Raw genomic sequence first — 115,343 nt, 5'->3', positions numbered from 1 at the left:
ATACGCCAGAAGTTTTAAGACAATATGCCGAGGATTACGGAGCTGACCTCAACTCATTTACGTTTTTAACAGGCTATGACTTCGAAACGGTTCGGAATCTATCCATTAATACATTTAAAGCCGTGTTAGAGAAAGGTGCGTTGGATCAACGCACACATAGCTATTACTTTTATTTGATCAACCCTGATGGAGAAATCATTAAGAGGTATAATGGTATGAGTGCGGAGGAAAACGGGTTGCTGGTAGACGATGTGAAAACTGTTTTGGGGAGCTAAGTGTGTGCCATTATAAAACTTCCTCTCATTGTGAGTCTCTCAACTTCAATGATACACGATATTTTATAATGGACATTTTTTTATCTAAATATAGGAGGCCAACTTGATTGTACAACTAGCATCCTGTAGATTGTTTAGAAAACGCGATTAAAAACGCTTTAATCCTTCTATAATAACCGTTAAAAAAGATGTTTCTACACAACAGAAGTTGTTCAAAGATAATACTTAAGTGCGTGTGTCGTAATCCATGGACAAGTAATGAGCGGTTTAATATTCAAGCGTTTTAGAATAGTGTAATTGTTAATCCAAAAGTGAGCCACTTCGCAAAAGTAAACTGATCCACTAAAAGTTTGTGAAATTTCTTCATACGTTTCTACAAGTCGTCTTTACATGTAGAGGTGGGCATGATAACCTCACTCGGGTGCGAAATACTGTCCGACAGAACGCTTCTGCAAAGAAATCATGCCCGAAGAGGCTCTATGTAAAGCCTCCGAAATGATAAACTGCTTAATTGATATTTGCGAAAAGTACTATTTTTCAATGGCTCAGTTTTCAGTTGCGAAAAACGCGGATTATTAACGAAATGTCGGACAGCCCTTGTTAACTTATTTATCGCTTAGTGCCTTTTCAAGCGTTTGAATATTGTAGTTCATTAATGAGAAGTAGTCTTCTTTATTTTTCACGTCATCAACCGTCAATACCCCGAGATTATGAAGCATAAGTGATTCGGCTCCGATTTCTTTTCGTATTACTTCCGTTAACTTTGAGGATACGTTTTGTTCGAACAAAACATACTTTACGTCTTGTTCTTTCGCATATTCGACAAGGGATGCCAATTCTTTTTGGGAAGGCTCACTTTGTAAATTCAGACCAGCAATTGCAACTTGCTCAAGGCCGTACGTTTCGGCAATATAACCGAATGCAGCGTGTGAAACAAAAAAATGTTTTTTTGTTGTATTTGATGCCATATCTATAAATTTCCGATCTAGTATAAGTAGATCATCTCGTAATTCTTCAAAGTTTTTATCAAAATCGGCTTTTTTATCGGGAGCTAGTTTAATTAAGGCGTCTTTAATTGAATAAGCAAGTGCATCACTCAAAATGGGCGACATCCATACATGTGGATCGAAGTTGCTGTCATCATGTTCATGTTCTGCATCAAGATGCTCCCCACCAAGCATTTCTTCCGTTATAGTTTCCGATGTGGCAACCATTTTCACATGTTCATTTTTCAGCGTTTTCTCTGCATTCTCTACAAAACCTTCAAGACCAAGTCCAATATAAAAGAATAAATCCGAGTCGGCAAGAGTCATCATTTCTTTTTGTGTAGGCTCGAAAGTATGCTCCTCTGCACCAGTGGGATAGATTGATTTAACATTGACATGATTGCCACCAATTCGCTCTGTAAAATATTGGAGCGGGTATACAGTTGTGTAAACAGTTAGTTGGTCTTCGCTCTCTTTCTCATTTCCAATATTGCTACAAGCAGCAAGCAGTACCATTGTGAATAATGAAATAATGATAAACAGTTTTTTATCCATTAAATAAATTCCTCCCTTTTATAAGTAGTAATGATTACGGTTAAATCGTTTATATTTTTCATCATATAAGCAAAGAAACCATATTGCATCTAAAGTTTAATCTAATAAAACCGTTCTTTTGCAAAACTTTTGCACATTTAAAAGATATACTAATAAATATCTTCAAAATAGTTTGAAGTCGTATTGAACGTTTTGGTTTCCGGTATTAAACTAACCAACTTTTAAATATTTTTTATATTAGAGGACGGTTATCATAATCTATGGAACTCGGTGGTGTTTATGGTAGAAGAGATTCTGCAATGTTTTGAAAATAATAGTTTACTCGCTGCTGGGATAAGTATCATTTTAAATATTAGTATTAGTGTCTTGGGTTTTATACCAAGTGTATTTATAACGGCGGCAAATATAAGTTTCTTTGGATTTGGAAAAGGTTTAATTCTATCTATTCTAGGAGAGGCTTTAGGAGCAATGATAAGCTTTTACCTATATCGAAAAGCTGTAAATAAAGTGAAAACTAAGGTCTCTATTAACAATAAGTATTTAAATAGATTACAACAAACTAGAGGAATGGAAGCTTTTTTACTAATTTTTGCATCCAGGGTATTCCCGTTTATACCATCAGGTTTAGTTACTTTGGCGAGTGCGGGTAGCAACGTTGGCATGTTGAATTTTTCAATAGCCAGTACACTTGGAAAAATACCTGCACTTGTAATAGAAGCATACTCTACTCAGCAAATCCTCAATTGGAATGGTCAGGGCAAAGTAATTTTAGGAATTTTGTCTATTATCATTATTAGTATATTAATAAGAAAGAGTTCTTCTAGATAAAGAGGATTCTTGTTTATTGTCCTGTCGCTTCGTTATTTTTGCCGAGTAATATATCGTGGAATTCCACTCACAATCTACCTTTGTAACATTATAACTCTATGATTTAGCTCAGATCTACATTTTCATTTTAATGATTACTTAAATGGTTTTATCAATGAAAACTATATAGTATAAATCAATTAAAAATTAATTCATACTGAAAAGTTAATGGGTATGATATGAAATCTTCACCGGAAGATGAATGATGTGAAGCGTAATGAATTTTAGAAGAGGCAGCCCCAAGAGAAAAACTTTGGACTGCCTCTTCATTATTATTGGGAGACTATATTGTGTTTGCCGATGAATGTATTCATCTCTTGGGTATCTCGTTGTTCGTTTGGGATCATTAAACCTTGTTTCAGGGCTTAATTTGTTCCATATAACCTTTAATATCGTTTTCAGACATTTCTCCTGTTATAATCTTTACAATCTTGCCATCAGGATTAATAAGAAGAGTGGTAGGAAGTGGTTTTACATTATAAGTTTGCATGACACTTTTTGTTGTATCAATTAAGGTAGGGAAAACCATTCCGTATTGATCAGCGAATGTTCGAACTTTCAAGTCTGATTCAGCGATGTTAACCGCTAATATTTGAACTCCTTGATCTTTATAAACTTGGTATTGCCGACCCATCGCGGGCATTTCCTTTTTACATGGTGCACACCAAGTTCCCCAAAAGTTTAAAAAAACGCCTTGACCCTCATAGTTCGATAACTGATGGCTTTCCCCATTCAAATCAATGAGTGCAAAGTCTGGAGCGTCATCCCCAACTTGTAAAACATCATATTTCTCTTTTGCCAAACTTGTGTATATTGTAAAGATAATGGCTGCTGCTAAAACTAATAGTACGGCTGATCTCATAATTAATCGATTCTTTTTATTTTTCAATTACTGAATCCCCCTGTCAATATTCTTCGGGTCTTTAAAGCATCCCTGAAATGTTATTTTCGTTATGATTATACTAATGAGATATCAAAAAAGTGTGCAGACACAAAGACGTCATTAATACATAAGGATTCTTAAAACAGAGACGTGTCTGCATACCTTTTCCACAATATTTTTCTATAATAATTACATGGGGTGGTTTATATGCATAAAATCTCAACAAAGTTAGCTGCTTACTTTATCGTTGCTTTCCTAGTGCTAGAAACGGTTCTTATGATTTATTTGCATCAAAATATCATTCACGCGAGAGTGGATGAAGAGTATTCGCGCCTATTAGCGAGTGGATCTAATCATCGAAATGTTTTAGAAGACCATTATTCAGAAGAGACAATTGCCCATGTTGTTTTGATGGAAGCTGGAAAGGACAGGGAAGTTATTATAACTGGGTTGAACGACGAGATTATCCGTAGTTCAGATGAAAATGTTGAAGACTACTTACCTTATCTTTCATTAATCCGAAGTTCTGACATTCAAAATGACCAAATCCTCATACCTGAATGGAAAGATTCGCCTTATATTGTAAGTGCGCATCCATACGAAGTGGGAGCGGATCAGTCTGGATATGTTGTGATGTTTCAAAGTAGTCAGCCGATTGAGCGATTAGTTAATAAACTAAACGAGCACTTCGGTTTGGCAGGTGGAGCAAGCATCATTATCCTTTTTATCATCTATTCCATCCTATCCAAGTTTCTAACTCGGCCTTTAATTCGAATGAAAGAAGCAACGGAGAAATTAAGTGAAGGGAATTTCAATGTAAGTCTTCCAGCTATGGGAAATGACGAACTTGGAGAATTATCTATTGCAATCATGAAATTGGCTACTGATTTAGACAGGATGAAGAAAGAGCGTAATGAGTTTCTTGCATCTATCTCCCATGAACTTGGTACGCCTTTAACTTATTTAATAGGCTATTTGAAAGTGGCGATGAGAGATGAACTGACCGAACAGGAAAGAAATCATTATCTACAGATTATTGCAGAAGAATCAAATCGTATGAAAGATCTTGTGAAGAATTTAATGGATTTAGCAAAAATGGATGAAATGACGTTTACTGTAACTAAAACTGACTTTTCAGCCGAACAGTTTATAGATGATATTCATCAACTTGTTTATCCATCATTTAAATTGAAAAAAATTGAGCTCAAACTAATATGTAGAGAAGATTTTAATATTCATGCAGATCCATTAAGGTTAGAACAGATTGCATTAAACCTTTTGGACAACGCTTTAAAGTACTCTGATAAGCTTACAAAAGTGACGCTAGAAGTATGTAAAGAAAAGCAATATACAGTGGTATCGGTCACTGATCAAGGAATAGGAATTCCATTAAATGAAATTGATTTGATTTTTGAGAAGCTATACAGAATTGAAAAGTCTCGTTCAAGAACCTTCGGCGGTTCAGGTCTTGGACTTGCGATTGTGAAAGAACTAGTAGAAGCGCATGCAGGAACGATTGATGTGAAGAGTGTAGTAGGTAAAGGAAGCACATTCACAATTAAAATTTAAATAAAAAAGGAGTCATGTAGATGCGGACGATTTTACTTATAGATGACGAGCAGAGGATGCTTGATTTACTTGAGTTGTTTTTAGTACCTCATGGTTTCAGATGTATAAAAGTAGATAATGGAAAAGAAGGATTAGATATACTTCGGCAAGAACAGATTCAACTCATTTTGTTGGATGTTATGATGCCAAATATGGATGGATGGGAAGTATGTCGGGAAATACGCAGATTTTCTGACGTTCCAGTGATTATGCTTACAGCGAGGTCAGATAAGAGAGATTTAGTAAAAGGTCTTGATAATGGTGCAGATGATTATATTACCAAACCATTCGATGAAGGAGAGCTAACAGCTAGAGTGAAAGCAATACTACGTCGTTACCATCAAGAAGAAGAAAAGTCTGGAAATACGGTATCTGGTGATTTTATTTTAAACAGAGAGTCATATTCATTACATTATAAAAATAAACATGCACAGCTGACTTTAAAAGAATTTTACATTATTGATGCTTTAATTACTCAGCCGAAAAGAACGTTTACGAGGGACCAGTTAATGCATGCGGCTTGGGAATATAACACCTATACAGACATTCGAACTGTAGATTCCCATATACGGAATTTAAGAGATAAACTAAAAAATGCTGGATTCCCTAATGAAGAGTTTTTGAAGACGGTTTGGGGAATTGGGTACAAATGGATTTAAAGGAGAAAGATTATGACAAAAAAGATAAAGTTATTAGTTGGATTACTTTCAATTGTTGCTGTTTTATCGGCATGTAATAAGGAAAGTGAACCCTATTCATTTGAAGAGGTTAAAAATAGTGAATTTGAACATTTGCATGGTCTAGGATACATAAATGGCGGACCAGATATTGTGATTTCAACGCATGATGGACTTTACGAATACGCTAAAGGTGGATGGAAAGAAGCAAATAGTGAAAAGCACGATTATATGGGCTTTCAAGCTATACGTGAAGGTTTTTTCTCAAGTGGTCATCCTGAACCGGGTTCCGATTATAAGAATCCGTTAGGTCTTGTTAAAAGTACAGATCGCGGTGCAAGTTTTGATAAGTTAGCGTTCTACGGTAAAACTGATTTTCATTATCTTGCAGCAGGTTATGATTCAAATGCCGTCTACGTAATCAATGAAATGCCAACAACAGAAATGACGGAAGGTCTACATTATTCCTTAGATGAAGGGACCATATGGAATCAGTCTGCAATGAATGAATTCAACACGGAATTCATCTCGAATTTAGCGGTTCATCCATCAAAGGAAAACCTAATTGTTATTGGGAGTAAAGATGGCCTATTCATCTCTAAGGACTACGGCGAAAACTTTGACCTTTTAAATGATAACAAAATGGTTTTGTATGTGACCTTGACTGAAAATGGTGGATATTACTCCAGTTATGAAAATGAAACGACAGAACTAAAATCATTCACATTCGGAAATGATCAGGCGAAGTCTATACAACTGCCGAACGAAGGAACGAACCCGATTTCTTTCATTGCAGTTAATCCAAAAGATGAGAAAGAGATAGTTATCGCAACGCATAATAACGATATTTACTTGACGACAGATGAAGGTCTTAATTGGAATGAACTTGCTGTGAACGGTGAATTGGCGAAATAAGAAAAAGAAGGTGCTTACTATATGTATGGATTGATGTCGAAAATGAGTCAGATAATTACTGATCCAGTTAACATTCTTATCAGTTCATTTGAACAATATCCTTTTGTAGTTGCGCTACTTTTAGGTTTGATGGGGGCTGTCGCTCCTTGCCAACTCACAGGAAATATGAGTGCAATTACTTTATACGGAAACCGAACGATTCAAAAGAAGCATAATGCAGGAGAAATTATTGCCTTTATAGCTGGGAAAGTAGTTGTATTTAGTGGTCTTGGATTATTCGTTTGGTTCATAGGTGAATCATTTGAATTTGTATTGATTGATTTCTTTCCTTTATTCCGCAAAATTGTAGGTCCACTCATCATAATAACAGGCCTTGTTTTGATAGGCTTTCTTAAGCTTGGGTTTCTTCAAAAATTAACTAAGTATATTCCTAAGCGATTACAAAATGGAAAGCTAGGATCTTTCTTGTTGGGTGTTAGTTTTTCTTTAGCCTTTTGTCCAACAATGTTCGTGCTTTTTTTTCTATGGTTGATGCCACTTGTTGCAACTACTTCGTATGGTTTTATATTGCCTGCTGTTTTCGGTGTAGCAACATCAATCCCCCTACTCGTTCTTTTTTTTCTCGTATGGTTCTTTGATGCGAAGCGGCTCATTATGAAGAGAAGCATGAAGGTAGGGAGAATTGTGCAACGGTTGGCCGGAGTTATTCTAATTATTATTGGTGTAGCAGATACAATAACCTATTGGGGAATGTGATTAATAAATATTGCCAAATTTCTAATAAGTCAAGGTGACTGTGTAATGATTTAGTGTTGTTTGGAAAGGAGCACACATTAGATGTTTGCGGATTTAAATTTATTTTTAGCATTTGGCGCAGGGTTCTTAAACTTTATATCCCCATGCACACTACCGTTATATCCTGCTTTTATATCATATATAACGGGAATGTCGCTTGATGAGATGAACACTGATAAAGGGAAGTCTCGGAGAAGTGGAATAATCCATACGATTGTTTTCCTAATTGGTTTTTCAGTCATCTTCATTTTTCTAGGTTACAGTTCATCGCTTGTCGGTACGTTCTTTTATCAGTACCAAGATTTACTACGTCAGATAGGTGCGATTTTTATTGTCGTCTTCGGGTTGATGATTCTAGGTTTCTTTACGCCTAAGTTTTTAATGAAGGAGAAGAAATTACAATTTAGGAATCGACCGGCCGGTTATTTTGGTACATTCCTTATAGGACTTGCATTTGCGGCGGGATGGACGCCATGTACTGGACCTATCACGGGTGCTGTTTTCATGATGGCTGCACAAAATCCGGGGTCTGGTATGTGGTATATGTTTGTTTATGTTTTAGGATTTGCAATTCCATTTTTCCTACTCTCAATTTTTATCACCCGTGTTAAATGGATCCAAAAATACAACCGAACAATCACGAAAGTAGGAGGCTATCTAATGATTGCACTCGGGTTTCTCCTTTTCTTTGATGGTTTAACTTATATTATTATATGGCTAAGTCCATTTTATGGTGGATTCATGGGTTTTTAACATTAGTAAAAATGTAAGAATAATATGGGAAATGTTTATGAATGACACTAAGTCATTTATAGAGCAATACGTGAAATTAAACAATTGATTATGAAACATAAGAAAACTCCATGAAGATTTTTTCATGGAGTTTTTGTTTCGGAAATATCCAACTAAAGGTATATTTTTTGTATACCCATTATATATGCAAAATCTACGCTGTTTCTATCTAATGAAATCTAGATTATTACCACATATCAGTCATTTAGTTTGCTTATATTACATACCCTTACAAGGTATATAATAATTCTTTGCAATATAGAAATGTTAATGTATTTTAATTTAAAAAAGGTGGGGTATTGATGGGGAACTATGAATTATTTATATTAGGTTCGCTTGGTTTGTTAACATTTATAGTTATTACGTTAGTATTAATCTGGAAGAAATCCTTTCGTGGTATGCAAGGAATGATAATATCAATGTTCTTTGGGATGAATGTAGGATTAACTGCTGGCGTTATCCTAGGTGTAACCTATCAAGGTGATTTATATATTTCAACAATACTCTCAATGGCTATAGGCATCCTTGCGGGTTCCTTATGCGGTTTTTGTTTCGGAATCCTTTCGGTGTTAGAGGGAGTAATGGCTGGTTTGATGGGTGGCATGATGGGGGCAATGTTAGGAGATATGATTAATGTAAACCAGTCAATTAATTTGATACAGATATTCTTATTTCTTTCTATTAGTACAATTTTTGTTATTGTCATTTTAAAAACTTCCGAAAAAACTAAAATAGAAAATAAAAGATGGTTATTAAAACCGGTCTTACTTTCAATTTTTATCGCAGTGTATATAATAGCGGGAAATTCATTGGCGGAAGAGAACGAGAAACAGATGAATTCCGAAATACGACATAACGGTCACTCATCGACAATGAGTAATACAGAAGACTTTAACAAGAATAATCAAGATATTGTTATAGAAACTACTGAAATGAAGTACTCAAAAAATGAAGTTATTGTTGAGAAAGATAAACCAGTCACATTAACTCTCACTAATCTAGATAAGATTGAGCATGACATTGAAATCCGGACTTCCTTCTTTAATATGATAAAGGGGTCCAAACATAATCATGGAGCAGATAAAAATTTATTACATCTTCATGCTGCACCGAGAAATTCAGAGACACTTACATTTACTGTAACTGAATCTGGCGTTTATGAATTTTATTGTACGATACCAGGGCATAAGGAATTAGGGATGATTGGACGATTTATTGTAAGTTAAATACTTTAATATACCCAAGCTGCATATATTGGTTGACGGAGGGTTGTCCATGAAGAAATCGTTGAAAATCTGGAGCGCACTCATCTGCTTTCTTTTCTTTGTTCCAATTGTATTGGAACAGATTCCGAGTGAAATATCGAAAGAAGTAACAGTCATTTCATCCGATAATCGAAAATTAGTTTACGCAGCAAATATCATCGAAACGGAACCTGAAGTCCAAACAGGAATGCGTGCGCTTTTATACGCTACACATTCACAGGAGGCATTTGAACCCATCACTCTAAAGCATGACGGAAAAATTGCAGTTTACCATTCGGAAGCGAATATTATGAAACTTAGTGAAACAATTAGATCTCAACTGGAGTTTAATGGAGTAGGCGCAGATATTATTGACGTCGATATTACTGCAGAAATGAATAAAGCGGGGATTCCGTTTCATAAATCTTATGATGTTGCTAGGCCATATGTGCAGAAAGCATTAAATGATGCGGATTATGACATCATAATCGACATACATCGAGATTCACTTAAAGCGGATAGGACAACAATCACTTATGAAGGCAAAAAGTTTGCGCAAGTTGTATTTGTTATCGGTGGTGATCATGAAAATTTTAAATTGAATCAAGAATTATCCGAGAAACTGATGGCCAGCATGGAGAAGATAGTACCCAATATAACAAAGAATATCGTATTTAAATCAGGTCATGGTGTAGATGGAAAATATAATCAGGATCTTCATAAACGTCTTGTTCTTGTTGAAATGGGTGGAATTGGAAATGATGAAGCGGAACTAAACAGTACGTCGGCTGTACTCGCAAAGGCTGTTTCACAGACATTACTGAGCGAAAATCTACCTGAAAATTAATTAGCTCTGTACTCTACACTAATACAAATTCCATAGGAAGGTATGGTCACGGTTGGAGAATCATCGCTTTTATGTCAGTTGTACAATTAATAATTCTCCATCATCATTAGAGTAGAAAACAACAGACATTAATTTCACTTGTAAAGCCTTGAGTATCTCCCAGAGGAGTTACTCAGGGCTTTTAAATTTTATCTCTACTATTTATTGGTAGTAAAATACTTAAATATACGGATGACAAGGCTTTAAAAGGAAGTTGAAACTTCCTGATAAATATGTTTCTAAATCTGTAGTTTCCTCATACCTGGTGAAAAGCCATTGTAAATTAAATTGATGTGCGTATTTATTTTGATATTGGCGATAACCCTGCCAGTTTGCTGTTCCAAATTAGTCCAATAAAATGATTCCTAACCACTTTTTTACCTTCTCCATTAAAAATGCATAAATACCGAGTAAACTCAGATAGGAAGGAGGAGAATATATTGTAAAAGTAGTAATTAGCTTTTTGCAAATGCAACAGCAGGGTGATGAATCTGAATATTGATTTCTTGCAGATGTCCTGCAATAATTCAATCCGTGCATATGATTATTGTCTGGGAGATGCTTTAAATCAAGTACAATTATTTAAAGGCGGTTTAGTATGATTATAATGAAAAATGTTTATAAAAAATATAAAAACGGTGTAGTTGCAGCAAACGGTATTGATATAGAAATTGACCGTGGTGAATTCGTCTATGTTGTTGGTCCGAGTGGAGCCGGAAAATCAACATTTATTAAAATGATGTACCGAGAGGCGATTGCAACAAGCGGAGATATTATTATAAATGGTATTAATCTTTCAAGCCTTCGCAAAAAGCAAGTCCCATATCTGCGAAGAAAAATCGGGGTTGTTTTCCAGGATTTTAAACTATTGCCGAAATTAAATGTGTATGAAAATGTGGCGTATGCACTTGAGGTTATTGAAGATTCACCGGCTCAAATTAGAAAAAAAGTAAATGATGTCCTTGCACTTGTAGGGCTTACACAAAAAGCCCGAATGTTTCCAAACGAACTATCAGGCGGTGAACAGCAACGAGTCTCTATCGCAAGGTCAATCGTCAACGTTCCACAGGTCGTCATTGCAGACGAGCCGACAGGTAATCTTGACCCAGAAACTGCGTGGGAAATTATGAAGATTTTCGAACAAATAAATGCCCGTGGCACGACTATTGTTATGGCTACTCATAACAAAGAAATCGTCAATAAGATTAGACATCGGGTTGTTGCAATTAACGACGGCATAATCACCCGTGATGAGTACGGAGGTGGTTACGGCTATGAAAGTTAGAACACTAAGACGGCATTTCCGCGAAAGTTTTAAAAGTATCGGTCGAAATGGTTGGATGTCAATCGCTTCGATTAGTGCTGTGACCGTAACACTTCTCCTGGTTGGTGTTTTTATTGTCATCATGATGAATTTAAACGAAATGGCAGACGATATTGAAAACGATGTTGAAATAAAAATGATTGTAGATCTTACCGCAGATGATGCAGCGATTAACGAACTCGAAGAAAAAATGCGTTCTACAGACGGCATTCTTGATGTTAGATATTCTTCAAATAAAGAAGAGTTAGAAAAAATGATTGAAGGATTTGGAGACGAATTAGGATTATATAAACAGGATAACCCGCTTCGTCATGCATTTTATGTGAAGGCGACAAAACCTCAACAAACAGCGATTGTTGCAGAAAAAATTGAAACATATGAGTATGTTTTCAAAGTCGTTTACGGTGAGAGGAAAGTCGATAAACTTTTTAAAGTAGTGAACGCAGGTCGTAACGTTGGTATTGCACTTATTCTTGGGCTTATATTCACAGCAATGTTCCTTATTTCTAATACAATTCGCATAACTATAGTTGCTAGAAAGGAAGAAATTGGGATTATGAAGCTTGTCGGGGCAACGAATAATTTCGTACGTGTTCCGTTTCTTCTTGAAGGCTTTTGGCTCGGTATGATGGGGGCAGTTCTACCTGTGATTATCATTTCAGTTTTATATGTGAATCTTCGAAACTATTTGGTGCCACGACTAGAAGGAGAGTCTTTTCAATTATTGGATATGAATCCATTCCTTTATCAATTAAATGGGCTGATTTTATTAATGGGCATCTTCATTGGGGTTTGGGGTAGTTTTATGTCCGTTCGGAAGTTTTTAAAAGTATAAACATAAAATTGTATAAGTTAAATGGGGCATTGAAACTGCTCTATACTCCTTTCTATAATTGTACAATTATTCTTACCCTTTTTCATTCGAAGGGATATATAGGGATAGCTGTTATCAAGATGTTTGTCATTGCTTTAGTTTTCTCGAAATCATTATTTCGGGGTAGTGACAGAAAAATTGAATCGGAGGGCAATTGTGAATAAACGAACTGTAAGTATGGCAATAACAGCTTTAATTATCGGTGCGTTGATTGTCATGATGGTTAAATCAAATCTAGAAACAGCTGAGCCAATCGATACCATTGTTACTGGTGCGGATAGTACAACGATTGAGTATGAGTCTGGGCTTGAAGAAGGAAATACACCTCCTGATTTTGAGCTTTCTACGCTTTCAGGCGACATAATAAAGCTGGCGGATTATAAAGGGAAAAAAGTTATTCTTAATTTTTGGGCATCATGGTGCGGTCCGTGCAAGGCGGAAATGCCGCATATGCAAAATTACTATGAGAAATATAAAGATTCTGCAAACGTAGAAATCATTGCCGTAAATATGACGACGGAAGAGCGTGGACTCTTGAGCATTGAGAAATTTGTTGAGGCCTATGGGCTAACATTTCCGATTCCGCTTGATAATGAAGGTGAAGTAATAGATATTTATAGGATTATGACAATTCCTACGACATATATGATTAGTACGGATGGGACAATTAAGCAAAAGATTATGGGTCCGATGGATGAAAAAACGATAAAAGTACTTGTTGATAATCTTGATTAAATGAAGCCAGACTTTACGACGTTGTAATATTCTTTTTCCGTTTGTTTAGTAGACGATGAAGAAACATTTTTTTGCAAGTGACAACAATGAAAATAATAGGTGTAAAAAATCGTCTAGATGCAAATCTAGGCGATTTTTTATGCTTTGTATATCGAATAGGAAAGATGAATTGTCAGAATGCCGCATTAATTCCCCTTAGTTAATCCTCAGTTTTGATATGCAAATCTAAGTGCAGATCCATATTGGGCACCTGTGTACGCGGGGGCTAAACGTATAGTAAGTTTAACTGTAGCTAAAGATTCTGAAATTGCTCAAACAATGAGTGATCTGTTCATAGATTAATCCCCAGAACACCTAACTTATGGTTCTATTATTACGCTTAATGAAATGTGTGTTATCAAAGGTTATAATGATGCCACGTTTAAACCGGAAAAATCGATTACGCGTGGAAATGCAGCTGTAATGATAAATAGGGTGCTAAAACTTGAAGCAACCACAAAAGCAACATACAAAGATGTATCGCCCAAAGATGAATTCTCAGCTGATATTGCAGCCTTGAATGAAGCAGGAATTCTTCAAGGGTATTCAACGGGTGAATTTGGCGTCAATGATCAACTTACACTTGCTCAATTAGCGGCTATTGTCAATTGCGCATTCGGGCTTCAAGAAAACATAAAAGAGAGCGGATTAGTAGCATCTAATTATAGTGATGTCCCCCAAAGTCATTGGGCTTCTGAATCATTTTATGCTTTGAAGATACTCGACCAAACAGAAGTATTTAAAACATTAAACTTTAATCTTTAATCTTTAATCTTTGGAAAGAAGCATCACGCGCAGAATTTTCCGTAGCTATACTTACTGCGATTTCGAAAACCAAATTCATTACTATAAAATGTCTAACTATCTTTTTTAAAAAAGATGAATCATCAGATAAGTGAAATGAAATTGCCTTCAAGTTATTATTTGACCCTGTTAAAGAATAGTGTTATTATAGGGGTATGGGGTATTTTAATTGGTGAGGAGGGATTATCATGGTAGAAACATCGAAAACAACTATCCAACCAAATAAACAACAACTTTTAAACCGTTTAAAGCGTGTCGAAGGGCAAGTTAGGGGTATTCATCAGATGGTCGAGAATGACCGTTACTGTGTGGATATCTTACACCAAATTAGTGCGATTCAATCAGCGATGAACAAAGTATCCTTAGCTTTACTGGAAGATCATACTCATCACTGTGTAGTAAAGGCAATTCAAGGGCAAGATGGTGAAGCGGCGATTAAGGAACTGATGGATGTAATGAAGACGATGATGAAATAACAGCTAGAGAAATCCCGATTAATATATCTTGAAATACTATCCATGGGTATAGTATATTGTATTCACTCATAATAATAGGAGGTCATTAAATTGACAGAAACATTAAAAGTACAAGGAATGTCATGCAATCATTGTGTGAATTCAATTGAGGGAAGCGTTGGTAATTTAACAGGTGTTTCTTCTGTAAAAGTTGAACTTAAAAGCGGTGACGTGACTGTAGAGTTTGATAACGAAGCGATAACATTAAATCAAATTAAAGAAACAATTGAAGAACAAGGATACGACATCGTTTAAATTATTCGTACCAACCTAATTTCCGCTGGCATCATATGGGGGAAAGCGAAATAGGATTGTACCAATATTGGTACAATCATTCTTTTTAGTAATAATATACCCCTATATAGTATTGGAGGGATGACAAATGTCAACGGCTGATAAAACAATTCAAATTAAAGGAATGACCTGTGCAGCTTGTGCAAATAGAATTGAAAAGGATCTTTCTAAAATAGAGGGTGTTGAGAAGGCGAATGTTAACTTTGCTTTAGAAAGATCGACCATCGTTTACGACCCAGAGAAAACAAATGTGAGTGAATTTATTGAAAGAGTAGAAAAGCTTGGTTATGAAGTTGTTCAAGAAAAAGAAACATTTGATATTACAGGTATGACTTGTTCTGCATGTGCAGTGAAAATTGAAAAAAGAATTAGTAAAATGGGCGGTGTTTCTAGTGCCGCAGTTAATTTTGCGCTTGAAACAATCACTGTAGAATATGATGATAATAAAATCAACGCTTCTGACATGATGACAGCTGTTAAGAAAATGGGTTATGAATTGACACCTAAGCAAGATAGTAAAGAGAAAATTGATCACAAAGAGGGAGAAATTCATAAGCAACAACGAAAGTTCATCTTTTCACTCATATTAACGATTCCGTTGCTATGGACAATGGTTGCCCATTTTAGTTTTCTATCATTTATTTATTTGCCAGATATTCTAATGAACCCATGGTTACAACTTGTGCTCGCAACACCGGTTCAATTTATTGTTGGTGGTCAATTTTATAAAGGTACTTTTAACGCTTTACGAAATAAAAGCGCAAATATGGATGTATTAGTTGCGCTTGGTACGAGCGCAGCTTACTTCTATAGTCTATATCTTGCATTGGAATGGGTAGAGGCTGGAAGTGTCGGAATGCCAGAGCTGTATTTTGAAGCATCTGCTGTCATTATTACATTAATCGTACTTGGGAAATTATTTGAAGTTCGTGCAAAAGGAAAAACGAGTCAGGCGATTCAAAAGCTACTAGGTATGCAGGCGAAAACAGCTCGTGTACTGAAAGACGGTATTGAAAAAGAAGTTCCTATTGAAGAAGTCGTTGCAGGGGATTTAATAGTAGTAAAGCCTGGTGAAAAAATTCCGGTGGACGGACAAATCGTTGAAGGACGCTCCGCAATTGATGAATCTATGATTACAGGTGAAAGCATACCGGTCGACAAAATAGCGGGTGATACAGTAATTGGAGCAACGATTAATAAGAATGGGTCATTACAAATTAAGGCGATTAAAGTAGGGAAAGATACGGCGTTAGCACAAATTGTAAAAGTGGTTGAGGAGGCACAAGGATCCAAGGCGGATATTCAGCGCTTAGCAGACCGAATATCAGGTGTGTTTGTACCAATCGTTGTCTTGATTGCTATTGCGACATTCTTCATCTGGTATTTTGCGGTGACACCGGGAGATTTCCGTTCAGCACTCATTCCAACAATCTCGATATTGGTCATTGCGTGTCCGTGTGCGCTCGGTTTGGCAACACCTACTTCGATTATGGCAGGTTCAGGTAGAGCTGCCGAGATGGGGATTTTATTTAAAGGCGGTGAACATTTAGAAAACACACAGTCTGTTGACACTGTTGTTTTGGATAAAACAGGAACCGTTACAAAAGGTGAACCTGCATTAACGGACGTTATGGTTAAGAAAGGTTTCAACGAAGATGAAGTGCTGCAACTCATAGCATCAGCTGAAAATCCATCCGAACATCCATTGGCTCAGGCCATTGTGCAGGGTGTAAAAGAAAAAGGTCTATTACTTCTTGACACAACTGATTTTGAAGCATTACCGGGATATGGAATTCGGGCTGAAGTTGACGGCAAGGAAGTATTTGGCGGTACAAGAAAGCTGATGCGCTCACATCAAATTGACCTCTTAGATGTCGAACCGGCGATGGAAGCATTTGAGAGTGAAGGAAAAACAGCGATGCTTATTGCTGTGGAGGGTAAAATTGCCGGTGTCGTAGCTGTAGCAGATACATTGAAAGATACATCTAAAGAAGCAATTGCGAGAATGCGGGAATTGGGTCTAGATGTCATCATGCTAACAGGTGATAACCAACGTACAGCAGAGGCAATTGCGCGCCAAGTCGGCCTATCTCACGTTATTGCGGAAGTGTTACCAGAGCAGAAGAGTGAAGAAATTAAAAAGCTTCAAGAACAAGGTAAGAATGTAGCGATGGTCGGAGACGGGATTAATGATGCGCCGGCACTTGCGATGGCGAACATTGGAATGGCCGTTGGAACAGGCACAGATATTGCAATTGAAGCAGCAGACATCACTCTTATGCGTGGTGATTTAAATAGCGTAGTAGACGCGGTCATTATGAGTAGGAAAACAATGCGGAATATTAAACAGAACTTGTTTTTCGCTTTCTTTTATAACACGATCGGAATACCAATTGCGGCAATTGGTTTATTAGCCCCATGGGTTGCTGGGGCAGCAATGGCGTTTAGTTCTGTATCCGTAGTGTTGAATGCGTTGCGTCTTCAGAAGGTTAACTTGAAAAAGTAATAGAATGAGAACTGCAAAAGAACCTATGCTACTTTATAGTTAGCATAGGTTCTTTCTACTTTAAGTTTAATAATGAATATGCATTTAATTGTACAAATTCTTTTTAGCTAAATGATAGTAAATTATTGAAATAATAAAGTTATAAGGAAACCTTTACTATCAGGTATCGTTAATAATAATGGAAGAAGTTTGAAAATAATTTGAATTGATTGTAGAAATCATGTTTGTTTTGGATGATGATAATAGGTGAAGGAGTAGATGTCTATGTCGATTATATTGTTACTAGGGACTCTTTCTATAATTGTTTTCTTGCTTAATAAACAAACTTTCATAAAATTATTAAATCGAAACAACTTTATAGTCCGGATATTATTAAATGCAAGATGGTTTAAGAATGAATGGGTCAGCGGTATATTTTTATTTTCTTTAAATGCTTTTTTGATGATTTTAGCGGTATCATTGATTTACTTATCAGGGTTGCTAAATATCCCGTATATCCATTTGATAATGATGCTATTAGCGACATGTGTAAGCTTATACTTATGGATAGCTATTCATAATGCTGATGAAAAAGGAAAAATGGAAAGGTTAATAATGAGCACAATCGGTAGTAGTTTTTTTCTTTTCCTAATCCTTGCTTGTGTGTTTATGATCGTTAATTTAGAATCTGGAACGCCAGAAAATGATACATTTATGGCTTTTATCGGACTCATATTTGCAATTTTTGTTTCATTGGTTGCTTTAGTTACATGCTTTTGTTTAACGGGCTTATCAAAAAAGTAAAAGAGAATCTACTAATATTTTGAAGTAATTCAGAAGGAGTTTAATGTGCATAGTTTTTTCATATTTTCTTGTTATACTACTCAAGTAAAGGTTAGAGTAAAGGGGAAATATAAATGAGTATAAAGATGAAAATTGCCATTTTAGCAATGAGTTTACTGGTTATTAGCGGTTGCAGCAATAACAATTCAAATCCTGCCGATGAGACAGATCATTCAACTATGAATAACGGCAAAGAAGAAATGGATCATTCCATGATGGATATGGATGACGACATGATGGAAAATGAGCATATGAGCCATGATGAGGTTATAAGTTTAAATGACTCAACAGGGAATAATGAATTAAAAATCCCATCAATACTTGAACGTGATAACAAAGAAGAAGTCGCATACACTGTAAGAGCACAAATAGGGAAAACTGAAATATTTGATAGCATTGAAACAAATACGTATGGTTACAATGGGACATTTTTAGGACCAATGCTTCGTTTGGATAAAGGTGATACTGTGAAAATCAGAGCGATAAATGAGCTCGATGAGAATACAACATTTCATTGGCATGGACTGGAAGTGGCGGCAGATGCAGATGGCGGCCCCCATGATGTTATTAAACCGGGAGAAGAAAAGATTATTGAATTTAAAGTGGAACAAGAAGCGGCAACACTTTGGTTCCATCCTCATCCAGAAGGGAAAACTTCTGAACAGGTATATAATGGTCTTGCAGGATTGATATATATTGAAGATGACAATTCAAAAAGTCTTGGATTACCAAATGATTATGGGAAGAATGATATACCGTTAATTTTTCAAGATAAAACATTTGATGATAAGAAACAATTGAATTACAGAGCCGTAATGAATGATGACGGAACAATCGGGGATACGTTATTAATCAATGGGACACTTAATCCCAAGTTGACTGTAAACAAAGAGAAAGTACGTCTCCGTTTATTAAATGGATCGAATGCGAGGAATTTTACATTTAAATTGAATACAGGAGACTCCTTTATTCAAATAGCAACGGATGGTGGCTTTTTAAATGCACCAGTGACACTAAACGAAATTACACTGACACCTTCAGAACGAGCTGAAATTGTTGTTGATTTTTCAGAGCTTAATACTACAAATGACTTGGCATTAATAAATGAGGATGGGTCTATCCTTTTGCCGTTTGATGTCTTGGGTCAAGGTGGAAAGACTGGAGAAATAGAAGAGACACTGAATAATTTCTCATTAACTTCAGAAGAGAAAAATTTGCCGATCACTAAGAAGATAGAACTTTTCGGAATGATGGATATGGTAACGATAAATGGGAAGAAATTTGATCCTGAAAGAATTGATTTCACACAACAGCAAGGGGTCACAGAGGTTTGGGAAATTTACAACAAAAAAGATATGATGGGCGGCATGATTCATCCATTTCATATTCATGGAACACAGTTTAAAATAATCTCAAGAGATGGGGAAGAACCCCCGGAAAATGAACAAGGTTGGAAAGATAGCATATCCGTTCATCCAGGAGAAAAAGTGAAAATAGCGATACAATTTAAGCATAAAGGTGTGTATATGTTCCATTGTCATATTCTTGAACATGAGGACAATGGGATGATGGGACAAATTGAAGTGAAATAGACTTGATTCAATGATATGTAAAAAAACTGATAAGTAGAGTTGTCATTATTAAAACAGTGAGTGTGTGTTCGATTACACTCACTGTTTTAAAATTTCCATGAATAGTGGTGAATTTTATAGTACTTCCAACTGTTGAAAAATATAATAAGAAAAAGAAAAAACTACTCGTTATTTTACTTTACATAGCAACTACTCTTTTTGGCATTTGGTTGTTAATTTTTTTATTTCTTATGTTCTTTTTTTCAGGTGATGAGATTGAAGAACATTCATTGCTGGATAAATTGGATGTCGTATCAGATTTGAAAATTAATTTCAAAAAAGAATTGGCAAATTCATTAAACGGATTAGTAGATGAAAATATTGAACCTGAATTTCGTTTGGAACAACTAGATAGAGATGAATTTAATCCAGCTATGAAAGACTTGTTAAAAGATAGAAGCTTTGACCAGGAGAAATTTGATGCGGTTTTTGAAAATATGAAGACACCCCAAATCACTCCAAGAGAATCCGTGCACTCTACTTTTGGAAGAAATGTCATATATATTTATCATTCACATAGTAGAGAATCTTTTTTACCCTACATTAAAGATACTAATAAACCAGAAGATGCTTACCACTCGAAAGCGAATATTACGTTAGTAGGTGAAATGCTCGGAAAAGCTTTGGAAAGAAGAGGTATGGGGACGGAAGTGGATTCAACTGATATTGTTCAAGAACTTAGTTTGAGAGGACTAAACTTTAGTAGTTCTTATATGCTGTCAGGTGAAAGAGTAAAATCTGCGCGTGCAGAAAACAAAGACTTGGAAATTTTCTTGGATATTCACCGAGATTCTTTGCGTAAAAATTCTACTACTAAAGAATTAAATGGAGTAAATTTTGCGCGCCTGTTATTCGTAGTAGGTACTGGTCATGAAAATTATGCCGAAAATCTTCAATTCACAGAAGGGTTAGATGGATTTCTATCTAAGCATTACCCAGGTTTGTCAAAAGGAATAATAAAAAAAGATAGCACTCAAGGGAATGGTGTTTATAACCAAGATATATCTCCGAATGCAGTTATTGTAGAAATCGGTGGTGTCGATAATACACTGGAAGAACTGAATCGGACTACAGAAGTATTAGCAGATGTACTAAGTGACTATTATTGGCATCAAGAAAAGTAATCGGTTTATATGAAGTCCAACACGTAAAGAGAAATAAGGATTTTTTAAGGATTTTTAGTTTTTCAGTTTTAAAACGCTTTTTTAGGGGAAAATATTCCTAAGTGCAAATAACGTCAGGAGGTGAGTCCATGGATACTAAATACGAAGAAGCCCTAAAAGCATGTTTAGAATGTCTGGAAGCATGTAATCGCTGTTTTGATGCATGTTTAAAAGAAGAAGACGTGAAAATGATGGCTGAATGTATTCGTTTGGACCGTGAATGTGCAGATATATGTACGTATGCGGCACAAGCAATTACACGTAATAGTCCATTTACTAAAGACATTTTAGACCTATGTGCTGAAATTTGCGAACGTTGTGCAGCAGAGTGTGAAAAGCATAATCACGATCATTGTCAACGTTGTACTGAATCTTGCCGTAAATGCGCTGATGCATGTCGACAAATGGTAGCTTAAACTATTAAAAATGGAATGAAATATTAACGGGGCTATTTCGTGTCATGGAATATCCCTGTTTATCTTTCTTGACTAACAGGTTTATTATCAAATACAAAGAAATAAAAGGAGTGCGAGTTAGATGAAAAAGCAATTATTTGTGTTATGCGCTGCAATAATATTTGGTTTAAGTGGATGTGGAAATAGGGTAAGCAACGAGAAAAGTCCAGCTGACAATGAAATCAAACAAGAAGATATCGATATGGACATGGAGAAGAACCATTCAGGCTCGAGTGAAGTCCCAAAAAACTTGAAAGTGGCTGAAAATCCGAATTTTAAAGTGGGAAGTACAGCAATTATTATGACCGACCATATGAAAGGTATGAAAGACGCTGTAGCAACGATCGTAGGTGCATATGATACTACAGCTTACGTAATATCGTATACCCCAGTAACTGGTGGAGAAAGAGTGGAGAATCATAAATGGGTTATTCAAGAAGAAATGAAAGATGCCGGTGACAAGACGTTTGGAAAAGGAACAGAGGTTGTGGTAGAGGCAGATCATATGAAAGATATGAAAGGAGCAAAAGCGGTTATAGAGTCAGCTGAAGAAACCACAGTCTATATGATTGACTACAAGCCAACTACTGGCGGAGAAGAAGTTAAAAATCATAAATGGGTAATAGATAGTGAACTATCTCCTGAATAAAGATTGTACAAAGGTATTCTATTGAATTCCAACAGTGAAAGATTTTGATTAAGCCATGATATCTAATGAATTTGTGATTTCCCACAAGTTTTATTAAAGTTAAAATATATTCTATATGTTATTAAGTCAGTGTTCTACTGGTGAAAGTAGTTATATTTTTTGCTTCTCAGAAAAAGATTCAGCACAAATTTTAATAGCTCTTTTATATGGAACTATAGGACGAGCGACAGAGATTTTTACTTTAGAAAAAGAAAAAGATTTCTTAAAAAAGTATTTTAATATTGAAATCGAAAAAGAAACGTCTGATAACTGACGTTTCTTTTTTGATTTGTCAGAAATATATTTTATCTAGTTTAGATAATAAATTTACTTTGCTTCTATCTAATTCCTTTCAACATTGTTTAGCCACATCCTATGCACGAGATGCTGGTGATGACTTTTATCCTTGTTTATATTTCAAACACCGTAAAAATTTAGATAAGATAAACGTAAATCAGAGGTTGGGAGAACGATTTGTTTTCCGCTACCTCTGTAATTTTAGAAAAATATTAGAGTGTTACTTAAATTAATCACAAAATATTTAAATTAAAAATATAAAGCAGATAAGCCAATCGAAAGGTTTTGGGGCTCTTTGAAATGTGAACTATATTATGTAAGAAAATATTTCCAGTACGGAGAATTGGAAAAGTCGTTTAATTATATATTCATCTCTACAACACTAGACGCTACCAAAAAAAGATTAAACAGCTAAAAAGAATTTAAATTTCAACTTTCCTCTTATAATATTACATTTTTATACTATTACCTAAAGCCTTTTCAATAAATAAAATTACCAACTCTGGATCAAACTGAATACCTGCATTTTTTTGTAGTTCTGCTACTGCATCTTCAACTGACTTAGCATTGTGATAAGCCCTTTCACTGGTCATAGCGTCATAGGCGTCTGTAATTGCTATAATTCTTGACTCAAAGGGTATTTCTTCTCCTTTTAAGCCTCTAGGATAGCCATTCCCATCCCATCTTTCATGATGAGATAATACATACTCCGCCATTTTTGACATATTATTGGCTGTATTTAGAATTCTATAGCCGATTTCTGAATGGCGTTTAATTTCTTTCCATTCATTTTCGGTAAGCTTACTCGGCTTGTTGAGTATATTCTCATTTATTGCTATTTTACCTATATCGTGAAGTAATCCAACTGTACTGAGTTCCTTAATTTTATATATAGATAGTCCCAGAACTTCTCCCATACGTTCGCATAGTTTTGAAACTCTTTGGGAGTGTTGTTCCAAACTTTTATTTTTTTCGTGAAGAGTTTTAATGATAATATCAACGGTCTTTTCCTTCATACTTGGGCTTTCAAAAAGTTTATTGTTATACATATGTTTGTCTGCTTTTTTTAATACTTCTTGAATAGTATCTTCCTTATTTTTCTTAGTTTCGAAACCAAACGAAATAGAAATATCAATTGAACCAACTTTATCAAGTAATAATTGTTCGCTGATGCGTTTGATAATTATCTCTGCTTCAAAAGCCTCCGTGTTAGGTAATAGAATAACAAACTCATCCCCGCCAGTCCTAGAAACGATATGATCAGCCCTACAGCCTTTTTTAATTACTTCTGCAGCCTTTTTCAGCAACTCATCTCCCATGGCGTGTCCAAAGGAATCATTGATCAGCTTTAAACCATTTATATCTCCTACAACTACTGTCAAAGGAAGGTTTTCTATTGTATCAAGTCTCTTTAACTTTTCTTCGTAAAATCTTCTGTTATATAATCCTGTTAATTGGTCATGGTAGCTAAGAAATAAGATCTCATCGTTTTGAAAGACAAGTTCCTTGTTCACAATAATTAACTCAGCAGCCCGTTTTTCTTTTTCATCGTTTTGAAAAACAAGTTCTTTGTTTGCAATGATTAATTCAGCAGAACGGTTTGCTTTCTCATCATTTTGAAAGACAAGTTCTTTGTTCGCAATGATTAACTCAGCAGCCCGTTTAGCTTTCTCATCATTTTGAAAGACAAGTTCTTTGTTCGCAATGATTAACTCAGCAGCCCGGTTTGCTTTCTCATTATTTTGAAAGACAAGTTCTTTGTTCGCAATGATTAACTCAGCAGCCCGTTTAGCTTTCTCATCATTTTGAAAGACAAGTTCTTTGTTCGCGATGATTAACTCAGCGGCACGGTCTGCTTTCTCTTCATTTTGAAAGACAAGTTCTTTGTTCGCAATGATTAACTCAGCAGCCCGTTTTTCCTTTTCACCATATTGAAAGACAAGTTCTTTGTTCGCAATGATTAACTCAGCAGCCCGTTTTTCTTTTTCGCCATATTGAAAGACAAGTTCTTTATTCGCAATGATTAACTCAGCAGCCCGTTTCTCTTTTTCATTATTTTGAAAGACAAGCTCTTTGTTTGCAATGATTAACTCAGCGGCACGGTCTGCTTTCTCTTCATTTTGAAAGACAAGTTCTTTGTTCGCAATGGTTAACTCAGCAGCCCGTTTTACTTTCTCATCATTTTGAAAGACAAGTTCTTTGTTCGCAATGACTAACTCAGCAGCCCGGTCTGCTTTCTCTTCTGTTTGAAAGACAAGTTCTTTGTTCGCAATAACTAACTCAGCAGCCCGGTCTGCTTTCTCACCTGTTTGAAAGACAAGCTCTTTATTCGCAATGATTAATTCAGCAGCCCGATCTGCTTTTTCACCCGTTTGAAAGACAAGCTCTTTATTCGCAATGACTAACTCAGCGGCCAGATCTGCTTTCTCTCCGGTCTGAAAGACAAGCTCTTTGTTCGCAATGACTAATTCAGCAGCCCGATCTGCTTTCTCTTCTGTTTGAAAGACAAGTTCTTTGTTCGCAATGACTAACTCAGCGGCCCGTTCTGCTTTCTCTTCAGTTTGAAAAACAAGCTCTTTGTTCGCAATGATTAACTCAGCAGCCCGATCTGCTTTCTCTTCTGTTTGAAAGACAAGTTCTTTGTTCGCGATGATTAACTCAGCAGCCCGTTTTTCTTTTTCGTCATTTTGAATAACAAGCTCTTGAACCTTCGATTTAAGTTCGCACGTAATATCTTCTTTCCGTTCCATCCCTTTGTGCTCTGTAATGTTATGGATATTGTTAAAAATATATTTACCGGCACTTAAATTAACTATTTCAAATGACATTAATCCTGTGATGCTAGTTCCGTCTTTCCGTTTGAAAATTACTTCTTTAGGATCACATGAACCCTTTTCACTCAGTTCCTTTATTATCCTATTGTGTTCTTCAGGATTTCCATATAAGTTTATCCCAAGACAGGTTTTTTCAATAAATTCATCGTGATTATAACCTAAAAGATTTGTAAACTCTTTATTTGTATTTACAATTAACCCATCATTCAAACGAACAGTTAACAAAATAACACCACACTAGAGTTAGTATGAATTGTAAATTCAGAAGATAATCCATTCACCTTACACCGTTTATTCGAGAGTTCTAAAAACTCTTTGTGGTTACCATTTAACTTTGCGGCCAAAACAAAAGTCCACAACGCTGAAAATATCTTTTCTTTCAAGCCCTCTTCCAATATGGACACAACATCCTCTATATAATTGTTTGTTTCAACGGTATAATCCAACATTTTTAATCCACTTCTCCTTCAATATATACTACGATTTTAAAATTTCCATTTAAAATAAAAAAACACATGACCCAATAAGTTAAAGGTCCCGCGCTTAAAGCAACTTTACAGTATTCCATCTGCCACGCCGTCAGTGGATTATTGATAGAATGTGTGCAAATTCCCTATGTACCTCTGCTTTATAATAAGTCAATGCATAAACTCTATTATACAGGAGTTTTAACCTACTATAAAACTTTATTTTCTCATTAACTTTAGTGAAAGATACCTAAGATGTTTGGAGTGATGCTGAAATACTCAAATAGTTGAGTAAATTAGTAGAGAAGGGTGGTGAAAAATGAAATCTAATAACTTAATAAATGGTGGTTGTATTCTCTGTGGCAGAACTCACAGTAATAGTTCTGGTTGCTCGCGGGTTGTTACAGTGGATAATAATTGTGATATTAGAAGGATATAATTTCGGGGTGCCTCATTGTGCAACGCTTATAAATAAAACTTATAAATTAATAATGATTTTAAGCATCTGGTTTTAATTTAGTGCTACAAAAAGAAGTAATTTTCCTTTTGTAACACTATCAAGATGCCAAACTATGGAGAAGGTGTCTTCTTTGTGTAGGGAGATGATGATATCATTACTAAAAACTGCAGCAGTCGAGTTATCAACGCCGTCATTAAAATCACTATTTGTTTTTCAAATTCTTCCCCTTTATCTAAAATCCTGAAAAACCCTTGTCCAAATGAAGTTTCCCGTGTAATTTCTTCCATAAATCCTCTTACTATCACGCAAAATTATTGATGCATCAACACATCTTCTATTAAAAAGGCCATATACAAATTGGTTTTTGTAAAAGGGTTGGAGGCGTCCATGTCTAAAAGCATTTCTACTTTTTTGATTTTATATAAGACAGTGTTGCGATGAATGAAAAGACGTTCACTAATTTTACTCGTACTGCCGTTTTCTTCAAGGAAAATACGTAAAAATGTTACGTAATCAGTGTTGTGCAAATAATCATATCGATAAAGCTGTCCAAGAATATCCTGGCTAAAGGACTCAATTAATGTTCGGTTTTGCACACCCATAATAATTTTATAGGCGCCAATTTCTTTATATTTATATAAGAAGCGGTTCTTGTGCAGCTGTGCTAATTGGATGACAGTTAGTGATTCTTTGTAGCTTTTATGGATATTTTCGTAGTCTTCATAAAAACTTCCTTTGCCGATGATGACATTTAAGCTGCCATTTACCTTGGTGATTTTGTTGTAAATGTCCTCAACTGTTTTTGAGAATGTGCTATTGGATGTAGTGATTTGTGTTCGGCTGATAAGAAATATGAGCTGGTTTTTATGCTTGAGCCTTAAAAAGCGTTTATATCTATTTTGGAATGCAAACTGAATGAGGACCTCGTAACGTTCAATGCTGCGTTTGTCTGTTGTTGTACAAGTGATGATGGCCAATTCTGTACCTTGTGGAAATCCAAGTTGTATTAAATTTTGCCTTGTGGAATCGACGTGCTGTTTGTAGTGAAACAGAGAGTTGTAAAGGACTTGGTCTTCGTTGGATTGTTCTTGTTCGTGAGTTGCGATAAATTGAAATGTCGTTTTTAAAAGATCGGCTATACGGCGATCCCATGGCATTTGAAAAATGGGTAATTCATGCTCATTGGCAAACGAAATGACTGATTCAGGAATGTCAGGAATATTTGGTCCAGTATTCACGATAAAACCAGCCACTTTTTTAGTGTGCGCCAGTTTAACGAGTTGTTCTAAGGATGTATTTTTGTGTGGAAAGTTAATGCCTGTTGTCACAACTAATTCATTTGGCCGGCAAAACGTGATTAAATCACTGCATTCAACTACGTTAATACCTGTAACTCTACGATACAAACCACCTTGCCCAGCTACTAATGTCAGCATTGGAAAAAGAGTTCCCTCTACGATTTTGCCAATTGTCCCCATAACAGTCGCCCCCCCTTGTTATACAAGTACCGTACCATAGATATGTGCACTTGCACATATCTTTTTAGTTTTTTATCTATATCTTCTGAATACTTTCTATTTTACAATTTTAGTAATAAGCAACTTTTGAATAACTAAGAAAGAGGGGACTTGCATATGTTTAAATGTAATAGTAGTAGATTGCAAGGGTTAATTGAACAGTTCAGTCAATTTGGTGCAACTTCCAATGGGGGCGTAACCCGTTTGTCCCTTTCAAAAGAGGATGTATTAGCGAGAGACTATTTTTGTGAAATATGCAAAGAGTTAGGCATGAATATTCAAGTAGATGATATGGCAAATATCTACGCGATTCTACCGGGAAAAAAAGATTGCCCACCTATTGTAATAGGATCACATTTAGATTCGGTTGAAAAAGGTGGGAGGTTTGATGGTGTCTTAGGTATTTTAACAGCAATAGAGGCGATACGAACGTTAAAAGAAAACAACATCGAGCTCGAGATCCCGTTAATGATTGTGAATTTTACGAATGAAGAAGGTGCACGCTTCGATCCAGCGATGATGAGTTCCGGTGTCATTGCTTCTAAATTCAGTAAAGAAAAAATGTTACAGTCTTTCGATAAAAATGGCATTACTTTTCAAGAAGCATTACAGGGGAGTGGCTATGAGGGGGAGCAAGGAAATCGTTTAACAGAAGCTCTTGCTTATATCGAGCTGCATATTGAACAAGGACCGGTATTAGCAGCAAAGCAACGTGAAATTGGTGTGGTCGAAGGTGTTTTAGGAATGGTGTGCTATGAAATTACCGTGACAGGTGAATCAAATCACGCTGGGACAACGCCGATGTCGATGCGTAAAGATCCGATGATTTTAGCAACTCAAATAATTTCGTCTTTGCATGAGCAGCTGGGCAAAATCGATGAAGAGCTTGTATTCACATTTGGGCGTATGCACGTGTCACCAAATATTCATACAGTCATTCCGAACGAAGTAGTGTTTACTATGGATTCGCGTCATCAAAATCCAGAAGTGATGCGCAAAGTGGAGAATCTATTGACAGACTTAGCTTCAGAGGAAAATGGTTGTCAGATTCGCCCGGTCAAGTTATGGGGGCGGGAGACGGTATTTTTTGATGAAGCAATTTGCAATGAAGTGGAAAAATCATGTTATGAACATGGTTACACCTCCCAGCGAATGTTCAGCGGGGCGGGGCACGATGCGCAGTATATCGCTAGCTTCATCCCCTCGGCAATGATTTTTGTTCCAAGTATTAACGGGAAAAGTCATTGTGAAGAGGAAGAAACATCAGTTGAAGACTGTACAAAAGGGGCAGATGTGTTATTAGAAACCGTGTTGACACTACAAACGAAGTTCAGCATGGGCGAAAAATACACACTAAACTCATGATGAGTACAGGCTAGAATACTATCATTCGCAAGCACATTGGTTTATGACTAAAATTTTTGCAAAATGTTTAATTAATGTGCATATCATTTTTAAATTGCTAGTTGATTGGCGTGAAGGTTGGACGACTCATAGTGTTGAGCCAACATATTTACAGATATTGATAAACTTTACATTCATTAATCGAAAGGTGAGGGTAATGTGAAAAAAGTGATTACAGGTGGACTCATTGCAACAGCTTCTGATATTTATGAGGCTGATATTTTAATAGAGAACGGTAAAATCGTTCAAATTGGCAAAAACTTATCAGTTGACGGAGCGGAAATTGTAGATGCAACGGGTAAATACGTAATGCCTGGAGGAATTGATCCGCATACGCATTTGGATATGCCTTTCAATAATACAGTAACAGACGATGATTGGAAGTCTGGTACAATTGCGGCTGCATTTGGTGGGACGACGACCATTTTAGATTTTTGCTTATCCGCGGGTGAAGAAACACTTACGAAAGCTTTGGAAAAATGGCATGTAAAAGCAAAGGGCAAATCAGCCATTGACTACGGTTTCCATTTAATGATTGGTGATTTAACACCTGAAACAGAGGCCGAGTTGCCGTTAGTACTAGAGCAGGAAGGGATTACATCAATTAAGGTATTTATGGCTTATGCGAAAGAATTCCAAGCGACAGACCGTACGCTATTCAAAGCCTTTAAAATAGCAAAAGACATGGGCGCTGTTGTTATGGTGCACTGTGAAAATGGCTCAGTCATCGACGAATTAGTGGAGGAGGCTAAGCGTGCTGGGCAGACGGCACCAATTTATCACGCACTGACACGTCCCGCAGAATTAGAAGGGGAGGCGACGAAACGGGCCATTGAACTAGCGCATATCGCAGGAGCAAAGCTTTATGTTGTACATGTGACGTGCAAAGAGGCTTTAGATGAAATTATAGCAGCGCGTGAAAAAGGTTATGACGTTTATGGGGAAACATGTCCACCTTATTTAACGCTTGATCAGTCAGCATTAGCACAGCCAGGCTTCGAGGGAGCAAAATATGTTTGGTCACCACCACTTCGTCCAAAATACCATCAAGAACATTTATGGAATGCGTTAAAAACCAAGCAACTACAAACAATTGGCTCGGACCAATGTTCATTTAGCTTTAATGGGAAAAAGCAATTAGGCTTAAATGACTTTTCTAAAATTCCAAATGGTGGACCGTTTATCGAAGATCGCTTCAGCATTTTATTTTCTGAAGGTGTGGCCAAAGGACGAATTTCTATCCATGACTTCGTCGATATGATTTCGACAAGTGCTGCAAAGATTTTCGGTTTATATCCACAAAAAGGAACAATTGCTATTGGTTCTGACGCGGATATCGTAATATTTGACCCTACTGTAAAACGTGAAATTTCAGCAAACACTCACCATATGAATGTCGACTACAACCCGTATGAGGGCTGGGAAGTGACAGGAGAGCCTATCAGTGTACTTGTCCGTGGTGAATACGTCATTAAAGATAAACAATTTGTAGGAGAATTAGGGAGTGGTCGATATATCAAGCGTGCACTAGAGCCGACAACTGCACCAACAATCAATGTGTAAACATCAATCCATGAGGGGGAATGTTTAAATGACTTCGCAACTCGAAAGAAATTTTGTGGAAATGACTGGCAAGATGACAAAAAACGAAGCACTAGAAGAGGCTAATCGCTGTCTGTACTGCTATGACGCACCTTGTATAACAGCTTGTCCGACAAGTATTCAAATTCCGAATTTCATCAAAAAAATAGCTTCCAGTAATCTGAAAGGATCGGCCATGACGATTATGGAGGCCAATCCAGTAGGTGCAAGCTGTGCGCGAGTATGCCCGACCGAGGAATTATGTGAAGGGGCATGTGTGTTACATTCTTCGACAAAGCCTATTAAAATTGGGCAATTGCAACGTTACGCAACAGATTGGGCGATAGAATCAGACGTCGAGCTATTTAAAAAAGGTGAAACAAATGGACAAAGTGTAGCCATTGTAGGCGCTGGTCCAGCTGGTTTATCGGCTGCACGTGAGTTAAGTCGCTTCGGCTATAGTGTCACGATTTTTGAAGCAGAAGCAAAGGCTGGTGGCTTGAACAACTACGGCATCGTGTCATTCCGATTACCGAACGATGTAGTGGATTGGGAAGTGGCGCAAGTTGTTAAGCTAGGTGTGGACATTAAAACAAACACAACAGTTGGTGTAGATATTTCTGCAGAGGAAATTTTAGAGCAATATGATAGCGTTATTTTAGCGGTTGGTATGGGGGCCGTGCCTAATCTTGGCATTGAAGGTGAGGAATTAGTTGGCGTTCATGATGCGATTGAGTTTATAAAGCAAACGAAAGTCGGTGTACTGACAGAAGACTTAGTCGGTAAACGTGTTGCTGTCATCGGTGCTGGTAACACTGCTATCGATGGTGCAACTTGTGCTGTACGACTTGGGGCGGCCGAAGTAGACATTCTTTATAGAAGAACAGAAAAAGAGATGACTGCCTACCTATTTGAATATGAATTTGCCAAGCAGGATGGCGTTGGGTTTAAATGGCTGACAGCGCCGAAACAAATTATTGGTGATGCGGAAGGTAAAGTAGTGGGACTCGAATGCGTCAAGATGAAGCTTGGAGAGGCGAGTGCAGACGGTAGGCAAAGACCTGAGGAAATCGAAGGATCTGAGTTTGTTATAGAGTTAGACGCTGTCATTAAAGCAATTGGACAAACGCGCTTTGTCCCTCTCATTGAAGCGTTTGGATTAGAGCATACAAACGGGGTAGTAGATATTGACGAAACGAATATGCAAACATCGAATGAAAAAGTGTTTGCCTGTGGAGATGTCGTGTTCGGCAATGGCCAAGGGGAAGCAATGGTAGTAACAGCTGCACAGCAAGGTAAAGATGCTGCTAACATTATTCATGAGCGTTTAAGAAAACCGAGCGAGATTTTATAAAGGGGGATTTAGCATGGCAGACTTACGAATTGACTTAGCGGGGATTAAATCACCGAATCCATTTTGGTTAGCATCGGCACCACCTACTAATTCGGGCTATCAAGTTCAACGTGCATTTGAAGCGGGTTGGGGCGGCGCAGTTTGGAAAACATTGGGCGAACCAATATTGAACGTTTCATCGCGCTTTGCGGCTGTCAGTTTTAATGGAAAGAGAGTAGCGGGCTTTAATAATATTGAGCTCATTACGGATCGTCCGTTAGAAGTTAATTTACAGGAGATTCTTGAAACGAAAAAAAGGTTTCCTAATCATGCCATTATTGCTTCATTAATGGTAGAGCCAAATCAGGAAAAGTGGCATGAGATTGTCAAAAAAGTAGAAGCTGTGGGTGTTGACGGTCTTGAGCTTAATTTTGGTTGTCCACACGGGATGGCAGAACGAGGAATGGGGGCTGCCTCTGGTCAAGTCCCTGAATTGGTTGAAAGGCAAACGCACTGGGTGAAGGAAGTTGCACGGACACCTGTTATCGTCAAGCTAACGCCTAACATTACTGATATTACGATGACGGCAGAAGCGGCAGTGCGCGGTGGGGCGGATGCAATTAGTATGATTAATACGATTAACAGCTTAGCGGGTGTCGATTTGGATTCATGGAATACGGTGCCGCATGTTCGCGGGAAAGGGGCACATGGCGGATATAGTGGGCCTGCTGTAAAGCCAATTGCACTAAATATGGTTGCAGAATGTGCGCGAAATCCTTTGGTCAATGTACCAATTTCAGGAATTGGTGGGATTTCAAATTGGCAGGATACCGCGGAATTTATGCTGATGGGTTCAACAGGCGTACAAATTTGTACAGCAGCTATGCACCATGGTTTTAGTATCGTAGAAGATATGATTGATGGACTTAATAATTACCTTGATGAGAAGGGTATTGCCTCAGTGATGGATATTGTCGGTAAGTCGGTTGAACGCTATTCTAACTGGGGTGACTTGGATTTAAATTACAATATTGTTGCTGAAATTAATAATGATGTTTGTATTAATTGCAATAAATGCTATATTGCGTGTGAAGATACGTCACATCAATCTATTGACCTGTATACAGAGAGTGGTCGTCCGATGCTAAAGGTGCGTGAACAAGATTGTGTAGGTTGTAATTTATGCGCAATTGTGTGCCCAGTAGAAGGTGCAATTTCTATGGTCGAAAGGAAGTCTACTATTGCGCCAATGACTTGGAACGAACGTCAGTCACTTATCGGCAATTTTACTCGATAAAAAAGTAGGGTATATTTGAAGATAGGCGAGGAAAGTATGCGCATTTAGACTTGGAGCAGTGTCTAGGCTCCAGGCGCCAGCCGCTCTGGTCATAAGCAATCCAGCTATGTGGCAAAGACCGCCACGTCGCTGAATCGACTTATGCCTATCGCGTCTTAACGGGCGCCTTCCGCTTTTCATAGTTAACTGGAAATCTAATATAAGGGAGAGACAAGTATGGCGAATGGTGGAGATTATTTAAAATCACCAGATTTACTTCCAGTGACACATCAAAAAAGAAGTATTGGGACATTTGGTTTTGCAGTGATTTGGGTAGGAATGGCCATCGTTTTAGCCGCCTTTGCAATTGGTGGAACAGCTATTATGAGTTTGTCATTGCCAATGGTAATTTTAGCAACTTTAATAGGTTCCGTTTTAATCGGTGTATTTATGACGCTAATCGGTGATATTGGTATTGAGCACGGCTTGTCCTTCCCTGTTTATATGCGTGCTCCATTCGGCACAATTGGCACACATATACCATCGCTCGTTCGTGGGGTGACAGCAGCTTGTTGGTTCGGTCTTAACACCTATTTTGGTGCAATGGCCATCAATGGGATTTTGAATTTATTATTCGACTTTAATAATTGGTTTTTATGTTTCCTTGTATTTGCGGCATTACAGTTATATAACACATCGCGCGGCATTAAATCCATTGAGCGCTTTGCAGATTTTGCGGCGCCGGTTATTATATTAATATCGTGCTGGATGTACATTACGCTTGCCGATAAAGCAACGACCGAAGGGAAAGATGTTTGGACTTGGGTGGAATCACCGACGACAGGGATGGCAGCTTTTACGGCATTCATGGTCGTGATGATGGCGAACATGGGATTCTGGGCAACGTTAGCAGCTGATATGCCAACATTATCACGATTCTTTAAAGCGCCAAAAAATGAACGCAATTGGTTCAAGCGCAATAAAACGCAGTTAGTTGGCTCTTTAATTATAATGCCGATTACCAATACATTTATCGTAACTATAGGTGCAGTGGCTTATATGGCAGTCGCATCTGCTGATCCGGTAAATGCCTTAATGCAAAGCGCAAGCGGAATTGTGTTAGGAATTTTATTACTAATGATTGTTTTAGCGCAATGGTCAACAAATACATCGGCAAACGTTATTCCTGCGGCAACGATTTTCTCAAATATTGGCGGGCCAAAAGTGCCATTCTGGGCTGGTGTTATCATCGCGGGGCTTGTGGGAATTTTAGCGCAGCCGTGGAGCTTATTTGGCGTCTTAGTCAATGCGCTATTAATCATTGGCGGTATTTTAACAGCAATTGTGGGGATATTATTCGCCGATTATTATTTAATTCGTAAACGTCGTGTGAACGTAAAAGATCTGTACGAGTTAGATGGCCAATATAAGTATATGAATGGCTTTAACTTAGCGGGGTTAATCGCTTGGGTAATCGGTGGAGCCTTAGCGAATATGTTCCCAACGTATTCATCATTGGTGGGCTTCTTCGTAGGAGCAATTGTGTACTATGTCTTGGCGAAATATTGGTGGTTCAAAAAGTACCCACAAGCCGAACTAGATAATCCTAGTGACGCAAAGTATTTAGGTATTACAGTTGGTCGCGATTGGGACGATATCGTCGTGCAAGAAATTGTCTTGCCAGAAATTGAAGAAATAGGTGCTTAATTAGAAAAGTGAGGTGTGTTTATGTCGGATCATTTGCTAAGCGTGGATGAAATGAATCAAATAGATGGCTATTTAGACAAGGGCTTTAAAGTTCATTATGTGTATGAAAATTTAAGTGGAATGTTTGTCGAGTTTGAACGGCAGAAAGAAGAAGTTTGTTTACAGATTCTGACGGCCGAAGCGCGTAAATTTTTTGCGGAAAAGCTCCAAGAACAAACGCAGTTGTAAGAAGGTATGTCAATTTAATAAGAAGTGGTGAAAACTCTATTCTATTACATACTAGAATAGAGTTTTCATGTTGTTTTTTTATTTTTATTACAAATGGGTTGGTCTTTATAAGAGGGCTAGTTGAATCAATATAACCGCTTAAACCTATTTGTTAAGTGTTTAGTTGGATTTCTTTACATCTCATATAAATCTGTACTCAAATATTTCAAACCCGAATCATTTATCGTTAAAACGATTTTTGCACCTTTTTCTGTTGTTTGTAGCAATTTTAATGCTGCTGCTATATTGGCACCTGAAGAAAAACCAGCGAAAATGCCTTCTTTTTTTGCAAGTTCACGAGTGGCGTAAGTTGCTTCCTCATCTGTAATATGAATCGTATCGGTGACCATGTTCTTATCTAATAATGGTAAATTCATTAGATAGCCGCCGCCTTGAATTTTGTGATTTGGATTTGTAATTTCTTTACCTGAATAAAAAGGTGCAGAATCAGGCTCGACTAAATAGCACCTGATATTTTCATTATGTCTTTTTAATGCTTTCGCACAACCTGCAAATGTACCGCCAGAGCCTGCAAAATCAAGAAAAACATCAATATCCCCAGCTGTTTGCTTCCACATTTCCTCACCAGTATGGTATTCGTGTGCATGTAAATTACCAATATGCCTAAACTGATCGGCACGGAATGCATTTCGCTCTCTTGTAATTTGCTGTGCTACTTCTTCTACTAATTCTAAGTCTATTCCTGAAACTTGACCTACTGGTGAACCTGGAGCTTGGTCAACTATGACTACTTCAGCACCGAGCGCCTTCATCATTCGGGCTCGCTCCAATGTATTTCCTCTGGACATGATTGCAACGAATTTATATCCTTTGACACCACAAACAATCGCCAATCCAGTACCAGTATTACCGCTAGTCAATTCAACAACGGTTTGACCTGGTATTAGCAATCCCGCTTCTTCTGCTTCTTTTATAGTTTCTAAACCAATACGGTCCTTTTTACTGAATCCAGGATTTAGATATTCTAATTTCGCATAGATTGTACCTTCTACATTTTTCGTAATGCGAGATAACTCAACCATTGGTGTATTGCCAATTACTTGATCAACACTTTCAAAAATATTTTTTTTAACATGGACAAACAACTCCTTTTCGTATAAATTTGACCTATATAGTGTATACATAGACGCTATAAAACAAATTTACACTATAACGTTTTAAAAGTCAATATAACGTCTAACGGGAGTGGGGATTCATTATGGAACATTTAACTCAAACAATTGGAAGCAACATAAAACGTATACGGCAGGAACGAGGTTTAAGTTTAGAAAAACTAGGCGAATTAACAGGAGTTAGTAAGACGATGCTTGGACAAATAGAGCGGGGTGAATCAAATCCTACAATCACGACGATTTGGAAAATCGCAAATGGCGCTCAGTTATCCTTTTCATCATTAATTACAGAAAAAGAACCAAATGTATCCATTATTAAAAAAGATAAAATCGAACCTATTTTCCGTGAGAATGGTGCTTACCGTGTATATCCGCTTGTTCCTTTTCAGCCAGATAAACAATTTGAATTATTTTCAATAGAATTAGATGCAGGGGCTACTCATCACGCGGAAGCACATAATGCCGGAGTCGAGGAATATGTAATTGTAAACGATGGAAAACTTGATATGAAACTGAACAATCAAACGTATACGATTGAAAAGGACGATTCAATTCGTTTTAAAGCAGATCAAACACATGCTTATACCAATAAAGGGAAGAACATATTAAAATGCACAGTCTTAATTCATTATTCAAGGTGAATGAGAATTACTGAAAAAAAGCATGTATTTAATTTTTGGCTATCCAAACTTTAATAGTTTGGATTTTTTTATTTTGATAAGTTTGTTGCGGGCGGAATAATAACAACTATTCCTAACTATTCATCAACTAACTCCTAAAAGAAATTATATTTATCAGAATTACTAACTAGTAGGGAGAATAATTCACATCATTTTTTGACTGCTAATATTATTAGTGTTGTGGAGAAATGTATTTCTCGGGAAATTTAAAATCCTTCACTTACACTTTTTCAATAGTGTTAGTGAAGGATTAATTGATTTGTTAAATTTATTTTCATGGATTTACTAAAATTACGAATAGGATTTATGTTTTTTTAGTATTCTACTAAGCCATTTTCATTAAGAATTCTAACCATAACTTCTGGCATTTTACCGCCTTGGTTGTTTTCACCATTCTCAAGATTATTCCCATAAACATTCCATTTGTACAACTTCCAATAAAGGTTTGTTGTATAAAGACTTCACCTATCTCAGAAATTCCTTTTATATTGTCGGGAGAATGTGGAGCAGCAACCTGTGTTTCTAATTCACTAACATCTAATTCCAAAGTTTGGGCATAATTTCATCTGGATCTTATTAAATTAATTCATATTCATAAGGTAGATCTAATCCTTTTAAGTCAACAAGACCAACTTTAGCACCCATTTCAATGACCATGTTTGCTAATGCCATAGTAAATCCAAGTCCCCCTGTAACTTTCACTTTATTGGAAGTTGCAGGGGGTACTTGTGTTCGGATATATGCACTTTCATATTTTACTTTGGACTAATATTTGATTTTACTGTCTTATTCACAGAACTATGGATCTATAAGTAACTTAAAGTACAAAAAAAGTAGTAGTGTTTTAACATTATGTAAAATGAATACTGGTTCGAAATCTAGTAGACTGTATATTATGAAGACTTTGAAAGGTTAAAAGGCCGTATACGAGGGTCTTCATTAAACAAGGTTATAAATAGATTATGAGATTTGAAATTTTAAAAAACTTGCATTAAAAAGTTTGAATTGGGGGTGAGAATTTGTTTGGTTTACCTGCGGAAACGTTTTGGTGGATTTTGCCTTGGCCATTCATCTGGGTTGGGTTGGCAGTCGTTCTTTATATAAAATTAAAAAGAGAAGATGATGAGGAAGAAAGAAACAATAATAGTTAAAGGGGATTAGGCAATGGGAATGGATGGAATTATTTTCATATGTTATATGTTGCTTCTTTTGGGAATCGGTCTTTGGTTTTCACGCAAATCTGCCGAATCCACGGAAAACTATTTACTTGGCGGTAGAACGCTTGGACCTGCTGTTACAGCGATGACGATGCAAACGACTGCCATGAGCGGATATATGTTTATGGGAGCGCCTGCGCTTGCGTTTCAATACGGTTGGTATGCACTTTGGTATGCCATTGGGGATGCAGGAGGTTCAATTATCAACCTTTCCGTTTTAGGTAAACGGATGAGGAGAATGTCGGAATTATTCGGTGCACTATCACCAATTGAGTTTTTGGAAAAAAGATTTGAACATGCAAGTGTCCGGGTAGTTGGTTCCTTAATCGCTATTGTCTTCCTTTTCGCATATGTTTGCGCGCAATTTATTGCAGCAGGTAAAGCGATGGCATCACTAACTGGTTTAACGTATGAAATAGCATTAATTATTGGCATTAGTGTAATTGTTATTTATACAGTGGCGGGAGGTTATTTAGCAGTCGCTTACACCTCTTTTGTACAAGGCATTATTATGGTTTTAGGAATTGTCGGTATTGGATTTTTAGCTTATTTTAAAGTAGGTGGCCTGACCGGGTTAAACTTAGCTTTGAAGAAAATTGACCCAACATATTTAAGTATTTGGGGAAAAGATTTAGCGTTCTATGGTCAATGGGGTGTGGTATTAGGAGCCATACTTATTTTCTCCATAGGCTATATGGGACTTCCGCATGTCGTTGTACGTCATATGTCGATGCAAAGTACGAAAACGGTAAAAGGTGCAATTTTAATCAGTGCTATTTGGAACCAGTTCTTCATCTTCGTTCCTTATATTTTAGGGCTTACTGCCATTGTTCTTTTGCCTAATATTGCAGATCCTGAGATGCTTATTACCGAATTAGCGTACACACTGTTCCCAGGATTCTTTGCCGCACTTCTTTTATCAGCTGTTATGTCGGCTGTTATGTCTACTGCTGACTCATTGCTAATGCAGGCGGGAACAATTCTATCACGGGATGTTTATCAACGTTTCATTAATCCGAAAGCAACTAAAGGACGAACGATTCTTGTTTCCAGGCTATGTATTCTTGGTGGAGGTATTGTAGGTATTGTTGTTGCTATCTATGAGCCGCCTTCAATCTTTGGTTTAGCAGTTTTTGCTTTTGGAACACTAGGTAATAGTTTCCTAGTTCCTTATGTTGCATCTGTTTATTCGAAAAAAGCGAACTATATAGGGTGTTTATGTGCAATGATTGGTGGCGCTACAACGAATATTGTTTGGACTGCTATGGAATTGGAAGCGGTTACAGCTATTCACCCATTCCTTGCTGGGTTAATAGTCTCTCTATTAGGAATGATTATTGGGAGCCAATTCGGTAAAAAGCCTTCGCAACCAACATTAGATATATTTGACCAATCCACCAATAAGCGTTTCTTTTCACCAAAGTTTGATCAAAATATTTCTCGTGGTCTAGCTCCTGAAGCTAAAAATATTTCTAAGTTTTTAAAAACAGGTGAAAATAACCTGGGGAAGAATTACTCATGATTTCGATACTAACGCAAGCAACGGTTTATGAGGAAGAAGAAGTTAGACGAGGATTACAACAATATGATCAAAATACAGATATTGAAATTAGTAAATTAATTTTTTATCCGTATTACTTTTTCGAATATGAAATAAGTGTTGGAGGGTTACTAAAATTAAAGGGTAAAACAGCTTGCACTGTTGATGCACTTAGCGGCCATGGTGCTTTGATTGATATGACACCTGAATTTTCAAAACGCTCTATCCAATCAAAGCAATTACCTTCAATACAAATTAATGAAGAAGAAGCAGTAAGGGTTGCTGGAAACTTTATTTTTCAGAACGCTTCATCAAAAGGGAAGTTTATTACGATTCCGAAAATCAAAGCGCTAGGCGTGACTCAATTTTATCGACCGTTTTGGGTAGCTGATTATGTTCATAGAAGGGGAGGACAAAGTCAGCAACTAATTGTTGACGCAGTAAGTGGAAGTTATCACCCTTTGTAAAAAGATGCTTTACCCTGATTTCAACATAGATAAATAAAAAATTCGGAGGATGATTCTTTATGAAGAAACTTTACCATTTTATCGGCGGAGAAAAGGTAGCGGGAAAGAGTGAGCGTTTTGGCAGTGTTTATAATCCATCAACAGGTGAAGAAACGGCATTATGTCCATATGCATCAACAGAAGAAGTAAATGAGGCAGTTGAACTTGCGGATAAGGCAGCTAAAGATTGGAAGAAAATGTCGGTTGGTAGAAGAATGGAAGTATTTTTCAAGTTCAGATTCCTTATTGTCGATGCTACGGAAGAGCTTGCGATTGAAATTGGAAAAGAAAACGGGAAAACGATTACGGATGCCAAAGGTGAAATTACGCGTGCAATTGAAGCGGTCGACTTTGCCGTTAATTCACCCCATTTACTAAAAGGGGAATACTCATCAAATGTAGGCGGAAATATTAACGCATTTTCTATTAAACAACCATTGGGAGTTGTTACATGCATTGCGCCATTTAACTTCCCGGTAATGGTTCCTGTAGCTATGTCAACAATGGCGCTTGCTTGTGGAAATGCAGTAATTTTAAAGCCCTCTGAGCGTGTTCCGAACTCGGCGTTGTTTATTGCAGAGCTTTGGAAAGAAGCGGGTCTTCCAGATGGAGTATGGAGTGTTGTAAATGGTGATAAGGAGGCGGTAGATGCATTAATTACCCACCCTAAAGTGATGGCGGTAAGTTTCGTAGGTTCAACAAAAGTTGCGGAATATATTTATGAACAATCAAGTCGCCATCATAAGCGTGTAGCTGCTTTTGGTGGAGGGAAAAACAATATGATTATTATGCCAGACGCGGATATAGACTTCGCAGTTAATGCATTTTTAGGTGCCGCTTATGGAGCTGCTTCCCAACGTTGTATGGCAATCTCAGCGGCTATGCCTGTCGGTGAAGAGACGGCTGAAAAGTTTGTAAAAGCATTGAAAGAACGAGTTGAAGAGTTGAAAGTTGGTTCTTATGATGATGTAACAGCAGATTTTGGACCAGTTATTACGCAGCAATCCAAAGATAATGTGCTTAAGTCCATTGAAGAAAGCTTACAAGAAGGGGCGGAACTCTGTGTAGATGGTCGAAACCCCAACTCAGTAAAAGATAGTAAAGGGTTCTATTTAGGTGCTACTTTGCTTGATCGTGTAACACCGGATATGAAAGTGTACAAAGAGGAAGTATTCGGTCCTGCTCGAATTGTCGTGCGCGTAAATAGTTTGGATGAAGCAATTGAATTAATAAATGATCATGAATACGGAAATGGCGTTACTATATTTACTCAAAGTGGTTCAGCTGCTCGTCAATTCACGGAGGAAATTGAAGTAGGCATGGTCGGTGTCAATGTTCCGATTCCAATTCCAGTCGGCTACCATAACTTCGGCGGTTGGAAACGTTCTAAGTTTGGCGAAGGTCACATGTTTGGGCCGGATACTGTTCGCTTTTTCACAAAGATAAAAACAGTTTCCGAAAGATGGCCAGAAGTTAAAGAGAAGGATAAAGAAACGACATTTGATTTTCCTACTAATTAATAAACCAATCGAAATTACGCATAAATCGGGGTTTGGATTAAAGGGCTTATCTATATAAAGATAGCTCGAAAAACGGTAAAGATGGAATTTAAATTTAAAGAAGCAAGAAATTCTTAAGAGCACGCCGTTCTATCCAAAATGAAAAGCGAAAGGGTGTATATACATGTCGACTATAAAAGAAGAAACGAAATCAATCGTTAAAAAGGATAAAGAAAACGTTTGGCATCATATTTCTGCTTACAATGAGAAAAATCCCCCGATGATTGTTGAAAGTGGGAAAGGTGCATGGATTACTGATCATAACGGAAATAAATATTTGGATGGAATGGCCGGACTATGGTGTGTGAACGTCGGATACGGACGTGACGAACTTGCAGAGGCAGCATTCGAACAAATGAAAAAAATTGCGTATGTGCCGATGACGCAAAGTCACGGACCTGCAATCGAGCTTGCCGAAAAGCTAAACGAGATGCTTGGTGATGATTATCAAATCATTTATTCAACTAGCGGATCTGATGCGAACGAAGTGGCGTTCAAAGTTGCTCGTCAATATCATCAACAAAACGGAGAAGCTTCACGTTCTAAATTCATTTCTCGCTACCGTGCGTACCATGGAAGTTCAATGGGGGCATTAGCTGCTACAGGACAAGCATTGCGAAAATATAAATATGAGCCACTTGCACCTGGTTTCCTACATGTTGCACCACCCGATAATTACCGTAAACCAGAAGGGCAATCAATTGAAGATTATAGTATTCAACGGGCACAAGAATTTGAAGAAAAAATCATTTGGGAGCAAAAAGAAACGATTGCTGGAATTATTATGGAACCGCTCATTACAGGAGGCGGCGTTCTCATTCCGCATCCGATTTATTTAGAAAAAGTTCAAGAAATATGTAATCGTCACGGTGTATTACTTATTATTGACGAAGTGATTTGTGGGTTTGGGCGAACTGGAAAAGCGTTTGGCCACCAGCATTTCAATCTGAAGCCAGATATTGTTACAATGGCAAAAGGTCTAACGAGCGCTTACTTGCCACTGTCAGTTACTGCTGTACGAAAAGATATTTATGACAAGTTTGATACGGTAGAAGAGAATAGCCATCTTCGGCATATAAATACATTCGGTGGAAACCCTGCTGCCTGCGCGGTTGCATTGAAAAACTTGGAGATTATGGAAAAAGAAAACCTTTTCGACCGTTCAGCTGAACTAGGCGAACGCCTCTTGGAAGAATTAGATCACTTGAAGGATCACCCATTCGTAGGCGATATTCGCGGACTTGGATTCCTTTTGGGAATAGAAGTTGTAGAAAATAAAGAGACAAAAGAGCCAGCTACAAACGCACGAATCGCAAAAATTATTGGAGAGTGTAAAGCAAACGGTCTAATCATTGGTAGAAACGGCGATACAGTTGCCGGATTTAACAATATTATAGCGCTAAGCCCTCCATTATCTTGTACAGATGAAGATTTCGACTTCATTGTGTCAGTTATGAAGAAAGTATTTAAAGATAACGAAGAGTAAAAAGTATATTTATTGAGTTGCCATGCCATCTGAAATATGAAGACACTTAAAGATAATTTTACGTTTGATTTATATAAATTGATACTTTAAAGCATAAAACCTACTTTACACTTAATATATGTAAAGTAGGTTTTTTATCGTCTTCGTAATTGAGAAGTGTAAAATCGTTGCAAGTAATTTTGTATTCAAAATATCATTAATTACAAACGCCTAATTTAAACGTTTATGGCGGTAGTATTTACAAAAGAGTGAACTCAGTAATAGCTGAATTCAAAATTTTTATCTGTCTATTTTACATTATTAGGGTAAGTTATTATCTGAATAAAAGACTAACTTCACTTCTTTTTCTAATTGAGCGATTAACATACATTCTTTTCTTCGTGAAATTAATGCGTTAACAATACTGCTATAATACCAATATTGATCTGCCTTCCCACGATTGAATCTTTCCCATATCTGCTCGCCACATTGTTCTAAATCTGATCGAATAGAACGGATATTATGTAGTTTATCCGCTACAATTATATGTATTTCTTCTTTAGTAATATGTGGCAGTGAATCAATCGTATGTTGTTTTCGTTTCTCCCAAGAAAGACCCTTGTCTTCTTCTGAAGCTGCTAGAACTAGTTTCGCGATATGTAAACCAAACTTTTCGAGCAATTTTTCATAACTAGTTTCCGTATCTTCCAATACGTCGTGAAGTAGAACTGCGGCGACAACTTCATCAGAACAATTAGATTTTTGTAAAATCATTCCAACAGAATAAGGGTGCGTGATATAAGGTATATTTGTAGATTTACGATATTGTCCTTCGTGCGCTTTAGTGGCGAAGACGATTGCTTGGTCTATAATATTTATTATGATTACCTCCTTGTTAATTTGTATTATAATTGAAACATATAACAAATCCAAATCGGTGCTTCCTTTATGTATTTAGAGTAGTATTTTTTACGTTTATTTGGCTAAATCATATAACTATTTGTTGAATAACTATTCAATTTGGTGTATAATTAGTATATATTTTACATGTAGGAGAGATGAATATGACGAAAAAGAATGTACTAATTATTGGCGCAGCGGGAAGAGATTTCCATAACTTTAATACATATTATAGAAATAATGATTCGTATAATGTAGTTGCGTTTACAGCTACTCAAATTCCAGATATCGACGGCCGTAAATATCCGAAAGAATTAGCGGGTGAATTGTATCCTGAAGGTATTCCTATTTTTGCGCAAGAACAATTAACGGATTTAATTGAGCAATATGATGTTGATGACTGTGTATTTGCATATAGTGATGTCCATTATGAAGAAGTTATGCGTGTAAGTGCAATTGTTAATTCAGCAGGTGCAAATTTCACATTATTAGGTTCTAAAGATACAATGATTAAAAGTAACAAGCCTGTTATTTCAGTTTGTGCGGTTAGAACTGGAACAGGTAAGAGTCAAACGTCACGAAAAGTCATTGAAACTTTGTTAGAACATGACTTAAAAGTTGTCGCAATACGTCACCCAATGCCTTATGGTGACTTAGTGAAACAAAGTGTACAGCGTTTTGCTACAGTTGAAGATTTGAAAAAGCATGACTGTACAATTGAAGAAATGGAAGAATATGAGCCACATGTTGAACGTGGAAATATTATTTATGCTGGAGTAGATTATGCAGCTATTTTGGAAGCAGCAGAAAATGACCCAGATGGTTGTGACGTAATCCTTTGGGACGGCGGCAATAACGACTTTTCATTCTATAAACCTGATTTAGCAATTACAGTATTAGATCCACACCGTCCTGGACATGAGTTGAAATACTATCCAGGTGAAGTATGTTTACGTACAGCAGATGTTGCTATCATTAACAAGATAGACAGTGCTGATGAAGAATCCATTCAAATTGTCGAAAATAACATTAAAAATTCTAATCCTAAAAGTAAAATCATTAAAGCTGAGTCGAAAATCACTGTTGATAAGCCGGAACTGATAAAAGGGAAAAGAGTATTAGTCGTTGAAGACGGTCCGACATTAACACATGGTGAGATGAAAATAGGCGCGGGTTCAGTTGCGGCCGAACGTTTAGGTGCGGCAGAATTAGTTGATCCAAGACCATTTGCTGTTGGTTCATTAATAGATACTTTTAAAAAATATACACATGTTGAAAATGTATTACCGGCGATGGGATACGGCGAGCAACAACTTAAAGATTTAGAAGATACGATTAATCAAACCGATTGTGATGTAGTTATTATTGGAACACCAATGGATTTAACAAGAATTATTAACATTAATAAACCGGCAACACGTGTATTTTATGATCTTGAAGAAGTTGGAACACCAAATTTACATGAGGTGTTAAAAGGATTCATTCAAGAACAACAATTAGTTAAATTAAACAAGTAAATATTGATTGGAAATAAGAAAGACTGTCTTGAGTTACAGACAGTCTTTTTTTGCGCTTATAGATGAAAATTTTTAATCGTTTTATTGACAACTAAAAAAATCAATTTAATTTATAAGGAGTTAATACAGTGTTTATATTTAAGAATTATAGTAAAATTATAGTTGGATCAGAAAACTTTTGAAGTCAGAAAGAGAGATTTTTACTTTGAACTTACTTAGGTAAACATTTTTAAAGGACTAGCTAAAAGAAAATCTATAGGGGTTTGATGAGTAGAGTGCCGAATGAGGTAACTGTGTTTTTAGTTTCCTTGTCAATAAGTATAATAGAATATTAAAATAGACCAAGTAAAGAATCGAGGAATTTGTAAAATGATAAAAATCTTGAAAAATTTAGTTGTCTATAAATGGATTGTTCTCGCTATTTTGGGGCTCGTTTTCATTCAATCAATGGCGGAATTATTTCTACCGACACTTATGGCAGATATTATTGATAAAGGTGTAGTAGTTGGAGATATCCCTTATATATGGAAAATTGGCGGAGCTATGCTTGTCGTTACTGCATTAAGTGCGGTAGCCTCAATTGTTGCAAGCTTTTATTCATCCAAAGCAGCAATGGGCCTTGGGAGAGATATACGAGGCAAAGTGTTTAAACATGTTGAAAACTTTTCGCTTCAGGATTTTGACAAAATTGGAACAGCCTCGCTTATTACAAGAACAACAAATGATATTACACAAATACAGCAAGTAGTCATTATGATGCTACGCATGGTCATTAGTGCGCCGATTATGTTAGTTGGTGGATTAATCATGGCGTTATCTAAGGATGCAAAATTATCCTTAGTTATTTTAGGTGCAATGCCTATCTTAGTCATAACTATTTTGCTTATTTTGAAAAAAGGTATGCCTCTTTTTCAAACAGTGCAAAAACGTCTTGATCGTTTGAATCTCGTGTTTCGTGAAAATTTAACAGGGATTCGTGTTATACGTTCATTTAATCGGGAGAAAGACGAGCTAGTTCGTCTTGGAACTGCGAACAAAGACTTAACAGATGTTTCGATTAAAGTGAATAAACTAATGGCTTTCATGATGCCGACTATGATGCTTGTAATGAATATAACAGTCGTTGCAATCATTTGGTTTGGTGGCATGCGAATTGATAACGGCGCCATGCAAATTGGTGACTTAATGGCTTATATTCAATATGTTATGATGATCATGTTTTCACTTCTTATGGCATCTATGATGTTTATTATGATTCCGCGTGCCGCAGTATCAGCGAAACGGATTAATGAAGTGCTTGAAATGGTTCCGACTTTCTTAGACGAAGGAACTAAAAAAGCTGACAAAGAACGCGGAACACTTGAATTTGACAAGGTTTCATTTAATTATCCTGGAGCAGAAGAACCTGCTTTGTGGGATATTAGTTTCAAAGCTAAATTAGGTGAAATTACGGCAATCATTGGTGGAACGGGTGCTGGTAAAACGACACTTGTTAATTTAATCCCAAGATTTTACGATGTAACGACGGGAACAGTTCGTGTCAATGGTGTGGATATCAAGGAATCTTCCCAAGAAGAAATCCGTTCTAAAATAGGATTTGTACCACAGAAAGCATTACTTTTTTCCGGAACGATTGCGGAAAATATTCGTTTTGGTAAAGAAGATGCGACACAACAAGAAATTGAGTACGCTGCCCGTATTGCACAAGCTGAAGACTTTGTTGGGAAAATGAAAGAAGGATATGAATCCGAAATATCGCAAGGCGGTTCTAACGTTTCTGGCGGTCAAAAGCAACGTTTAGCCATTGCGAGAGCGCTTGTACGAAAACCTGATATTTATATTTTTGATGATAGCTTTTCAGCACTTGATTATAAAACAGATGCAAATTTGCGTGCAGCGTTAAAAGACGAAACGAAGAATGCGACAGTCGTCATTGTTGCCCAAAGAGTAAGTACAGTAATAGATGCAGATCAAATAATAGTATTAGATAAAGGACAAATCGCAGGAATTGGGTCGCATAAAGAATTACTGGAAACGAATAATGTGTACCAAGAAATTGTCGAGTCTCAACTTTCAGAGGAGGAAATCGCATGAGTGAACATAAAAAGCGGCAACCTCAAAGTGGCGGACCAATGGGACCTGGCGGTGGAAATATGATGATGGCTGGGAAGAAACCGAAAAACTTTAAAGCAACCTTCCTTAGACTTCTCGGCTATTTAAAACCACGTCGTAAACAATTAGTTGCAGTATTTTTCGCCGCAATCTTAAGTACGGTATTTATGATTGCTGGACCTAAAATCATGGGTAATGCCATTACTGAATTATTTAATGGTGCTTATGCAAAAATGCAAGGAGTGCCAGGTGCGGTTATTAATTTTGACGCGATTACGAAAATCCTTCTTTTATTAGCAGGATTGTACGTGTTCAGTGCTATATTCAGTTATATTCAACAGTATATTATGTCTAGCGTAGCGCAAAATACAGTGTTTGATTTGCGTGAAGATGTGAATGAAAAACTTGAAAAACTACCTTTGAAGTATTATGACGGTCACCCAGTTGGTGATACGATGAGTCGTGTGACGAATGATATTGATACGATTGGAAGCACATTGCAACAAAGTGTAACCCAATTTATTACCTCTATCATTACCTTATTAGGAATTCTAATCATGATGTTGACAATTAGTCCGATGTTAACAATTATTGCACTTGTCAGCTTACCGCTTTCGGTATTTGCAATAAAACCTTTATTAAAAAGGTCCCAAAAGCATTTTGCCAAGCAACAGCGTACACTTGGTCAATTGAATGGTCATATTGAAGAAATGTATACGGGACACCAAGTTGTTAAAGTGTTTGGACATGAGAAAAAAGCAGTTTCAGAGTTTGAAGAAGTAAACGAAGAATTATACGATGCCGGCAGAAAAGCTCAATTCATATCGGGTATTATTCCACCGATGATGTCATTGATTGGTAACTTAAGCTACGTACTAATTTGTATTGTTGGTGGTGTGTTAGTAGTACAACGCGCAATTTCAATTGGTGATATTCAAGCCTTTATTACGTACACAAAACAATTTACACAACCGATTATGCAAACAGCTAATATCGCGAATATTATCCAATCAACTGTGGCAGCTGCAGAGCGTGTTTTTGAACTATTGGATGAGGAAGAAGAAGTTCATGAAGTCACGACAGCTCATTTAACAGATGCTAAAGGAGAGGTGACTTTTGAACATGTCGATTTCGGTTATGGCGATGATTTATTAATTGAAGACATGAACATTCAAGTGCAACCAGGACAAACGGTTGCTATTGTAGGACCAACTGGTGCCGGTAAAACGACTTTAATAAATTTACTCATGCGTTTTTATGAATTAAATGATGGAAAGATTAAAATTGATGGTCTTGATACGAGAGAAATGTCGCGCACGGATCTACGGAAAACTTTTGGTATGGTTTTACAAGATATATGGCTCTTTAATGGTTCAATTAAAGATAATATCGCTTATGGTAAAGTAGGTGCGACAGATGAAGAAATCTATTCAGCTGCGACAATGGCCCGTGCTGACCACTTTATCCGCACATTGCCGGATGGCTATAATACGCTCTTGAATGAAGATGCGTCTAATATTTCTCAAGGACAGAAACAACTTATCACAATAGCACGTGCAGTGTTAGCTGATCCATCCATAATGATTTTGGATGAAGCCACTTCTAGTGTTGATACGCGGACGGAATTACTCATTCAACAAGCGATGAATCGTTTAATGGAAGGACGAACAAGTTTTGTAATTGCACATCGACTTTCAACGATTCGAGACGCAAATCTAATTTTAGTAATGGCTGATGGAAAAGTAATCGAGCAAGGTACGCATATAGAATTGTTAGAAGCGAAGGGTTTCTATGATGATTTATACAACAGTCAGTTTTCTGACAAACCTGCAATGTGATATAAATTATGCTCTATTCATGAACGAAAGTGGATAGAGTATTTTATATGCTTTGACATATACTATTTCTCATCTATCCGTTTCTTCCATATCGATATTCATCACTTTTTCGGTTTCAGTATTAAATTCAATCCTAACAAATACACCGAATTCGTGGTCATCTTCTTTTAACCAAAGTTTAAATTTTTCAATTGTTGATTCTGTTTTAACATCATTTCCCTGATGTAGATAATCAACAATTTTAGCATTTGGATATTTTTTATGTGTTTCAATTACGGCAAGCTTTCCCCATTTAGCATAGGCTGGAATTTCTAATTGAGCATGTGCAACAATTGGAATAAGTGTCGGTGTTGGTAGGACAGTCATCATAAAGCCAAGTGCAATCAATTTTTTTCTCATAAGTTAACTCATCTCCTTCCTAATAGGATGAGTCAAATACTTAAAATCATTACATCTAATACGAATGGTAAATTTTATAAAAACTCAACTTACAAATTAAGATATCGACTGAAACAATTAATTGATATAATGTTAAATGTTTGTAACTATTCATTAATCTCCTTTAATAAAAGATTTGTATAGTTGTCTTATACATATCTTCTTTCTAAAATCGTATTTACTATAAATCAGAAAAACTAAAATTTTTTTTATATGAAAAGGCGACACTTCATTTAAACTCAAATGAAGTGTCGCCTTTTAGGTTATTAAAATTTACTCATCATCCATTGGAACAAGGTCGAATATTTTATGGTCTTCAAAAGCCTTGATTAGTCTGTCAAGCCATGCGAAGTATTTTTTAATATAGATAAGCTTGTCTATATCAATTTTTGCTTCTTCTAATATTGCTGAACTGATTGTATCATCTTCTATAAGCTGTTCTAATTCCGAAAGTGATTTTCTAATTGCGGCGTTATGAAGTGAAACTGATCTTTTCCACTTTATCGTAAACGTATCTATAAAGCTTTGATACCAATCATCTTTTACTTCATATAAATCTTTTCGTACACCGCGCTCCCAAACTTGTTCTACAAGTTTAGCTTCAGATAAAGCACGTATAGAAGTACTCATACTTGTTTTACTCATACCTAGTTCTTCGGACATATCATCCAATGTCGATGGTTTATTTTGAAAAAACATCATACCGTACTGTCTACCTGCAGAAGGCGGAAGACCATAGAGATGTATATTTTGTGCTATAGACTCCGTAATACGTTTCCGTGCTTTTTCAAGTCTTTCTTTTTCGTCCATAAAACACGATCCTCCTTATGAATACAAGCATGATAATAAAATTTGTTCCTTACAGTATAGACTAATATAGTTTAATATTGAAATCAAATATTACGTACAGAAAAAACTGTACATACAATACTTACAGGTATATCAGTTGTATTACAAGAAGATTACAGTTAGACTATTAAACATGCAAAGATTTTATTTCGTGGGGAGTGTACGTATGTTAGAAAATGAAGCCAAAAAGAAAATTGAAGTCCAAGAGACAACAAAGATTTTCGGCAAAAAAAGTAAACGAGCGGCACAGCTGCTTCGTGAAGGTAAATCGAAAGATGAGATTTTAAAAGAGACTGGCGCAACTGTCGGTGTGAAAAATGCGGATTTTGAGGTGTATGATGGTGAAATATTTGTCATTATGGGTTTATCCGGTAGTGGAAAATCCACACTTGTGCGCTTGTTAAACAGACTAATCGAGCCAACATCTGGTCGAGTATTGTTGGACGGGGAAGACATTGTCAAGATGAACAAAGAGCAACTAAGAAATGTTCGACGAAAGAAAATTGGAATGGTCTTTCAAAACTTTGCGCTTTTTCCACATAAAACAATTCTCGCAAATACGGAGTACGGCTTAGAAATTCAAGGTGTACCTAAAGAAGAACGAGAAATGGATGCGAAAGTCGCGTTGGGACTTGTAGGGTTAGCTGGATATGAAGAACAGTACCCTAGTCAATTAAGCGGTGGTATGCAGCAGCGTGTTGGTCTTGCGCGTGCGCTTGCCAATGATCCAGATATATTATTAATGGATGAAGCGTTTAGTGCACTTGATCCATTGATTCGAAAAGATATGCAAGATGAACTTCTACAACTTCATAGTGATATGGGGAAAACGATTATCTTTATTACACACGACCTAGATGAGGCACTTCGTATCGGCGACCGAATCGCATTGATGAAGGACGGAGAAATTGTTCAAATTGGTACACCGGAAGAAATACTAATGAATCCATCTAATGAATATGTTGAACGATTTGTTGAAGATGTTGATTTATCAAAAGTGTTAACGGCGGCCCATATTATGAAAAGAGCAGATACAGTACAAGTGGATCGCGGTCCTCGTGTAGCGCTTAGGCTAATGAAGCAACATGGTATCTCATCTACATATGTCGTTGATCGACAGGGGCGTTTGCTTGGTGCGATCACAGCGCAAGATGCAGTTACAGCTACTGAAAAAAATCAATCGTTACAAGAAGTACTTATTACTGACGTACTTACGGTTCCAGAAGATAGTATACTTACAGATTTGTTCGATATTGTTTCGACTGCAACTATTCCAGTCGCAGTTGTAGATGAAAAGAATCGACTTAGAGGAATTATTATTCGCGGTGCACTAATCGGTGCATTAGCTGGAAATAATCAGTTCATTAATGAGAATGGTATTGTTGATGCTTTCGAAGAACCGGTTTCGGAGGTGATAGATAATGGATAAGCTATTACCTCGAATTCCATTTGCTGACTGGATTGATAATGGTGTAGATTGGCTTGTAACGACATTTAGTACCGTATTTGATGGAATTGCAGTATTACTAGAAACAATCGTTGAGGGATCTGTAGAAGGCATGGCGCTTATTCCGTCAATCTTGCTTGCTATTATATTTGCCTTGCTTGCTTGGTGGATTTCTACTAGGAATATCGCGATTTTTACATTAGTCGGGTTCCTCTTCATCGATTATTTAGGATATTGGTATCCAATGCTTCAAATGCTTGCACTTGTACTTACCTCAGTTTTTTTCGCCATTGCAATAGGCGTTCCAATTGGGATTTGGGCTTCACAACAAGCATCCGCAAGAAAAATTATTAACCCAATTCTGGATCTCATGCAGACAATGCCAGCTTTCGTCTACTTGATTCCAGCAATTTTCTTTTTCAATATAGGGGTTGTTCCTGGTGTTGTTGCGTCGGTTATTTTCTCAATGCCGCCAACAATTCGATTAACAATGTTAGGGATTCAACAAGTACCAGGAGATTTAATTGAAGCGACCGAAGCATTTGGGTCAACAACTTGGCAGCGGTTAAGCAAGGTTCAAATACCGCTTGCAAAACCAACGATTATGGCAGGAGTTAACCAAAGTATTATGCTGTCATTGTCAATGGTTGTAATTGCTTCAATGGTAGGTGCACCAGGGCTTGGCGCAGAAGTGTACCGAGCTGTAACGCAATTGAAAACAGGTGTCGGCGTTGAAACAGGTGTAGCCATAGTAATCGTAGCGATTATTTTGGATAGAATTACACAACATGCCGGAACTAAAAAACAGGGAGGAAACAAATAATGATGATCATGAAAAAAGTATTAGGACTTGGAGCAGTTGCTTTACTAGCTGTTGGACTTGCTGCATGTGGCAGCGACAATGAGAAAGAAGCAGACAAAGGTACAACAGATACACCAAATGGAGAATCAGTTGGTAAGGCTGTTGACTACAAAATCACAGGAATTGATCCAGGCGCTGGCATTATGGAAGCGACTGACAGAGCAATTGAAGATTACGAGTTAGATGAATGGACAGTTACAACTGGTTCTGGTGCAGCTATGACAGCAGCGTTGAAAAAAGCATATGAAAGTGAAGAACCAATTATCGTTACAGGTTGGACACCACACTGGAAGTTTGCAGAATTTGATTTGAAATACCTTGAAGATCCAAAAGGTTCATATGGTGGGGAAGAAGAAATTCATTCAATTGGACGTATAGGATTAGCAGATGATTTACCGGAAGCACATGCAGTTATATCTAACTTCAACTGGTCTGAAGAAGATATAAGTGAAGTAATGATTGCGATTCAAGATGGTGAAAAAGAGGACGTTGCAGCACAAAATTGGGTTGATGCAAATGAAGAAAAAGTTGCAGAATGGACTGATGGCGTAGCTGCAGTAGATGGCGATGAAATCAAACTTGCTTATGTTGCATGGGATAGTGAAATTGCAAGCCATAATGTTATGAAACTTGTTCTTGAGCAAGTTGGTTATAAAGTTACATTGACACAAGTAGAAGCAGGTCCATTATGGACAGCGGTTGCTGATGGCAGTGCAGACGCATCACTTGCAGCATGGTTACCAGTTACTCACGAAACGTATGCTTCTAAATTCGAAGGCAAATTCGAAGATTTAGGAATTAATATGCCAGGTGTTAAAATTGGTTTAGTTGTTCCAGCTTATATGGACATTGACTCTATAGAAGACTTGAAAGAATAAGTATAACAATAGAAGTAACTCAGTTTCTTTAACGGAACTGGGTTATTTTTTTATGTAAAAATATTACTTTATTAAGCAATCAATTTCATAATTGGGTTTTATTGCTACACCACCACAATATATAGTTGAGTTGAAGCGCTCTCAAACTATATATTGCGTCGTTGTAGCAGATTAAGGTCATTATGAAATTGATTCTAATACTGTAAGTTTAAATAGTTTTCTCCTCAGTGTGTTAAGACCTTGTATGTGATGCACAATGATCGTGCTGAGACCACTGAAAAGTTGAGCCTCTTTGTCCAATTGTGTCATTGGATTAATAGAGATATGATTAATCTAATCAATTGATAGTATATTCAGAATATTATAATCACTATAAATTGATTGATATTATTTTCTAACAACGAATTCACCAGAATCATATCTAGTGAGTTGTGGGAACTTGATTATTCCAAATAAATGTACTCAATCTCTAAACAGAAATTATTCTAAGGGAGGAGATACGAATGGTTAGTAATCAAGAATTTTCGTAAATAGAGTAAAGGCATTTGGATATTAAATAAGGAAATAAAAGTATGCATTTTACAAGTCAAGTCGTTTTATTTCTTGTAAAAGGAATTTTTGTACAAAAAATAGGAATTTTAGAAACGAATGGGGGGAGTTATTTGGAAAAACATTATGATGTAATCGTTGTTGGAGCTGGTTCTATGGGGATGGCTGCGGGATACTTTTTAGCTAAAGAAGGTGCTAAAACATTATTGATTGATGCATTTGATCCACCACATGCACAAGGGAGTCATCACGGTGATACTAGAATTATTCGACATGCCTACGGGGAAGGTAGGGAATATGTACCGCTAGCCCTTAGGTCACAGCAATTATGGGATGAGCTCGAGAAAATGTCACATCATAAAATCTTTACACGCGTAGGCGCAATGGGGTTCGGTCCAAAAGGGCAAGCGCCTTTTATTGATGAAGCGATTGCGAGTGGTAAAGAGCATAATTTACAGATTGACTTTCTATCGGGTAAGGAAATGAATGAACGTTGGGAAGGGCTAAATGTTCCTGAAGATTATAATGCATTTTACGAACCGAATTCCGGATTCTTGTTTAGTGAAAACTGTATTAAAGCTTATCGAGAATTAGCCGAATTCCATGGTGCTGACTTTTCTGTAAATGACCCAGTAATCGATATCGAAGCCTTTGAGGATTCGGTAAAGGTAATTACAAAGAAAGGGACTTTTACTGCAGATAAACTTATCCTAAGTGGCGGTGCTTGGAGTAGTAAAATCGCAAAGAGTCTTGATCTCGAACTTCCGATTATCCCAACAAGACAACCAGTTGCATGGTTCGAAGCGAATGAGAAATTATTTAATACCAACACTTTTCCAACATTCATGGTTGAAGTTCCTACTGGAGATACAAAAGCTATCTATTATGGATTCCCGACATTTGATGGCTGTGGAGTTAAAGTGGGAAGACATGAATTTGTGGATGAAATAAATCCTGATACGATGAATCGAGAATTTGGTTCTGATGAAAATGATGAAGGACATATTCGCGAATTTTTAGAACGATTTATGCCTGAAGCTAATGGTAAGTTGTTAAAAGGTGCAATCTGTATTTATTCTAGAACACCTGATGGTCATTTTATCATTGATAAGCACCCGGCGTATCCGCATATTTCATTTGCTGCAGGATTTGCGGGACATGGATTTAAATTTGCAAGTGTCGTAGGTGAGATTTTAACTCAATTAGCTTTAAAAGGGGAAACGGAGCATGATATATCTATATTCTCAGTTAATCGTCTCGCATTAAAACCTGTTTTAGAAATGGCTAGTAGTTCTGTTATTGCATAACTTTTAACAGTTGATCTAACCCGTATGAAGACTGGAACTTTACCTGAAAAAATTACTTCACCTAACCTTTATTTTTTTGAAGATGGATATCTGAATATTTACCGTACTCAGAATTATCAATGAGAACATAAAACGAAAGGAGGTTGTAAATTTGGTAGTCGTAGAAGTCCAAGTGGAAAAGACTGATAACCCAGAAGTGATTTCTTCAAGTGTAAAAAAGGCCGTTTTTGGTGCCGCCATTGGAAATTTGATAGAGTGGTTTGATTATGCTTCATACGGTTATCTAGCGGTCGTTATCGCCGCAGTTTTCTTTGCTCCGGGAAATGATACAGCAGCACTTATGGGAGCATTCGCAGTTTTTGCCGTATCGTTTATTGTTCGACCCATAGGGGGATTAATCTGGGGGTATTTTGGAGATAAAGTCGGTCGTAAACGTGTCCTGATATTAACGATTAGTATTATGTCGCTGTCGACATTTGCCATTGGTTTATTACCTACCTATGCTACTATTGGCATACTAGCACCATTACTATTGTTAGTCTGTCGCCTAGTTTAAGGATTTTCAGCATCAGGTGAGTATGCAGGTGCAGCTTCCTTTATTGCTGAATATGCACCTAACTCACGTAGGGGACTTCTTGTAAGTATGGTGCCAGCGAGTACGGCGGCTGGTCTTATGTTAGCCGTAATCATTGTTTCGCTTCTGGAATTTAATTTGACCCAGGAAGCCCTTTATAGCTGGGGCTGGAGAATTCCATTCCTATTATCGGGGCCTCTCGGGATTATTGGTTTATTAATACGTCTCAAGTTAGAGGATACACCGTTATTTAAAGAAATGGAGAAAGCGAAAAGAGGTCCTAAACCGAGCATGTTTCAAGGAGTTAATCAAAACCGCAAACAAATCTTCATCGCTTTTGGGATTATCTGTCTTAACGCAGTAGGCTTCTACACGATTCTAAGTTATATGCCGACCTATTTAACGAAAGAGCTAGGCTTTAGTTTAACCTCGGGAATTTTAATTACGCTTGTCTCTCTAGGGACATATGTGTTAATTCTTCCTTTAGTAGGTATGCTCGCAGATCGGATAGGAAGGAAACCAGTTCTCATCGGGGCTTCAATCCTGTTTGTTGTATTTACTTACCCTGCATTTTGGCTTTTGTCAGTAGGCGGCGTTTATGCCGTTCTTGCTTTAGTAATGCTTGGATTCGTATTAGCTGGAAATGATGGTGTTTTAGCTACTTTTCTAACTGAAATGTTCCCAACATCAATTCGATTCAGCGCATTTGCTTTATCTTTTAATACTGGTAACGCAATCTTTGGCGGAACAGCACCACTTATTGCGACCTTTTTGATAGCAACAACTGGAAATACATTTGCACCGGCTTATTATTTAATGGGTGCTGCTGTAGTTGCGTTAGTTTTCCTTCTAATGACGAAGGAGACAGCTAATCAGCCTTTAAAAGAAGATTAGTATGAGATGTAAACAAAAAAATGAATGGAAAATAGGAAGGGGATAGCGTTATGACGATTATGCAGGGTTTAGAGAGAACAAAGGTATTAAGAAATGGAGAAAAAGTTAAAGGAACATTTTCTGAAGCAGAGATGCAAAGACGTACAAATAATCTTCGTAGAATTATGGTGGAAAAAGAGTTGGATGCAACACTTCTTACATCCTATCACAATATTAATTATTACAGTGACTTCCTATATACATCATTTGGTAGACAATACGGGTTAGTTGTCACACAAGAAAAGCATGTTACAGTTACGGCGAACATAGATGGCGGAATGCCGTGGCGTAACAGTTTTGACGATAATATCGTCTATACAGACTGGCAAAAAGATAATTTCCTTTATGCAGTTAAGAAAGTGTTAAGTGAATCTAACAACAATACACGTCGTCTTGGAATTGAAGATGATCATGTGACGCTGGAAGCACATCAACAGATTCGTGATGCTTTCCCTAATGTAGAATTAGTAGACATTTCGGCTGCAACGATGGCTCAACGTATGTTTAAATCAGCCGAAGAGATAGAGTTGATAAAAAACGGCGCACGTGTTGCGGACATCGGTGGTGCAGCTGTAGTTGAAGCGATTGATGTTGGCGTACCTGAATATGAAGTCGCATTACACGGAACACAAGCAATGACACGGGAAATCGCTAAGCTTTATCCTCAATCTGATTTAAGGGACACTTGGATTTGGTTTCAATCAGGCATTAATACGGATGGTGCGCATAACTGGGCCACATCTAGAAAGTTAGAGCGTGGAGATATTCTGAGTTTAAATACTTTCCCAATGATTGCAGGCTATTATACAGCACTCGAACGTACACTCTTTTTAGAAGAGGTTTCCGACAGGCATTTGGAACTTTGGGAAGTGAACGTCAAAGTGCATAAAAAAGGGTTAGAATTGATTAAACCAGGTGTGCGCTGTATGGACATAGCGTTAGAACTAAATGAGATTTTCCGCGAACATGATTTACTTCCGAATCGTACATTCGGTTATGGGCACTCATTCGGAACACTTTCGCATTATTACGGTCGTGAGGCGGGTCTGGAACTACGCGAAGATATAGAAACTGTACTAGAGCCAGGAATGGTCGTGTCGATGGAGCCGATGATAATGGTTCCAGAAGGGCAACCAGGCGCGGGTGGATACCGTGAACACGATATCTTAGTCATTAACGATGATGGGTCAGTTGACAATATTACAGGATTTCCAATGGGGCCCGAACACAATATTATTAAATCATAGTTCTTATTTTGCTTCACAATCATAGAGACTTAAAGGGGGATATTTTAATGACAGAAAAGAGTATTGTGAAAACTGAAGTGCAGTTATTATGTGCTGAACCGGGTATCCAATTAATAAAAGCCGGAACATATAAACTAAATGAATTGAGCGAACTTCGGAATTCACCAAATTTAAAAGGACAAATTTTAGATCTTCCACTAACACTAGATAATGCGCCATTAACAATGGGGTACTTTGCGCTACAACCATCAGAAGACTACTCTGCGGAATTTGACTTTATTGAGGTTAAAGTAGTTACAAGTGGAACAATGATTGTGCGTGATATTGAAGGGAATAGGTATGTAAGCGAAGTAGGAGATGTGTTAATCTTTTCTCCGAAAACAACTGTCATATTTGATGGTGAAAGCAACGGGGAAGCGGTTTATTTTAAAAATGTACCTGCCGCCGAAGCTTACTTATAATAAAGATAAAACGTGTCTGCTAAAATGAGCAGACACGTTTTATGGTTTTTCAAGATCTATGATGGCGTGAAATTGAATGAATATTAATGGCTGTTTGAATCCAAAATTGGCAGTCGGGTGAAGCTAAGTTATCTCCAATTAGTTCTTCAATCTTTTTTATTCTATAACGTAAAGTATTACGATGAATATGAAGTACCTTTGCAACTATTTCACGATTAAAGTTATTTAATGCAAGGCACTTAAGCGTTTCATGCATAATTTCGCCTTCTTCAATAAGTGATTTATCAGGCAACACATTATTTAATAGACGACGCGCTTCTGTTGGACTCATATTGCCATAGAGTAGTATTTCTCTCTTATGCTCATCCGAAAAAAATGTTCCGCCTGATGGTTTTCGATATTGGACAATCGGAGCAAGCGACATTGCTTGCTCATAACTTGACCCGAAAGACAATAACTTTTCTTCGGCACTTCCAATAATAAAAACAAAAGAAATATCTTTCCTGATTTTATTCAAACTAGATTTTAATAAGGTTAAAGCCTCTTTTAAATCTTTATTATTAAGTGATGTTGTTAACAATAATACTAATTTATCATCATAAACCTCGCAAAAACCATCAATTTCTTTTTGCTCTTTTATCCAAATATTACAAACGCCCCGAAATGTCGATAACTCTATTAATGTCTGATACCTTAAATCAATATTTCCGGAAAGAACAAGTACCGACATCCATTTACCTTTTGATAAAAAACCGATTTCGTTAGTTTTTTCTTCTATAACAAGTCTAGCTGTTTTTTGTTTATCAATTAAAAGGTCTAAAATCTCTGCTTGCAATTGCCAACGCTTAACTTTTTGTTCCTCTTTGTTAATATGCAGGTCGATAAGTCTTTGACGAGCATGTTTTAGTGTAATTATATCTTTTTCTTTCAGAGGTTCATTGTATTGAAGAACCCAAATCGTTCCATATGTTTCTTCAGCAATCGTAATGGGCAATACAGTAACATTAGGATTATGGCTATTTTTCACAATGGAATAAATATTTTGTTCTGACTTATTTTCTGAGTTATTGGCAATTGTTTCTTCATGTTTTGATTTAATTTCAATTAAATTTATAATATCATATGTCATATTTAATTGTTTTTGATTTTCTGGAACCGCATTTTCACGAATACTATTTTCAATGTTTGTAAATAGAATGGTACAGTTCAGGTATTCCGCAAGAAATCTGCATACGTCTTTGTGGTTTTCCGCGCTCTGGATTAGTTTTGAAATTTTTGACGGAACTAGATTTGCCAAAGCTTTCAATTTGTAGTTATATTCGATTATTTGCTGATGGATAGCATATGTTAATTTAACAAACGGAACTTGGAAGGGTACTTCTATTATTGGAATCGAATACTTCTCTCCGAACTCCAACAATGTAGGTGGACAATTGGAAAAGTATCGACCTGTAGCGAATAATATGCCTGAAATCTGATGCCTAAGTAAAGAATATAAGAACTTTTCCTCTGATTCTGGATCCTTTGGCCAAACTTGTCCACATGAAAATAAGAGTTCTTCTCCTTCAAGAAAATGTCCAATATCATCATGATCAATAACATGTGTCCAGCGAATCTTTCTTGCTAATCCGCTTTTTCCAGCTCTTATTAATACCTTTTCTAATTCAGGTAGACGCAAAGAGTCTTGAACTGTGAATATAGCACTCACCCCTTCGGTTCTATTATAATGAATATTGCGAGTATTGCAATAACCGCATGTGGAGTGGATTATTTTTGTGCATTAGATTTTAGTCTCTAAAAGTATAAATATGGCTTTTAGTTCTTAAATAGACACACTTTGAAAATCGTTGAATTAGCGGTACATCTGCTATGTCTGCAAAAAGTAAGCCGTTTCAACGATTTTCTTATCTATAATTATTTAAAAAGAATTTTTGTGATGAAGAAGTAAAAGGTGGTTTTAACATGGAATTACATAATTATTTGATCACATCAAACCATAATGGAGATTCGTCTTCAGATTCTTCATTGTAGTTTATTCTAACTTCCTCACCAACATTAATATCCATAATCGCATAAAAGTCGATAGATAGATTCTCTGTATTATTAATAAACGACGCATTTGGTTTATATGAGTGATTGAATAATGAACCATAACCTAAAGCAATCGCAGTGTGCTCGTACATTTCCCCCCAAGTAAAGCAGTAATCGAATAGAACTGTCTTTTTCAGGTAGCGCCATTCTTCTTTTAATGAAATTAAAACAGGTGATACTTCTATTAGTTCACCACATTTAATATCGCGTTTCGCAAATATCCCTCTGCCGTACTTTCCGGTATCTTTTATACATAATGTATTCATAGGGCATATCCTTTCAGGAACTTCTTGCCTTGTAATTAATAAATTCAAGGGAAATCCAACGTTTTCTTACTTAATTTAAAAAAACTAAATGCTTTTTTAAATATTGATTTCGATCTCGAATAAATTGAAAAATAAATTCAGTTTCACTATCGAATACATCGATGGAATTTTTTTTATAAGGATCAAGCAGCACATGTGGCCGTATATTATCATGTAGTGATATCACTTTGTTTTTCATATAGTCAACCGTGAACTTTGTATCTAAAATTTCCTCTAAGATATTTTTATATTGTTTTCGGAATTCTGGAACACGCATAAGAAGATAAATAAGATGATTGCTCTTTTTTCCTTCGATTGGCACGTAATCATAATGCATGATACCACCGCTTACCTTTCTTCCCCAAGTCCCATCATAATCCCATGGAATAATTTCAAACAAGCCTGTCTCACTGTTATTGTAGAGAGCATAATTATGCGTAAAGCCGTCATTATTCATTAAACAAACAGCACCAGCAAGCCAACGTAGAAACTTGTCGACATTTAGATGCTTACCTATTTCATTAGGAAAATCAGAAAGGGGTACCGTGTTTATCATTTTGATAAATTTAAGAAGTGTCTCATCATCTGAGAGGCAACCTACCTTCCTTTGATAACCTGCTAGTAATGAGTCCTTCATCTTTTCATCTCTCAACAATGAAAAGTTTGCATTATTGTTAACGGCATAATAAATAGGCCCATCTGGGAGCCCTCTATTTTTTAAGAAAAATTCATCAACAGACTCCAGTTGTAAATAGACCCCTTTTTTAGAGCCATTACGGGTTAAATTAACATGTTGACCTACTGGTGAAAGTACATTTAAGTCTTGAAAGAAATCAAAGGAGAGTTTATTACGCATTAAAGAGGGGTCTCTATATTCTGCATTTAGATGAATCATTTGTGCATTAGAAAAGGTTTCTGGATCGACGAACTCAATGCAATAGGACCTTTTCCGAAATTTACGTGTATAGGAGCCTCTATAAGCAATATCTATATCATAAGTTTTATTTTCCGACTTAAAAAATGCGGGAACAGGTTTGTCATTCCAAATATCACTTCTTAAATCTTCAAGATTATCTTCCTCAAAGTGCAGGGAATAAGTTGGAACTAGATTGGACATAAATGTCTCTTTCCCTTCTCTAAATCAATATATTAAAAGCTACCGTTTGAATATTGAATTATAATCAAACGGTACCATTTTCATTACTTTCTTCTACGTTTACGTGGCCCTTTACGTGGACCAGTAGAAGTTGATCCTGTCGACGTTCTTCCTGTACAAGTAGTACCTGTAGAAGTTCTACCTGTCGACGTTCTTCCTGTAGAAGTAGTGCCTGTGGAAGTTGATCCTGTCGACGTTCTTCCTGTAGAAGTAGTGCCTGTGGAAGTTCTACCTGTCGACGTTCTTCCTGTAGAAGTAGTGCCTGTGGAAGTTCTACCTGTCGACGTTCTTCCCGTAGAAGTAGTGCCTGTGGAAGTTCTACCTGTCGACGTTCTTCCTGTAGATGTTGAACCAGTAGTAGTTGTGCTACATTTTCTAGCTTTCTTACCTTTTGGCATAAAAAATTTCCTCCTTTATTTTTGAATCTATTAGCAGTGTATTCAATTACTAAAATACTGTGTCGGCATGAACAATACAGTTATCGCCGTTGATAGATCCTGAAGTTGCTAAGTGGTCTTATAGTTTTTCTGATTTGATAAGAAGTTTGGAATGATCTTCTATTAATAATTGATTAATAGAAGGAAGTAGAAAAACAATTAACCTAATCTTGCGAAGTGGGCGAATGTCCATTACTACGCTAGCCTAAGTCACATATAAATAGCAGACAACAAAAAAAGGAGGTTTGATGATTTTGAATAAAAAAATGATGCTCACTTTAGTCGATAAAGTTATCAAAGTAGATCGAGGAGGACCTGAATCCCGCGTAGGTAAGTTATTAGCTGCAGAAGAGGATCACATTGTATTGCTTACCGAGGACGATGGGGTTATCTATTATAAAACACAACACATTAAGAGTTTGACATTAAACGCAAAACAGGAAGTTGAGCTAAATTTTAAAGTCCCTAAAGATTTTACTTTCAAAACAGGAAAAGACTTTAAAAGTGTTTTAGAAAAATTAAGCTATCGTTGGGTGAAAATTAACCGTGGTGGACCTGAAACGCTTGAGGGTGTCATGGACGATGTAAACGATGATTTCGTAACTATTGTTTCTAACGAAGAAATAATCAAGCTCTCGATGTACCATATTCGTAACGTTAGTTATGGTGTGAAAGTTGAAAAAACGAATAAAGTCACTAATAAAGATGAGAAGAAAAAATAAATAATTAATTAATTAATTGATTCTTTCATTCGTCGCTTCTGTTTAATAGGGGCGGCGATATTTTATAAAGGAGGTAACTTCCACTTGAAAGAGCGAAACTTTAAAAAAACATTAAACGACCTTAAAGATATGAAAATCGGCTTGTTTCTGCCTAATAACCAATTTATAGAAGGGATTTTATTGGCCGTTAATCAAGATCATATTATTGTAGAAGTGAATCGGAAAATTCACTATTTTGCGCTCGAACTAATCCAGGGGCTTTCAAATAATACGAAAGAATTTCGCGTTTCTCCCATTAATACTCTTTACCTCAAGAAAAGTCTCTTTATTGACGTGTTAAATTCATTCAGATATACGTGGGTCTCAATCAATAGCTTTAGCGATGAAGAAATATTTGGAGTTTTGAGCAAAGTTTATGAAGATCATGTCATATTAATAAATAATCAAGATCAGTTGTTTATTCCAAATTACTATATTTCAAATATTTATGGAAAACTATTAAAAGAAGACATTATTTTGCTGAATAATCAAGAAAATCAAGCAAGAAATATTTTAGAGAAATCTACAATTAATAGTGACGTGAAAAATGTTGAACTTTTAAACGATATCAATTCGGATAATGTCATCGTCAATTCCATTGATTATTTAAAAGGCAACTTAGAAGAAAGTATTTCATTTACTATTTCCAGAAAAAAAATAGATTCCCAACAAAAAGTGGTGGAGAATGATTTATCTGAAAATGTAACGGATGAAAAAAAAATTCAAGTTCAGAAAGTAGAAGCCATCATAGAGGAGAAAATTGAAAGTGATAATCCACGGTTACAAGGAGACTTGAAAACTGAAACTTTAGAATTAGTTGAACAGGATTTGTTGGTAAAAGAAGATGACGTAAATCTTCAGGGAAGAAATTCGGGGTATGAAGTAGTTTGCTTAACAGAAATTGAAAGAGTGGATCATGCACAACTGGGAAAAGATAATTTGTTAGAACTATCAAATGTTAGTGAGTTGGAACGTGATTCTGCAACACCTATTTTGGAAAAACAAGATGATATGTCAAATGAACATAAAATTGAGGATTTGCAAATCCCAACCCAAAACACAATTAAAGCCGATATCGCGTCTGAAATTGTGGAACAGGTTTCTGATTTTGAAGACTATGAAAGTATCATGAATGAAGCAAAAATAAAACTTAATAAACAAAGGTATAAATTGATGGAGAAAAGAATGCCAATAACACAGCAGATAAAAATAGACAACGAAGTAGAGCGGGAACAGTTTTGCTACTCCACTAAAAAAAAACCTTGTTTGAGATGTCGAAAAGCAGTTTTAGGAGCCAGTTTTGAAAAAAAACATAATGATATTGAAATTCCTAAAGCACATTATACTACAGAAGAAAAAGAGTCCAATCAGGCGCCTATCAAGTATTTAAACCCGCTAGAAGAAAGAGAGATGCTGAAAAAACAGTATTACGCATTAATGAAGTATGCCGAAAGTAGTTTTAATAAGTTGGATTCTCAAATTGAACAGATTTCTAAGTTTCATATGCAGGCTTTAATAAAAAATCGCAGAGAAGATAGAACAGTAATAGAAGAGCAATATGCTGCTTTAGTTAAGCATGCAGAAAAGATGTACAATCGATTTGCAGAATTGTAATAAGATAAATTCTTTAGATTTTAATCAAACAAAAAATTATAATTTATATCGTAATAAAAATAGGTTGTGTGAAAATGCCGGAATTAAGATCAATAACCGACCTAATAAAGAAAAAAATATTGACATATCATTTGGCTACATCATATTTATATAAATACATGTTTAATTCAAAGGAGATGTGCACTTGAATAAAATTATTCAAAGTCTTGTAAATGAAATTGTTAAAGTGGAGGTTTCTGGAAATCAACTAATTAATGGTACAGTTATTGATGTGGGTAAAGATATAATCGTTATTTATAATGGTGAAGATTTTGTATATATTCCTTTAGTCCATGTCCAATACTTTGAAGTTGACTCTGATAATGAAAGCTTCATTGAATATCCTAGCATCTTTCCAAGTATCATCGTGGAAAAGGGCGAGGATGACTTAACTTTTCAAGGGGTTATTGGTCAAGCGAAGGAAAGGTATGTTGAAATTTATGTAACTGCAGGTAAGTCCCTTCATGGCTTAATAACACATGTAATGGAGGACTATGTAGTTTTTGAGTCTCCGATTTATAAAACGATGCATATTGCATTAGACCATTTAAAATGGGTAATCCCATACACTGAAAAAGAAGGACCCTACGGCCTAGACAATATTATTAAGTTGGAGCATAAAAATGAATCTTTAGATAAAAGTTTAGAAGTTCGAGTTGGTAAGTTTATTAATACACTTGTAGTAGTAAATATTGACGGAAGAAAAAGTTATATAGGAGAAATGAAAAATATTGACGGGCAAATTATAGAAATTCAAACAGTTAGAAGGAAATCTGTATTTCTGAATCTCCGTCATATAAAAACTCTTCATCAAGTATGAGTGCAGTAACTTTTAGCTTTTACTATTTATTTGAGACCGGATAGATAAAGATTTTTTTCAGGCTGACGAGTTATTCTTGTCGGCTTATTTATTTTGGACAAACTTAACATGAAAAATAGACGCCTCATCTTTAATGAGGCGTCTAAATAACTACGCTTATAAAGCAGTATCAAATAAACATTTTATTAGGACTGGACATACATCTCGCTCCTGATTGTCCACAACGAATATACATATAAGTAAACGGACAATCAATACATGTTAAAAAATCAGAAAAAAGAAGGGGAATGTGTATGTATGAGTTTTCAAATAAGTATCACTGTATTGGTATTTCTACTGACTATGTTGATCATATTTTGGCGACCTAGGGGATTGAACGAGGCTTGGCCGGCATCGATCGGTGCTTTAATAATTATTCTGACCGGAATTGTTTCTAAAGTAGACATTTTGGATATAATAGGTAAAATAGGTGGAGCTTCGATTACCATTATAGCGACCATTGTTATGGCTGTAATACTAGAAAGCTTTGGGTTCTTTCATTGGGGAGCTGCTCGGCTTGCAAAGTTTTCTAAAGGATCCGGACACCGACTGTATTGGAATATCCAATTGTTATGTTTTTTGATGACTTTATTATTCAATAATGATGGCAGTATTTTAATTACTACACCTATTTTAATTCTATTATTAAAAAACCTGCAATTAAAAACTCACCAACAAATCCCCTACCTACTGAGTGGTGCGCTTATTGCAACGGCATCAAGTGCTCCTATTGGCGTAAGTAATATTGTGAACTTGATTGCTTTGAATATTGTTGAAATGTCACTTTGGGAGCATTCTGCAATGATATTTGTCCCCGCTACATTAGGCTTGTTATTTATGTCGGGAATGATGTATGTAATTCTCAGGAGAAACTTACCTAAAAATTTACCACGGTCTGCAAATGAGATTGAGGAATTCTTTTTTAGTGAAAACTTTCATCCGCTTAAAACAAGGATTACTCTTGAAACCCAACAAAAACGCACTAAATTTATGATGAGAATATTGGGGTTTGTGTTTATGATGCGATGTCTACTATTCGTAGCATCCTATATTAACGTTCCAATTGAATTAGTAGCAGTTCTGGGATCGGTCATCTTGCTTCTGTGGAGATGGTATCATTTGCGAACGAACCCAATAGACATCTTGAAGAAAACGCCGTGGCATATTTTGATTTTTGCATTCTCAATGTACGTAATAATTTATGGTCTGCATAATGTAGGACTCACTGAGCTACTTGTGCAATTATGTGAACCTATTGTAAATCAAGGTTTATTTCAAGCAAGTTTTATTATGGGTGGGCTAGTTTCATTACTTTCGAACATCTTTAATAATCACCCAGCTTTAATGATAGGAACTATCACTTTAACAGAGATGGGCTTAGATCCAATTACATTAAAGACGATTTATTTAGCAAATATTATAGGGAGTGACATGGGATCGCTATTATTACCTATCGGGACGCTTGCATCACTTTTATGGATGCATATTCTTAGGAAAAACAAGATAAAAGTTACTTGGAAAGATTATTTAAGTGTGACGCTGGTTGTAATTCCAATATCGACTATTGTAACGTTAACTTTCTTGTTTATTTGGATTCAATTGGTATTTGTTTAATGTATTCGAAGCTAATAAAGCTCTTAATTGATGCAGGAAATGTCGATAGCTGAATATTCCCTGCTCTTTAATTGCATATAAATTAAATGATTTTGGGTCCATTTGATTTAATATGAGTGCAGAAAAGCAAAAATAGTTACTACACCTTTATTAAAAAAATCGAAACAAACATTTAAATTTAATTGCGTACATAAATAATTTTTAAGCTTTATTAAAAGACATTTCCACGTTATTTTTCAGAGTATATAAATTGAGGAGAAATATCTTTTAACGCTCATTATATGTATATGTCTATGATGTGAGATTGGGTACTACTAAACGTAATAATAAAAAACATTAATGATTAAAAGGCGAGTTGGAAACAAAATAAAGGGGAACAGTTTTATATATAAAATAGCTTATGATATAGTGGAAGTAATGGGAGAAGGTGATTATTATGCGTAAGAAATACGGGAAACTCCGTAAACAAGAAAATATTATTGTCTTTCCTGGAACTTTCGAAAGGCTTGTAGAAAAAGGGTATACAGCAGTCGATCTCAAAGCGTTTGAAGATGCAGTAGAAGCGTTTGATCAAGCGATTAAATATGAACCTGATTATCCAGACTTTTTAGGTCCCTATGCTGTTGCACTTTATGAAACAAAAGACTTTCAACGGGCTAAAGAAGTCTCTTCCAGACTGCTTCAAAGCGGAACTGCTGATTATATGAATGCAATTGAACTATATTTAACAATTAGTATACAACTGCAAGAGTATGATGAAGTTGAAATGACGATTGAAACACTAATTGAAGAAAAGATTATTCCGCCTGAGTTAATTGCTAAATTCAACTATTTAAGAGAATTAAATAGTAGAATGTCATTGCGCTATGATATGGATAGTTCACCTGTCTCAAAAGAACTTTTTACCCTAGACATGTTCATGGATATGGATTTTATGACACAACAACATACACTTGCTTCCATAGAAGGCACTGATTTATCCGCCATGATACCTGTGTTGGAGGACATTGCTGAAAGTATACATTTATCGCCACTCGTTGTATCTTTTGCATTAACTTTATTATATCAAGCGAATAGTTTAAATGAATTAACAATACGCAAGTTTGATTATGAAGAAGTGATTATACCAGCTCAAATGACACTTCCTGGGCAGGATGAAAAATCAGCAGATGTTCTGAATGTTTTAGAAAGACTATTAGCACAAGATCCGTCACGCTATGAATTAGCAGAAGGACTCGTCCAGAAGTTTGTCATTACAGCATTTCCTTTCGGTTGGGGGGACTATTGTGCAGAGGAAATTGCAGAGTCTTACGTTTATTACATAGATAGCATGTTTTCAGGGGAACCAATACCTAATACCCCACTTTGTGTATTCATCGAGGAAATAGACAGAATATCCGACTCGGATTTAGAGTGAAATTTGTTGAAACGAGAGATGTTTGTGCTATAATAAAAGAGTTGTCAATAAAGAAGATACGATAAAAAATAGATTTACCAAAAGAGTTGGAGGTATTTAATTATGTCAGTTAAATTTGAAAAACAAGAAGGAAACACAGGTGTTCTTACAGTAGAAGTACCAGCGGAAGAAGTTAAAGCAGGTATTGATAAAGCATTTAATAAAGTTGTTAAAGATGTTCAGGCTCCAGGATTCCGAAAAGGTAAAATGCCACGTCCTATGTTTGAAAAAATGTATGGTGTTGAATCACTTTATAATGAAGCACTAGATTTTATTCTTCCAGGAGCTTATGCAAAAGCTTTAGACGAAGTAGATGTTGAACCGATTGATCGTCCCGATATTGATATCGAGCAAATGGAAAAAGGTAAAGCACTTATTTTTACTGCTAAACTTACACTTAAGCCAGAAGTTAAGCTTGGCGAATACAAAGGACTTGAAGTTACACGTCAAGAAACAGAAGTAACAGATGAAGAAATCGAAGCACAACTTAAAGAGAGCCAAACAGCATTTGCTGAACTTGTAATTAAAGAAGACGGCGCAATCGAGAATGGTGATTCAGTTAAACTTGATTTCACTGGTTATGCAGATGGTGAACCATTTGATGGCGGACACTCTGAAAACTTTGACTTAGAAATTGGTTCAGGTTCATTTATTCCAGGATTTGAAGAGCAAATGATAGGTATGACAACAGGAGAAGAGAAGGAAATTGAAATCACTTTCCCTGAAGAATATCATGCAGCTGAACTTGCTGGAAAACCTGCTACATTCAAAGTGAAAGTACATGAAATCAAATCAAAAGAAATTCCTACACTTGACGATGAGTTAGCAAAAGAAATCGATGAAGAAGTTGAAAACCTTTCTGAACTTCGTACGAAGCTTAAAGAGAAAACAGCTGCTGAAAAGAAAAGTGCTTCTGAAATAGCACTCCGCGATGATCTTGTTGATGCAGCGGCAAACAATGCTGAAATCGAAATTCCGGAAGTAATGATCAACTCTGAAGTTGAGCGTATGATGGAAGAGTTCGGTAAACGTTTAGAATCTCAAGGTATGAATCTTGAATTATACTTCCAGTTCTCTGGTCAAGATGAAGAAGCACTTCGTACACAAATGCAAGATGATGCATCAAAGCGTGTACGTGTATCGTTAACGCTAGAGGCAATTGGCGCAGCTGAAAGTATTGAAGTAACTGAAGAAGATACAAATGCTGAACTTCAAAAAATGTCAGAGCAATTCGGCATGGATGTAGAAGCAATTAAACAAACACTTGGCGGTACAAAAGTGCTTGATAATGATCTTCGTTTCAATAAAACAGTTGAGTTTTTAGTTGAAAATGCAAAGATTGTTGAATAATATATAGATTTTAGGACAAGGTACGGTTGACCGTACCTTGTTTTACATAGATAGAGCAAAATGAAAGTACTTAATGATAAGCTAATCCGAATTAGTTGATTTAACTGTTAGAGTTCTGTAAAATTGGCACTTGAATAGGGGGGAGCATATATGTTCAAATTTAATGATGAAAAAGATAACTTGAATTGTTCTTTCTGTGGTAAAACGCAAGAACAGGTTCGTAAACTAGTCGCCGGTCAAGGCGTGTATATATGTGATGAATGCGTTGAGCTTTGCGCTGAAATCGTTGAAGAAGAGGTAGGGCTTGAAGAGGGATTCGAACTTAAAGATGTTCCAAAACCTAAAGATATCCAAAGTATTCTAAATGAATATTTAATTGGACAGGATCGTGCGAAGAAAGCACTTTCAGTTGCTGTCTATAACCATTATAAACGAGTGAATTCCGGTAGCAAGATTGATGATGTAGAGCTTGCTAAATCAAATATTGTACTAATTGGACCTACAGGTAGTGGTAAGACACTACTAGCTCAAACGCTTGCTCGGATTCTAGATGTGCCATTTGCCATTGCAGATGCTACATCACTTACAGAAGCAGGTTATGTAGGTGAAGATGTTGAAAATATATTATTGAAATTAATCCAAGCTGCAGATTATGATGTAGAAAAAGCGGAAAAAGGGATTATTTATATCGATGAAATTGATAAGGTTGCCCGTAAATCCGAAAATGCTTCAATTACACGTGATGTGTCAGGCGAGGGTGTTCAACAAGCATTATTAAAAATTCTTGAAGGTACTGTTGCAAGCGTTCCACCACAAGGCGGACGTAAACACCCACATCAAGAGTTCATCCAAATTGATACGACAAATATTCTTTTCATCGTTGGTGGCGCATTTGACGGTATAAATGAAATTATTAAGCGTAGAATTGGTCAGAAATTAATTGGATTTGGAAAAGACCCGAATACGATTAACGAAGATATATCTATTTTATCCAAATTGATTCCTGAAGATTTGCAAAACTTTGGTTTAATTCCAGAATTTATTGGTCGATTACCAGTACTAGCAAGTCTTGAACCGTTGGATGAAGAGACGCTTTTCCAAATTTTAACGATTCCGAAAAACGCTATTGTCAAACAGTATGAGAAAATGCTTGAACTTGATGATGTCGTGTTAAAATTTGATGAAGATGCTTTAATTGAAATTGCGAAAGAAGCAATTGAACGTAAGACAGGCGCACGTGGTCTTCGATCAATTATTGAAAATATTATGCTTGATGTCATGTATGAATTACCTTCACTCGAAGAAGTTACTGAATGCGTCATTACAAAAGATGCAGTTCTTGGGAAAGCGAATCCTACACTTCTGAAAGAAGATGGATCTGAGTTCGTTTTATTAAATGGGAAAAATTCAGCTTAATTGTTGAAGAAAGGACGAAGTTGACACCGATCTTGTGTGCATATTTGCGCCTTTCGGTAGTCAGCTTTTTCCTTTATATATAATACTAGTAAACAACGGAGGTGACTACATCATGTCAACCAACAATAACATACCCTTATTACCGCTTCGCGGGATATTAGTCTATCCGACAATGGTTTTACATATAGATGTTGGCAGGGAGCGTTCAGTTTTTGCGATTGAACAAGCGATTGCAAAGGATAACCTGCTTTTTCTAGCAACACAGAAAGACATCAGTATTGAGGATCCTGAACCAGAAGATCTTTATAATATTGGAACTTTGGCCTATGTTAAATCAATGGTTGAATTGCCTAATGGAACGTATCGTGTTCTTCTGGAAGGTATTGAACGTGCTGAATGGTCAGCGTACAAAGAAATTGATTTATATCCTGTCGTAAATGTTGAAGGTACTGAAGATGACATTGAGTTAGATCCTGAAACCGTAGCATTAATGAGAACCCTACTTACATATTTTAAGAAGTATTCTAAGGTCTCCAATAAGGTGACTGAAGAAACATATGAATCGGTTTCTGAAATTAATGAACCTGGAAGGCTGGCGGATATGGTCGCTTCACATTTGCCTTTGAAAACTGAAGCGAAGCAAGAAGTACTTGAGTTATTTGATATAAAAGATCGATTTGAGTGGTTAATTAGTCGATTATATAATGAGCAAGAAATTTTAGGCTTAGAACGTAAAATTAACGCCAGAGTTAAAGAAGCGATGGAAAGAACTCAAAAAGAGTTTTATCTTCGAGAGCAGATGAAAGCAATCCAAACCGAACTTGGCGATAAAGATGGTAAAGGCTTGGAAGTAGCTGAATTATATAAAAAAATAGAAGCTGCAAATATGCCTGAATCCGTGAAGGTTGCTGCTGAACGGGAATTAGATCGTTATGAAAAAGTTCCATCCGCATCAGCGGAAAGCGGTGTAATAAGAAACTATATTGATTGGCTAGTTGAATTGCCATGGTCAACAGCGTCTAAAGATCAACTTGATATTGCTTTGTCAGAAAAGATACTAGAACGTGATCACGACGGTCTTGAATCAGTAAAAGAGCGTATTATAGAATATCTAGCCGTGCGACAAATGACAAATTCATTAAGAGGTCCAATTTTATGCTTAGTCGGACCACCTGGTGTTGGTAAAACGTCTCTTGCACGCTCAATTGCAGAATCATTGGGTCGTAAATTTGTTCGTATTTCTCTTGGAGGGGTACGTGATGAATCCGAAATCCGCGGACACCGTCGTACTTACGTTGGTGCAATGCCAGGTCGTATTATTCAAGGGATGAAAAAAGCAGAAACCATCAATCCAGTTTTTTTACTAGATGAAATTGATAAAATGTCAAATGATTTCCGTGGTGATCCTTCGTCGGCAATGCTTGAAGTACTTGATCCTGAACAAAATGCTACATTCAGTGATCATTATATTGAAGAACCGTATAATTTGTCTAATGTGCTATTCATTGCGACAGCGAATGATTTAAGTCCGATTCCTGGACCACTAAGAGATAGAATGGAAATCATTTCAATTGCGGGATATACTGAAATGGAAAAAACTATGATTGCCAAGAACCACTTAATTCCTAAGCAATTGAAAGAACATGGTTTATCAGGTGGACAACTTAGATTTAATGATGATGCTATTTTAGCTCTTGTTAGATATTACACTAGAGAAGCAGGCGTTCGGAGTATGGAGCGCCAAGTTGCTAAGATTTGTCGAAAGGCTGTAAAGCAAATTGTTTCAGGAGAGAAAAAACGTGTCGTTGTTACACCTAAGACACTTGAAACACTTTTAGGGAAAAAGAAGTTTAGTCATGGACTTAAAGAACTGCAAAACCAAGTAGGAGCAGCTACGGGACTTGCTTATACACAAGTTGGCGGAGATACATTGCAAATCGAAGTCTCGTTATCGCCAGGTAAAGGGAAGTTGATTTTGACAGGTAAACTTGGCGATGTGATGAAAGAGTCTGCACAAACTGCACTTTCTTACGTTCGCTCTAAAACGGATACATTTGGAATTGATCCGAATTTTCACGAATCAATTGATATTCACATACATGTTCCTGAAGGCGCAATCCCTAAAGATGGTCCATCCGCAGGTATTACAATTGTAACCGCGCTTGTTTCTGCGCTGACTGAAAGAAAAATACGTAGAGAAGTCGGGATGACAGGGGAAGTTACACTTCGTGGCCGCGTCCTTCCGATAGGGGGTTTAAAAGAAAAAACTTTAAGTGCGCATCGAGCGGGTCTAACGACAATAATCATACCGATTGATAATGAGCGAGATATCGAAGACATACCAGAAAGTATCCGTGAAGAACTGACTTTTAAACTTGTAAGTAACGTAGAAGAAGTACTTGAAATTGCATTGGAGGCAGTAACTAAATGAAAGTCCATAACGTTGAAATGATAATGAGTGCTGTCAGACCAGAACAATATCCGAAACATGGATACCCAGAATTCGCACTTGCCGGCCGATCAAATGTTGGTAAGTCATCTTTCATCAATAAAATGATAGGTCGAAAAAGTCTAGCCCGTACTTCCTCAAAGCCCGGGAAAACACAAACTTTAAACTTTTACAAAATAGAGGAGCAATTATTTTTTGTTGACGTACCTGGATACGGCTATGCGAAAGTATCGAAGTCCTCGCGAGCAACTTGGGGACCGATGATTGACGAATACATAACTTCACGTGAAGAAATGCGAGCAGTTATTCAAATTGTCGATTTACGACATCCACCAACTGCTGATGATTGTATTATGTATGATTTTTTAGTCCATCATGGTATTCCGGCAATTGTTATAGCGACAAAATCTGATAAAATCCCAAAAGGAAAATGGAATAAGCATTTAAAAGTTATTCGTGAAAAACTTAATATGCGCCCAGAAGATACCCTTATTTCTTTTTCATCTGAAAAAGGATTAGGTATTGAAGAAGCATGGAGAGAAATCGAGAGTAGAATGTAATCGTCCTTTTGTAAAGATGGTTGTGTATCCAGTTGATAGAAATTTATCAACTGGATTTCTTTATCTACATGATTTACATAAAAAAAGCTATAAAGTCATATGATGTTCATAATTAACAAGCGTAAAATCTGATAAATATGTTATACTAAGCATTGAATATAGAATCCGGAAAGGTGTGACTACCCAAGTGCATACAATCGTAGTTGGTGTGAATCATCGAACAGCACCTATTGATATTAGAGAAAAATTGTCGTTTGTTGAATCAGAACTAGCACAGGCGATGCAAACGTTGCAACAACAAAAAAGTATTTTAGAAAACATTATTATTTCAACTTGTAACCGGACAGAAGTCTATGCAGTTGTAGACCAATTGCATACTGGCCGTTATTATATAAAAAACTTTTTAGCTGAATGGTTTAATATTCCGATGAAATCCTTTGGAAATTACTTGATTATTAACGAAAACGATCAAGCTATTGAACATTTAATGAAGGTTTCGGCAGGCATGGACTCAATGGTACTCGGAGAAACACAAATTTTGGGTCAGGTTCGTGATAGTTTTCTTGAAGCTCAGTCTATAGGCACAACAGGTACGATTTTTAATAAGTTATTTAAACAAGCTATAACTTTTTCAAAGCGTGCGCATTCAAAAACGGAAATCAGTGCAAATGCTGTTTCTATTTCTTACGCAGCAGTTGAATTAGGGAAACAGATATTCGGATCATTAAACCACAAGCATGTTGCAATTCTAGGTGCTGGTGAAATGGGTGAGCTAGCCCTTCGTAATCTTCACGGCAGTGGTGCGGAAAAAGTAACAGTCATTAACCGTACAATCGCAAAGGCTGAGGAGATGGCGAAAAAGTTTGGCGGTACCGCAAAGTCTATGGGTGAATTACAATGTTCACTTCTTGAAGCCGATATTCTAATCAGTTCGACATCGGCTACTGAATATGTTTTGGATTTTGAAACGATGAAGTATGTAGAACGTTTGCGCAAAGGAAATCCTATATTTTTGATTGATATAGCAGTACCAAGAGACCTCGATCCGAAAATTGGGGATCTTCCGAACGTATTTCTTTATGATATTGATGATCTACAAGGAATTGTTGACGCTAATCTTGCTGAAAGAGAACGCGCAGCTGTAGATATTAACAGAATGATTGAAGGCCAAATTATTGAATTTAATGAGTGGCTTGTCACGCTCGGTGTCGTTCCGGTTATTACAGCACTTAGAGAAAAAGCGCTTGGAATTCAAGCGACAACAATGGAAAGTATCTTAAATAAGATGCCTGATTTAACGGAACGTGAGATAAAAGTGTTAAGCAAACATACAAAATCGATTATTAATCAATTGCTACAAGATCCTTTACAACAAGTTAAGGAATTAGCAGGTGAGTCAAATTCTGCAGAAAAACTTGAGCTATTTCAACAAATATTTGGAATTGATGAAAAAACTATAAAAGTAAAAGAAAGACAATCGAATATTTCACACAAACTTATAATTGATCGTGAGAAAAGACAAAATAATGTAGATCCAGATTTAGCTTATTAAAATGTATGTTAAAGCTCGAATGCTTTATTAAACCTTCATATGGAATGAAGTTCGACTTTATCATAAGGGTATTTCCGCATCTATATGATATAATATAGATGCGGAAATACCCTTTTTGCTTTATATAAAGAGCAATGCAATATTGACTATATTGGATTTTAAATATCTTTCTGTTTGTCCTTTATACACTAATAATCTAGCAGGAAATTACGCTAAGGCGTTATTATTTTTGAAAGGTAGCGTGGCGTTTTATGACTGATATTACCATGTCAAGGCTTCATGAGTGGATGGTCGTCTTGTACGCGATCAGTCTTGTATTCTATTTCATAGATTATTTAAATAAAGATAAAATTGCGCATCGCAGTGCTTTTTGGCTTTTATTAAGTGTTTTCACGCTACAAACGATATTTTTAGTGTTATTTATTGTTGAAACGAAACGTTTTCCTATATTGTCATTGTTTGAAGGTATCTATTTCTATGCATGGTTACTTATAACATTATCAATTTTATTGCATTTATTTTCTAAAGTTGGCTATGTTGTATTTTTTTTGAATGTTATTGGTTTTATTTTAATGACAATTCACACATTTATGCCCGCATATTTTGAAAAATCTGCTGTTAGTGATGCGCTTATTTCAGAGCTTCTTTTCATTCACATTACTTTCGCTATATTATCTTATGTTGCATTTACGATGGTGTTTGTTTTTGCTATGCTCTACCTAATTCTATATAAGATATTGAAAAAGAAGAAGTGGTCGAAACAATCAGGTCGCTTACCTTCCCTTCATCAAGCGACCATGGGAATAAAGGTGGGATTATTAACAGGTATCCCATTTCTTTTCATTAGTTTAGTGCTTGGTATGCAGTGGGCTTATGTGAAATTAGAACAGTTACCTTTTTATGATATAAAGATAATCGGTTCATTTTTCTTGTTAATTATTTATAGCATCGTATTGTTCTTGCTCCATAGTGGTAAGCTAAGAGGAAATGATTTGGCATGGGTAAACATTTATGCATTTTTAATTGTCATTATTAATTTTTTTCTTGGCAGTAAATTGTCAGGATTTCATTTTTGGGTTTAGATTTTATTAAGAAAGGTCGGGGGACTATTGAGAAAAATTATTGTAGGTTCAAGAAGAAGTAATCTTGCGATGACACAGACAAAATGGTTTATTGAACAACTTAAGGAATCAGGAGCACCTTTTGAATTTGAAATTAAGGAAATAGTGACTAAGGGTGATAAAATTCTTGATGTCATGTTATCTAAAGTCGGCGGCAAAGGACTTTTTGTAAAAGAAATTCAACAGGCACTTTTTAATAAAGAAATTGATTTTGCAGTACATAGTATGAAAGATATGCCTGCAGAAATCCCTGAAGGGCTTGTCATCGGTTGTATTCCACCAAGAGTTGACCCAAGAGATGCGTTTATTTCTAATGGGCATATTAAGTTTATGGATCTTCCAAAAGGGGCAGTTGTGGGAACGTCAAGTTTACGTCGTAGTTCACAGCTGTTACTACTACGTCCTGATTTAGAAATCAAGTGGATTCGTGGGAATATCGATACGAGATTGAAAAAATTACATGACGGTGAATATGATGCGATTCTATTAGCGGCAGCGGGCATGAAAAGAGTCGGTTGGTCTGAAGATACAATCACGGAATATATGTCAGTAGAAGACTGTGTGCCAGCTGTAGGTCAAGGTGCGCTTGCGATTGAATGTCGTTCAGATGATTCAGAGTTACTTGCAGAACTTGCTAAAGTTTCAGATGAAAAAACGTGGAATGAAGTTCAAGCTGAACGTACATTTTTATCAGAAATGAATGGTTCTTGCCAAGTTCCGATTGCCGGATTTGCGGTTCATGTTGGCGAGTTTATTAAGTTTACTGGCTATATCGCTTCTCCGGATGCAAAAGAAGTCTTTAAAAAGACAGTTATTAGTTCAGACCCAGTCGAAGCAGGTAAGGAAGTTGCGAAAACATTGCGCGCTGAAGGAGCTGCGGAAGTAATTGAGAAAGTGATGGCTGAAATGAATGAATGAAAATGATCCTTTAAACGGAAAAACAGTTGTTTTTACAGGTACACCAAAGTCACAAGATGTTTTTGAACTTGTAAAAGAGTACGGCGGTGAACCTATTTCTTTACCCTTAATTTCAGTAGCTGAACTTTCAGAGCCAACAGATTTACTGCGGCTAGAAGCCTGTGCGACTTATGATTGGCTTATTTTTACTAGTCAAAGTGCTGTAGCTTCATTCAAAGCTAAATTAGAGCGTTATGATGTAGCAATTGAATCAATTCCTTCAAATATTGCAGCAATTGGTACACGAACAGCTGCCGCGCTTGAAGAAATTGGTTTTACTGTTCAGTTTATACCGACCGTATTTAGTGCCGATGTATTTGTGAAGGAATTTAAACCAACTGAATTTGATTTGCGTCGATTATTATTTCTGCGGGGTTCTATTTCGGGTGGCACTATAACAGAAGAACTCCCTTTTGATGTAGATTCATGGACAGTTTATTCAACTGAGAAAGCTCTGCAAAATACGGATAGCTTAATTAGTTTATTGAGAAAAGAAAAGAATGTGTCCGTCTTATTTGCAAGTCCTTCAGCAGTCAAAGTATTTGCTGAGGAAGTTGTACCACATATCGGTTGGACTGGTTATTCGATTGGTGCAATCGGTCATATTACGGAACGAGCTTTAGTTGAATTGGGTGCAACAGTTGATGTAAAGCCCAGCACATATACGCTAAAGGATCTTGTGGATAAATTAGCAAGTCGAAAGGATGTTACAAATGGATAAATTGAATTTTCGTCGTAATCGGCGTTTACGAAATACTAGTACGCTTCGTTCAATGGTGAGAGAAACTGTATTACAAAAAGAAGACTTAATCTATCCGATTTTTGTTGTAGAAGGACACAATGTATTGAATCCTATTGATTCTATGCCGAATGTGTATCATTATTCACTTGACCGGTTAGGTGAAGAAATTGATGAAGTAGTGTCACTTGGTATTCCATCTGTTATCTTATTCGGTTTACCTAATGAAAAAGATGCTGTCGGTTCTGAAGCGTTTTCTGATGATGGCATTGTCCAACGCGCTACAAGACTTGTAAAAGAGCGTCATCCACACCTTGTCGTTATTGCTGATACATGCCTTTGCCAGTATACAGACCACGGACATTGCGGCGTACTAGAACACGGCGAAGTGCTAAATGATCCTTCGCTTGAATTGTTAACAAAGACAGCAGTTAGCCAAGCTAGAGCAGGTGCTGATATTATTGCACCTTCGAATATGATGGATGGATTTGTCGTAGCGATTCGTCAAGGATTGGACGCAGCTGGTTTTACACATATTCCGATTATGTCTTATGCTGTAAAATATGCTTCTGCATATTATGGACCATTTCGTGATGCTGCAAATTCCTCACCGCAATCTGGTGACCGAAAAACATATCAAATGGATCCCGCTAATCGCCTAGAAGCCATTCGTGAAGCCGAGTCAGATGTTATGGAAGGCGCGGATTTCTTAATTGTAAAACCTGCTATATCGTATATGGATATAATACGAGATGTGAAAAACAACTTTACTTTACCTGTAGTAGCCTATAACGTTAGCGGAGAATATGCCATGGTAAAAGCAGCAGCTATAAATGGTTGGATTAATGAACAAGATGTTGTTCTGGAAACATTAACAAGTATGAAGCGTGCAGGTGCAGATTTAATATTGACATATCATGCAAAAGACGCAGCGCGCTGGTTGGAGGGAAAGTAATTGGGGAATAATTATGAGAACTCGAAACATGCATTTGATAAAGCCGTTAATCTAATGCCGGGTGGTGTTAATTCACCAGTTCGTGCATTTAAATCTGTGAATATGGATCCTATTTTTATGAAAAGTGGTAAAGGTGCAATTATTACCGATATAGATGGCAATGAATATATTGATTATGTATTATCATGGGGTCCTCTGATTTTGGGGCATACGGATTCAGATGTTGTCGCTGGTATACAGCGTGTTGCTGAAACAGGGACGAGCTTCGGCACACCTACTTTAGCTGAAAATGAACTTGCTGAACTTGTTATTGAAAGAGTACCTTCGATTGAAATGATTCGTATGGTATCGTCTGGAACTGAGGCGACGATGAGTGCGCTTCGTCTGGCAAGAGGTTATACTGGTCGCGATATTATTTTGAAATTTGAAGGTTGTTATCACGGTCATGCTGATTCGCTTCTAATTAAAGCAGGTTCAGGTGTTGCGACACTTGGTCTCCCGGATAGTCCTGGTGTACCGGAATCAGTTGCGAAAAATACTGTCACTGTCGCTTATAATGATCTTAAAAGCGTGAAATATGCGATTGAAGAATTCGGAGATAAAATAGCAGCAATTATTGTTGAACCTGTTGCTGGTAATATGGGTGTTGTTCCTCCAGAGCCTGGTTTTCTTGAAGGACTTCGTGAATTAACTGAGAAAAATGGTTCACTTTTAATTTTTGATGAAGTGATGACTGGTTTCCGTGTTGGCTACAATTGTGCACAAGCTTATTACGAGGTAACACCAGATATTACTTGTCTTGGTAAAGTAATAGGTGGCGGACTTCCCGTTGGTGCATACGGTGGTAAACGTGAAATCATGGAAAACATTGCGCCTGCAGGTACAGTTTATCAAGCAGGAACACTTTCTGGGAATCCACTTGCAATGACTGCAGGAATTGAAACGTTGAAAAAACTGACGCCGGCATCTTATGACCAATTTTTAAAACTTGGTGATCAACTTGAATCAGGCTTCCGTGCGGCGGCAACTAAATATAATATTCCACATTCTGTAAATCGTGCGGGTTCGATGATTGGTTTCTTTTTTACAAATGAAAAAGTAACTAATTATGAGCAAGCAAAAACATCAGATTTAACATTATTTGCTGATTATTACCGCTTGATGGCAGAAGAAGGTATTTTCTTACCGCCATCACAGTTTGAAGGGATGTTCCTTTCTACTGCACACTCGGAAGAGTTAATTGCAAAAACAGTTGAAGCATTTTATACTGTTTTTGAAAAACTACAAAAGTAATATGAGTGTTCTAAGGAAGGTTTAACTTTCCTTGGAACACTCATTTTTTTATTTGTTAATTTCCGGCTAAGTATTTATTACATTGCGAAGTTTTGTGTAAACAAGATTGAGGTCCATAAATTATTTGAGTTTATTGCTCTTATCTTCTAAGCAATTCGCCTTTTGCATATACTGTTATGTGAATGAATAAAAGGGGGATTGAAATGGAAATTAAACAATGGGAAATGAAAGAAGACTTTATCTTTCCGAAATTTGTAGGTATGCCGTCTGGATCCGAAACAGTTAATGTGACACCAATGTTCACCGTTAATCGTTCGGAGGAAGCGGTTCGGTTAAATGGTATTTATCATATTGCAGCAAATATAGCGCTTGAAAATGAGCATGGTAGAGAAGCTACGATTGAAAATGCAATTTTAATCGACGATGTAGAAATTGAAGAGAAAATGGGTTATTTCGAATATGCTGTGCCTTTCACGATTGATTTGCCGGCAGAAGCAAGCGACCCACTAAACGTCGTATCCGAAAATGTAATGTGTAAAATTGACGGGCAAGGATCGTTTGCAATCGTTTGGGACGTTGAGTGCTCCTACCAGCAGACAGCTATAAAAGAGGATGCAAAAGCAGGTGAGATTGTTGAAGCTGTAATTGAAGAGAAAATAGCTGAACCTAAATCTGCTCAAATCGTTGAGGGAGTGATTGAAGTTGAGAATGCAGTTGCATCGCTAGATAGTACTTCTTTTAATGTGGACGACGAAGTGTTATCTTTCCTCGCGGGACTGGAAGATGGTGTATCTTCCGAAATTTTTCGGTCAGCAGATGTCTCTGTGTAATAAAAAGCAAATGCCAGCGAGTACACATAAGAGTAAAAAGTCACCAGTTGTTGGGACGATTAAAAGTCTTATTAATTGAAAAACGGCAATCGGTATACAAATTTTCTTGCAATAAAATCTGATTTTCCTAAGCCATGGCGGCAACAGATATGGATTATAACCTTTTCTCATAACACCATCCTTTCCTAATATACTTGACGAATTGATCTGAATCCCGTTATACTATATCTAATTGTATATTGATGCGAAGAATGGGATAGTACATGAAATTGTTTTCTAAAGAGAAGGTGCCATTGGTGAAAGGCCCTGTGAACAACTCATCGAATGTCACCCGCGAGCAGTATTTGTGAAATGGGTTTTTCTGATAAAAGGGAAATATCAGTAGCAAATGCCGGTTAGAAGCCGTTAAACATTTTTGAGGTGCACGCTATTTGTGCACGAATAAAGGTGGTACCGCGAACAGCTCCTTCGTCCTTTTAGGCGAAAGGAGTTTTTTTGTGTTCAAGAGGGAGAATAATTACTTTTTTACATAATGAAGGAGGAAAAATAATGACAAAAGATAATTTAACAATGCCGACTAAGTACGATCCGAAATCTGTTGAAGAAGGTCGGTATGAGTGGTGGTTAAAAGGTAAGTATTTTGAAGCACAACCTGAAAGCGATAAAGAACCTTATACAATTGTCATTCCGCCTCCAAACGTAACGGGCCGTCTACATCTTGGTCACGCTTGGGATACGACATTACAAGATATCTTAACCCGCATGAAGAGAATGCAAGGATATGATGCGCTTTGGCTTCCGGGAATGGATCATGCAGGAATCGCAACACAAGCTCGAGTTGAACAGAAATTAAAGTCTGAAGGTAAAAGCCGTTATGATTTAGGTCGTGAAAAGTTTGTTGAAGAAACTTGGAACTGGAAAGAAGAGTACGCCTCACATATTCGCGAACAATGGGGTAAACTTGGACTCGGTCTTGACTACTCACGCGAAAGATTTACACTAGACGCTGGTTTATCTACAGCAGTTCAAGAAGTATTTGTTAAATTATATAATAAAGGGCTTATTTACCGTGGAGAATATATCATTAACTGGGATCCAGCAACAAAAACGGCCCTCTCTGATATTGAGGTAATTCATGAAGATGTGCAAGGTTCTTTCTATCATATGCGTTACCCACTTGCAGACGGTACAGGAAGTATCGAAATCGCAACAACACGACCAGAAACGATGCTTGGGGATACTGCAGTTGCTGTTCATCCTAAAGATGAGCGCTATAAAGATTTAATTGGTAAAACGATTAAATTACCGATAATTGGTCGTGAAATTCCTATCGTTGCAGACGATTATGTTGATATGGAATTTGGTAGTGGTGCTGTAAAAATCACACCAGCACATGATCCAAATGACTTTGAAATCGGAAATCGTCATGATTTACCTCGCATACTTGTCATGAACGAAGATGGAACGATGAACGAAGTTGCAGGTAAATATGAAGGAATGGATCGCTTTGATTGTCGGAAACAAATTGTAAAGGACCTTCAAGAAAGCGGTGTTTTATTTAAAATTGAGGATCATCTTCACTCAGTCGGTCATTCAGAACGCAGTGGTGCAGTTGTGGAACCTTATTTATCTACACAATGGTTCGTTAAAATGCAGCCGCTTGCTGATCAAGCGATTGATTTGCAAAAAGGGGAAGGCAAAGTAAACTTTGTGCCGAGTCGTTTCGAGAATACGTATATGAGATGGATGGAAAACATTCGTGATTGGTGTATTTCTCGTCAATTATGGTGGGGCCACAGAATCCCAGCTTGGTACCATATTGAAACGGGTGAAATTTACGTAGGTAGTGAAGCGCCAGCTGATCCTGAAAACTGGAAACAAGATGAAGACGTTTTAGATACATGGTTCTCATCTGCTTTATGGCCGTTCTCGACAATGGGCTGGCCGGATTTAGAAAACGAGGAATTCAAGCGTTATTACCCAACAGATGCTTTAATTACAGGATATGATATTATTTTCTTCTGGGTGTCACGTATGATTTTTCAAGGAATTGAATTTACAGGTGAACGCCCATTTGAGGACGTACTTATTCATGGTCTTGTTCGTGATTCGGAAGGTCGGAAAATGTCGAAATCACTCGATAATGGTGTCGATCCAATGGATGTGATCGAGAAATATGGTGCTGATGCGCTGCGTTATTTCTTATCAACAGGTGCATCTCCTGGACAAGATATCCGTTTCTCAATCGACAAAGTTGAGTCTGTCTGGAACTTTGCCAATAAAATATGGAATGCCTCTCGTTTTGCTTTGATGAATATGGACGGTATGACATATGAAGAAATAGATTTGACTGGAAAGAAATCTGTCGCTGACATTTGGATTTTAACTCGTTTAAATGAAACAATTGAGCAAGTGACGAAGCAAGCAGATAAATACGAATTTGGTGAAGTGGGACGTTCACTTTATAACTTTATTTGGGATGACTTCTGTGATTGGTACATCGAAATGGCGAAATTACCACTATACGGTGAAGACGAAGACGCTAAAAAAATGACGCGTTCAGTACTTGCTTATGTGCTGGATAATACAATGCGTCTCATGCATCCATTTATGCCGTTCATTACCGAAGAAATTTGGCAGAACTTACCGCATGAAGGGGAATCTATTACAATCGCGCCTTGGCCAGTAGTAGACGCAGCATTTACTAATAAAGAAAAAGCATCTGAAATGAAAATTTTAATGGATATTATTCGTTCTGTAAGAACTATTCGTGCAGAAGTGAATACGCCAATGAGTAAAGAAGTACCGCTTTATATCTCTACTAGAGATGACGTTACTGCAGAAATATTAGAAGCAAATCGCATGTATATCGAAAAGTTCTGTAACCCCGAAACGCTTACGATTGGTAAAGGTATTACAGCACCGGGCAAATCAATGTCAGCAGTAATTACAGGGGCAGAATTATTCTTGCCACTAGAAGGCTTACTCAATATTGATGAGGAATTAGCGCGTCTGACGAAAGAGTTGAAGAAATGGCAAGGTGAGGTAAAACTCGTTCAAGGTAAATTAGCAAATGAACGATTTGTAGCCAATGCACCTGCAGCAGTCGTTGAAGAAGAACGTGCGAAAGAAAAAGACTATCTCGAAAAATATGCAACAGTTGAAAAGCGCATGGAAGAATTAAAAGAACTTTAATATTAAAAACTAGCCTTTCTGCAAATGCAGAGAGGCTAGTTTTTTGACTAAATATGTCGAATTATAAGATGGGTTATATTTTAACTTATTAAGTAGTACTATTTATTTCCTTATATATTGTTTAATCAAACATGTGTATATTGCAAAGACTTTTGTATGTAACGCATTAATTTTCCTGCAATTGAAAAGTCGTGGGTTTTATATAATGACCTAGCGCCTACAGGGTCTTCAATTTCATTCAATAACCAACTACCGTCTTCAAGAAGTAAAAAATCTACACCGATATAATCACTATTCAGCTCACGCGCAATTGTAAGTGCCTCCTTCTCCTGCTGGGAAGACAGTAAATACTTTTCAATCGTGCCACCTTGGGAATAATTCGATTTGAATGAATCGGTACCCGTGCGTTTAACAGCCCCTACAATATCTTGGCCTACTATAAATACACGAATATCCTGAGCGCCCGATTCTATATAGGGCTGTGCAATCATTTCACGAAGCTCAAATTTCCGGAATAACTTGGCCGCCTTTACGGCAGTAGAACAGAGATAAACTTCACTACCTGCATGGCCATCAATTGTTTTAAGGACGATTGGGAATGTATGAATCTCATCAATTGAACGTATAATTGTTGTTGGTACAGCAGGGATTCCATGAATTAAAGCGAATTGATATGTCAAAAGTTTATTGTTTGCGATACGATTTACTTCTGAGCGATTGAAAATTTTCAAACCTTGAAGTTCAAGCCTTTTTGAAAGAGCTGGGTTTCGATCACGGAATAAAATAAAGTTTGCATCCTCACTCGGTTCTTCGTCACCTTCGAGAAGTTTTAACTCAATTCCGACAGTCTGCGCTTCAACGATTAGGTCATCAATGAACGAGTTATTTTTGATTGCACCCTCTTTAGAGTAATAAACAAACCCTTTCATTTTAGGTTCTCCAATATATAGGCAATCATCGAATCTGCGACGTTAATCCCGGTAACGTTGTAAATATTTCGGATATGTGAAGCTGCGTTTACTTCACAAACAAGTGGTTCTTCATTTTCACCAAATAATAAATCAACACCCGCGAACTCTGCGCCGACGGCTTGTGCTGCGCGAATTGAAAGTGATTTTTGTTCATTCGTTAATTCAATTTTTTCTGCAACACCGCCATTCGTAATATTTGCTCTGAAATCAGTTTCTGAATAGCGATACATCGCAGCGACAACTTGATCCCCTACAATATTCACTCGAATATCGCGTCCTCTGCTTGATTCTATAAATTGCTGAAAAACATAATCTATTCCACGAAGTTCAAGCACTTTTTCATAAAATGCTTCTTTCGTTTCAATTAAATAGACTTTCATGCCGAAAGATCCGCGGCCTTCCTTAATAATCATAGGTAGAGTTAATTGTTCAAGTACGCGTTCATAATATCCTGTATCCTGAATCGTAAATGAAGGATATACTTTAGGGGCAATAATTGTTTTTGGCATTGGAATTTGTTTGTGAGCTAGCTTAATATATTGTTTTGCTTTATTATCGCAAGTTTCAATAACCTCAGGATCGTTAAAAATTGGAATGCCATTATTTTTTAAATATGTCGCTAAAAGAATATCTTTATCGAGAAATATGACGAAATCTGGCGCATTTTGTAACACAATATCTAGGTTCATCAGGATTTCATAATTTTTCTTTAACTCCGCAACTATACCTGCTCTTTCTGCTGCTTCTTTAAGTAAATCAGCTTGGTCTTTAAATTTATCATTTGTTAAACTACCATTGTAAATTATCCAACAACTTTGCATAATGATTCCTCCGGTCGTGATATACTATGTCTACATCAATTTTACCATACGGAGGATGCAGATGATTCCAAAAATGAACGAATATAAAAAAAGATGGCAAATTGAAAGTGAAAATGACATAAAGCCGGGGTTAACCGCTATAAATGAAGCGCTTATTAAAATGGGTGAGCCTCAAAGTAAATTAAAAGTAATTCATGTAACTGGTACAAACGGTAAAGGATCAACAATTGCGTTTATGGAAGGAATACTTAAAGCACATGGTTTTACGACAGGCGGGTTTTCATCTCCTGCTATACACGACATACATGATCAAATACGAATTAACGGGGAAGCGATTACTGAACGAGAATTAAATCTATCGTTTAAAAAGATAAAAGAAGCTGAGTTAAATGGCTTACTGACAGATTTTGAATTACTGACTGTGGCTGCTTTCGTAACATTTGATAGAATCCAACCTGAGTTTATACTACTTGAAACAGGAATGGGTGCAAGATTTGATAGTACGAACGTAGTAATGCCAATCGTTTCCGTTATTACATCAATTTCGCTTGAACACGAAAAGTTTTTAGGAACATCAATTCAGGAAGTAGCTTATCACAAAGCGGGAATTATTAAAGAAAATATACCGATCATAACTGGTTTACTAGAAGAAGATGCATACCAAATAATTCGTTTGGAAGCTAAGAAACTAAAAAGCCCTTTTAAAAGTTTAGGTAGACAACAATTTAAAGGAGTAGAGCTTTTTAAAATAAAAGGAATAAAAATGAGAGGAGAGCACCAAGTACGAAATGCATCTATCGCAATTGAAGCGTTATTGGAAGCGGGTGTTGTACTTATTGAAAGCCGAGTGGAGAGGGCATTAAGAACTATTCAATTACCGCATCGATTTGAAGAAATTGCACCTGGTGTATTCTTAGATGGTGCACATAATCCAGCAGCAGCAAAAGTTCTAGCGAACACAATACGTACAGAGTTTCCTGGAGAAAAAGTGGATTTTGTCATTGGTATGCTAAAAGGGAAAGATATTGAAAAAACACTTGATGAACTTATGCCAGTGGCAAATTCGTTCTCTTTTATTAGCTTTGAACATCCCCAAGCTGCAAAAACTGAAGAATTGATGAGGTATTGCAAACATAATAATAAAAGCGTGACAAATGAAAGAAGTGATACTATACTACTTGTAAGTGGAGAAAATAATAAGAAGATAGTCACAGGTTCGCTCTATTTATTAGCTAATCTCATACCTACAAAAAGATAAACTTTTTGGTTCTTATATTATTTAATATTTTCTATTCACTTTATCGCATTACGTTGTTTATTTTTTTGTTTAGTGTTGGAGGGGAATAAATTATAAAGATCTTTACTAACTCTACCTGGCGCCTGTTTTATCTGTGGCTACTAATCGTTCCTATAGGTTTTTTCATAATATTTATAAATTATTCACCACAGCATATAGATTTGGCAGCTATTGCGGTTTTTAGTTTAATCGGATTCCTCAGCCTTTATTTTCCCATTATGAGAAAAGGTTCACCAATGTTCGTTGTCTTTTGGGTAACGGTACCAGCATTTTTACTATATGGTCTAGTTGTTGAAATTATCGTTATGCAAATCACGGTTCTTGGTTTCCTATTTACCTCATCGATTAATTTGAGTAAACTATATCGTTTTTTCTTTAATTCATTAACATTTTACCTCTTTTCGGTTATTGCTTCAGGCGCATTTCATCTTGTAGGAGGGGAAATTGGTTCAATCGATTTTTGGACTTTATTATTAGCTGTTTCTTGTTATCAAGTTATTCATTTAGCATCTAGTCGTCTAACTATGTGGTTGTTTTCAAAAAATACAAATGTGACACCCGATATTTTTACGAAAGATGCAATTATAAGTTTTGGCAAGGTGTTCATTCTAATACCGTTATCACTTACAGTTTACTTTTTATATTTAAATTTAGGAATTGGAGCTACATTTTTAGTTGTTATACCATTCTTCATTGTTGTCCTTCTAATTAGATTAAATAAATCTGCTGAAAAAATTAATAATGATTTGGAGTATGCAGGTATCATTGGGCATGAAATCTCTGGGAAGTTGACACCTCAAGAAGTGATTGATGAATTTATGTTACAAGTTACTGAAATGTTTGATACGGAATACGCTTATTTATTTGAGCATAATGACGGTTTGTTGGAATTAGTAAAGTCGCGTGAGTATGATAGTTTTGTAGATGTTAGTTTTCCAATACTTACAACTGGTAAGGGTATTGCTGGTAATGTTCTTTTCGAAAATAAACCGTTCATTTATTCTAAACGCGAAGAATGGGAAGAAATATCAATTGACTACACGCCTGCTGATATGCAAAGTGTACTTTGCGTGCCTATATCACGCAATCAAGAAGTTGTGGGTGTCTTATTGTTATCTTCTACAAGTAAAGATAAATTTCAAGAATATCAACTAAAAATTTTAGATTTACTATGTTCTTATTTTACAGTATCTGTTGAAAAAGCGCGGCATCTCCAAGAAGTAGTTACAAAAAGTAATAGATGTGCGCTAACTAAACTTTATAATTATGAATATATGGACGAGCAGCTTGATGTTCAAATAAATCTGTTGAAAAATGGCTTTTTCCAAGAGCTTTCTATAGTGATGTTAGATATAGATTATTTTAAAGACATAAACGATTCATACGGACATCAAAGTGGTAACGATATTTTATGTGGATTAGCAAAATTACTTGAAGCGAAATTACCTAAAGATAGTATTGTTTCTCGTTATGGTGGCGAAGAGTTTGTTTTCCTTCTTCCTGAGTTTGGAAAAGAGGAAGCAGTACTTTTTGCAGAAAGTCTTCGTTTAGAAATTGAAAACACCGAGTTTTTAATAATATCAGATTTAGGAGAAGCTAAGTCGGAAGTCTCGGTTCACATTACAGTTAGCATTGGTGTTTCTACTGGTCCAGCTGATGCTGAAGAAGGTAGTTCTTTACTTCGGAATGCAGATCGTGCGCTCTATTTATGGGCTAAACAAGAAGGACGTAACCGTGTTGCAGGTTATGTAAAATAAGGAATTAAAGGGGCGGCGAGAAATGGTAGTTACTAAAAGAAAGCAGACAATTCTTTTTTTCATTTGGATTGTCGTCCTTCCGGTATCCGTATATGTTTCGTGGAATTATCTACCTAATAAAGGCATTGAATGGTCAAATATGATTTGGCTAATTACAATTGCTTTAGTTACTATACTACTCCCTATTAAATTTAGTAAAATCAATATTTCACTAGAAAGATGGATTACATTTGTTATTTTTTTGCAATACGGTACGTTTGCTGAATTAGTATTTATTCAGATTTGCTTAATTGTATTGTTATTTACTAGTAAAAGCTCGACATCTTTTTTATTACGTTTTACCGTAAATTCTATTATTTTTTCCATAGTCTCTGTTGTTAGTGCATTCGTTTTTCACTTAGTAGGCGGGAAAATTGGTTCGTTGAATTTTTCGAGTTTACTACTTTTCTCACTTATATATGCGGCAACTTATACATTTCTCAATATTCTTTTGTTTAAAATTTATTTTAATCTAAATAAACATAAATATTCACTTTTTTCACGAAGCGCGTTGTGGGATTACTGTACAACAATAGTTATCCTTCCGTTTAGCGTGGGACTCTATTTCTTGCAAGAATTTATAGGAAATAAATCTATTATTCTTGTAGCTATTCCTTTTCTTATCCTATTGTTCGTCGCTAAAAAGTTTAATAACTCAAATGAATTAAGCGATAAATTACAGTATGCCAGTGACATTGGTCATAAGCTTGCAGATCAACTTCGTTTTGATGAAGTAATAGAGACTTTTTTAATTAAATTAAATGATGTTATTCATTATGAAAACGCTTACGTAATTGATTATGTAAGAGGTGAAAAGCTTTTTCCATTAATGGGGTATGAAAATGGTGAAATTATAAAACACTTCAGCCCATTTATTTTGGATTCCTCATTTGGAGGAGAATGTGAATGGAATTTAAATAAACTTAAAATATATAACAACAGAATTATTAATCTAAAATTAAAAAACCTACCTCATTTAAATACAACTAAAAGCGCTATGACAGTACCTATTAGACGTTTTAATAAAACGGAAGGATTTCTATTTCTTACTTCTAGCAAAAAAAATAGTTTTGAGGCGGTAGACCTTAAAATAATTGACATATTGGCAAGTTATTTTGCTATTTCATTGGAAAAGGCTAGGTATTTTGAAAATACAATGGAGAAAAGTCAACGGTGTGGATTAACAAAGTTGAATAATTTCCGATTTCTTGATGAAAAGCTAACCGAGGAAATGACTCGCTATGATGAAGGTGAAATTGACATGTTGTCTGCAATTATTATGGACATTGATCACTTTAAAAAAGTGAATGATACTTATGGACACGAAAGTGGAAACTTGATTTTAGTCGATATCGCGAAAATGTTAAAATTGTATGTGGAGCCCAACGAAACACTAGCCAGATACGGTGGCGAGGAGTTTGTTATTCTGATGCCAGGTGTATCAAAGGAAAAAGCGGTTGAACGTGCTGAATTAATACGTAGAGAAATCGAATGTACACCTTTCACAATAATTCAAGATTTATCTGATAATCGAGATCCAATCGATGTTCGGATAACCGCAAGTTTTGGAGTGGCTAGTATCCCTGATGATGCTGACAATATAAAAAAAATAATGAGGAATGCGGATCGCGCGCTTTATATTGGCGGAAAGCAAGCGGGGCGGAATAAGGTTGGTGTTTATGGGGTAAGTCATATGGAGGAGCTTGTATAAAAGACCGTGATAGGTCTTTTTTGTGCTTTTGGGCCTGTTAGTTTATATATATATAGTGACAATCCGTTAGCTATCTATGATAATAGTAGTATAGAGATATATGGGAGGTCTGTGAGATGCGACATTATTTCATGAAAAAAAATGAAAAAGGAATGACCCTCGTGGAAGTCCTCGCGGCACTAGTTTTGCTAGGAATCGTTTTTGTAGGATTTATGACCATACTCCCTCAGATGACGCTTTTTAATGAGAAGACTTTAAATAAACTTGAGACAATGAACTTGGCAAAGCAGGAATTGGCGGAACTTCGTACTATTAGTGACCTGGAAAGTGATTATGTTTTAACTAATCCTCATCCAAAACCTATTAAATATAATAGATATGTTAAAAAAGAGGATGAGTATAACCCAATAGATTATATTATTGAAGCAGATTTCTTTACTGAACCTCAATTAAATAAGGAAGATATTGAAAACCTTCACAAAGATAACCGGGTGAAATCCTTATATAAAATTCATATTAGAGTATTAAAAAATACTAAGGTTATAAGTGAAACATTCGGTTACTTGAAAGATTAATGATTTAGTAGAGGGGAAGATTGAATGTGAAGAAAAATGAATCAGGTATAACACTTGTTGAACTTTTAGCGACACTCTCCCTTCTTTCTATGGTCGTTCTTCTAATTTGGACAACGTTTTTTATTTCGGCTAAACATAATGTCACAGAGACATCCAAACTTAGATTACAGCAGGAAGCGAACTATATATTAGCTGAAATACAGAGCAAACATCGTCTTTTAGATTGCTATCAACTAGGAATTACAAATAATAATATTAAACTAATAAGTTGTGATAAAAATATTGTTTTAAATGAAGAACTTAGCTCTAACTATGAATACATAGTTGAAATATCAGGCCAAATATATCCTAAAGAACCTTATGAAAAATCAGTTGAAATTTATCCGAAAAAAGAGGACTTAAGTATAGATTTAACTATAATAAATCCGAATAAAAATAAATTGAAAGTAAATTTGAAATCTACAATAACACGATATAAATCTGTGAAATAAAAAGGGAGGGTTTTAATGATTACTACAAAAAATGAAAAAGGTTATGCAATGGTAATTGTACTAATGCTAATTGTATTCATTTCAATAGCCTCTGCTGTATTTATAAGAGCCTCAATTAGTAATGCTAAACAAGAAACTGTTGTAGATAAAAATAATTTATCTTATATGGCTGCAGAGATGGGTGTGGACTATTACAAAACAGCCTTAGAGAATGAGTATTATAGTCGAATTAAAGAATTGAAAGATGATGCTCAAAAATTAATTAATAGTCAAGATAAGGGGAAACCTACTTACATTGATATTCAAGCAACAATAGTTGCTAAACTTATAGGTATTTTGGATAATAAAATAGTGGCGTTAAACAAAGATTCTAAAAAAGATATTAATGAAACTTATCAATTTTCACTAGTGAATCCAATAAAGAAAATTATTGTGTCAGGTGACCCAGGTGTAATTAAAGTGGAGGGTCAGATACAGGGTTCAAATCTTTTGGATAGTATTAATAAAACTTTAAGTTATAGACAAACCTTTATAATACCTTCATTTGATCCTGCTAGTTTTGTAGGAGATAATGCAGGTGTAGGAACTGGAACTGGAACTACAGATTGGAGCTGGTTTAAAACTGGGGAGATTCCGTTTATAAAAAAACCATCATTAATTTGTCCGATGGATATTGTAGGTATAACATGTCTAGCTTCTGATGTTAAACAAGTTGAGAAAGCAAAGAATGCAGTTCTTTATTTCAATGGAAATGTTTCGAAAGATAATAAAGGTAATATTGGGTCGGATTTTAAAAAAAGTGAAGTCTATGTAGATGGTAATATTGAGGAATCCTTTAATGTTAATGGCGCTTCAAACATTAAATTTTTTGTGAAAGGAACATCCGTATTTCATAACTTTAAAGACTTTAAAAATAGTTCTTACATGACAATAAGTAATTTTGAAGTTAAACAACATATGGAATTAGAGAAATCCATTTTATTGATTAAAAAAAACTTAGAAGTAGGTAAGGATATAAATTTTAATTCTTCTATAATTACTATTGGAGGTAACTTAGTCAACAGTTCTAAATTAGATATAACAAATAATTCTAAAGTAGTTATTTATGGGGATTTAGAAAATAACAATAGTAAAAAAATAGCTACGATTAATAACGGTTCTAAAGTATGTGTAGGAGATAACGTTTACTTGAATAAAATTAGTGGTGATAACTCTAGCTATATTTATTATGTGCAAGGAAAATCTGCTGGATTACCGCCAAAGGATAGTCAATTAAATTATATAGCAATAAATGGAGAAAAGTTTAACAAAAATCCGGATGTTCTATTTAATAATTGTTTGGGAGATAGTTTACCTAATACTAATGAGCCTGTATGGGATACTCCTAATATTGATGTTTCTTACTAAAATATTTTTTTAAGACTTTCTATCTGAATATGACTAGTATCATTCATTATTTCATTTCATGTAATGCTATCAACACTAAAAAGTGTGCGTTCGAAAATTAACAAGTATTGATATTCTAGGATGTATCAATACTTTTATCTTATCATTGTTTTTTATGAAAAATAAATAATAAATAAAGTGATTTACTTAGTGAAAAGTGTACGTGTTCTATATTATTGGCTGGAAGGAGATAATACTTTTATGATGGTTTATATTTTTTTATTTGGTTTTGCGCTGATAGTAATTCCGATAGTTTACTGGCTTAATATTAAGTGGGAATTTGCAAGTCCGATTTTAGCAATCACAATAATCGGAGTTTTCATCTCATTTATTGGAGTTTTTATTGGCCAAAACTTCTCTTTATATTACACAATACTTGTCATGTTCGGCCTTGCTTTCGCTATTTCAGTATTACTTGATAAGCAAATAGCTAGAAAAGTAGCATCGAAAGAAAAGGAACAACACAAAATAATAGTGGAGAAGCCCCGAACTGAAAGTGAACTTGAAAAGTATGTTAAGTTAGAAGAAGCCGGAACAATTAGTATGGATGATGGAGACATGGATTATAAGGTAGAAGATGATCTGGCTAATTGGATGTCTTCTAATCAAAATGATGTCATTATGCCGAAAAAGGAGAAGATGTAGAGTGGCGAATAAAGGTTTTCTAACTATATTTATTAGTATTCTAGCAGCAACTCTATTTTTCTACGGCACATCTGCTGGTGCAGCGCTTGCGGTCAACAAAGTGTTTTATTCTAAAAATGATTTTGGAAAACAATCATACATAGGAACTGTCAATGTCTCTAATATGAAAGAGTCTAAAGTGAAGGGAGTTTTATCAACAGACTTCAATTCGTTAAGCGAAAATTTTGAAGCAGAACTTATTTTTCAAGATGTGATGGTTCAATTACCCGTTGATGCAGTTACTTTTGACATGCAGGAAACAATAGATGTTGCGGAAACTGGCAAAGAAAATGCTGTTAAAACAACTGTTTCTGAAGATTCACTCCGAACTGTTCTCAATCAGCAATTCTCACCCATTAACTTTACAGATGAAGATGTGACTGGGATAGCCTCTGGTATCGAGAAAGCGCTTGAAACAGGTATTATGCCTGTGCAAATCTATATTAGTGACTTCTTATCTGGAGCAGAATTTCTAAATACTGAAATCGCGAAGTCATCTTTGACTTTATCATCTATTAATAATGACACTACAAATATAATTCAAATGTTAAATGGGACGGAAATTAATGCGTTTTCTACTTTCTCGCTATTAGAATTTATGGAGACTAATAATTTAGGCGTCATTAATGATGAAGAACTAACTACTTTAGCATCTGTACTTTATTCAACAATTTTGAAAACAAATTTTGCCATCGATGAGCGTTATATTGGTGAGACTTTACATAAGGATATACCGATAGGTTATGAGGCAGCCATTGACAAGCATCTGGGTATAGACTTGAAGTTTACAAATGTTAATAAATCAAGCTATGTATTAAATGTTGAGATTGTTGGTCAAAGCTTAATGGTATCCTTAAATGGTCTACCCTTACTTAATTCATATGAGATATCTGTTGGTGGAATCAAAGAATTTAAGCCAAGAACGATAGAACAATATAGTGCAATGGTTACCAAAGGCAATAAGGAAATTCAGGAAGTTGGAGAAAATGGGGAAGAAGTAGTTGTAACAAAACTTGTTTTTCATGAAAATGAAGAAATTGAACGTAAAGAGATTTCAACTGACTTTTACCGACCCATTCATAGAGTAGAAATTCTTCCTCTAATAGAAGAAGAAGAACAACAATCAGCAGACAATGATTCAGATTCAAATAATAATTTAAATGAAAACTCAAGTGATAGCTCAACTAGTGGATCAAATGAAAATTCAAGTAACAATGAAAATGATAACACAAGTAGAAATAATGATTCTAATTCTGGTCAATCAAATTCTAATAGTAATAACAATGTTAACGGGAATCCGCCGAAAAAGGATCCTGTTAAGGCGGACGAAGAAGACTTGCAGTATGACAAAGGTGGAAATCTAATAAAGGGGGGAGGTAAATGACGACAACACGAAAAAGATTAGGAGATTTACTCGTCGAATCAAGCTTGATAACTGAAGAACAACTAGAAACTGCATTAAGAGATAAGCCGAATGACCAAAAACTTGGTGACACACTTCTTCAGCGCGGTTATATTACTGAACAGCAATTAATTGAAGTGCTTGAATTTCAACTAGGAATTCCTCACGTCAATTTATTTAGGTATCCTTTCGATCCGAAGCTATTTAATGTCGTGCATAAAGAATTTGCAAAAAGAAATCTTCTTGTTCCTTTGAAAGCTGAAGGAGACAAGCTTTTTGTCGCAATGTCAGACCCAATGGATTATATAACTGTTGATGATTTAAGGCTATCAACCGGTTTTCATATTGAAACGGCAATTGCTTCAAAAGATGACATCTTAAGGACAATTTCAAAATACTATGATGAAGAATTATTTGAAGAACTTTTTACTGACCAACCAGATGATAGCCGTGAAGAGCAAGACGAACTAACTGATTTAGACTCTCCAATCGTTAGACTCGTCAATCAACTTATGTCGTCTGCTGTCACACAAAAGGCAAGTGATATTCATATCGATCCTCAGGAAAGTCAAGTGGTCATTCGCTTTCGTGTGGATGGTATTTTGAAATCTGAACGCTTTTTGCCGAAACATATGCAGGCAATGATTAGTGCGCGAATTAAAATAATGGCGAATTTGGATATTACGGAAAATCGAATTCCACAAGATGGACGGATAAAGACGAACGTAGATTTCAGACCAATAGATCTCCGTGTATCGACGTTGCCGACTGTGTATGGAGAAAAAATTGTCCTTCGAATACTAGACCTTAGTAGTTCGTTGAATGATTTGATGAAGCTTGGATTTAATCGAATTAATCTTGAACGTTTTCTTGCGCAAATCAAAAAACCGAGTGGTATTGTACTTATTTCAGGGCCGACGGGTTCGGGTAAATCTTCAACTCTATACGCGGCCTTAAATCAGTTGAATTCTGAAGAAGTAAATATTATTACAGTAGAAGACCCTGTTGAATATCAACTTGAAGGGGTTAATCAAATTCAGGTGAATCCGAATGTAGGGTTAACCTTTGCTGCTGGTCTACGCTCAATCTTAAGGCAAGATCCGGATATAGTCATGGTTGGAGAAATTCGAGATAAAGAAACAGTTGAAATTGCAATTCGTGCTGCGTTAACAGGTCATCTCGTTCTAAGTACGATTCATACGAACGATTCAATTGCCTCAATAACTCGTATGCTTGATATGGGAATTGAACCATTTCTTATTACGTCATCTGTAAATGCGATTGTGGCACAACGCTTAATTAGGCGCGTTTGCCGTGACTGCGGAAAAGAATTCGCTGCAACTAAGCGTGAAATAGAGATTTTTAATAGTCGTGGCATTGAAATAGAAAAAATCGTCCGCGGCAAAGGTTGCTCTGCATGTAATATGACGGGTTATCGTGGACGTATTGCCATCCATGAAGTACTAATTTTAGATAACGAAATGCGTGAAATTATTAATAATGGCGGATCAACTTCTTTAATTCGAGAAGTAGCGGTCCGTAATAAGACAATCTTCTTAATAGATGATGGTTTATTAAAAGTAAAACAAGGAATTACAACGACTGAAGAAGTGTTGCGTGTTGCGATGTATGAGTAGGGGGTATTTGTATGAAAAACAAGATTGATGGTTTGTTAAGTTCAGCTTTCAAATTGGATGCATCAGATATCCACTTAACTGTTGGGGTGCCACCAATATTCCGCGTGTATGGGGATCTAAAGAGGTACGGAGAAATAGAAGTTGACGATGAGTTTACTGAATCCGTTGCGAAACTTACGATTCCGGGAAAGATGTACCCAGAATTTGTTGAGCGTGGTCAAATTGATTATTCTTATGAAGTTGCTGGTGCAGCTCGATTTAGGGTAAATGCTTTCCAGCAACGGGGCTCTATTTCGCTAGCATTTCGTACCATTCCCACAAAAATTCCAACCATAGATGATTTGCAATTACCAGAAACATTAAAAAAGTTAGCTGAAACTCGACAAGGTTTAATTTTGGTGACAGGTCCCACTGGTTCAGGAAAATCAACTACTTTGGCAGCAATGATAAAATATATGAATGAAACGATGCGAAAACATATCATTACCCTTGAAGATCCAATTGAGTATATGCATGCGCATGGTGCTTCGATTATCGATCAACGTGAAATAGGTTTTGACACATTATCTTTCTCTGATGGATTACGAGCAGCTTTACGACAAGATCCAGATGTAATTTTAGTTGGGGAAATGCGTGATTTGGAAACAATTTCAACAGCTATTACAGCAGCCGAAACTGGGCATCTTGTGCTTGCTACGCTACATACATGGAGTGCAGCTTCTACAATTGATAGAATCATAGATGTTTTCCCACATGGACAGCAATCGCAAATTCGTATACAACTTGCAGGAGTACTAACATCTGTTGTTTCACAGAGACTTTTCCAGACTGCTGATAAAAAAGGACGCAGAGCGGCTACAGAAATTATGATTAATAATCCTGCGATTGCGAATTTAATTCGCACGGAGAAAACGCATCAAATTTCCAATGTGATTCAAACAAATAAATCATTAGGTATGCATATGATGGCGACATCTGTTCAAAGTTTTCTGGATAAAGAAATTATTTCATACGAATCAGCAAGTCCCTTTCTCGAAGGGAATGATTAACAATGGCGCGTTTTAAATACGAAGGCCGTGATGCACAAAAGACGCGAAAAGGCTTAATTGTTGCGGTTAATAAACGGGAAGCTGCTCTTAAATTAAAAGGACAAGGCATTCGTGTTAAAAATATAACAGAGCAAGCAGAAACGACGTTAACGAAAGATATCGTTATTGGAAAACCGGTTAAAAGAGAGCATTTTATAATGTTTTTAAGGCAATTTTCAACTTTATTGCGTGCGGGCGTTACAATCTTAGATGCAATTCGTATTCTGTCACTGCAAGTTGATTCTAAAGTGTTTAAAAAAATCTTAATCAATGTGAATGATGAACTACGCGGTGGTGGATCATTATCTGCTGCATTAGCGAAGCATCCTAAAGCGTTTGAACCTTTAGTCGTGAATATGATTGCGGCAGGTGAAATTTCTGGAACAATTGATGATTCTCTTGACCGTCTTGCAGAACATTATGAGAAATCACATGCAACGAGACAAAAAGTTATATCTGCTATGTCATATCCAGCTATTGTTGGTGTACTAGCGATAGGTGTTGTCATATTTCTACTCACAACGATTGTACCGATGTTTGTAGATATGTTTGCAAGTTTTGGTGGTGAATTGCCATTGTTAACGCAGTTTGTCATGAAAGCCAGTGACTTCGCATTAAGCTATTGGTACTTACTTATACTATTTGTTCTAATAGTTATTGTCGGGATTACGATGATGCGGCGAAATAAAGAAGGTAAATTAATACTTGATACATTTTTACTTCGATTACCTATATTTGGAGACATTATGAAGAAGTCAGTACTTGCGACGATGACAAGAACATTAAGTTCGTTATTCTCGAGTTCTGTACCTATTTTACAAGCGATGACTATGACAGAAAAAGTGGTTGAAAACGAAGTCATTTCTCGTGTCCTCGCAAAATCAAGAAAATCACTGGAGCAAGGCGGTTCATTAACAGAACCCATGGACGGACATTGGGCATTTCCGCCACTAATTCCGCATATGATCGCTATTGGAGAACAAACTGGTTCTTTAGATACGATGCTGGGCAAGGTGGCTGATTTTTATGAAAAAGAAGTCGACGCTGCAACAGATCGCCTAAAAGCGCTTATCGAACCGTTAATGATAGTTTTACTTGCAGGTCTAGTAGGGACTATAGTTCTATCTATTTTAATGCCTATGTTTGAAATATTTGACAACATAGACGGAATGTAATGGTGTTTATCCTAAATTAGTAAAAAGGTCATAAATAATACGAAATAATAGTTTGATATTTTGAAATGATTAGGTATAATAGAATTGAAGGTTAGTTTTTACAAATAAAGGGAGGCAATACAAATGAAAAAAATATTACAAAACAGATTAAAAAATGAAAAGGGCTTAACGCTTGTCGAGTTACTTGCAGTTATTGTTATTTTAGGAATTATAGCAGCGATTGCAATACCGTCTATTGGGAATATTCTTGCTAACAGTAAGTACAGTGCTGCAAAAGCTGATGCGATTAATGTTTTAAATGCTGCAAATATGTATTTTATTGAAGATCCTGCAGCAGTATCTCCTGTTTTAGTTTCAAAGCTAAAGACCGATGGTTTTCTTGAAAGTGCTGGTAAAATTCTTCCTGCTGTTGAAGTAACACAAGGTCCGCCGAACACAATTACTGCTACTGTAGTTTTTTCTGGAACTAAGTCTATTACGTTTACAAATGCTACAATAGAAGCAATCAATAATGATGCTCAAAAAGGAAGTAATGCAACATTTACTGCTATAACAACCCCTTAACTTAATTACTAAATTAGAATTACTTTTTATTGTGATACAGATCAAATGCCCAAGTCTAAATTTTTTATTGCTATTATGGATTGGGCATTTGATTTTAATGTTTCTATCTATTCCTCTATTCTTACCCCAATCATTGCGATTTATTTGTATATTTCGGATTGCTACCTCAACCACATTATTGATATACTAGTAGTTTGTATATTAATACATTTTAATCAATTCAGAATAAATCTTAGGAGTTGTCACTATGTCCATTTTCTCGCGTCGAAAGCGAATCGTTTCAATGACGATTGACGATGATGCAGTTCGTTATATTGCACTAAAGTCTATTGACCCGCTCGTCATCGATATAGCGGAGGAATTTCTCCTTCCACCAAATATTGTTGTCGAAGGAAAGATTGTTGATGTAGATACAATCGTTTCGATAATGGCGGACGCAATTGAAAAATTAAAGATATTTAAACGATCTGTACGCTTCCTTGCGCCGGATCAATTCGTCATTATTCGTAAAGTTGCTTATCCTGATGACGTATTTGATGATGAGTTAAAAGGATATTTCTTTCTTGAAATTGGTTCGACGATTTATTTACCTTTTACTGATCCTGTATTTGATGTTGTACCTTATAAACCGAATTTAGAACAACATGAAGCGATTATTATCGCTTCTCAAGAAAGTATTCTTGATCAATATGAGTATGTTTTTGAAGAGGCAAAACTTGAACCTGTAGAAGCGGATATCACACCACTTGCTTTATATCGTTTAGCGCATTCCCAACATGAATTTACTGGTAAAGAACATGTCATGATTGCAGATTTAAAAGATGGTAAACTGACAGTCTCTATATTCCATGAACATTATCCGTTATTCATGCGACCTGTAGACCTTGAAAATACAGCAGATTTATCTGTTATTACGAATGCAGATAGTGATACTGTTAGTCCAAATACAATTGTCACTGAACTACAAAAACTTATTAATTTTTATCGCTATAATATGCTAAATGGAACTGCTACAATTACACATTTACTGATTAATGGAGAGTATGATTTCATGGAGGAGTTAATTACCATCGCGCAAGCAGAAATCAATATAAAAGTGAATCTATTGCTGAAAAAACCATTGCTACTTGTGACTGGTCAAGAATTACCTGCAAGGTTTAATCGGGCGATTGGACTTGCGTTGAAAGAGGTGTAGAAATGTTAGTTGATATTAACCTTTTGCCAGAAAAAGATAGGGAACGGTCTACACTTCTCATTATTGCTTTAACGATTATAGGATTAGCAATTATAATCTGGCTTGTTTTCTTTCTTTTAGCACAAAGCTATGCTAAACAAACTGCTAATCTTGAGAGTCATATTGCGAATTTAAAAGAAGATCAAACAGAAATAAAAACATCTTTACAAGTTTCAGAGTTTGCTGCTGAAAAACAGTCATTGGAGTCTACGGTTTCTTGGGCTGAAAACTTTCAGTATGATACAGTACCACTATTAACTGGACTTATTGGCTTATTACCTGATCGTGGTTTTTTTGATTCATTTGATTTTATTGCGCCTAATTCTGCTACGTTAATGGTTCAATTTAACACGACAAATGAAGCTGCTTATTATTTAACACGTTTACAGGCGGCCGATTTTATAAGTGATGTCACTCTTGAATCTGTGACAGCTGAGGATGTTAATTCTGAAGAAGTAGTTGTTCAAGACATTAATGTTGTAGAAGGTAAAAAAATACATAGGTTACCACGTTATTTAGCTGTTTATACGGTGTCCTTTTTTGATGAGCGGCTAGTTGTTGAACAAATTCCTGAGACCTCCATTGATACTGAAGAAGTCGGAAATACGACTGAGGAGGGCGAAAATAATGAGTAATTTCACAAAACGACAAAAAGAAATATTTTTAATTGTCATTGCTTCAATACTTTTAATTGCGCTAAGTAGTTATTCTTATTTTATCGTCTTCTCACCAGTTAAAACAGTAAATAATCAACAAAAATTATCTGCTGATTATGAGCGTGACATCTTGTTTGCGCTTAGAAAAGAAGTAACTACAAAAGAGAAATCAGATTCAACAAGCACATTAGGCGCGCAGCGTAAAGTACCTGTAAAACCATTAGAGGATGCAGTGTTACTTCAAATTAGTGAGGCTGAGATAAAGTCGGGGACTGTCGTAAAAGATATTAGTTTCACAAAAAATGAATTTGAAATTTTAGCCCCACTAGACAATGTTGAGAATGTTTCTGAACTATTAACAACAATAAATCTAGAAGTAAATACCTATCCTGAACTAATAAAATTTATTGATGAAATCGAGCGAATGGAACGAGTTTTTATTATTGATTCGATTAATTTCGAAGGTCCAGACGAAGTAATTGAAGCGGATGTTGAAAAAGAGCCGATTACGTTAACGGTATCATTTTCTGCTTTTTATCGTGGGGATCTTGTAAATCTTATGAATGAAGCACCGAAAGTTAACGCGCCATCTGGTTCGGACAAGTCGGATCCGTTTCCATTTAATCAAGGAAAAGAAGATGGTGGACAATAAATGACTATAGTATATGTCGTCTTATTTTTCATTTACGGTATTGTATTCGGTTCTTTTTTTAATGTTGTTGGGTTACGTATACCTAAAAAAGAATCAATCGTATCGCCGCCTTCACATTGCACGACTTGTCAACGGAAACTTGTCGTGTTAGATTTGATTCCAGTATTTTCATACCTATTTTTAAAAGGGAAATGCAGAGGTTGTAATTCGAAGATTAGTCCGATTTACCCGTTCATGGAATTTATGACAGGGGTCTTATTTGCGCTTTCTTACTTTTTGCTCGGATTTAGTTTGGAGTTAGTTGTTGCGCTTCTTTTTATGTCGCTTCTTATCATTATTACAGTATCTGATATTGCTTATATGCTAATTCCTGATAAAATACTTCTACCATTCGCGATTGTTTTATTTATCATGCGTTTGTTTTCGCCGCTATCACCGTGGTGGGATAGCCTTTTAGGGGCGGCTGTTGGTTTTGGAGTTCTTCTACTCATCGCATTTGTTTCAAAAGGTGGAATGGGTGGTGGGGATATTAAACTGTTTTTCGTACTTGGCTTAGTGTTAGGAACTGTTCAGACGTTGATGACGTTATTTCTTGCCGCTTTTATTGGTTCGATTATAGGCATCATACTATTAAAAAAGACAGGAAAAGGTCGGAAAACGCCTATTCCCTTCGGCCCATCTATTGCAATTGCCGCAGTCATTGCCTACTTCTGGGGCGTACATCTTGTCGAATGGTATGGAAGTCTGTTCATATAAGTCGATAAATTATCTTGAGCAAGGTGACAGGCGTCTTGCTTTTTTTTACATCCCAACTGTTACGGTTATAAAAGTGATACATCATTCAGCAGAAAACAATTTTTCTGGATGCCTGTAGAACCAATCGGACAAAATCGGGGTGGATTAAATTGAATTTTGGCAAACGTTATTCAAATGTAACTGTCTTTATGGCTATGCTTCACGGCGTTATTATAGGTGTTGCTGCGGTGGCGCTTATTGGATTTATCATTATGAGTACTGGTGACAAAAAGGTTGCCGTAAAAGAACCAGATGAAGCACCGGTAACAGTCCCTGCTTCATCAGAAACGGACGTACCTACAAATTCTTCAGGTGAACCACTTGAATTATTCGCGAAGCAGCACGGCGCGTTTACGACTTCTGCATCTGCTGCAGCATTCATCACTGCGGACCCTAAATTGGCAACCGCGGCAATTATTAAAGCTGGTGATCAATACTTTGTTTGGTCAGCTGTTGGCTTAACTGATTCTGAAATTATTCTTGGCGAAGGGGAAGGTACTTTTCGTAAAAGATTCCTGGCTGATCCTTCAGCGTGTGAAGTAATCGGAGAGAAAAAACTGCGTGATGTTCTATCGTTTACAGATATTGCGAAAATAAATTCTTTAGTTAGCGAGACAGATGATAAAAAAACTGAAGATTTTAATCGTAGCATTACTTCTATTACAGCGTTTACTGATGATTTACAAGTCATTCGACTACACTTATTAGCGCAGTATTCGTATACTAAAGACTGTATCAATATCTCTTTTTGAAAGCGATAGGCTAGCTGAAATGCCGTTATTCGATTTAGTATACAATTTTCTCCTCTGCCAATATCGGCTACACTAAATAAAAGGAGGAATTACTATGCAATTTGAATCGAATAAACCTATTATTCTTGCTTCCGGTTCGCCGCGAAGGAGGGAACTTTTTGCAATGCTGGGCGTCCCATTTAATGTTGTTGTGAGTAATGTTGTTGAAAATGAAAAAGGGCTTAGCACGGCAAACTTTAAGAATTATGCGGAAAATCTTGCCTTGGAAAAGTCTGAAGCTGTAGCGAAAGATTACCCGAACGCTGTAATTATTGGGGCAGACACGATTGTTGGGTTAGGGACACGAATATTTCCAAAACCCGAAAACAATGAAGAAGCGAAAGTTTTTTTGCAAGAGCTTTCAGGGCAAACGCATTTCGTCGTAACAGCTGTTGTAGTTATAGTAGATGGAACAATTAACACATTTTCTAGTGAAACAAAGGTTACTTTTTATGAACTAGACGATGCATTAATTGATGCGTATATTGCTACAGGTGACTCATTAGACAAGGCTGGCGGTTATGGCATTCAAACGAGTGGCGGACTTTTTGTTAAAGGGATTGAAGGCGATTATTATGCTGTTATGGGACTGCCAATTGCTGCTCTTTCTAGGCATTTACTATCTTTAAATGTCCTATCTCTGAAAGGAGATGCATAATAATGCCTATTGATCTTGAACCGAAAATGATGATTCGTGACGTCCATATTGCAGACAGGCCAAGAGAACGTTTGATTAGGCAAGGGGCTGCAAGCTTGTCTAATCAAGAGCTAATTGCTATTCTTTTACGGACAGGTACTAAAAATGAGTCTGTCCTCGTACTTGCTAATCGAATCCTATCTTCGTTCGATAAAATCCAAGACATAAGGGATGCAACCGTTGAGCAACTTATGGAGGTTAAAGGTGTAGGGCAAGCTAAAGCGGTTCAAATTTTAGCAGCCGCTGAGATTGGTAAACGACTTTATAGGAAGCATTCAGAAGGTCGTTATACTATTCGTGCACCAGAAGATGCCGCAGCTTATTTAATGACGGATATGACGTCGCTTACTCAGGAACATTTTGTTGTATTGTTTTTAAATGTTAAAAATGAAGTGCTTCATAAGCAAACAATTTTTATTGGTAGTTTAAATAGTTCTATCGTGCACCCACGTGATATCTTCCGTGAGGCGGTCAAACGCTCTGCGGCCTCTATAATTTGTGCCCATAATCATCCATCTGGAAACCCCGCTCCTTCACCAGAAGACATCAGCGTTACAAAGAGATTACTAGAGGCAGGGGCGTTAATGGGCATTGAATTACTTGATCATGTTATAATTGGAGACCATCAGTTTATTAGCTTAAAGGAAAAAGGGTATATGTGACACTGTCACTTTCTTCGCTAATCCGCTATAATGTGGTGTATGATTTAATGAATGCCGTAATTAAGCGGTTCAGAAGAAAGGAAGAATAAATTTGTTTGGAATTGGTGGAAAAGACGTAGGAATTGATCTTGGAACAGCAAATACATTAGTCTTTATTAAAGGAAAAGGTATCGTGCTGCGGGAACCTTCAGTAGTCGCGAAAAATACACATACAGGTGAAATCGTTGCTGTCGGTAGTGCGGCAAGAAATATGATTGGTCGTACACCTGGTTCAATAGTTGCGATACGCCCGATGAAAGATGGTGTAATTGCAGATTATGAAATTACAACAGCAATGATTGAACACTATATGAAAGAAGCAATGAAAGCTTCTGGTGGATCTTGGAAAAAACCGAATGTTATGGTTTGTGTACCTTATGGCATAACATCTGTTGAGCAAAGAGCAGTTATTGACGCATCTCGCCAAGCGGGTGCTAAAGACGCTTTTACGATTGAAGAACCATTTGCTGCTGCAATAGGCGCGAATCTTCCAGTTTGGGAACCTACAGGAAGTATGGTTGTTGATATCGGTGGAGGTACTACTGAAGTAGCTGTTATTTCACTTGGCGGTATCGTAACGAGTGAATCCATTCGTGTTGGTGGAGATACGATGGACGGTGCTATTACAAGCTACATACGTAAAACATACAATTTAACGATTGGTGAACGTACATCAGAAGCTATAAAGATTGAAATTGGTATGGCTAAAAAAGCTGCAAAACCTGAAAAAATGGATATCCGAGGAAGAGATCTTGTCACAGGACTTCCAAAAACAATTGAAATTTCCTCAGATGAAATTGTTGATGCTTTACGCGAATCAATTTTACAAATAATTGAAGGTGTCAAGAAAACACTTGAAACGACACCACCGGAATTATCATCAGACGTCATGGAGCGTGGTATCGTTCTTACGGGCGGCGGTGCTTTATTAAGAGATCTTGATAAAGTGATTTCAGATGAGACAAATATGCCTGTATTTATTGCAGACGATCCACTGGATTGTGTAGCAATTGGGACTGGTAAAGCATTGGATAACTTTGATATTATTAAAAAGATGCAAACTAGATAATAGACAGTCCAATTAGCATAACTTGTTGCGAGTGACTGATTGTTTAACCATTCTTGTTTTTGTGGGCAGTTGACTTTTGCGTCACTAGATTTTTAAATCTGTAATTGAAAATTGAACTGCCCGCAAATGCGGGATAAATGAGGGAGGAAATGGGCAATGCCGCGATTTTTATCTAATAAACGTTTGATATTATTGCTTGTAGGCGTCATCGTCTTAGTAGCATTAATTTCATTCACCCTGAGAGACCGGCAAAATGCTTCCCTGCCTGAACAAATTGTAAAGGATGTCGTTGGTTTCGGACAATCGTTTTTTTCGAAACCTGCGCATTATATAACAGGTGTTATCGGGAATATCGATGGGATTTTGAATACATACGAAGAAAATAAGACATTAAAAGTGCGGCTTAGCGAGTATGCAGCAAGTCAGGCAGAGTTAATAGAAGTTCGCGCAGAAAATGGTCGTTTACGTCAAATAATTGATAAAAAAGATGATCTTAATGATTATGAATCTATTCAAGCAACAGTGATTTCAAGAAACCCCGATCAGTGGGAAGAAAAAATTATTATTGACAAAGGCAGTGCGCATGGAATTGAAAAAAATATGGCGGTAGTAACGGCTACTGGACTAATTGGTAAAGTCGTACTTGTAACTACTTCTACATCATCGATTGAATTATTATCGACTGAAAATCATGATTTTAGAGTTTCGTCAGTCGTTCCGGGTGAGGAACCAGTATTTGGTCTTATTGAAGGATATGACCGCTTACGTGGTGAACTTATTATGAAGCGCATAGATTCTAGTTTTGATTTAAAAGAAGGCGCAAAAGTTATTTCATCAGGACTCGGAGGAATTTTTCCGAAAGGATTACTAATTGGGGAGATAACTGAAGTGTCAACAGATGACCACGGTCTTACCAAATTAGCTTATATTCGTCCTGCTGCTCAGTTTTCAATGTTAGATCATGTAATTGTTGTAAAACGTAATTCTGAAATTGATTTAAACGGCACAGACGGTACCGGAACGGATGTTACGGAGGGGGAGGATGGATCATGATTAGGTCTGTTATCCCTCTTGTTGCAATTATTCTTTTTTTTCTTGAACCAGTATTCAGCTTATTTTCTCCGGTTAGTTTCGGTGACGAACTTTATACTTTGGTACCGCGTTTTGTAATTGTTCATCTAATTTTTACCGCGATATATTACAGTCGGCGCTATGCGATAATATGCGGCATCGTCTTTGGCCTCTTGTATGATATGTTTTACATTGATATTATTGGATTATACGCATTCCTGTATCCGATGATTTGCTTAATTGCTGTCATGCTTATCCGCTATGTACAACGCAATTATTTGACCGTTATGATATTATCCTTATTCCTTATCGCTCTACTTGAAATGCTATCATATGGCTTTGCTAGTTTAATAGGAATCACTTCAATCGACTTAAATGAATTTTTTAGTAATAGGCTTGTACCAACTATGCTTGCGAATCTAATATTTGTTATCATGTTCGGCTGGTTATTTAAAAAATTAATGGACAGTAAAGCAATGATTGTTCAAAAGGATGCTTTATGAATGAAAGAAGGTGCGGGGTGAAGCAAGTGACGAAACAGCAGTATGTAACGATCAAAGGGACGAAGGAAGGGTTAGTCCTACGGCTCGACGACAAGTGCGCTTATTCGGATTTGCTTACCGAACTCCGTAAAAAAGTGGCTGAGGATGGATTGGAAGGACTTTCAGAAGTGCAAATCCATACAGGTAACCGCTATTGCAACGAAGATGAGCTAAAAGAAATTATGAACGCAATTCATGGTTCGCCTAATTTGCGTGTTTCAAAAATACAAAGTGACGTTATTACGATGGAAGAATGTAATGAACGAATAGTTGAAAGCCAATCTGAAACATTCGTTGGAATCGTCCGTTCTGGACAAGTTGTAGAAGCTGCAGGTGATTTAGTTATCATCGGGGATGTGAATCAAAACGGACGTGTTGTCGCGGCTGGTAGCATCTATGTACTTGGTCGATTAAAAGGCATCGCACATGCAGGCGTAAAAGGCAATGCGGAGGCTGTAATCGCTGCATCTTGGCTTGAGGCAACACACTTGATGATCGCGGATACGGTTCAATTGATGACGGATGAATTAACAATACTTTCAGAACATCCGGAAATGGAATGTGCTTATTTACATTCGAATGGCTTTATTGCAATCGATCGGTTGCAAGAGCTTCGAATTCTCCGCCCGCAATTGTCATCATTTAAAGGAGGAAGCTAATGTGGGAGAAGCAATCGTAATAACTTCAGGTAAAGGCGGCGTCGGTAAAACGACGACAACAGCAAACCTTGGAACTGCATTGGCACTTCAAGGGAAAAAAGTATGTCTAGTGGATACGGATATTGGTCTAAGAAACCTTGATGTCATTCTAGGACTTGAAAATCGTATCATTTATGATCTTGTTGATGTTATTGAAGGACGCTGTAAGGTGCACCAAGCACTTGTAAAAGATAAGCGTTTTGAGGATGGCTTATTTTTATTACCAGCTGCACAAACGACAGACAAAAATGCGATTAACGCGGATCAGATGAAACTATTAATAGATGACTTGAAACGTGATTATGACTATGTCTTGATTGATTGTCCGGCGGGTATTGAACAAGGGTACAAAAATGCTGTTGCAGGTGCCGATCGAGCGATTGTTGTGACGACTCCAGAAATTTCGGCAGTACGTGACGCGGATCGAATTATAGGTTTATTGGAACAAGAAAAAATTGAGCCACCAAAACTAATTATTAATAGAATTAGACGGCACCTAATGGAGAGCAAAGATGCACTAGATGTAAATGAAATTACGGCACATCTATCAATAGATTTACTTGGTATTGTGCTAGACGATGAGAATGTTATTACTTCATCTAATAGAGGTGAGCCTGTCGTTATGGATCCTGCTAATTTAGCAGCGATCGGCTACCGTAATATTGCTCGCCGAATCCTCGGTGAGTCAGTACCACTTATGTCACTTGATAAAGGCAAAACTGGATTTTTTGGAAAATTAAAATCTTTATTTACAAAATAAAAACGAAACCCTCAATGCGACGTCAACCCGCAATGGGGGTTTTCGATGTCTTGGCGTTATTAGAAACGCTAACGCTGTACATAATACATGCCACTACAATAATATTCCAATGCCATCAGTCATATACTAAAAAAAACGGGTGGTGTGAGTTATTGAAATGGCGGACGAAGTGGATGTTGGCGATTATACTTACAATTGCTGTGATTGGTGTGGCACGGTTAGAAAACTTCGGTGTAATCAAACAGCCTGTTACTCATTATGTCACGACGGGTGAAGACTTTTTAGCGATGAAGAAGTGGGTATCATCTATAATTGATTCTTCTAACTCCGAAACGATTCCAGTCAATGTTGAAAATGACTTGCTTAAAGGTTATGAATCAATACAGCCCTATCACGAAGGTGTGATTGTATCTTATACGCGTCCTTTGTCCATTGATGCACAGAACAATGGACTCGTCACTTTCACTGGATTTACACGACAGACTGGGAAAACGATAACTATTTTATATGACGACGGAGATGAAGTGACATACGGCTTTGTAGGTACGTTCTCGAAACTTCCTTATACATCTGTAAAAAGAGGTGAAACCATCGCTTTGATGGGTGAAGAAACATTTTATCTAATGGTTAAGCGTGATGGCGTTAATATGGAGGCTTCTTTATTGCCGGCATATCTATCGGGTTCGGTTGAATGAAATTTCGGTTGCATCCGATTTTGCTGCCGATAATTTTATTTCTAATAATAACTGGAAATTTATCCACTTACACAATTATTATGCTTTCACTTATCATTCATGAAGTGGGTCATCTAGTCGCTGCACGTCTAATGGGGATGCGTGTGAGGTCGTGTACCATCATGCCTTACGGCGGGGAACTTGTTATTCCTCGTAGGCACTTTGAGAGAAGGCGAAATCGTGTCATCCTAGCACTGGGTGGGCCAGCAGCAACTGGGGTGCTTCTTGTAATTGCATTGATTTTTTCCTTTCCAGGCGATGAATTTGTTATAAAGATTCAATTAATTTTACTCGGTCTTAATCTTTTACCAATTTTACCGCTTGACGGAGGACATGTACTTACAGCTATGCTTGAAAAAGAGGGTTCTGAATATAGTACAATAACGTTAATGCTTATCTATTCAATGGTATTCCTTTCTATCTGCTTTATTATGCTCAGTTTCTATTATCCAGGAACATTACCGTACATTTTATTAACACTATTTTTATTTATTCAAAACATAGGGATGTTTCGTTTCCGAAGATATGATAGAGCTTTTAAAAACATTCAAATAAAAAGGTTGACTAAATAATCTCTACGTGGTAATATTTTAATGTTATTGAATGTAGCGCACCTGGGCTACAACCGCGCTTAAAAGGTATAAGTATCCCGTTGGATCACCTTTTGAAGGCGAGTCTGAGTATATGAGGAGGTGCAAGTATGTACGCAATTATTGAAACTGGTGGAAAACAAATCAAAGTTGAAAAAGGTCAAGAAATCATCATCGAGAAACTTATCGCTGATGTGAACGATATCGTTACTTTTGACAAAGTTCTATTCGTAGGTGGAGATAACGTAAAAGTCGGCGCTCCATTAGTGGAAGGTGCTACTGTAACAGCTAAAGTTGTTAAACAGGACCGTGCTAAAAAAATTACGGTATTTAAATATAAGCCAAAGAATAACTACCACAGAAAATTAGGTCATCGTCAACCATTTACTAAAGTAATTATTGGCGAAATTAACGCATAAGGCCGCTATGATTACAGTATTGGTTGAAAAAGGACAATCTGGTCGCATTCAATCATTTGAGATGTCAGGCCATGCGGAGTTCGCGGAACACGGAAAAGATCTTGTTTGTGCAGCTGCATCTGCAGTATCTTTTGGTGCTGTTAATGCAATTATTACACTTACAGGAGATACGCCTAAAATCCAACAAGGATCAGACGGTGGTTACTTAAAAGTAGCTTTCCCTAAATCGATGAAAAACGATGCTGACTGTCAATTAATTGTACAGGCAATGATTGTTTCCTTACAGACGATTGAAACAGACTATGGGCAATATATTAAAATTATTTTTAAAAAGTAGGAGGTGGCATAGATGCTACAATTAAATCTCCAGTTTTTCGCTTCGAAAAAAGGAGCAGGTTCAACTAAAAACGGTCGTGATTCACAATCGAAACGTCTTGGCGCTAAAAGAGCTGACGGACAATTCGTAACAGGTGGTTCAATTCTTTATCGTCAACGTGGAACTAAAATTCACCCAGGCGAGAACGTTGGTCGTGGAAGTGATGATACTCTTTTTGCGAAAATTGACGGTGTCGTACGTTTTGAGCGTTACGGCCGTAGTAAAACAAAAGTGAGCGTTTATTCTGAAGCTCAATAATTATAATTGATGACAGAAAGGACTGCGCATAATGTATGTGCAGTCCTTTTTTTAATTAATTGATAGTATGTGTGAATGATAAACCACACTTAGGTACTTTAAATTTAAATACAATATTAAAATCTAATCCTTCGCTTATCGAAATCGAACTAAAAATGGTATACTATAGTTATTATGGAATTAACGGAGTGAGAAAAATGGATAAAAAACAACTGACGATAGCAAAAGCATTAAAATTTGCGCGTCATGACTTTTCTAACAAACTTCAACTCGTTATGATGCATATCGATTTAGAAAATATTTCTGAAGCGAAGAAATTAATTATGGATGTAACTGCTGAAATGAGACAAGAATCTAGCATAGAGTTACTGGGATTACCTCAAACTACACAATGGATACAGACTTTTAGTTGGTTGTATCCCGCATTTCAGAAATCACTAACAAGCACGATTAAACCTGGGATTCGAAAAGCTGATGATGAGGAAATTGTATCCTATCTAGTACAAACATTCAGTGGGATAAAGAATTTGTTAGACCCTGCTACAGAATATGATGTCCATATTGATATCATTGCAAGCGAAATCGAATGGTCAATTACAATAATTATTAAAGGTACATTACTCGAACGACAACAAACTTTGGTATCAGGTGAAAGTTTTACTGTTGAAGAGTCTGTGTCCCAAAATTTATGGTCGTTCACACTAAGTGGACAATAGGAGGAACTAATATGTTTGTCGATCACGTTAAGATTTATGTTAAAGGTGGAAGTGGTGGTGACGGTATGGTAGCATTCCGTCGCGAAAAGTATATCCCGTTTGGAGGACCTGCAGGTGGTGACGGTGGTAAAGGTGCTGACGTTGTTTTTATAGTCGATGAGGGCTTGCGTACACTAATGGATTTTCGTTATCAGCGTCATTTTAATGCGGACCGTGGCGTACATGGTATGGCTAAAAATATGCACGGTAAATATGCCGAGGATATGATTGTCAAAGTACCACCTGGAACACTTGTTACAGATAATGCAGACGGTTCAATTATTGCGGATCTAGTCGAGCATGGTCAAACAGCTGTCATAGCAAAGGGTGGACGGGGCGGACGAGGAAATAGTCGTTTTGCAACATCGCAAAATCCGGCTCCTGAATTATCTGAAATGGGTGAACCAGGCGTCGATAAAGAAATTACTTTAGAATTAAAAGTACTTGCAGATGCAGGACTTGTTGGATTTCCTAGTGTCGGAAAATCAACAATACTTTCTGTCGTATCAGCAGCGAGACCTAAAATTGCGGATTATCCTTTTACAACACTTGTCCCGAATTTAGGTGTAGTTGAAACGAGTGATAGCCGTAGCTTTGCGCTTGCTGATCTTCCTGGTTTAATTGAAGGCGCTTCTGAAGGCGTTGGCCTG

Annotated in this window: 106 protein-coding genes, 2 pseudogenes and 2 other annotated features (2 of these 110 cut by a window edge); of the genes and pseudogenes, 92 read left to right on the top strand and 16 right to left on the bottom strand. The window is 36.6% G+C overall.

Annotated features, from left to right (window positions below; genetic code table 11):
* Positions 1 to 275, top strand: partial view of an SCO family protein gene (locus AC3RV6_RS10675; protein WP_489746025.1) — the end only. Its footprint begins 301 nt before the window's first position; the window shows 275 of its 576 coding nt (coding positions 302-576); the start codon falls outside the window, past its left edge; the stop codon is at positions 273 to 275.
* Positions 276 to 880: 605 nt separating this feature from the next.
* Here the strand turns inward: AC3RV6_RS10675 and AC3RV6_RS10670 are convergent.
* On the bottom strand, positions 881 to 1,816 hold the full coding sequence (locus AC3RV6_RS10670) for a metal ABC transporter solute-binding protein, Zn/Mn family (RefSeq protein WP_489746024.1): 936 nt from the start codon (positions 1,814 to 1,816) through the stop codon (positions 881 to 883).
* A gap of 279 nt (positions 1,817 to 2,095) precedes the next feature.
* On the opposite strand from AC3RV6_RS10670, the gene AC3RV6_RS10665 reads away from it, so the two are divergent.
* Entirely contained in the window at positions 2,096 to 2,644 is a 549-nt protein-coding gene (locus tag AC3RV6_RS10665; protein ID WP_489746023.1) for a TVP38/TMEM64 family protein, read from the top strand.
* A gap of 397 nt (positions 2,645 to 3,041) precedes the next feature.
* Here the strand turns inward: AC3RV6_RS10665 and resA are convergent, their stop codons facing one another.
* Positions 3,042 to 3,572 (bottom strand): thiol-disulfide oxidoreductase ResA, encoded by a 531-nt coding sequence (gene resA / locus AC3RV6_RS10660; RefSeq protein WP_489746022.1) that lies wholly within the window; start codon positions 3,570 to 3,572, stop codon positions 3,042 to 3,044.
* A 201-nt stretch (positions 3,573 to 3,773) separates the two neighbouring features.
* On the opposite strand from resA, the gene AC3RV6_RS10655 reads away from it, so the two are divergent.
* From AC3RV6_RS10655 to AC3RV6_RS10560, 20 genes and pseudogenes are all read left to right on the top strand, one after another.
* Positions 3,774 to 5,135: a HAMP domain-containing sensor histidine kinase gene (locus AC3RV6_RS10655; RefSeq protein WP_489746021.1), complete on the top strand. Its 1,362-nt coding sequence runs from the start codon at positions 3,774 to 3,776 to the stop codon at positions 5,133 to 5,135.
* 20 nt (positions 5,136 to 5,155) lie between these two features.
* The gene (locus AC3RV6_RS10650; RefSeq protein WP_489746020.1) at positions 5,156 to 5,833 is read left to right on the top strand and encodes a response regulator transcription factor; all 678 of its coding nucleotides are present in this window, start codon (positions 5,156 to 5,158) and stop codon (positions 5,831 to 5,833) included.
* 12 nt (positions 5,834 to 5,845) lie between these two features.
* On the top strand, positions 5,846 to 6,766 hold the full coding sequence (locus tag AC3RV6_RS10645; RefSeq protein WP_489746019.1) for a F510_1955 family glycosylhydrolase: 921 nt from the start codon (positions 5,846 to 5,848) through the stop codon (positions 6,764 to 6,766).
* A 21-nt stretch (positions 6,767 to 6,787) separates the two neighbouring features.
* Positions 6,788 to 7,522, top strand: a complete 735-nt coding sequence (locus AC3RV6_RS10640) for an urease accessory protein UreH domain-containing protein (RefSeq protein ID WP_489746018.1) — start codon at positions 6,788 to 6,790, stop codon at positions 7,520 to 7,522.
* 81 nt (positions 7,523 to 7,603) lie between these two features.
* The gene (locus AC3RV6_RS10635; RefSeq protein WP_489746017.1) at positions 7,604 to 8,314 is read left to right on the top strand and encodes a cytochrome c biogenesis CcdA family protein; all 711 of its coding nucleotides are present in this window, start codon (positions 7,604 to 7,606) and stop codon (positions 8,312 to 8,314) included.
* Between the two features lie 341 nt (positions 8,315 to 8,655).
* The gene (locus tag AC3RV6_RS10630; protein ID WP_489746016.1) at positions 8,656 to 9,579 is read left to right on the top strand and encodes a plastocyanin/azurin family copper-binding protein; all 924 of its coding nucleotides are present in this window, start codon (positions 8,656 to 8,658) and stop codon (positions 9,577 to 9,579) included.
* A gap of 49 nt (positions 9,580 to 9,628) precedes the next feature.
* Positions 9,629 to 10,444: a stage II sporulation protein P gene (spoIIP, locus tag AC3RV6_RS10625; protein ID WP_489746015.1), complete on the top strand. Its 816-nt coding sequence runs from the start codon at positions 9,629 to 9,631 to the stop codon at positions 10,442 to 10,444.
* 637 nt (positions 10,445 to 11,081) lie between these two features.
* Positions 11,082 to 11,768, top strand: coding sequence for a cell division ATP-binding protein FtsE (gene ftsE, locus AC3RV6_RS10620; protein ID WP_489746014.1), 687 nt, complete (start codon positions 11,082 to 11,084; stop codon positions 11,766 to 11,768).
* Positions 11,758 to 12,642: a permease-like cell division protein FtsX gene (gene ftsX / locus AC3RV6_RS10615; protein WP_489746013.1), complete on the top strand. Its 885-nt coding sequence runs from the start codon at positions 11,758 to 11,760 to the stop codon at positions 12,640 to 12,642. Before ftsE ends, ftsX begins: the two co-directional genes overlap by 11 nt.
* Positions 12,643 to 12,837: 195 nt before the next feature.
* Positions 12,838 to 13,416, top strand: a complete 579-nt coding sequence (locus AC3RV6_RS10610) for a redoxin domain-containing protein (RefSeq protein ID WP_489746012.1) — start codon at positions 12,838 to 12,840, stop codon at positions 13,414 to 13,416.
* Between the two features lie 363 nt (positions 13,417 to 13,779).
* Positions 13,780 to 13,863, top strand: a pseudogene (locus tag AC3RV6_RS10605) (S-layer homology domain-containing protein); the annotation flags it as partial.
* 15 nt (positions 13,864 to 13,878) lie between these two features.
* The gene (locus AC3RV6_RS10600; protein WP_489749233.1) at positions 13,879 to 14,220 is read left to right on the top strand and encodes an S-layer homology domain-containing protein; all 342 of its coding nucleotides are present in this window, start codon (positions 13,879 to 13,881) and stop codon (positions 14,218 to 14,220) included.
* Positions 14,221 to 14,447: 227 nt separating this feature from the next.
* Entirely contained in the window at positions 14,448 to 14,735 is a 288-nt protein-coding gene (locus tag AC3RV6_RS10595; RefSeq protein WP_489746011.1) for a metal-sensitive transcriptional regulator, read from the top strand.
* 90 nt (positions 14,736 to 14,825) lie between these two features.
* On the top strand, positions 14,826 to 15,029 hold the full coding sequence (gene copZ, locus AC3RV6_RS10590) for a copper chaperone CopZ (protein ID WP_489746010.1): 204 nt from the start codon (positions 14,826 to 14,828) through the stop codon (positions 15,027 to 15,029).
* Positions 15,030 to 15,156: 127 nt separating this feature from the next.
* Complete coding sequence (locus AC3RV6_RS10585; RefSeq protein ID WP_489746009.1) at positions 15,157 to 17,574, top strand: heavy metal translocating P-type ATPase; 2,418 nt, start codon at positions 15,157 to 15,159, stop codon at positions 17,572 to 17,574.
* 264 nt (positions 17,575 to 17,838) lie between these two features.
* Positions 17,839 to 18,357 (top strand): hypothetical protein, encoded by a 519-nt coding sequence (locus AC3RV6_RS10580; RefSeq protein ID WP_489746008.1) that lies wholly within the window; start codon positions 17,839 to 17,841, stop codon positions 18,355 to 18,357.
* A gap of 113 nt (positions 18,358 to 18,470) precedes the next feature.
* Positions 18,471 to 19,988: a multicopper oxidase family protein gene (locus AC3RV6_RS10575; RefSeq protein WP_489746007.1), complete on the top strand. Its 1,518-nt coding sequence runs from the start codon at positions 18,471 to 18,473 to the stop codon at positions 19,986 to 19,988.
* A gap of 104 nt (positions 19,989 to 20,092) precedes the next feature.
* Complete coding sequence (locus tag AC3RV6_RS10570; RefSeq protein WP_489746006.1) at positions 20,093 to 21,151, top strand: stage II sporulation protein P; 1,059 nt, start codon at positions 20,093 to 20,095, stop codon at positions 21,149 to 21,151.
* Positions 21,152 to 21,279: 128 nt separating this feature from the next.
* Positions 21,280 to 21,606 carry a four-helix bundle copper-binding protein gene (locus AC3RV6_RS10565; protein ID WP_489746005.1) on the top strand — a complete coding sequence of 109 codons (327 nt, stop codon included), beginning with the start codon at positions 21,280 to 21,282 and terminating at the stop codon, positions 21,604 to 21,606.
* A gap of 121 nt (positions 21,607 to 21,727) precedes the next feature.
* A complete protein-coding gene (locus AC3RV6_RS10560) occupies positions 21,728 to 22,294 on the top strand; it encodes a YdhK family protein (RefSeq protein ID WP_489746004.1) in 567 nt (188 codons plus the stop codon).
* Positions 22,295 to 23,079: 785 nt separating this feature from the next.
* Here AC3RV6_RS10560 and AC3RV6_RS10555 read toward each other — a convergent pair.
* From AC3RV6_RS10555 to AC3RV6_RS10545, 3 genes are all read right to left on the bottom strand, one after another.
* Positions 23,080 to 25,689, bottom strand: a complete 2,610-nt coding sequence (locus AC3RV6_RS10555) for an HD domain-containing phosphohydrolase (protein WP_489746003.1) — start codon at positions 25,687 to 25,689, stop codon at positions 23,080 to 23,082.
* Between the two features lie 812 nt (positions 25,690 to 26,501).
* Positions 26,502 to 26,678: a hypothetical protein gene (locus AC3RV6_RS10550; RefSeq protein ID WP_489746002.1), complete on the bottom strand. Its 177-nt coding sequence runs from the start codon at positions 26,676 to 26,678 to the stop codon at positions 26,502 to 26,504.
* 24 nt (positions 26,679 to 26,702) lie between these two features.
* On the bottom strand, positions 26,703 to 27,869 hold the full coding sequence (locus tag AC3RV6_RS10545) for a PucR family transcriptional regulator (protein ID WP_489746001.1): 1,167 nt from the start codon (positions 27,867 to 27,869) through the stop codon (positions 26,703 to 26,705).
* A gap of 156 nt (positions 27,870 to 28,025) precedes the next feature.
* Here AC3RV6_RS10545 and AC3RV6_RS10540 point away from each other — a divergent pair, with 156 nt between their 5' ends.
* The 6 genes from AC3RV6_RS10540 to AC3RV6_RS10515 all read left to right on the top strand — a co-directional run bounded on the left by AC3RV6_RS10540 (position 28,026) and on the right by AC3RV6_RS10515 (position 35,437).
* Entirely contained in the window at positions 28,026 to 29,273 is a 1,248-nt protein-coding gene (locus tag AC3RV6_RS10540) for a Zn-dependent hydrolase (protein WP_489746000.1), read from the top strand.
* Positions 29,274 to 29,471: 198 nt separating this feature from the next.
* On the top strand, positions 29,472 to 30,875 hold the full coding sequence (hydA, locus tag AC3RV6_RS10535) for a dihydropyrimidinase (protein ID WP_489745999.1): 1,404 nt from the start codon (positions 29,472 to 29,474) through the stop codon (positions 30,873 to 30,875).
* 28 nt (positions 30,876 to 30,903) lie between these two features.
* Positions 30,904 to 32,247, top strand: coding sequence for an NAD(P)-dependent oxidoreductase (locus AC3RV6_RS10530; RefSeq protein ID WP_489745998.1), 1,344 nt, complete (start codon positions 30,904 to 30,906; stop codon positions 32,245 to 32,247).
* 13 nt (positions 32,248 to 32,260) lie between these two features.
* Complete coding sequence (gene preA, locus AC3RV6_RS10525; RefSeq protein ID WP_489745997.1) at positions 32,261 to 33,523, top strand: NAD-dependent dihydropyrimidine dehydrogenase subunit PreA; 1,263 nt, start codon at positions 32,261 to 32,263, stop codon at positions 33,521 to 33,523.
* A 216-nt stretch (positions 33,524 to 33,739) separates the two neighbouring features.
* On the top strand, positions 33,740 to 35,209 hold the full coding sequence (locus tag AC3RV6_RS10520) for an NCS1 family transporter (RefSeq protein WP_489745996.1): 1,470 nt from the start codon (positions 33,740 to 33,742) through the stop codon (positions 35,207 to 35,209).
* A gap of 21 nt (positions 35,210 to 35,230) precedes the next feature.
* On the top strand, positions 35,231 to 35,437 hold the full coding sequence (locus tag AC3RV6_RS10515; RefSeq protein ID WP_489745995.1) for a hypothetical protein: 207 nt from the start codon (positions 35,231 to 35,233) through the stop codon (positions 35,435 to 35,437).
* Positions 35,438 to 35,610: 173 nt separating this feature from the next.
* Here AC3RV6_RS10515 and AC3RV6_RS10510 read toward each other — a convergent pair whose 3' ends face one another.
* The gene (locus AC3RV6_RS10510; RefSeq protein WP_489745994.1) at positions 35,611 to 36,582 is read right to left on the bottom strand and encodes a PLP-dependent cysteine synthase family protein; all 972 of its coding nucleotides are present in this window, start codon (positions 36,580 to 36,582) and stop codon (positions 35,611 to 35,613) included.
* A gap of 113 nt (positions 36,583 to 36,695) precedes the next feature.
* Here AC3RV6_RS10510 and AC3RV6_RS10505 point away from each other — a divergent pair, with 113 nt between their 5' ends.
* The 6 genes from AC3RV6_RS10505 to AC3RV6_RS10480 all read left to right on the top strand — a co-directional run bounded on the left by AC3RV6_RS10505 (position 36,696) and on the right by AC3RV6_RS10480 (position 43,597).
* Positions 36,696 to 37,250, top strand: a complete 555-nt coding sequence (locus AC3RV6_RS10505) for a helix-turn-helix domain-containing protein (protein WP_489745993.1) — start codon at positions 36,696 to 36,698, stop codon at positions 37,248 to 37,250.
* A 1,058-nt stretch (positions 37,251 to 38,308) separates the two neighbouring features.
* Entirely contained in the window at positions 38,309 to 38,440 is a 132-nt protein-coding gene (locus tag AC3RV6_RS10500) for a hypothetical protein (RefSeq protein WP_489745992.1), read from the top strand.
* A 13-nt stretch (positions 38,441 to 38,453) separates the two neighbouring features.
* Positions 38,454 to 40,028 carry a sodium/proline symporter gene (locus tag AC3RV6_RS10495; protein ID WP_489745991.1) on the top strand — a complete coding sequence of 525 codons (1,575 nt, stop codon included), beginning with the start codon at positions 38,454 to 38,456 and terminating at the stop codon, positions 40,026 to 40,028.
* Entirely contained in the window at positions 40,025 to 40,513 is a 489-nt protein-coding gene (locus AC3RV6_RS10490) for a hypothetical protein (protein WP_489745990.1), read from the top strand. The genes AC3RV6_RS10495 and AC3RV6_RS10490 overlap by 4 nt, the downstream gene beginning before the upstream one ends.
* A 59-nt stretch (positions 40,514 to 40,572) precedes the next feature.
* On the top strand, positions 40,573 to 42,072 hold the full coding sequence (locus AC3RV6_RS10485) for a CoA-acylating methylmalonate-semialdehyde dehydrogenase (RefSeq protein ID WP_489745989.1): 1,500 nt from the start codon (positions 40,573 to 40,575) through the stop codon (positions 42,070 to 42,072).
* Positions 42,073 to 42,235: 163 nt separating this feature from the next.
* Complete coding sequence (locus tag AC3RV6_RS10480; RefSeq protein ID WP_489745988.1) at positions 42,236 to 43,597, top strand: aspartate aminotransferase family protein; 1,362 nt, start codon at positions 42,236 to 42,238, stop codon at positions 43,595 to 43,597.
* A gap of 300 nt (positions 43,598 to 43,897) precedes the next feature.
* On the opposite strand, the gene AC3RV6_RS10475 is transcribed toward AC3RV6_RS10480, so the two are convergent.
* Positions 43,898 to 44,509, bottom strand: a complete 612-nt coding sequence (locus tag AC3RV6_RS10475) for an HD domain-containing protein (RefSeq protein WP_489745987.1) — start codon at positions 44,507 to 44,509, stop codon at positions 43,898 to 43,900.
* Between the two features lie 131 nt (positions 44,510 to 44,640).
* On the opposite strand from AC3RV6_RS10475, the gene AC3RV6_RS10470 reads away from it, so the two are divergent.
* The 3 genes from AC3RV6_RS10470 (at position 44,641) to AC3RV6_RS10460 (ending at position 49,943) form a co-directional block, all read left to right on the top strand.
* The gene (locus AC3RV6_RS10470; RefSeq protein ID WP_489745986.1) at positions 44,641 to 45,993 is read left to right on the top strand and encodes a cyclic 2,3-diphosphoglycerate synthase; all 1,353 of its coding nucleotides are present in this window, start codon (positions 44,641 to 44,643) and stop codon (positions 45,991 to 45,993) included.
* A 369-nt stretch (positions 45,994 to 46,362) separates the two neighbouring features.
* Positions 46,363 to 48,087 (top strand): ABC transporter ATP-binding protein, encoded by a 1,725-nt coding sequence (locus AC3RV6_RS10465; protein ID WP_489745985.1) that lies wholly within the window; start codon positions 46,363 to 46,365, stop codon positions 48,085 to 48,087.
* On the top strand, positions 48,084 to 49,943 hold the full coding sequence (locus AC3RV6_RS10460) for an ABC transporter ATP-binding protein (protein WP_489745984.1): 1,860 nt from the start codon (positions 48,084 to 48,086) through the stop codon (positions 49,941 to 49,943). Before AC3RV6_RS10465 ends, AC3RV6_RS10460 begins: the two co-directional genes overlap by 4 nt.
* A gap of 69 nt (positions 49,944 to 50,012) precedes the next feature.
* Here AC3RV6_RS10460 and AC3RV6_RS10455 read toward each other — a convergent pair whose 3' ends face one another.
* On the bottom strand, positions 50,013 to 50,342 hold the full coding sequence (locus AC3RV6_RS10455; RefSeq protein WP_489745983.1) for a DUF3889 domain-containing protein: 330 nt from the start codon (positions 50,340 to 50,342) through the stop codon (positions 50,013 to 50,015).
* 312 nt (positions 50,343 to 50,654) lie between these two features.
* Positions 50,655 to 51,191, bottom strand: a complete 537-nt coding sequence (locus AC3RV6_RS10450; protein WP_489745982.1) for a GbsR/MarR family transcriptional regulator — start codon at positions 51,189 to 51,191, stop codon at positions 50,655 to 50,657.
* A 205-nt stretch (positions 51,192 to 51,396) separates the two neighbouring features.
* Here AC3RV6_RS10450 and AC3RV6_RS10445 point away from each other — a divergent pair, with 205 nt between their 5' ends.
* The 7 genes and pseudogenes from AC3RV6_RS10445 (at position 51,397) to AC3RV6_RS10415 (ending at position 59,488) form a co-directional block, all read left to right on the top strand.
* Complete coding sequence (locus tag AC3RV6_RS10445; RefSeq protein ID WP_489745981.1) at positions 51,397 to 52,659, top strand: quaternary amine ABC transporter ATP-binding protein; 1,263 nt, start codon at positions 51,397 to 51,399, stop codon at positions 52,657 to 52,659.
* Complete coding sequence (locus AC3RV6_RS10440) at positions 52,652 to 53,500, top strand: ABC transporter permease (protein WP_489745980.1); 849 nt, start codon at positions 52,652 to 52,654, stop codon at positions 53,498 to 53,500. The genes AC3RV6_RS10445 and AC3RV6_RS10440 overlap by 8 nt, the downstream gene beginning before the upstream one ends.
* Positions 53,501 to 53,505: 5 nt before the next feature.
* Complete coding sequence (locus AC3RV6_RS10435) at positions 53,506 to 54,417, top strand: glycine betaine ABC transporter substrate-binding protein (RefSeq protein ID WP_489749232.1); 912 nt, start codon at positions 53,506 to 53,508, stop codon at positions 54,415 to 54,417.
* 662 nt (positions 54,418 to 55,079) lie between these two features.
* Positions 55,080 to 56,273 (top strand): N-methyl-L-tryptophan oxidase, encoded by a 1,194-nt coding sequence (gene solA / locus AC3RV6_RS10430; RefSeq protein WP_489745979.1) that lies wholly within the window; start codon positions 55,080 to 55,082, stop codon positions 56,271 to 56,273.
* Positions 56,274 to 56,445: 172 nt separating this feature from the next.
* Positions 56,446 to 57,741: pseudogene (locus AC3RV6_RS10425) on the top strand (MFS transporter).
* A 50-nt stretch (positions 57,742 to 57,791) separates the two neighbouring features.
* Positions 57,792 to 59,027 (top strand): M24 family metallopeptidase, encoded by a 1,236-nt coding sequence (locus AC3RV6_RS10420; protein WP_489745978.1) that lies wholly within the window; start codon positions 57,792 to 57,794, stop codon positions 59,025 to 59,027.
* Positions 59,028 to 59,074: 47 nt separating this feature from the next.
* A complete protein-coding gene (locus tag AC3RV6_RS10415) occupies positions 59,075 to 59,488 on the top strand; it encodes a cupin domain-containing protein (RefSeq protein ID WP_489745977.1) in 414 nt (137 codons plus the stop codon).
* 49 nt (positions 59,489 to 59,537) lie between these two features.
* Here AC3RV6_RS10415 and AC3RV6_RS10410 read toward each other — a convergent pair whose 3' ends face one another.
* The 4 genes from AC3RV6_RS10410 to AC3RV6_RS10395 form a co-directional block, all read right to left on the bottom strand.
* Positions 59,538 to 61,196: a PucR family transcriptional regulator gene (locus AC3RV6_RS10410; RefSeq protein WP_489745976.1), complete on the bottom strand. Its 1,659-nt coding sequence runs from the start codon at positions 61,194 to 61,196 to the stop codon at positions 59,538 to 59,540.
* A 268-nt stretch (positions 61,197 to 61,464) separates the two neighbouring features.
* Positions 61,465 to 61,845 carry an SET domain-containing protein gene (locus AC3RV6_RS10405; RefSeq protein ID WP_489745975.1) on the bottom strand — a complete coding sequence of 127 codons (381 nt, stop codon included), beginning with the start codon at positions 61,843 to 61,845 and terminating at the stop codon, positions 61,465 to 61,467.
* Between the two features lie 70 nt (positions 61,846 to 61,915).
* Positions 61,916 to 63,001: a CotH kinase family protein gene (locus AC3RV6_RS10400; protein WP_489745974.1), complete on the bottom strand. Its 1,086-nt coding sequence runs from the start codon at positions 62,999 to 63,001 to the stop codon at positions 61,916 to 61,918.
* An 83-nt stretch (positions 63,002 to 63,084) separates the two neighbouring features.
* Positions 63,085 to 63,438, bottom strand: a complete 354-nt coding sequence (locus AC3RV6_RS10395; RefSeq protein ID WP_489745973.1) for a hypothetical protein — start codon at positions 63,436 to 63,438, stop codon at positions 63,085 to 63,087.
* 287 nt (positions 63,439 to 63,725) lie between these two features.
* Here AC3RV6_RS10395 and AC3RV6_RS10390 point away from each other — a divergent pair, with 287 nt between their 5' ends.
* The 16 genes from AC3RV6_RS10390 (at position 63,726) to AC3RV6_RS10315 (ending at position 83,042) form a co-directional block, all read left to right on the top strand.
* The gene (locus tag AC3RV6_RS10390; RefSeq protein WP_489745972.1) at positions 63,726 to 64,199 is read left to right on the top strand and encodes a hypothetical protein; all 474 of its coding nucleotides are present in this window, start codon (positions 63,726 to 63,728) and stop codon (positions 64,197 to 64,199) included.
* An 84-nt stretch (positions 64,200 to 64,283) separates the two neighbouring features.
* Positions 64,284 to 65,852: a hypothetical protein gene (locus tag AC3RV6_RS10385; RefSeq protein ID WP_489745971.1), complete on the top strand. Its 1,569-nt coding sequence runs from the start codon at positions 64,284 to 64,286 to the stop codon at positions 65,850 to 65,852.
* 184 nt (positions 65,853 to 66,036) lie between these two features.
* Positions 66,037 to 66,711 (top strand): DUF2642 domain-containing protein, encoded by a 675-nt coding sequence (locus AC3RV6_RS10380; protein ID WP_489745970.1) that lies wholly within the window; start codon positions 66,037 to 66,039, stop codon positions 66,709 to 66,711.
* A gap of 297 nt (positions 66,712 to 67,008) precedes the next feature.
* Entirely contained in the window at positions 67,009 to 68,364 is a 1,356-nt protein-coding gene (locus AC3RV6_RS10375; RefSeq protein WP_489745969.1) for an arsenic transporter, read from the top strand.
* Between the two features lie 436 nt (positions 68,365 to 68,800).
* Complete coding sequence (locus AC3RV6_RS10370; protein WP_489745968.1) at positions 68,801 to 69,781, top strand: tetratricopeptide repeat protein; 981 nt, start codon at positions 68,801 to 68,803, stop codon at positions 69,779 to 69,781.
* A 102-nt stretch (positions 69,782 to 69,883) separates the two neighbouring features.
* Complete coding sequence (tig, locus tag AC3RV6_RS10365) at positions 69,884 to 71,170, top strand: trigger factor (protein WP_489745967.1); 1,287 nt, start codon at positions 69,884 to 69,886, stop codon at positions 71,168 to 71,170.
* A gap of 150 nt (positions 71,171 to 71,320) precedes the next feature.
* Positions 71,321 to 72,586: an ATP-dependent protease ATP-binding subunit ClpX gene (gene clpX, locus AC3RV6_RS10360; protein ID WP_489745966.1), complete on the top strand. Its 1,266-nt coding sequence runs from the start codon at positions 71,321 to 71,323 to the stop codon at positions 72,584 to 72,586.
* Positions 72,587 to 72,698: 112 nt separating this feature from the next.
* Positions 72,699 to 75,017, top strand: a complete 2,319-nt coding sequence (lon, locus tag AC3RV6_RS10355) for an endopeptidase La (protein WP_489745965.1) — start codon at positions 72,699 to 72,701, stop codon at positions 75,015 to 75,017.
* Positions 75,014 to 75,595, top strand: a complete 582-nt coding sequence (yihA, locus tag AC3RV6_RS10350) for a ribosome biogenesis GTP-binding protein YihA/YsxC (protein ID WP_489745964.1) — start codon at positions 75,014 to 75,016, stop codon at positions 75,593 to 75,595. Before lon ends, yihA begins: the two co-directional genes overlap by 4 nt.
* Positions 75,596 to 75,782: 187 nt before the next feature.
* Positions 75,783 to 77,147: a glutamyl-tRNA reductase gene (gene hemA, locus AC3RV6_RS10345; RefSeq protein WP_489745963.1), complete on the top strand. Its 1,365-nt coding sequence runs from the start codon at positions 75,783 to 75,785 to the stop codon at positions 77,145 to 77,147.
* Between the two features lie 251 nt (positions 77,148 to 77,398).
* A complete protein-coding gene (ccsA, locus tag AC3RV6_RS10340) occupies positions 77,399 to 78,229 on the top strand; it encodes a cytochrome c biogenesis protein CcsA (RefSeq protein ID WP_489745962.1) in 831 nt (276 codons plus the stop codon).
* A gap of 27 nt (positions 78,230 to 78,256) precedes the next feature.
* A complete protein-coding gene (hemC, locus tag AC3RV6_RS10335) occupies positions 78,257 to 79,186 on the top strand; it encodes a hydroxymethylbilane synthase (RefSeq protein ID WP_489745961.1) in 930 nt (309 codons plus the stop codon).
* Positions 79,179 to 79,946: a uroporphyrinogen-III synthase gene (locus AC3RV6_RS10330; protein ID WP_489745960.1), complete on the top strand. Its 768-nt coding sequence runs from the start codon at positions 79,179 to 79,181 to the stop codon at positions 79,944 to 79,946. Before hemC ends, AC3RV6_RS10330 begins: the two co-directional genes overlap by 8 nt.
* Positions 79,939 to 80,919 (top strand): porphobilinogen synthase, encoded by a 981-nt coding sequence (gene hemB, locus AC3RV6_RS10325; RefSeq protein WP_489745959.1) that lies wholly within the window; start codon positions 79,939 to 79,941, stop codon positions 80,917 to 80,919. The genes AC3RV6_RS10330 and hemB overlap by 8 nt, the downstream gene beginning before the upstream one ends.
* Positions 80,920 to 82,212 carry a glutamate-1-semialdehyde 2,1-aminomutase gene (hemL, locus tag AC3RV6_RS10320; protein WP_489745958.1) on the top strand — a complete coding sequence of 431 codons (1,293 nt, stop codon included), beginning with the start codon at positions 80,920 to 80,922 and terminating at the stop codon, positions 82,210 to 82,212.
* A 203-nt stretch (positions 82,213 to 82,415) separates the two neighbouring features.
* Positions 82,416 to 83,042, top strand: a complete 627-nt coding sequence (locus AC3RV6_RS10315; RefSeq protein ID WP_489745957.1) for a hypothetical protein — start codon at positions 82,416 to 82,418, stop codon at positions 83,040 to 83,042.
* Here AC3RV6_RS10315 and AC3RV6_RS10310 read toward each other — a convergent pair.
* The gene (locus AC3RV6_RS10310) at positions 83,022 to 83,213 is read right to left on the bottom strand and encodes a hypothetical protein (RefSeq protein ID WP_489745956.1); all 192 of its coding nucleotides are present in this window, start codon (positions 83,211 to 83,213) and stop codon (positions 83,022 to 83,024) included. The genes AC3RV6_RS10315 and AC3RV6_RS10310 overlap by 21 nt on opposite strands.
* Before the next feature lie 67 nt (positions 83,214 to 83,280).
* Positions 83,281 to 83,521: a binding site (T-box leader), on the top strand.
* A 70-nt stretch (positions 83,522 to 83,591) separates the two neighbouring features.
* On the opposite strand from AC3RV6_RS10310, the gene AC3RV6_RS10305 reads away from it, so the two are divergent.
* Positions 83,592 to 86,237 (top strand): valine--tRNA ligase, encoded by a 2,646-nt coding sequence (locus tag AC3RV6_RS10305; protein ID WP_489745955.1) that lies wholly within the window; start codon positions 83,592 to 83,594, stop codon positions 86,235 to 86,237.
* A 125-nt stretch (positions 86,238 to 86,362) separates the two neighbouring features.
* On the opposite strand, the gene AC3RV6_RS10300 is transcribed toward AC3RV6_RS10305, so the two are convergent.
* Entirely contained in the window at positions 86,363 to 87,166 is an 804-nt protein-coding gene (locus AC3RV6_RS10300; protein WP_489745954.1) for an ATP-grasp domain-containing protein, read from the bottom strand.
* Entirely contained in the window at positions 87,163 to 88,029 is an 867-nt protein-coding gene (locus tag AC3RV6_RS10295; protein WP_489745953.1) for an ATP-grasp domain-containing protein, read from the bottom strand. The genes AC3RV6_RS10300 and AC3RV6_RS10295 overlap by 4 nt, the downstream gene beginning before the upstream one ends.
* Before the next feature lie 61 nt (positions 88,030 to 88,090).
* Here AC3RV6_RS10295 and AC3RV6_RS10290 point away from each other — a divergent pair, with 61 nt between their 5' ends.
* From AC3RV6_RS10290 to obgE, 31 genes are all read left to right on the top strand, one after another.
* Positions 88,091 to 89,287, top strand: coding sequence for a bifunctional folylpolyglutamate synthase/dihydrofolate synthase (locus AC3RV6_RS10290; protein ID WP_489745952.1), 1,197 nt, complete (start codon positions 88,091 to 88,093; stop codon positions 89,285 to 89,287).
* Positions 89,288 to 89,562: 275 nt separating this feature from the next.
* Positions 89,563 to 91,083, top strand: coding sequence for a sensor domain-containing diguanylate cyclase (locus tag AC3RV6_RS10285; protein WP_489745951.1), 1,521 nt, complete (start codon positions 89,563 to 89,565; stop codon positions 91,081 to 91,083).
* A gap of 22 nt (positions 91,084 to 91,105) precedes the next feature.
* Complete coding sequence (locus AC3RV6_RS10280) at positions 91,106 to 92,833, top strand: sensor domain-containing diguanylate cyclase (protein ID WP_489745950.1); 1,728 nt, start codon at positions 91,106 to 91,108, stop codon at positions 92,831 to 92,833.
* Positions 92,834 to 92,949: 116 nt separating this feature from the next.
* Positions 92,950 to 93,408, top strand: a complete 459-nt coding sequence (locus AC3RV6_RS10275; RefSeq protein WP_489745949.1) for a type IV pilus modification PilV family protein — start codon at positions 92,950 to 92,952, stop codon at positions 93,406 to 93,408.
* Positions 93,409 to 93,434: 26 nt separating this feature from the next.
* Entirely contained in the window at positions 93,435 to 93,899 is a 465-nt protein-coding gene (locus AC3RV6_RS10270) for a prepilin-type N-terminal cleavage/methylation domain-containing protein (RefSeq protein WP_489745948.1), read from the top strand.
* Between the two features lie 15 nt (positions 93,900 to 93,914).
* Complete coding sequence (locus tag AC3RV6_RS10265) at positions 93,915 to 95,306, top strand: hypothetical protein (protein ID WP_489745947.1); 1,392 nt, start codon at positions 93,915 to 93,917, stop codon at positions 95,304 to 95,306.
* Positions 95,307 to 95,546: 240 nt separating this feature from the next.
* On the top strand, positions 95,547 to 95,990 hold the full coding sequence (locus AC3RV6_RS10260; protein WP_489745946.1) for a hypothetical protein: 444 nt from the start codon (positions 95,547 to 95,549) through the stop codon (positions 95,988 to 95,990).
* 1 nt (position 95,991) lies between these two features.
* The gene (locus AC3RV6_RS10255; RefSeq protein WP_489745945.1) at positions 95,992 to 97,413 is read left to right on the top strand and encodes a VanW family protein; all 1,422 of its coding nucleotides are present in this window, start codon (positions 95,992 to 95,994) and stop codon (positions 97,411 to 97,413) included.
* Entirely contained in the window at positions 97,410 to 99,068 is a 1,659-nt protein-coding gene (locus AC3RV6_RS10250) for a GspE/PulE family protein (RefSeq protein ID WP_489745944.1), read from the top strand. The genes AC3RV6_RS10255 and AC3RV6_RS10250 overlap by 4 nt, the downstream gene beginning before the upstream one ends.
* A gap of 11 nt (positions 99,069 to 99,079) precedes the next feature.
* Positions 99,080 to 100,117 (top strand): type IV pilus twitching motility protein PilT, encoded by a 1,038-nt coding sequence (locus tag AC3RV6_RS10245; RefSeq protein ID WP_489745943.1) that lies wholly within the window; start codon positions 99,080 to 99,082, stop codon positions 100,115 to 100,117.
* Between the two features lie 2 nt (positions 100,118 to 100,119).
* Entirely contained in the window at positions 100,120 to 101,331 is a 1,212-nt protein-coding gene (locus AC3RV6_RS10240) for a type II secretion system F family protein (RefSeq protein WP_489745942.1), read from the top strand.
* Positions 101,332 to 101,454: 123 nt separating this feature from the next.
* Entirely contained in the window at positions 101,455 to 101,895 is a 441-nt protein-coding gene (locus AC3RV6_RS10235; RefSeq protein ID WP_489745941.1) for a prepilin-type N-terminal cleavage/methylation domain-containing protein, read from the top strand.
* A gap of 247 nt (positions 101,896 to 102,142) precedes the next feature.
* Positions 102,143 to 103,090 (top strand): type IV pilus biogenesis protein PilM, encoded by a 948-nt coding sequence (gene pilM, locus AC3RV6_RS10230; RefSeq protein ID WP_489745940.1) that lies wholly within the window; start codon positions 102,143 to 102,145, stop codon positions 103,088 to 103,090.
* 2 nt (positions 103,091 to 103,092) lie between these two features.
* Positions 103,093 to 103,764: a PilN domain-containing protein gene (locus tag AC3RV6_RS10225; protein WP_489745939.1), complete on the top strand. Its 672-nt coding sequence runs from the start codon at positions 103,093 to 103,095 to the stop codon at positions 103,762 to 103,764.
* Positions 103,757 to 104,437, top strand: a complete 681-nt coding sequence (locus AC3RV6_RS10220; RefSeq protein ID WP_489745938.1) for a LysM peptidoglycan-binding domain-containing protein — start codon at positions 103,757 to 103,759, stop codon at positions 104,435 to 104,437. Before AC3RV6_RS10225 ends, AC3RV6_RS10220 begins: the two co-directional genes overlap by 8 nt.
* On the top strand, positions 104,438 to 105,193 hold the full coding sequence (locus AC3RV6_RS10215) for a prepilin peptidase (protein WP_489745937.1): 756 nt from the start codon (positions 104,438 to 104,440) through the stop codon (positions 105,191 to 105,193).
* 149 nt (positions 105,194 to 105,342) lie between these two features.
* Positions 105,343 to 105,984, top strand: a complete 642-nt coding sequence (locus AC3RV6_RS10210; protein ID WP_489745936.1) for a hypothetical protein — start codon at positions 105,343 to 105,345, stop codon at positions 105,982 to 105,984.
* A 94-nt stretch (positions 105,985 to 106,078) separates the two neighbouring features.
* Entirely contained in the window at positions 106,079 to 106,681 is a 603-nt protein-coding gene (locus tag AC3RV6_RS10205; protein ID WP_489745935.1) for a Maf family protein, read from the top strand.
* Positions 106,682 to 106,683: 2 nt separating this feature from the next.
* Positions 106,684 to 107,382, top strand: a complete 699-nt coding sequence (gene radC, locus AC3RV6_RS10200; RefSeq protein ID WP_489745934.1) for a RadC family protein — start codon at positions 106,684 to 106,686, stop codon at positions 107,380 to 107,382.
* A 91-nt stretch (positions 107,383 to 107,473) separates the two neighbouring features.
* Positions 107,474 to 108,490 (top strand): rod shape-determining protein, encoded by a 1,017-nt coding sequence (locus AC3RV6_RS10195; RefSeq protein ID WP_489745933.1) that lies wholly within the window; start codon positions 107,474 to 107,476, stop codon positions 108,488 to 108,490.
* 156 nt (positions 108,491 to 108,646) lie between these two features.
* A complete protein-coding gene (gene mreC, locus AC3RV6_RS10190; RefSeq protein ID WP_489745932.1) occupies positions 108,647 to 109,543 on the top strand; it encodes a rod shape-determining protein MreC in 897 nt (298 codons plus the stop codon).
* Complete coding sequence (mreD, locus tag AC3RV6_RS10185; RefSeq protein ID WP_489745931.1) at positions 109,540 to 110,064, top strand: rod shape-determining protein MreD; 525 nt, start codon at positions 109,540 to 109,542, stop codon at positions 110,062 to 110,064. The genes mreC and mreD overlap by 4 nt, the downstream gene beginning before the upstream one ends.
* Positions 110,065 to 110,090: 26 nt before the next feature.
* Positions 110,091 to 110,762, top strand: coding sequence for a septum site-determining protein MinC (gene minC, locus AC3RV6_RS10180; protein ID WP_489749231.1), 672 nt, complete (start codon positions 110,091 to 110,093; stop codon positions 110,760 to 110,762).
* Position 110,763: 1 nt separating this feature from the next.
* Positions 110,764 to 111,561 (top strand): septum site-determining protein MinD, encoded by a 798-nt coding sequence (minD, locus tag AC3RV6_RS10175; protein WP_489745930.1) that lies wholly within the window; start codon positions 110,764 to 110,766, stop codon positions 111,559 to 111,561.
* Positions 111,562 to 111,713: 152 nt separating this feature from the next.
* The gene (locus AC3RV6_RS10170; RefSeq protein WP_489745929.1) at positions 111,714 to 112,256 is read left to right on the top strand and encodes a peptidoglycan DD-metalloendopeptidase family protein; all 543 of its coding nucleotides are present in this window, start codon (positions 111,714 to 111,716) and stop codon (positions 112,254 to 112,256) included.
* Positions 112,253 to 112,867: a site-2 protease family protein gene (locus AC3RV6_RS10165; RefSeq protein WP_489745928.1), complete on the top strand. Its 615-nt coding sequence runs from the start codon at positions 112,253 to 112,255 to the stop codon at positions 112,865 to 112,867. The genes AC3RV6_RS10170 and AC3RV6_RS10165 overlap by 4 nt, the downstream gene beginning before the upstream one ends.
* Positions 112,868 to 112,908: 41 nt before the next feature.
* Positions 112,909 to 112,983: a sequence feature (ribosomal protein L21 leader region), on the top strand.
* Positions 112,984 to 112,995: 12 nt separating this feature from the next.
* Positions 112,996 to 113,304 carry a 50S ribosomal protein L21 gene (gene rplU, locus AC3RV6_RS10160; RefSeq protein ID WP_489745927.1) on the top strand — a complete coding sequence of 103 codons (309 nt, stop codon included), beginning with the start codon at positions 112,996 to 112,998 and terminating at the stop codon, positions 113,302 to 113,304.
* Positions 113,305 to 113,311: 7 nt separating this feature from the next.
* Positions 113,312 to 113,641 carry a ribosomal-processing cysteine protease Prp gene (locus AC3RV6_RS10155; protein WP_489745926.1) on the top strand — a complete coding sequence of 110 codons (330 nt, stop codon included), beginning with the start codon at positions 113,312 to 113,314 and terminating at the stop codon, positions 113,639 to 113,641.
* Positions 113,642 to 113,653: 12 nt separating this feature from the next.
* Positions 113,654 to 113,938: a 50S ribosomal protein L27 gene (rpmA, locus tag AC3RV6_RS10150; protein ID WP_489745925.1), complete on the top strand. Its 285-nt coding sequence runs from the start codon at positions 113,654 to 113,656 to the stop codon at positions 113,936 to 113,938.
* 197 nt (positions 113,939 to 114,135) lie between these two features.
* Positions 114,136 to 114,654 (top strand): Spo0B domain-containing protein, encoded by a 519-nt coding sequence (locus tag AC3RV6_RS10145; RefSeq protein ID WP_489745924.1) that lies wholly within the window; start codon positions 114,136 to 114,138, stop codon positions 114,652 to 114,654.
* A gap of 11 nt (positions 114,655 to 114,665) precedes the next feature.
* Positions 114,666 to 115,343, top strand: the 5' portion of a protein-coding gene (obgE, locus tag AC3RV6_RS10140) for a GTPase ObgE (protein ID WP_489745923.1). The gene runs 606 nt beyond the window's last position; only the first 678 of its 1,284 coding nucleotides appear in the window; it begins with the start codon at positions 114,666 to 114,668; its stop codon lies beyond the right edge, outside the window.

The sequence above is a fragment of the Sporosarcina sp. So3-204 genome (assembly GCF_058068165.1).
The sequence above is the reverse complement of the archived record's forward strand: the minus strand, read 5'-3'. Positions and strand labels throughout refer to the sequence as shown.

Coding starts and splice junctions, on each gene's coding strand:
- AC3RV6_RS10595 (WP_489746011.1), top strand. CDS start 14,448: ATGGTAGAAACATCGAAAACAACTATCCAACCAAATAAACAACAACTT.
- AC3RV6_RS10460 (WP_489745984.1), top strand. CDS start 48,084: ATGAGTGAACATAAAAAGCGGCAACCTCAAAGTGGCGGACCAATGGGA.
- AC3RV6_RS10480 (WP_489745988.1), top strand. CDS start 42,236: ATGTCGACTATAAAAGAAGAAACGAAATCAATCGTTAAAAAGGATAAA.
- AC3RV6_RS10655 (WP_489746021.1), top strand. CDS start 3,774: ATGCATAAAATCTCAACAAAGTTAGCTGCTTACTTTATCGTTGCTTTC.
- preA (WP_489745997.1), top strand. CDS start 32,261: ATGGCAGACTTACGAATTGACTTAGCGGGGATTAAATCACCGAATCCA.
- AC3RV6_RS10245 (WP_489745943.1), top strand. CDS start 99,080: ATGAAAAACAAGATTGATGGTTTGTTAAGTTCAGCTTTCAAATTGGAT.
- mreD (WP_489745931.1), top strand. CDS start 109,540: ATGATTAGGTCTGTTATCCCTCTTGTTGCAATTATTCTTTTTTTTCTT.
- AC3RV6_RS10215 (WP_489745937.1), top strand. CDS start 104,438: ATGACTATAGTATATGTCGTCTTATTTTTCATTTACGGTATTGTATTC.
- AC3RV6_RS10285 (WP_489745951.1), top strand. CDS start 89,563: ATGTTCGTTGTCTTTTGGGTAACGGTACCAGCATTTTTACTATATGGT.
- AC3RV6_RS10375 (WP_489745969.1), top strand. CDS start 67,009: ATGAGTTTTCAAATAAGTATCACTGTATTGGTATTTCTACTGACTATG.
- AC3RV6_RS10630 (WP_489746016.1), top strand. CDS start 8,656: ATGGGGAACTATGAATTATTTATATTAGGTTCGCTTGGTTTGTTAACA.
- AC3RV6_RS10155 (WP_489745926.1), top strand. CDS start 113,312: ATGATTACAGTATTGGTTGAAAAAGGACAATCTGGTCGCATTCAATCA.
- AC3RV6_RS10405 (WP_489745975.1), bottom strand. CDS start 61,845: ATGAATACATTATGTATAAAAGATACCGGAAAGTACGGCAGAGGGATA.
- AC3RV6_RS10275 (WP_489745949.1), top strand. CDS start 92,950: ATGCGACATTATTTCATGAAAAAAAATGAAAAAGGAATGACCCTCGTG.
- AC3RV6_RS10470 (WP_489745986.1), top strand. CDS start 44,641: ATGACGAAAAAGAATGTACTAATTATTGGCGCAGCGGGAAGAGATTTC.
- AC3RV6_RS10565 (WP_489746005.1), top strand. CDS start 21,280: ATGGATACTAAATACGAAGAAGCCCTAAAAGCATGTTTAGAATGTCTG.
- AC3RV6_RS10400 (WP_489745974.1), bottom strand. CDS start 63,001: ATGTCCAATCTAGTTCCAACTTATTCCCTGCACTTTGAGGAAGATAAT.
- AC3RV6_RS10670 (WP_489746024.1), bottom strand. CDS start 1,816: ATGGATAAAAAACTGTTTATCATTATTTCATTATTCACAATGGTACTG.
- spoIIP (WP_489746015.1), top strand. CDS start 9,629: ATGAAGAAATCGTTGAAAATCTGGAGCGCACTCATCTGCTTTCTTTTC.
- AC3RV6_RS10415 (WP_489745977.1), top strand. CDS start 59,075: ATGACAGAAAAGAGTATTGTGAAAACTGAAGTGCAGTTATTATGTGCT.
- AC3RV6_RS10390 (WP_489745972.1), top strand. CDS start 63,726: ATGATTTTGAATAAAAAAATGATGCTCACTTTAGTCGATAAAGTTATC.
- AC3RV6_RS10440 (WP_489745980.1), top strand. CDS start 52,652: ATGGATAAGCTATTACCTCGAATTCCATTTGCTGACTGGATTGATAAT.
- AC3RV6_RS10530 (WP_489745998.1), top strand. CDS start 30,904: ATGACTTCGCAACTCGAAAGAAATTTTGTGGAAATGACTGGCAAGATG.
- AC3RV6_RS10300 (WP_489745954.1), bottom strand. CDS start 87,166: ATGAAAGGGTTTGTTTATTACTCTAAAGAGGGTGCAATCAAAAATAAC.
- AC3RV6_RS10265 (WP_489745947.1), top strand. CDS start 93,915: ATGATTACTACAAAAAATGAAAAAGGTTATGCAATGGTAATTGTACTA.
- AC3RV6_RS10235 (WP_489745941.1), top strand. CDS start 101,455: ATGAAAAAAATATTACAAAACAGATTAAAAAATGAAAAGGGCTTAACG.
- AC3RV6_RS10450 (WP_489745982.1), bottom strand. CDS start 51,191: ATGGACGAAAAAGAAAGACTTGAAAAAGCACGGAAACGTATTACGGAG.
- AC3RV6_RS10225 (WP_489745939.1), top strand. CDS start 103,093: ATGTTAGTTGATATTAACCTTTTGCCAGAAAAAGATAGGGAACGGTCT.
- AC3RV6_RS10465 (WP_489745985.1), top strand. CDS start 46,363: ATGATAAAAATCTTGAAAAATTTAGTTGTCTATAAATGGATTGTTCTC.
- AC3RV6_RS10290 (WP_489745952.1), top strand. CDS start 88,091: ATGATTCCAAAAATGAACGAATATAAAAAAAGATGGCAAATTGAAAGT.
- tig (WP_489745967.1), top strand. CDS start 69,884: ATGTCAGTTAAATTTGAAAAACAAGAAGGAAACACAGGTGTTCTTACA.
- AC3RV6_RS10165 (WP_489745928.1), top strand. CDS start 112,253: ATGAAATTTCGGTTGCATCCGATTTTGCTGCCGATAATTTTATTTCTA.
- AC3RV6_RS10420 (WP_489745978.1), top strand. CDS start 57,792: ATGACGATTATGCAGGGTTTAGAGAGAACAAAGGTATTAAGAAATGGA.
- AC3RV6_RS10395 (WP_489745973.1), bottom strand. CDS start 63,438: ATGCCAAAAGGTAAGAAAGCTAGAAAATGTAGCACAACTACTACTGGT.
- AC3RV6_RS10600 (WP_489749233.1), top strand. CDS start 13,879: ATGATAAATAGGGTGCTAAAACTTGAAGCAACCACAAAAGCAACATAC.
- rpmA (WP_489745925.1), top strand. CDS start 113,654: ATGCTACAATTAAATCTCCAGTTTTTCGCTTCGAAAAAAGGAGCAGGT.
- lon (WP_489745965.1), top strand. CDS start 72,699: ATGTCAACCAACAATAACATACCCTTATTACCGCTTCGCGGGATATTA.
- mreC (WP_489745932.1), top strand. CDS start 108,647: ATGCCGCGATTTTTATCTAATAAACGTTTGATATTATTGCTTGTAGGC.
- AC3RV6_RS10505 (WP_489745993.1), top strand. CDS start 36,696: ATGGAACATTTAACTCAAACAATTGGAAGCAACATAAAACGTATACGG.
- clpX (WP_489745966.1), top strand. CDS start 71,321: ATGTTCAAATTTAATGATGAAAAAGATAACTTGAATTGTTCTTTCTGT.
- AC3RV6_RS10315 (WP_489745957.1), top strand. CDS start 82,416: ATGGAAATTAAACAATGGGAAATGAAAGAAGACTTTATCTTTCCGAAA.
- AC3RV6_RS10650 (WP_489746020.1), top strand. CDS start 5,156: ATGCGGACGATTTTACTTATAGATGACGAGCAGAGGATGCTTGATTTA.
- AC3RV6_RS10520 (WP_489745996.1), top strand. CDS start 33,740: ATGGCGAATGGTGGAGATTATTTAAAATCACCAGATTTACTTCCAGTG.
- AC3RV6_RS10445 (WP_489745981.1), top strand. CDS start 51,397: ATGTTAGAAAATGAAGCCAAAAAGAAAATTGAAGTCCAAGAGACAACA.
- ccsA (WP_489745962.1), top strand. CDS start 77,399: ATGACTGATATTACCATGTCAAGGCTTCATGAGTGGATGGTCGTCTTG.
- AC3RV6_RS10310 (WP_489745956.1), bottom strand. CDS start 83,213: ATGAGAAAAGGTTATAATCCATATCTGTTGCCGCCATGGCTTAGGAAA.
- AC3RV6_RS10250 (WP_489745944.1), top strand. CDS start 97,410: ATGACGACAACACGAAAAAGATTAGGAGATTTACTCGTCGAATCAAGC.
- AC3RV6_RS10645 (WP_489746019.1), top strand. CDS start 5,846: ATGACAAAAAAGATAAAGTTATTAGTTGGATTACTTTCAATTGTTGCT.
- AC3RV6_RS10145 (WP_489745924.1), top strand. CDS start 114,136: ATGGATAAAAAACAACTGACGATAGCAAAAGCATTAAAATTTGCGCGT.
- AC3RV6_RS10205 (WP_489745935.1), top strand. CDS start 106,079: ATGCAATTTGAATCGAATAAACCTATTATTCTTGCTTCCGGTTCGCCG.
- AC3RV6_RS10545 (WP_489746001.1), bottom strand. CDS start 27,869: ATGGGGACAATTGGCAAAATCGTAGAGGGAACTCTTTTTCCAATGCTG.
- AC3RV6_RS10580 (WP_489746008.1), top strand. CDS start 17,839: ATGTCGATTATATTGTTACTAGGGACTCTTTCTATAATTGTTTTCTTG.
- AC3RV6_RS10295 (WP_489745953.1), bottom strand. CDS start 88,029: ATGCAAAGTTGTTGGATAATTTACAATGGTAGTTTAACAAATGATAAA.
- hemB (WP_489745959.1), top strand. CDS start 79,939: ATGGATAAATTGAATTTTCGTCGTAATCGGCGTTTACGAAATACTAGT.
- AC3RV6_RS10550 (WP_489746002.1), bottom strand. CDS start 26,678: ATGGAAGAAATTACACGGGAAACTTCATTTGGACAAGGGTTTTTCAGG.
- yihA (WP_489745964.1), top strand. CDS start 75,014: ATGAAAGTCCATAACGTTGAAATGATAATGAGTGCTGTCAGACCAGAA.
- AC3RV6_RS10495 (WP_489745991.1), top strand. CDS start 38,454: ATGGGAATGGATGGAATTATTTTCATATGTTATATGTTGCTTCTTTTG.
- AC3RV6_RS10220 (WP_489745938.1), top strand. CDS start 103,757: ATGAGTAATTTCACAAAACGACAAAAAGAAATATTTTTAATTGTCATT.
- AC3RV6_RS10640 (WP_489746018.1), top strand. CDS start 6,788: ATGTATGGATTGATGTCGAAAATGAGTCAGATAATTACTGATCCAGTT.
- AC3RV6_RS10490 (WP_489745990.1), top strand. CDS start 40,025: ATGATTTCGATACTAACGCAAGCAACGGTTTATGAGGAAGAAGAAGTT.
- pilM (WP_489745940.1), top strand. CDS start 102,143: ATGTCCATTTTCTCGCGTCGAAAGCGAATCGTTTCAATGACGATTGAC.
- AC3RV6_RS10370 (WP_489745968.1), top strand. CDS start 68,801: ATGCGTAAGAAATACGGGAAACTCCGTAAACAAGAAAATATTATTGTC.
- AC3RV6_RS10585 (WP_489746009.1), top strand. CDS start 15,157: ATGTCAACGGCTGATAAAACAATTCAAATTAAAGGAATGACCTGTGCA.
- AC3RV6_RS10455 (WP_489745983.1), bottom strand. CDS start 50,342: ATGAGAAAAAAATTGATTGCACTTGGCTTTATGATGACTGTCCTACCA.
- AC3RV6_RS10305 (WP_489745955.1), top strand. CDS start 83,592: ATGACAAAAGATAATTTAACAATGCCGACTAAGTACGATCCGAAATCT.
- rplU (WP_489745927.1), top strand. CDS start 112,996: ATGTACGCAATTATTGAAACTGGTGGAAAACAAATCAAAGTTGAAAAA.
- AC3RV6_RS10665 (WP_489746023.1), top strand. CDS start 2,096: ATGGTAGAAGAGATTCTGCAATGTTTTGAAAATAATAGTTTACTCGCT.
- AC3RV6_RS10560 (WP_489746004.1), top strand. CDS start 21,728: ATGAAAAAGCAATTATTTGTGTTATGCGCTGCAATAATATTTGGTTTA.
- AC3RV6_RS10540 (WP_489746000.1), top strand. CDS start 28,026: ATGTTTAAATGTAATAGTAGTAGATTGCAAGGGTTAATTGAACAGTTC.
- AC3RV6_RS10485 (WP_489745989.1), top strand. CDS start 40,573: ATGAAGAAACTTTACCATTTTATCGGCGGAGAAAAGGTAGCGGGAAAG.
- AC3RV6_RS10260 (WP_489745946.1), top strand. CDS start 95,547: ATGATGGTTTATATTTTTTTATTTGGTTTTGCGCTGATAGTAATTCCG.
- AC3RV6_RS10330 (WP_489745960.1), top strand. CDS start 79,179: ATGAATGAAAATGATCCTTTAAACGGAAAAACAGTTGTTTTTACAGGT.
- AC3RV6_RS10575 (WP_489746007.1), top strand. CDS start 18,471: ATGAGTATAAAGATGAAAATTGCCATTTTAGCAATGAGTTTACTGGTT.
- AC3RV6_RS10635 (WP_489746017.1), top strand. CDS start 7,604: ATGTTTGCGGATTTAAATTTATTTTTAGCATTTGGCGCAGGGTTCTTA.
- radC (WP_489745934.1), top strand. CDS start 106,684: ATGCCTATTGATCTTGAACCGAAAATGATGATTCGTGACGTCCATATT.
- ftsE (WP_489746014.1), top strand. CDS start 11,082: ATGATTATAATGAAAAATGTTTATAAAAAATATAAAAACGGTGTAGTT.
- AC3RV6_RS10240 (WP_489745942.1), top strand. CDS start 100,120: ATGGCGCGTTTTAAATACGAAGGCCGTGATGCACAAAAGACGCGAAAA.
- AC3RV6_RS10515 (WP_489745995.1), top strand. CDS start 35,231: ATGTCGGATCATTTGCTAAGCGTGGATGAAATGAATCAAATAGATGGC.
- ftsX (WP_489746013.1), top strand. CDS start 11,758: ATGAAAGTTAGAACACTAAGACGGCATTTCCGCGAAAGTTTTAAAAGT.
- AC3RV6_RS10280 (WP_489745950.1), top strand. CDS start 91,106: ATGGTAGTTACTAAAAGAAAGCAGACAATTCTTTTTTTCATTTGGATT.